General features: G+C 53.6%; 95 protein-coding genes, 13 pseudogenes and 1 riboswitch (2 of these 109 only partly in view). Of the genes and pseudogenes, 51 read left to right on the top strand and 57 right to left on the bottom strand.

Going from position 1 to position 115,343, the window contains the following annotated elements:
* Positions 1–1,222, top strand: the 3' portion of a protein-coding gene (locus SB725_RS08635; protein ID WP_410921581.1) for an ImmA/IrrE family metallo-endopeptidase. Its footprint begins 74 nt before the window's first position; the window shows 1,222 of its 1,296 coding nt (coding positions 75–1,296); the start codon falls outside the window, past its left edge; it ends in the stop codon at positions 1,220–1,222.
* A gap of 121 nt (positions 1,223–1,343) precedes the next feature.
* Here SB725_RS08635 and SB725_RS08640 read toward each other — a convergent pair whose 3' ends face one another.
* Complete coding sequence (locus SB725_RS08640) at positions 1,344–2,036, bottom strand: ImmA/IrrE family metallo-endopeptidase (protein WP_410921582.1); 693 nt, start codon at positions 2,034–2,036, stop codon at positions 1,344–1,346.
* A gap of 296 nt (positions 2,037–2,332) precedes the next feature.
* Complete coding sequence (locus SB725_RS08645; protein ID WP_410921583.1) at positions 2,333–3,400, bottom strand: DNA-binding protein; 1,068 nt, start codon at positions 3,398–3,400, stop codon at positions 2,333–2,335.
* Positions 3,401–3,596: 196 nt separating this feature from the next.
* On the opposite strand from SB725_RS08645, the gene SB725_RS08650 reads away from it, so the two are divergent.
* The 3 genes from SB725_RS08650 (at position 3,597) to SB725_RS08660 (ending at position 5,310) form a co-directional block, all read left to right on the top strand.
* Entirely contained in the window at positions 3,597–4,586 is a 990-nt protein-coding gene (locus SB725_RS08650; protein ID WP_410921584.1) for a tyrosine-type recombinase/integrase, read from the top strand.
* 155 nt (positions 4,587–4,741) lie between these two features.
* Positions 4,742–4,939, top strand: coding sequence for a hypothetical protein (locus tag SB725_RS08655; RefSeq protein ID WP_410921585.1), 198 nt, complete (start codon positions 4,742–4,744; stop codon positions 4,937–4,939).
* Between the two features lie 59 nt (positions 4,940–4,998).
* Positions 4,999–5,310, top strand: coding sequence for a hypothetical protein (locus SB725_RS08660; RefSeq protein ID WP_410921586.1), 312 nt, complete (start codon positions 4,999–5,001; stop codon positions 5,308–5,310).
* A gap of 114 nt (positions 5,311–5,424) precedes the next feature.
* On the opposite strand, the gene SB725_RS08665 is transcribed toward SB725_RS08660, so the two are convergent.
* On the bottom strand, positions 5,425–6,018 hold the full coding sequence (locus SB725_RS08665) for a hypothetical protein (protein WP_410921587.1): 594 nt from the start codon (positions 6,016–6,018) through the stop codon (positions 5,425–5,427).
* A 640-nt stretch (positions 6,019–6,658) separates the two neighbouring features.
* Here SB725_RS08665 and SB725_RS08670 point away from each other — a divergent pair.
* Complete coding sequence (locus SB725_RS08670; protein ID WP_410921588.1) at positions 6,659–7,261, top strand: hypothetical protein; 603 nt, start codon at positions 6,659–6,661, stop codon at positions 7,259–7,261.
* Between the two features lie 256 nt (positions 7,262–7,517).
* Here SB725_RS08670 and SB725_RS08675 read toward each other — a convergent pair whose 3' ends face one another.
* A complete protein-coding gene (locus SB725_RS08675) occupies positions 7,518–10,781 on the bottom strand; it encodes a DEAD/DEAH box helicase (protein ID WP_410921589.1) in 3,264 nt (1,087 codons plus the stop codon).
* 582 nt (positions 10,782–11,363) lie between these two features.
* On the opposite strand from SB725_RS08675, the gene SB725_RS08680 reads away from it, so the two are divergent.
* The 4 genes from SB725_RS08680 (at position 11,364) to SB725_RS08695 (ending at position 16,944) form a co-directional block, all read left to right on the top strand.
* On the top strand, positions 11,364–12,380 hold the full coding sequence (locus SB725_RS08680; RefSeq protein ID WP_410921590.1) for a hypothetical protein: 1,017 nt from the start codon (positions 11,364–11,366) through the stop codon (positions 12,378–12,380).
* Between the two features lie 573 nt (positions 12,381–12,953).
* Complete coding sequence (locus tag SB725_RS08685; RefSeq protein WP_410921591.1) at positions 12,954–13,718, top strand: hypothetical protein; 765 nt, start codon at positions 12,954–12,956, stop codon at positions 13,716–13,718.
* Positions 13,711–14,361, top strand: a complete 651-nt coding sequence (locus tag SB725_RS08690; RefSeq protein WP_410921592.1) for a hypothetical protein — start codon at positions 13,711–13,713, stop codon at positions 14,359–14,361. The genes SB725_RS08685 and SB725_RS08690 overlap by 8 nt, the downstream gene beginning before the upstream one ends.
* Positions 14,362–14,637: 276 nt before the next feature.
* Entirely contained in the window at positions 14,638–16,944 is a 2,307-nt protein-coding gene (locus tag SB725_RS08695; RefSeq protein ID WP_410921593.1) for a DUF262 domain-containing protein, read from the top strand.
* Between the two features lie 184 nt (positions 16,945–17,128).
* Here the strand turns inward: SB725_RS08695 and SB725_RS08700 are convergent, their stop codons facing one another.
* The 5 genes from SB725_RS08700 to SB725_RS08720 form a co-directional block, all read right to left on the bottom strand.
* Positions 17,129–17,713, bottom strand: coding sequence for a hypothetical protein (locus SB725_RS08700; protein WP_410921594.1), 585 nt, complete (start codon positions 17,711–17,713; stop codon positions 17,129–17,131).
* Positions 17,714–17,771: 58 nt separating this feature from the next.
* On the bottom strand, positions 17,772–20,360 hold the full coding sequence (locus tag SB725_RS08705) for a hypothetical protein (RefSeq protein ID WP_410921595.1): 2,589 nt from the start codon (positions 20,358–20,360) through the stop codon (positions 17,772–17,774).
* A gap of 491 nt (positions 20,361–20,851) precedes the next feature.
* Positions 20,852–23,623 (bottom strand): UvrD-helicase domain-containing protein, encoded by a 2,772-nt coding sequence (locus SB725_RS08710; RefSeq protein ID WP_410921596.1) that lies wholly within the window; start codon positions 23,621–23,623, stop codon positions 20,852–20,854.
* A gap of 302 nt (positions 23,624–23,925) precedes the next feature.
* Complete coding sequence (locus SB725_RS08715; protein WP_410921597.1) at positions 23,926–24,141, bottom strand: hypothetical protein; 216 nt, start codon at positions 24,139–24,141, stop codon at positions 23,926–23,928.
* Positions 24,142–24,400: 259 nt separating this feature from the next.
* A complete protein-coding gene (locus SB725_RS08720) occupies positions 24,401–26,296 on the bottom strand; it encodes a sigma-54-dependent Fis family transcriptional regulator (protein ID WP_410921598.1) in 1,896 nt (631 codons plus the stop codon).
* A gap of 243 nt (positions 26,297–26,539) precedes the next feature.
* Between SB725_RS08720 and SB725_RS08725 the strand changes: the two genes are divergently transcribed.
* Together SB725_RS08725 and SB725_RS08730 are read left to right on the top strand one after the other, a co-directional pair.
* Positions 26,540–28,363 carry an NAD(P)/FAD-dependent oxidoreductase gene (locus tag SB725_RS08725; protein WP_410921599.1) on the top strand — a complete coding sequence of 608 codons (1,824 nt, stop codon included), beginning with the start codon at positions 26,540–26,542 and terminating at the stop codon, positions 28,361–28,363.
* A complete protein-coding gene (locus tag SB725_RS08730; protein ID WP_410921715.1) occupies positions 28,356–28,598 on the top strand; it encodes an AbrB/MazE/SpoVT family DNA-binding domain-containing protein in 243 nt (80 codons plus the stop codon). Before SB725_RS08725 ends, SB725_RS08730 begins: the two co-directional genes overlap by 8 nt.
* A 250-nt stretch (positions 28,599–28,848) precedes the next feature.
* Here SB725_RS08730 and SB725_RS08735 read toward each other — a convergent pair whose 3' ends face one another.
* Both SB725_RS08735 and SB725_RS08740 read right to left on the bottom strand, forming a co-directional pair.
* Positions 28,849–30,168, bottom strand: coding sequence for an ABC1 kinase family protein (locus SB725_RS08735; RefSeq protein WP_410921600.1), 1,320 nt, complete (start codon positions 30,166–30,168; stop codon positions 28,849–28,851).
* Positions 30,165–30,629: a DUF3429 domain-containing protein gene (locus tag SB725_RS08740; protein ID WP_410921601.1), complete on the bottom strand. Its 465-nt coding sequence runs from the start codon at positions 30,627–30,629 to the stop codon at positions 30,165–30,167. Before SB725_RS08740 ends, SB725_RS08735 begins: the two co-directional genes overlap by 4 nt.
* A gap of 384 nt (positions 30,630–31,013) precedes the next feature.
* On the opposite strand from SB725_RS08740, the gene SB725_RS08745 reads away from it, so the two are divergent.
* The 6 genes and pseudogenes from SB725_RS08745 to SB725_RS08770 all read left to right on the top strand — a co-directional run.
* A complete protein-coding gene (locus tag SB725_RS08745) occupies positions 31,014–31,478 on the top strand; it encodes a thiol-disulfide oxidoreductase DCC family protein (RefSeq protein ID WP_410921602.1) in 465 nt (154 codons plus the stop codon).
* Between the two features lie 154 nt (positions 31,479–31,632).
* Entirely contained in the window at positions 31,633–32,193 is a 561-nt protein-coding gene (gene folE / locus SB725_RS08750; protein ID WP_410921603.1) for a GTP cyclohydrolase I FolE, read from the top strand.
* 35 nt (positions 32,194–32,228) lie between these two features.
* The gene (locus SB725_RS08755) at positions 32,229–32,939 is read left to right on the top strand and encodes an SDR family NAD(P)-dependent oxidoreductase (protein WP_410921604.1); all 711 of its coding nucleotides are present in this window, start codon (positions 32,229–32,231) and stop codon (positions 32,937–32,939) included.
* A 14-nt stretch (positions 32,940–32,953) separates the two neighbouring features.
* Positions 32,954–33,259: a DUF6482 family protein gene (locus tag SB725_RS08760; RefSeq protein WP_410921605.1), complete on the top strand. Its 306-nt coding sequence runs from the start codon at positions 32,954–32,956 to the stop codon at positions 33,257–33,259.
* A 25-nt stretch (positions 33,260–33,284) separates the two neighbouring features.
* Positions 33,285–34,824 (top strand): annotated as a pseudogene (locus tag SB725_RS08765) (cryptochrome/photolyase family protein).
* A pseudogene (locus SB725_RS08770) lies at positions 34,821–34,952 on the top strand (DUF2256 domain-containing protein); the annotation flags it as partial. The pseudogenes SB725_RS08765 and SB725_RS08770, both read left to right, overlap by 4 nt.
* Before the next feature lie 251 nt (positions 34,953–35,203).
* On the opposite strand, the gene SB725_RS08775 reads toward SB725_RS08770, so the two are convergent.
* On the bottom strand, positions 35,204–36,196 hold the full coding sequence (locus SB725_RS08775) for a TerC family protein (protein WP_410921606.1): 993 nt from the start codon (positions 36,194–36,196) through the stop codon (positions 35,204–35,206).
* A 612-nt stretch (positions 36,197–36,808) separates the two neighbouring features.
* Here SB725_RS08775 and SB725_RS08780 point away from each other — a divergent pair.
* The 4 genes from SB725_RS08780 (at position 36,809) to SB725_RS08795 (ending at position 39,254) form a co-directional block, all read left to right on the top strand.
* The gene (locus tag SB725_RS08780; protein ID WP_410921607.1) at positions 36,809–37,381 is read left to right on the top strand and encodes a TetR/AcrR family transcriptional regulator; all 573 of its coding nucleotides are present in this window, start codon (positions 36,809–36,811) and stop codon (positions 37,379–37,381) included.
* On the top strand, positions 37,378–38,334 hold the full coding sequence (locus SB725_RS08785) for a DMT family transporter (RefSeq protein ID WP_410921608.1): 957 nt from the start codon (positions 37,378–37,380) through the stop codon (positions 38,332–38,334). Before SB725_RS08780 ends, SB725_RS08785 begins: the two co-directional genes overlap by 4 nt.
* 183 nt (positions 38,335–38,517) lie before the next feature.
* Complete coding sequence (locus SB725_RS08790; protein WP_410921609.1) at positions 38,518–38,745, top strand: AbrB/MazE/SpoVT family DNA-binding domain-containing protein; 228 nt, start codon at positions 38,518–38,520, stop codon at positions 38,743–38,745.
* 275 nt (positions 38,746–39,020) lie between these two features.
* On the top strand, positions 39,021–39,254 hold the full coding sequence (locus SB725_RS08795) for a hypothetical protein (RefSeq protein ID WP_410921716.1): 234 nt from the start codon (positions 39,021–39,023) through the stop codon (positions 39,252–39,254).
* A gap of 2,320 nt (positions 39,255–41,574) precedes the next feature.
* On the opposite strand, the gene SB725_RS08800 is transcribed toward SB725_RS08795, so the two are convergent.
* The gene (locus SB725_RS08800; RefSeq protein ID WP_410921610.1) at positions 41,575–41,898 is read right to left on the bottom strand and encodes a DUF190 domain-containing protein; all 324 of its coding nucleotides are present in this window, start codon (positions 41,896–41,898) and stop codon (positions 41,575–41,577) included.
* A gap of 10 nt (positions 41,899–41,908) precedes the next feature.
* Positions 41,909–42,292: a fluoride efflux transporter CrcB gene (gene crcB, locus SB725_RS08805; RefSeq protein WP_410921611.1), complete on the bottom strand. Its 384-nt coding sequence runs from the start codon at positions 42,290–42,292 to the stop codon at positions 41,909–41,911.
* 142 nt (positions 42,293–42,434) lie between these two features.
* A riboswitch (Fluoride riboswitch) is annotated at positions 42,435–42,496 on the bottom strand.
* A 177-nt stretch (positions 42,497–42,673) separates the two neighbouring features.
* Between crcB and SB725_RS08810 the strand changes: the two genes are divergently transcribed.
* Together SB725_RS08810 and SB725_RS08815 are read left to right on the top strand one after the other, a co-directional pair.
* Positions 42,674–43,753 carry an ArsO family NAD(P)H-dependent flavin-containing monooxygenase gene (locus SB725_RS08810; RefSeq protein WP_410921612.1) on the top strand — a complete coding sequence of 360 codons (1,080 nt, stop codon included), beginning with the start codon at positions 42,674–42,676 and terminating at the stop codon, positions 43,751–43,753.
* A 27-nt stretch (positions 43,754–43,780) separates the two neighbouring features.
* A complete protein-coding gene (locus SB725_RS08815) occupies positions 43,781–43,975 on the top strand; it encodes a hypothetical protein (protein ID WP_410921613.1) in 195 nt (64 codons plus the stop codon).
* A 69-nt stretch (positions 43,976–44,044) separates the two neighbouring features.
* Here the strand turns inward: SB725_RS08815 and SB725_RS08820 are convergent, their stop codons facing one another.
* The 3 genes from SB725_RS08820 to SB725_RS08830 all read right to left on the bottom strand — a co-directional run bounded on the left by SB725_RS08820 (position 44,045) and on the right by SB725_RS08830 (position 48,024).
* Positions 44,045–45,604: a diguanylate cyclase domain-containing protein gene (locus SB725_RS08820; protein WP_410921717.1), complete on the bottom strand. Its 1,560-nt coding sequence runs from the start codon at positions 45,602–45,604 to the stop codon at positions 44,045–44,047.
* A gap of 381 nt (positions 45,605–45,985) precedes the next feature.
* Positions 45,986–47,356: a heavy metal sensor histidine kinase gene (locus SB725_RS08825; protein WP_410921718.1), complete on the bottom strand. Its 1,371-nt coding sequence runs from the start codon at positions 47,354–47,356 to the stop codon at positions 45,986–45,988.
* Positions 47,353–48,024: a heavy metal response regulator transcription factor gene (locus tag SB725_RS08830; protein WP_302098054.1), complete on the bottom strand. Its 672-nt coding sequence runs from the start codon at positions 48,022–48,024 to the stop codon at positions 47,353–47,355. Before SB725_RS08830 ends, SB725_RS08825 begins: the two co-directional genes overlap by 4 nt.
* A gap of 146 nt (positions 48,025–48,170) precedes the next feature.
* Here SB725_RS08830 and SB725_RS08835 point away from each other — a divergent pair, with 146 nt between their 5' ends.
* From SB725_RS08835 to SB725_RS08855, 5 genes and pseudogenes are all read left to right on the top strand, one after another.
* A complete protein-coding gene (locus SB725_RS08835) occupies positions 48,171–48,674 on the top strand; it encodes a GlcG/HbpS family heme-binding protein (RefSeq protein ID WP_410921614.1) in 504 nt (167 codons plus the stop codon).
* A 10-nt stretch (positions 48,675–48,684) separates the two neighbouring features.
* The gene (gene uraH / locus SB725_RS08840; protein WP_410921615.1) at positions 48,685–49,095 is read left to right on the top strand and encodes a hydroxyisourate hydrolase; all 411 of its coding nucleotides are present in this window, start codon (positions 48,685–48,687) and stop codon (positions 49,093–49,095) included.
* Between the two features lie 857 nt (positions 49,096–49,952).
* Positions 49,953–50,636 (top strand): annotated as a pseudogene (locus tag SB725_RS08845) (PAS domain-containing protein); the annotation flags it as partial.
* A gap of 105 nt (positions 50,637–50,741) precedes the next feature.
* A pseudogene (locus SB725_RS08850) lies at positions 50,742–51,179 on the top strand (methyl-accepting chemotaxis protein); the annotation flags it as partial.
* A 71-nt stretch (positions 51,180–51,250) separates the two neighbouring features.
* Positions 51,251–52,021, top strand: coding sequence for an EAL domain-containing protein (locus SB725_RS08855; RefSeq protein ID WP_410921616.1), 771 nt, complete (start codon positions 51,251–51,253; stop codon positions 52,019–52,021).
* A gap of 281 nt (positions 52,022–52,302) precedes the next feature.
* Here SB725_RS08855 and SB725_RS08860 read toward each other — a convergent pair whose 3' ends face one another.
* A complete protein-coding gene (locus SB725_RS08860; protein WP_410921617.1) occupies positions 52,303–52,887 on the bottom strand; it encodes a TetR/AcrR family transcriptional regulator in 585 nt (194 codons plus the stop codon).
* 208 nt (positions 52,888–53,095) lie between these two features.
* On the opposite strand from SB725_RS08860, the gene SB725_RS08865 reads away from it, so the two are divergent.
* The 3 genes from SB725_RS08865 to SB725_RS08875 all read left to right on the top strand — a co-directional run bounded on the left by SB725_RS08865 (position 53,096) and on the right by SB725_RS08875 (position 55,527).
* On the top strand, positions 53,096–53,773 hold the full coding sequence (locus SB725_RS08865; protein ID WP_410921618.1) for a type 1 glutamine amidotransferase domain-containing protein: 678 nt from the start codon (positions 53,096–53,098) through the stop codon (positions 53,771–53,773).
* Positions 53,774–53,911: 138 nt separating this feature from the next.
* Positions 53,912–55,036 (top strand): alkene reductase, encoded by a 1,125-nt coding sequence (locus tag SB725_RS08870; protein ID WP_410921619.1) that lies wholly within the window; start codon positions 53,912–53,914, stop codon positions 55,034–55,036.
* 38 nt (positions 55,037–55,074) lie between these two features.
* On the top strand, positions 55,075–55,527 hold the full coding sequence (locus tag SB725_RS08875) for a PAS domain-containing protein (RefSeq protein ID WP_017338856.1): 453 nt from the start codon (positions 55,075–55,077) through the stop codon (positions 55,525–55,527).
* A gap of 451 nt (positions 55,528–55,978) precedes the next feature.
* Here SB725_RS08875 and SB725_RS08880 read toward each other — a convergent pair whose 3' ends face one another.
* Positions 55,979–56,734 carry an SDR family NAD(P)-dependent oxidoreductase gene (locus SB725_RS08880; protein ID WP_410921620.1) on the bottom strand — a complete coding sequence of 252 codons (756 nt, stop codon included), beginning with the start codon at positions 56,732–56,734 and terminating at the stop codon, positions 55,979–55,981.
* Here SB725_RS08880 and tnpC point away from each other — a divergent pair.
* From tnpC to SB725_RS08895, 3 genes and pseudogenes are all read left to right on the top strand, one after another.
* Positions 56,681–57,277, top strand: a pseudogene (gene tnpC / locus SB725_RS08885) (IS66 family transposase); the annotation flags it as partial. The gene SB725_RS08880 and the pseudogene tnpC sit on opposite strands and share 54 nt — an antisense overlap.
* 238 nt (positions 57,278–57,515) lie before the next feature.
* Positions 57,516–57,791 (top strand): annotated as a pseudogene (locus tag SB725_RS08890) (PAS domain-containing protein); the annotation flags it as partial.
* 198 nt (positions 57,792–57,989) lie between these two features.
* Positions 57,990–59,081 (top strand): methyl-accepting chemotaxis protein, encoded by a 1,092-nt coding sequence (locus SB725_RS08895; protein ID WP_410921719.1) that lies wholly within the window; start codon positions 57,990–57,992, stop codon positions 59,079–59,081.
* A gap of 131 nt (positions 59,082–59,212) precedes the next feature.
* Here the strand turns inward: SB725_RS08895 and SB725_RS08900 are convergent.
* Both SB725_RS08900 and SB725_RS08905 read right to left on the bottom strand, forming a co-directional pair.
* Positions 59,213–59,359 (bottom strand): annotated as a pseudogene (locus SB725_RS08900) (histone-like nucleoid-structuring protein, MvaT/MvaU family); the annotation flags it as partial.
* A gap of 161 nt (positions 59,360–59,520) precedes the next feature.
* Positions 59,521–60,438: a LysR family transcriptional regulator gene (locus SB725_RS08905; RefSeq protein WP_410921621.1), complete on the bottom strand. Its 918-nt coding sequence runs from the start codon at positions 60,436–60,438 to the stop codon at positions 59,521–59,523.
* 238 nt (positions 60,439–60,676) lie between these two features.
* On the opposite strand from SB725_RS08905, the gene SB725_RS08910 reads away from it, so the two are divergent.
* The 4 genes from SB725_RS08910 to SB725_RS08925 all read left to right on the top strand — a co-directional run bounded on the left by SB725_RS08910 (position 60,677) and on the right by SB725_RS08925 (position 64,592).
* A complete protein-coding gene (locus SB725_RS08910; protein WP_410921622.1) occupies positions 60,677–61,516 on the top strand; it encodes a pirin family protein in 840 nt (279 codons plus the stop codon).
* 72 nt (positions 61,517–61,588) lie between these two features.
* Positions 61,589–62,668 (top strand): alkene reductase, encoded by a 1,080-nt coding sequence (locus SB725_RS08915; protein WP_410921623.1) that lies wholly within the window; start codon positions 61,589–61,591, stop codon positions 62,666–62,668.
* Between the two features lie 244 nt (positions 62,669–62,912).
* The gene (locus SB725_RS08920; protein ID WP_410921624.1) at positions 62,913–63,701 is read left to right on the top strand and encodes an SDR family oxidoreductase; all 789 of its coding nucleotides are present in this window, start codon (positions 62,913–62,915) and stop codon (positions 63,699–63,701) included.
* A 198-nt stretch (positions 63,702–63,899) separates the two neighbouring features.
* Positions 63,900–64,592 (top strand): GntR family transcriptional regulator, encoded by a 693-nt coding sequence (locus SB725_RS08925; protein ID WP_224789372.1) that lies wholly within the window; start codon positions 63,900–63,902, stop codon positions 64,590–64,592.
* A 63-nt stretch (positions 64,593–64,655) separates the two neighbouring features.
* Here the strand turns inward: SB725_RS08925 and SB725_RS08930 are convergent, their stop codons facing one another.
* The 8 genes from SB725_RS08930 to SB725_RS08965 all read right to left on the bottom strand — a co-directional run bounded on the left by SB725_RS08930 (position 64,656) and on the right by SB725_RS08965 (position 74,534).
* Positions 64,656–66,182 carry a UxaA family hydrolase gene (locus SB725_RS08930; protein WP_027620501.1) on the bottom strand — a complete coding sequence of 509 codons (1,527 nt, stop codon included), beginning with the start codon at positions 66,180–66,182 and terminating at the stop codon, positions 64,656–64,658.
* Positions 66,179–67,549 carry an MFS transporter gene (locus SB725_RS08935; RefSeq protein ID WP_090404151.1) on the bottom strand — a complete coding sequence of 457 codons (1,371 nt, stop codon included), beginning with the start codon at positions 67,547–67,549 and terminating at the stop codon, positions 66,179–66,181. Before SB725_RS08935 ends, SB725_RS08930 begins: the two co-directional genes overlap by 4 nt.
* A 110-nt stretch (positions 67,550–67,659) precedes the next feature.
* Positions 67,660–68,586, bottom strand: coding sequence for a 3-keto-5-aminohexanoate cleavage protein (locus SB725_RS08940; RefSeq protein ID WP_090404154.1), 927 nt, complete (start codon positions 68,584–68,586; stop codon positions 67,660–67,662).
* Between the two features lie 50 nt (positions 68,587–68,636).
* Entirely contained in the window at positions 68,637–69,599 is a 963-nt protein-coding gene (locus SB725_RS08945) for a 3-hydroxyacyl-CoA dehydrogenase (protein WP_410921625.1), read from the bottom strand.
* A gap of 322 nt (positions 69,600–69,921) precedes the next feature.
* Complete coding sequence (locus tag SB725_RS08950) at positions 69,922–71,142, bottom strand: alpha/beta fold hydrolase (protein WP_410921626.1); 1,221 nt, start codon at positions 71,140–71,142, stop codon at positions 69,922–69,924.
* 65 nt (positions 71,143–71,207) lie between these two features.
* Complete coding sequence (locus SB725_RS08955; RefSeq protein WP_410921627.1) at positions 71,208–72,596, bottom strand: MFS transporter; 1,389 nt, start codon at positions 72,594–72,596, stop codon at positions 71,208–71,210.
* A 390-nt stretch (positions 72,597–72,986) separates the two neighbouring features.
* Complete coding sequence (locus SB725_RS08960; RefSeq protein WP_410921628.1) at positions 72,987–73,913, bottom strand: LysR family transcriptional regulator; 927 nt, start codon at positions 73,911–73,913, stop codon at positions 72,987–72,989.
* Positions 73,914–73,997: 84 nt separating this feature from the next.
* Positions 73,998–74,534, bottom strand: a complete 537-nt coding sequence (locus SB725_RS08965; RefSeq protein WP_410921629.1) for a 2,4'-dihydroxyacetophenone dioxygenase family protein — start codon at positions 74,532–74,534, stop codon at positions 73,998–74,000.
* A gap of 352 nt (positions 74,535–74,886) precedes the next feature.
* Between SB725_RS08965 and SB725_RS08970 the strand changes: the two genes are divergently transcribed.
* Together SB725_RS08970 and SB725_RS08975 are read left to right on the top strand one after the other, a co-directional pair.
* Complete coding sequence (locus SB725_RS08970) at positions 74,887–75,891, top strand: LLM class oxidoreductase (RefSeq protein ID WP_150784088.1); 1,005 nt, start codon at positions 74,887–74,889, stop codon at positions 75,889–75,891.
* Positions 75,888–76,835 carry a nuclear transport factor 2 family protein gene (locus SB725_RS08975; RefSeq protein ID WP_410921630.1) on the top strand — a complete coding sequence of 316 codons (948 nt, stop codon included), beginning with the start codon at positions 75,888–75,890 and terminating at the stop codon, positions 76,833–76,835. The genes SB725_RS08970 and SB725_RS08975 overlap by 4 nt, the downstream gene beginning before the upstream one ends.
* 18 nt (positions 76,836–76,853) lie before the next feature.
* Here SB725_RS08975 and SB725_RS08980 read toward each other — a convergent pair whose 3' ends face one another.
* The 5 genes from SB725_RS08980 to SB725_RS09000 form a co-directional block, all read right to left on the bottom strand.
* Positions 76,854–77,870, bottom strand: coding sequence for a substrate-binding domain-containing protein (locus SB725_RS08980; RefSeq protein ID WP_105162266.1), 1,017 nt, complete (start codon positions 77,868–77,870; stop codon positions 76,854–76,856).
* Between the two features lie 160 nt (positions 77,871–78,030).
* Positions 78,031–78,993 (bottom strand): cyclase family protein, encoded by a 963-nt coding sequence (locus tag SB725_RS08985; RefSeq protein ID WP_410921631.1) that lies wholly within the window; start codon positions 78,991–78,993, stop codon positions 78,031–78,033.
* 47 nt (positions 78,994–79,040) lie between these two features.
* Positions 79,041–80,144, bottom strand: coding sequence for a glycerol dehydrogenase (locus tag SB725_RS08990; RefSeq protein ID WP_410921632.1), 1,104 nt, complete (start codon positions 80,142–80,144; stop codon positions 79,041–79,043).
* A 63-nt stretch (positions 80,145–80,207) separates the two neighbouring features.
* Complete coding sequence (locus SB725_RS08995; RefSeq protein WP_410921633.1) at positions 80,208–80,978, bottom strand: SDR family oxidoreductase; 771 nt, start codon at positions 80,976–80,978, stop codon at positions 80,208–80,210.
* Between the two features lie 675 nt (positions 80,979–81,653).
* Positions 81,654–82,592 (bottom strand): LysR family transcriptional regulator, encoded by a 939-nt coding sequence (locus tag SB725_RS09000; RefSeq protein WP_410921634.1) that lies wholly within the window; start codon positions 82,590–82,592, stop codon positions 81,654–81,656.
* Between the two features lie 121 nt (positions 82,593–82,713).
* On the opposite strand from SB725_RS09000, the gene SB725_RS09005 reads away from it, so the two are divergent.
* On the top strand, positions 82,714–83,640 hold the full coding sequence (locus tag SB725_RS09005) for an alpha/beta hydrolase (protein ID WP_166620276.1): 927 nt from the start codon (positions 82,714–82,716) through the stop codon (positions 83,638–83,640).
* Between the two features lie 307 nt (positions 83,641–83,947).
* On the opposite strand, the gene SB725_RS09010 is transcribed toward SB725_RS09005, so the two are convergent.
* Positions 83,948–84,862 carry a LysR substrate-binding domain-containing protein gene (locus tag SB725_RS09010; RefSeq protein ID WP_410921635.1) on the bottom strand — a complete coding sequence of 305 codons (915 nt, stop codon included), beginning with the start codon at positions 84,860–84,862 and terminating at the stop codon, positions 83,948–83,950.
* A 197-nt stretch (positions 84,863–85,059) separates the two neighbouring features.
* Here SB725_RS09010 and SB725_RS09015 point away from each other — a divergent pair, with 197 nt between their 5' ends.
* From SB725_RS09015 to SB725_RS09035, 5 genes and pseudogenes are all read left to right on the top strand, one after another.
* Complete coding sequence (locus SB725_RS09015; protein ID WP_410921636.1) at positions 85,060–85,809, top strand: SDR family NAD(P)-dependent oxidoreductase; 750 nt, start codon at positions 85,060–85,062, stop codon at positions 85,807–85,809.
* Positions 85,810–85,909: 100 nt separating this feature from the next.
* Positions 85,910–87,208 (top strand): MFS transporter, encoded by a 1,299-nt coding sequence (locus SB725_RS09020; protein ID WP_410921637.1) that lies wholly within the window; start codon positions 85,910–85,912, stop codon positions 87,206–87,208.
* Positions 87,209–87,225: 17 nt separating this feature from the next.
* Positions 87,226–88,074 (top strand): transketolase, encoded by an 849-nt coding sequence (locus SB725_RS09025; protein WP_410921638.1) that lies wholly within the window; start codon positions 87,226–87,228, stop codon positions 88,072–88,074.
* A complete protein-coding gene (locus SB725_RS09030) occupies positions 88,071–89,093 on the top strand; it encodes a transketolase family protein (protein WP_410921639.1) in 1,023 nt (340 codons plus the stop codon). The genes SB725_RS09025 and SB725_RS09030 overlap by 4 nt, the downstream gene beginning before the upstream one ends.
* A 185-nt stretch (positions 89,094–89,278) precedes the next feature.
* Positions 89,279–89,507, top strand: a pseudogene (locus SB725_RS09035) (hypothetical protein); the annotation flags it as partial.
* 33 nt (positions 89,508–89,540) lie between these two features.
* Here SB725_RS09035 and SB725_RS09040 read toward each other — a convergent pair.
* The 7 genes and pseudogenes from SB725_RS09040 to SB725_RS09070 form a co-directional block, all read right to left on the bottom strand.
* Positions 89,541–90,317, bottom strand: coding sequence for an SDR family NAD(P)-dependent oxidoreductase (locus SB725_RS09040; protein WP_410921720.1), 777 nt, complete (start codon positions 90,315–90,317; stop codon positions 89,541–89,543).
* 152 nt (positions 90,318–90,469) lie between these two features.
* Positions 90,470–90,594: pseudogene (locus tag SB725_RS09045) on the bottom strand (transcriptional regulator); the annotation flags it as partial.
* 67 nt (positions 90,595–90,661) lie between these two features.
* On the bottom strand, positions 90,662–92,047 hold the full coding sequence (locus SB725_RS09050; protein WP_410921640.1) for a GntP family permease: 1,386 nt from the start codon (positions 92,045–92,047) through the stop codon (positions 90,662–90,664).
* A 295-nt stretch (positions 92,048–92,342) separates the two neighbouring features.
* Positions 92,343–93,188 (bottom strand): amidohydrolase family protein, encoded by an 846-nt coding sequence (locus tag SB725_RS09055; protein WP_410921641.1) that lies wholly within the window; start codon positions 93,186–93,188, stop codon positions 92,343–92,345.
* 28 nt (positions 93,189–93,216) lie between these two features.
* A complete protein-coding gene (locus tag SB725_RS09060) occupies positions 93,217–94,506 on the bottom strand; it encodes an MFS transporter (protein WP_410921642.1) in 1,290 nt (429 codons plus the stop codon).
* A 133-nt stretch (positions 94,507–94,639) separates the two neighbouring features.
* Positions 94,640–95,371: a GntR family transcriptional regulator gene (locus tag SB725_RS09065; RefSeq protein ID WP_410921643.1), complete on the bottom strand. Its 732-nt coding sequence runs from the start codon at positions 95,369–95,371 to the stop codon at positions 94,640–94,642.
* A 269-nt stretch (positions 95,372–95,640) separates the two neighbouring features.
* Positions 95,641–96,006: a histone-like nucleoid-structuring protein, MvaT/MvaU family gene (locus SB725_RS09070; protein ID WP_410921644.1), complete on the bottom strand. Its 366-nt coding sequence runs from the start codon at positions 96,004–96,006 to the stop codon at positions 95,641–95,643.
* A 241-nt stretch (positions 96,007–96,247) separates the two neighbouring features.
* Here SB725_RS09070 and SB725_RS09075 point away from each other — a divergent pair, with 241 nt between their 5' ends.
* Positions 96,248–96,550 (top strand): hypothetical protein, encoded by a 303-nt coding sequence (locus tag SB725_RS09075; protein WP_410921645.1) that lies wholly within the window; start codon positions 96,248–96,250, stop codon positions 96,548–96,550.
* 24 nt (positions 96,551–96,574) lie between these two features.
* Here the strand turns inward: SB725_RS09075 and SB725_RS09080 are convergent, their stop codons facing one another.
* From SB725_RS09080 to SB725_RS09100, 5 genes and pseudogenes are all read right to left on the bottom strand, one after another.
* Entirely contained in the window at positions 96,575–97,555 is a 981-nt protein-coding gene (locus SB725_RS09080; RefSeq protein ID WP_410921646.1) for a tetratricopeptide repeat protein, read from the bottom strand.
* Positions 97,556–97,971: 416 nt separating this feature from the next.
* Positions 97,972–98,262, bottom strand: a pseudogene (locus SB725_RS09085) (energy transducer TonB); the annotation flags it as partial.
* Positions 98,263–98,817: 555 nt separating this feature from the next.
* Positions 98,818–99,264, bottom strand: a pseudogene (locus SB725_RS09090) (tetratricopeptide repeat protein); the annotation flags it as partial.
* Positions 99,265–99,569: 305 nt separating this feature from the next.
* Positions 99,570–99,725, bottom strand: a pseudogene (locus SB725_RS09095) (DUF4113 domain-containing protein); the annotation flags it as partial.
* 14 nt (positions 99,726–99,739) lie between these two features.
* Positions 99,740–100,045, bottom strand: a pseudogene (locus SB725_RS09100) (LexA family protein); the annotation flags it as partial.
* 348 nt (positions 100,046–100,393) lie between these two features.
* Between SB725_RS09100 and SB725_RS09105 the strand changes: the two are divergent.
* A complete protein-coding gene (locus SB725_RS09105; protein WP_410921647.1) occupies positions 100,394–100,555 on the top strand; it encodes a type II toxin-antitoxin system CcdA family antitoxin in 162 nt (53 codons plus the stop codon).
* A 348-nt stretch (positions 100,556–100,903) separates the two neighbouring features.
* On the opposite strand, the gene SB725_RS09110 is transcribed toward SB725_RS09105, so the two are convergent.
* The 3 genes from SB725_RS09110 to SB725_RS09120 all read right to left on the bottom strand — a co-directional run bounded on the left by SB725_RS09110 (position 100,904) and on the right by SB725_RS09120 (position 103,087).
* Positions 100,904–101,398, bottom strand: coding sequence for a hypothetical protein (locus SB725_RS09110; protein ID WP_410921648.1), 495 nt, complete (start codon positions 101,396–101,398; stop codon positions 100,904–100,906).
* A 781-nt stretch (positions 101,399–102,179) separates the two neighbouring features.
* The gene (locus SB725_RS09115) at positions 102,180–102,638 is read right to left on the bottom strand and encodes a hypothetical protein (protein ID WP_410921649.1); all 459 of its coding nucleotides are present in this window, start codon (positions 102,636–102,638) and stop codon (positions 102,180–102,182) included.
* Between the two features lie 41 nt (positions 102,639–102,679).
* Positions 102,680–103,087 carry a DUF6957 family protein gene (locus SB725_RS09120; protein ID WP_410921650.1) on the bottom strand — a complete coding sequence of 136 codons (408 nt, stop codon included), beginning with the start codon at positions 103,085–103,087 and terminating at the stop codon, positions 102,680–102,682.
* Between the two features lie 247 nt (positions 103,088–103,334).
* On the opposite strand from SB725_RS09120, the gene SB725_RS09125 reads away from it, so the two are divergent.
* Positions 103,335–103,808, top strand: a complete 474-nt coding sequence (locus SB725_RS09125; RefSeq protein WP_410921651.1) for an XRE family transcriptional regulator — start codon at positions 103,335–103,337, stop codon at positions 103,806–103,808.
* Between the two features lie 184 nt (positions 103,809–103,992).
* On the opposite strand, the gene SB725_RS09130 is transcribed toward SB725_RS09125, so the two are convergent.
* The 6 genes from SB725_RS09130 to SB725_RS09155 all read right to left on the bottom strand — a co-directional run bounded on the left by SB725_RS09130 (position 103,993) and on the right by SB725_RS09155 (position 112,473).
* Entirely contained in the window at positions 103,993–105,516 is a 1,524-nt protein-coding gene (locus SB725_RS09130; RefSeq protein WP_410921652.1) for a hypothetical protein, read from the bottom strand.
* The gene (locus SB725_RS09135) at positions 105,513–106,505 is read right to left on the bottom strand and encodes an AAA family ATPase (RefSeq protein WP_410921653.1); all 993 of its coding nucleotides are present in this window, start codon (positions 106,503–106,505) and stop codon (positions 105,513–105,515) included. The genes SB725_RS09130 and SB725_RS09135 overlap by 4 nt, the downstream gene beginning before the upstream one ends.
* 9 nt (positions 106,506–106,514) lie before the next feature.
* Positions 106,515–108,512 carry a hypothetical protein gene (locus SB725_RS09140; protein WP_410921654.1) on the bottom strand — a complete coding sequence of 666 codons (1,998 nt, stop codon included), beginning with the start codon at positions 108,510–108,512 and terminating at the stop codon, positions 106,515–106,517.
* Positions 108,509–109,189: a hypothetical protein gene (locus tag SB725_RS09145; RefSeq protein WP_410921655.1), complete on the bottom strand. Its 681-nt coding sequence runs from the start codon at positions 109,187–109,189 to the stop codon at positions 108,509–108,511. The genes SB725_RS09140 and SB725_RS09145 overlap by 4 nt, the downstream gene beginning before the upstream one ends.
* 389 nt (positions 109,190–109,578) lie before the next feature.
* Positions 109,579–110,088 carry a cupin domain-containing protein gene (locus SB725_RS09150; protein WP_410921656.1) on the bottom strand — a complete coding sequence of 170 codons (510 nt, stop codon included), beginning with the start codon at positions 110,086–110,088 and terminating at the stop codon, positions 109,579–109,581.
* 102 nt (positions 110,089–110,190) lie between these two features.
* Positions 110,191–112,473, bottom strand: a complete 2,283-nt coding sequence (locus tag SB725_RS09155; RefSeq protein WP_410921657.1) for a heavy metal translocating P-type ATPase — start codon at positions 112,471–112,473, stop codon at positions 110,191–110,193.
* Positions 112,474–112,753: 280 nt separating this feature from the next.
* Between SB725_RS09155 and arcD the strand changes: the two genes are divergently transcribed.
* Together arcD and SB725_RS09165 are read left to right on the top strand one after the other, a co-directional pair.
* Positions 112,754–114,244, top strand: coding sequence for an arginine-ornithine antiporter (gene arcD / locus SB725_RS09160; protein WP_032833480.1), 1,491 nt, complete (start codon positions 112,754–112,756; stop codon positions 114,242–114,244).
* A gap of 88 nt (positions 114,245–114,332) precedes the next feature.
* The gene (locus tag SB725_RS09165; protein ID WP_027923142.1) at positions 114,333–114,875 is read left to right on the top strand and encodes an Hsp20/alpha crystallin family protein; all 543 of its coding nucleotides are present in this window, start codon (positions 114,333–114,335) and stop codon (positions 114,873–114,875) included.
* Positions 114,876–114,968: 93 nt separating this feature from the next.
* Here SB725_RS09165 and SB725_RS09170 read toward each other — a convergent pair whose 3' ends face one another.
* A protein-coding gene (locus SB725_RS09170; protein ID WP_059182949.1) for a universal stress protein crosses the window boundary here: on the bottom strand, positions 114,969–115,343 show its 3' portion. Its footprint extends 552 nt past the window's final position; the window shows 375 of its 927 coding nt (coding positions 553–927); its start codon lies off the right edge, out of view — the gene reads right to left on this strand; its stop codon occupies positions 114,969–114,971.

Below are 115,343 nucleotides of genomic sequence, written 5' to 3' on the forward strand. Positions count from 1 at the left end.
TGAGATCAATGATGGTCGCTTCTATGCGTTCCGACCTGAGTGCTGCAAAATTTTCAGGAAGAAGGGTTACTACTCGCGTGACCGAGAAGACTTCATCATTTTTGACATTTCTGTCGAAGTGTTCCTGCCTGGTTTCGAAACCCCATCGTTGCTTGTGCTCATCGAATGTAAGAACTACAGCGGCAAAGTGCCCGTGGGGGACATCGAAGAATTTGGTTCAAAGATAAGCCAAGTGGCCGGCTTCAATGCCAAGGGTGTTTTTGCGTCCGCCAGTGCGTTTCAGTCCGGCACGTTCAACATTGCTCGGAACCGAGGCTTCGGTGTCTTGCGTTACTTCGATCAATCTGAGTTTCGATGGGAGCTTCCTCGCGCCCTATTAACCGGGGCGCGTAGCGCTAAGGCCCGTAAACGCGCAGAGATCGAATACGCCCTAACCCAAACGGATTTTCGGCCTACCGTTTATAGCGCCTATGCCGTAACTCCTGCCGGTTTTACGGATGGTTGGGAAGGCATCTGGAAAGGCCTCGACCTTGAGAGTGCTTTTGAAGAGAACGATCTGAGTCTGATTCGTCAACCCACGCTTATCGAAACACCCAGGGTCGCGTTCCTTTCGCGGGACAGAATAGATCGCTTGGCGCAGCAGGCTTTGAAATCCATTTCATACATCCGGGGGGAGGTCGATCTTACTAAGTTAGTGTCCAGGGAAGCTGATGTCAGTGGACTGTCTGTGAGCTTCATTGAGGACTCGGGCTCAGCCCTTGGCAGTATCACGTTCAACCCGCTTGAGATCAAAATCTTCGGGGCAGATAGCCAATCCCACTTGGCCCGATTCACACTCGCCCATGAGTTGGGGCATCACTTTCTAGGTCATAAACGCTACATGACACGAGAAGCCATCCGAGCGCAGGACATTGACCAGAGCCAGCTCATCACCATCCCTAAAGGGGAAGTCGAGCGGTTGGAGTGGCAAGCAAATACGTTTGCTTCATGTCTCTTGATGCCTAAAGAGGACTTTCAGGCTGCGTTTGGGTTGTTACTACAGCATCTTGGCATCCGAAATCGCGGTCACGGGCATCTGTACTTAGACAGTCAGAGGGACAACGTCATCCAGTTTCATGCTGTGTGCAATTCTCTGAGCGAATATTTTAACGTTTCGAAGACAGCGATCCGATTGCGCATGAGGGCTTTGGAACTGCTGGTCGAGGTTGGTCGGCAAGATTGATCTGCATCTCACGGGGAGTTTATGACGCATGGTCGGGCGGTTCCTGAGCGTACAGTTCTTTATCGCCCCGCCACTCTTTTTGCACTCCGATCGATACCTAGCGCCTACTTCAGGCCCCAAGCTACGGCCAGCGTACTAAACCAAGCTCCTTGAGTCGTAACGCCATTGCCGAATCGGATACTCCAAACTGCGTAGCAAGCGATACGACGTTGAGGTTATTGAAGCGTTGGCACCGCGCCAGTGCCAGCTCTCGTTCCAAGGAGTCTGACGAGGCATACAACAAACCTTCGATGTTATGCGCATCTAGGTGATATGCGACGGTATCGTTAAAGTGAAGCTGGTCTCCACATAGGAATAGACGCCTGAAACGGTCAGCGACCAGCTTCGCAGGCATCAAAAAACAAGCCGCAAAGAAATCAGCCTCCCTTTCTTCAGGGTTTCGAAGCCCGCCGACTGGACGGCCATCTAACGCCCGATCCCTATGCATAACCTCACCTTTATGTAGGGCGAGGTGGCCGATCTCATGAGCACCCGTGAACAGTTTTACCGTGGAAGAGAATTCTTGGGAGATGGCAATGCGGTTCGCTTGGCGATCAATCAGGCCCGCAATCTTGGGGCCGGAGCCGCCTCGGATGAATTTGGGATCACCTAGATTCGGAAGTTCCCGATATTCAAAGCCGTAAGCTAGCGCCGCCTTCCTCGGATCACGCGCCTGAAGCGGGGTGATATCTTGATCGCCCCACAGGTGATATCGGTCGCGCCAGAGCATGCGCAGCAGCTCGGATGCTTCTTGTTCGATACTTGGCATGTCCATGCAAATCACCGCATGTAGTGGTCATGGCTTGATAATAACCCAATATGTAGGGTTTTCAAGTCCGTCGAACATGCGCTGGTGGTGCTCGGCACACTGCTGCTAGTTTGCTTTACTCGAGTCAGCCGCTTCGATACTTGACTTAGCTCGGGTTTCCAATCGAGTGCGGGTATCGAGCTGTATGAAAGCTGGCGGTAATGTGCTGTTCGCCAGCATCAAAGTGAGTCGCTGATGAGCCCACTGAAGCGCGGAGCATTCTTCATTAGGGCCTATCGGTTTGAGCGTGGCTTTGCTCATGGTCACTTCCTTGACGATTTTGTGGGTGCTGTCTTTGGCTTCTCGGATGCAGGCGCAAATGTGGTGTTCGAATCGCTTCCATCTGTCTCAGCCTCGGTAGCCTGCAGTCGCCGGAGTTGCTCATTCTCCGATTGGGCAGCGACAAGCAGCAGTCTTGCCTCCAGCTCGCGCTCGCCGCTCTTGGCTGCTGCTTCATTCAGTGCCGTGGCGTCCTGTCGAAGCGTGGTGATCTGTTCCTGGAGCTGCTCAGCAACTCCGGCGGATTTCGCCTCAGCCAGTTTCAGACCTTGGATCTCGCCAGTCAGTGTCCGTATGTGCGCCTCATGGCCGTGTAGCAGTTTCACCTGCTGCCTGGACTCTCCAAGCAACCGCTCGTTGTCACGATTTAAACGAGTTAGGTCATCCTGTTTCAGCACCAAGGTTTCCTGCAGCTTGCGCTTCTCCACTTGAGCCTCGTGGAGTTGGGATTCATGCCGTCGTTGATCTTGATCACGCTGCTCTTTGACAGACTGCCGATAGTGCTCCAATGCCCCGCGCGCATGAACATGCTTTTCCTCTAGGGAGTGGATCTGTTTATCCCGGTCACTGACCAAGGCTTCTAGGTCAGTACAGCGTTGATTAAGTCCGGCATTGCGTGTCAGCTCTGCCTGGAGCGAGGACTGCGTGGTTTTTAGGTCAGCAGTTTGAGCCTCAATGGCTGCTTGCTGAGTGTCGAGCTGCCTACGCGCTGCGATCAGTTCGGTTTGCAGGCTGGCGATCTGCGCCTGGAGCTCTAAACGCTCCAAATCAAAGGCTGATCGGGACTGTTCAATCGACTCGTTGCCCTCCTCCATGAGTCGATCCACAAGGCTTTCAACCATTGCCGAAAGCTCTTCACCCATGCGTTCGCGGGACGATAGTGGGCGTGGATCGTAGGATTCGATCTCCTTCAAGTACCGGGCAATGGTTGTCTTCGACCCGGTATTCCCCAGTTCTACACGCACGGCATCGATGCTTGGGTACGCGCCTCTTGCGAGCAGAGACTGCCTCGCTTTTTGCACCACCGCCTTGTTTATGCCGCCACGAGCCATGTGAACTCCTACGATTTCGTGCTGTGTTACGTGTCATGTAATTACGTGACACGCTACCACCTATTTTGTGAATGTAAAATCCAATAATTAAAAAGCTATAATAGTGCTTTATGGCTTCTTGATTCATTATGGCGCCCGGAAATCCTCCTAGATGCGTATGCAGACGCAAACGTTCCGATTTTGAAGGCAAAGTACGATGGAAAAGGCAGATCGGTACCTTAGTGCCGGCACCCGAGAGAACACCCGAAAAAGCTACCGGGCGGCGATCGAGCACTTCGAGGTGACTTGGGGCGGGTATCTGCCCACGACCGGTGTCGGCATCGTTCGCTACTTGGCGGAGTACGCCGGCAAGCTCTCCATCAACACTCTGAAGCAGCGTCTGGCAGCTCTTGCGCAATGGCACATAACTCAGGGTTTTCCTGACCCAACCAAGACGCCTGACGTTCGCCAGATGATCAAAGGCATCAGGGTCGTTCACCCTGCAAAGGTTAAACAGGCCGCCCCGCTACTGCTGAAGCACCTGGAGCAAGCGGTCACATGGCTTGAAAGGGAAGCTGCAGTCGCCCTTGAATGCGGAGATTACAAATCGCTGGTACGTCACCGTCGCTCGGTGGCGATCATTTTGATCGGGTTCTGGCGTGGCTTTCGGGGCGACGAGTTAGCCAGGCTAACGGTGGAGGACACCCAAGCCACAAGTGGTGAAGGCATTACCTTCTTCCTGCCCTACACCAAGGGTGACCGTCAGCATGAAGGTACAACGTTCCAAACGCCGGCACTCGCCATGCTCTGCCCCGTGGAGGCCTACATCAACTGGATAACAGTTGCCGGGATCGCGAAAGGCCCGGTGTTCCAGCGGATTGATCGCTGGGGCAATCTGTCAGGCAAAGCCATGCAGCCGCATAGCCTGATCCCGGTGCTGCGCCGCATTTTCAAAGAGGCAGGATTGCCAGCGGAGCTGTATAGCAGCCACTCAATGCGGCGTGGCTTTGCAACCTGGGCCTCTGCGAACGGTTGGGACATCAAGGGCTTGATGGGTTATGTAGGCTGGAAGGACATGAAATCCGCATTGCGCTATGTGGATGCTAGCGTGTCGTTCGGGGGAATTGCTCTGCGGGCGGCCCAGCAAGCGCCCTACATTGAGAGTAAAAGGATTTCTGGTGATCAATCACGCACTAATGACGCCTAACCGCCAGTGCTCCCCTACTCTCCCAGTGCTCCCCTACTCTCTATGTCGTTGCTGGGGGGCGTTTGCAGGGCTGACGGTTTGAGCCCCAATGGCGCAAATCGATGCGCCCCAAGCTACACAACGTGAAGGCAAGTTAGAGAGGAAGGAGTAACGCCATGGCATGGTTTACTGATGATCGTTCGGAGCGGGAGAAAAACAGAGAAAAAGCCTTCATCAAAGCTGTGAACAACCTCAAGACCCTCGCCGTCACTGCGGATGGAGGCATGTCCATTGACCCAATTGAGATCCAGGACAAAGTCATAGCGGCGCGCTTATGGCTTCGGCATTTCGTCACACTGAAAAGGGACAAATAATTTCTGTGCAAGGTGAAGTACGCTGTTGTGTTTGAGATCCGCAGGCCGAGAGAGGCGCCATGTCAGATAAAAAAATGCTCACCGCTCGGGAGATCTACGTAGTGCTGCGCGATGCCCCCACGATTTCACGCTCAATACGCAGAATTACAAACGCCACTTGGGATGAGATCTATTGCGGGCTGATGACCGTTAACGTCGACGACTGGGTGATAACGCTCTACAACGACTGCGGAGAGTTAGACTACTGCGATAGCTGTTACAGCCCCGAAGGCCGAAGGTACGAATTCAGCTCAAGAGATGCATCCGATCCTATCGACCTTCTGACTCCTGCCGAGCATCGCCAGCTCGAGGAACTCCTCCGCCGTATCTGATTTCACCTCAACGTATCACTCGACACTACACGTAGCGAAAACGCTCGGCGGAAAACAGGACTTCACAAAAAGCCCAGCTGATTGCAAAGAGTTGAGTATGGCTAAGCTCGGATTTCAGCTGGATGGATGCCTGCCATAGGCTGTCTCCAGGGTATCCAGTTGATCGCGCCCCATGGCCTCCATCAAAGCATTAGCAAGCCAGACGGCGTCAAGCATGCCGAATGAAAAGCCCATGAGGTCGAACACAAGTTCTACTCCTCCTTCGTCAATCGTGTAGATGGCCACCGCTTCAGTCTGTTCGTGCTCGCCTGCCCAGGGCTCAACGACATAGACATCATCTTCTGCTTCGTGACAGTTGAATCTTCCATCCGCGCTGTAGCTCCATTCGCCCGACACCCTTTTTCGAAATGTCCTCTCCAGCTTGCTATCGCGTACGGTAGGCGTTGGTACAAATCCTGCCAAATTCCCAACGGTAACGAGCACGGCATCGTAGAGACAGCGCGCGATATCTTCAGCTATGGCGTCGGAGAACCTGATGGGCATGATGTCTAAATTCAGACCGACATAGTGATCCCCCTGCCTGGATACCTTGCACGAATACAGCTCGTCATATTCCCGCCCACGCCAGCAAACAAATTCGCGCTCCGCAAAAAACGTTGCTGGTCGTACTTCATTTTCGCCCACAAATTTCACCAATACGTTGTTCATAAAAATAACAACGGACGCTGCGCAGGAAAACTTTAGCGACAGGGTGAAATATTTTTGGACGCTAGAATTCTAGGCCTCTGAACCAAGCGGCCAAAAGTGGCTATGGCTCGTGCAGGCTGGAACGGCGTATCGCGAACTCGCTTCGATACGCTAGCCGAAAGCGCCAGCCGGTTTTGTCGCTCACTGGCACTGACTTGGTTCGTGCAGCCAGCTTCGGTGACGACACACACCTCCCGCTGTTGAAATAATCCTCGATCGACCTCAAGTTTTTTTATAACGATCCGTTTTTCATCCGTATGCCCTCAGCGAGAACGCAATTTTGAACCGATCGACAACTGACTTTGCCCGGGGCCTGCAGGGCGCAATTTCGTTTTCCAAGACGACCCGAGGCAATCGCCAGCGGAGAGCGTGGCAGCAACTCATCAATTACATCGGATCGTCAGACTCCCTTCCGGAGTTTGACAAAGCATCGGCCCGGGCGGAGGGATATGCCCAGGCCCTGGTAGACAGCGAACAGATCTACACCAAATCCACTGAGCGCGACCTACTGATAATTGCGACCGTTGATGCATGGCGCCGGCACCACATCCACTCAAATACCCCGACCAGCGTGTAGCATCACCCTCCCCTAAGGAAATCGATGTCCACTACATTTACGCGTTACGCCGATGACGAAATTTCAGATTCCACGATCCAAATGCCTCAGCGAATATTGGCCACCTCGACTCATCAGTACCCGATTGATGTGCTCGCCGGCCGGTTTGAGAAGTACCAGGCAGATCCTTCGTATGCCCATGATCATTATCCCTGGGCCGCACGGTTTGTGATGGGCATTCCCGTAGCATCCTGGGCGCGTCCCCTGGTATGGAATGTCGGGCAGAAGTCTCGCTTTATTGCTGCTGAGTGGACGGGCTCCGATTTGGGGAGCTATCTAACTAACGAATGCTTCAGTTCTGCAGGTGTGGGCAGGACTCTAGCGGAGAACAGTGAGATCCTGATCGATGGCCAGCAGCGCCTGCATAGCTTAGAAGAGTATTTTTTGGATCGTCTTGCTGTCACAGATCTTCAAGGTCAGCCGAAGGTTTGGTCTGAGATTGGTAACGGCGAGCGCAGGCGGTTTTTATCTACGATCTTTGCCCAATCCTACGTGTCTTCTGGCGATGAGGAAGCGTTACGGAAAACGTATAATCTTTGTGCAATGGGCGTAATGTCTCGCACGCACGATCAGCGTGCGGCTCGATAAGCTTCGCTGTTCGATTGTTGGGGCATGCCCCGTTGGGGATGGCTGTCGTAAACCACGCCCCATCTTCGATAGGTCATGGCCCTGCGGGCTTCCATCCTCATGCTATGCGCGCTCCGCTTGCCATCGCTGGCACCATTTCCCATCGGCGGCATGAATCAAGCGGCCTTCTACTCGACAAATCTTTCGTGTTGCGGAGGGTACCTGATCAAGCCTGAGTGGTAATATCCAGTTCGCAGGGATCTACCCTCCTCTTGCGTCAAGCATTACAAAGAATCTGTAGATCACAGTCGATCGTTTCCTTCAGATAAATCATGGCAGCGGCGATGACCATGTCCTGATCTTCGCTTCGGCTTGCTGCTGAAATACCAGGTTGGGCGATCAGCACTTCTGCCTCGATAGGTTTGAATCGACTCTGCCTAAGGAGCTCGTTGAGCCTGGGCGCATTGCCCTTGAAAAAGCGCGTTGGCCTGGCCATGGTTTTCAACCGCTCCTCACGCCCCAGGAGATGGCGACAGAGATCATTGAACTTCCATTTCCATTTGGCTGAACGTACCGCTTGAGAGCAGACCTCGACGGCATCCTTGATACGTTCGCCCGCTGAGGCAGCACCAGAGAATTTGCAGTGAATCAGCGTGAGTCGGATGACGTTTTCCTCTTCCTTGAGACAAACCAGATCGGCAGCCTCGCCGGCGGAATCATCATCAAAGACGACATCAAACCCGCCCTCCATGTAGACCTGGGCGACCTTCCATTGTATTGAGTCTCTGCGACCCGCCCCTTCTTTCCAAAAGCTTTCTTTCGTCAGGTCGACGCCAGTCCAATCCCAAGGTTCAAACTGGCTAGGGTTAAGTACTAGCTCCCGAGGGTTCCTGGGCTGGATCAGCAAATTGCCGTCCAGCTCACTCAGGTCTACAAAGCGGGCCAGTGGTGGGTAGTCGCAGAAGAATTCGTCGAGCCGGCGCGTGCGCCTGCCCAATGTGATCATCAGAGGATCGCCACCAACTTGCTCAGCTTTGAAACCCAATTGGGGGTCGAGACGAAGGGCGAACTGAACAACGCCGGCTTCATCCTCCGTCACCAGCGAAAAACGCAGCGAATTAGGATCGAGCGATACAAAAGTGAGTTCAAACATATAGAGGGGTTGCGGGCTATCGACGGAAGCAGGGCTCAGTACAATTCTCTCCTCCGACATGCCTAGGAGTTCCGCAGGCCACTCAAGAGTGAGCACGACCCTATCCGTCGGGAACTCGTCGATCTCAGCCGGAACCAGGACGTTAGCGATTATGTCTTCGATGTTTATCGTGTCATCAAGTAGCTTTGTCCCCACCCTCCTACACCAAGACAAGAGCGCTGGAATCGATCCCTGATCTCGCGACCACACTCGGCCTTTAACAGAGCATCCCACCGTCGCCCGTGCTCCCAGTTCCCACCCTGCTCCGCTCACATTGTTTTTGACCGAATTCTGACGTTCTGTGAGCCCTAGGGCCTCGTCTACGTTTCCACCGGTATACATCGCGAAACTAAGATTTCGCCGCCCGTGCTTTTTAACCCCTAAATTCTGGAATACCAGCCGGTTGATATAGCCGAGACTTCGAAACATCACCTGACCTTTGATCAGCACAGCCTCACCGGCGACAGCTGAGGCGAGTTCGGGAAACAAAGAATCATGATTGGTAGAGGACAGATACAGCAGTCCACGCTCGGTGTCGTGATGCAGAACGAAAAGAGCCCACTCGCTATCCCGGACGCCTTTTGTATTCGTCCATTGAACACGTGACTCGCTGCGTGTGACGAAATATAAGGTAGGACTGTCGGTGTTTTTCCAAACAGCTAGAGGAATGAGATGGCCTGGTAGGCCGGCGTGAAAGCGATCTGGTAAGAACTCCGTGGCTCGGTAAACTGCGGTGCTGAATTTAGGCTTTAACAGGTGGGGTGAAAGGACGATTGCATCTGATGGATCATGCTCGTCCACGCGGCGGGAGGCATGCAGGAATGCTACCAGCTCTGCGTGATCCTGCGCCGCAGCCGAGCTCATTTCTGACAGGATCAGATTCCAGTCCGCATCCTCACTGTACAGACGCTCAAGTGCGTCCGAGACGTTTTTATCTCCGATGTTGGCTACGACCGTCGCATCCCCGATGTTGTCACCGGCAACTCGCGTGAACCGCCCAACAAACTGCAACAGGATTGCCAGGCTTCGGTGCATGTCGTGCACGGCTGCAACCTTGAGTTGAGGCAGATCGAATCCCTCGCCGAGCATGCCTACACAAATAACAATTTTCGCCTCACCCTCTTTTAACGCGGTGAGCCGTACTTGGGCCTGATCAGAGTCCGAGTGAATCAGAACCGGATTCAGGTCTGCGGCAATGGCACGGTATATCCTCTCAACCAATGTCGCCCGTGCGATGGAAGAGCATCGCGCCATCAGCCGGTGGTCTTTGTTATGGTTTAGGTCATGCCGGAGCTGCGTTACCGCTGCCTCGGCAATAGCTTGATCTGCATGGTGCGGATTGACCTGCACTGGCTCGAATCGGATGTTTTTGAAATAACCATCCCGTTGCGCGGCGGCCAGCGGGTAATTGAAGATGACCTTGCCATCGACAAGCTGTGAATCGCGTCGAAACGGTGTCGCCGTGAACTGAAGTGTTGGAACGCCCTGAAGAGCGTTTTTGAGGTGTGTCCATGTCGTGGCAGGTACGTGATGCGCTTCGTCAAGAACGAGCGCGCAGCAGCGACTGGCGATCTCCTGAAGCAACGCGCTGGGAAGACTCGTGCCGATCGCGCCGATGGTACAAACCACAACGTTGCAATGCGAAAACATCAACAGATCAGCAACTGTCCTGGGTCTTTTCGTCATGATCCCAACAATTGGGTTTGGCACATCCTGCGGCAAGACACCTAAAGTCTTGAGCAACCCAAAGGTTACAAATTTATGTGCGGTTTGAGCTCGCAATGCGTCCCAAGGCACTACTACTAGAAAAGGCTCTCGACCGTATGCCGCCAGCGCTGCGAGCATTGTCTCCGTCTTGCCAGTACCGGTAGGCATAACAATCGTGGCCGGGGACTGCTCCAGGCTCCAGTGCGCGCCGATAGCGTGAAGTGCTCCTAGTTGTGGCGGACGTAAACCACTTTCAGATTCCCCACCATTCGTTCCACGTCGCTCGGCCCTAAAGCTAAAAACGCCTCGCCAGGTTGTCGCTATCTCTCGTGCATGGGATGAGGGCCCAACCTGCGCGCGATGGTTTTTGAACTCTTCAATTAATCGATGCCTCGCCCAAACAAATTTTCTATCAGCTTCGAAAAGCACTCCGTCAACACCATCCGGAAGTTGTACATCTCGGCGTGAGGTGAGGATGACTCGCTCCTCGTTATCGAAGCGCTTCAAGGGCTGCTTGATTCGAGCAGAGATATTAATCGAGGTTTCAGTAACAAGCGTCACTTGCTGCGCTGGGCGAATGAGATGCTGGACAACACCGATCGAGTGGCGCTCCTCAAAGATAATGGCAGGCAGCGTAAACATCTTCAGTCGTCCATGGCTAATGATTGATTGTCGTGCTGAGCGCCAATGAGGAACTCAGAGAAAGTTTCCATCGATGCAGTCAAAATGATACTACAAGGTATCGTGTGCTTATCTCAATCCTCGTGAGGCGGGGACACAGCAGGCCAAACCGATCATCGTGCTCTGCCTTCCTCATGCCTTCCAGCTTAGGCGCGAACGAGCATTGGTGTCAGATTAAGCAAGGCGTGAAGTCGCCAGACTTCGCAAGCGGCGGAAGAGCTGATTCGTGCGCTGGATCGTATCAATGTGAAGTTCGGTAAGAATGCCCTGCACTCTGGGCGAATGCCGATCGACGCGACGTGAGCCATGAACCCCGAGGTGATAAGCAAGCGACACAACAAGCGTCGCGCAGCTCATGCGCTTCATTCCAACTTAGCCTTTCCTGATGTCGTTGCTATGAGGGTATTTTGGGGGAGATGACAGCCTATTGCCTCGCCTGCCTGGTCACATAACGGGAATGCCAAACCTGCTAAAGTCACGGAGCAGTGCCCGTCACCCACTCATCTTGCTTAGAATGTCACTCGACGTTCCGCCGGAGTGCCTATGCAAAAATCCATTGAGGCTGTTTTCTACCAGTGCGAACACACGGGTGCTTTTCAAAGGGGACACGAGGCTGTTCTGGGTATTTTGAAATCACATTACGGCGAGGACTGCGGAGCCGCCCCTTATACACTTAGCCATTTCAGTTCAATCGTGGGCTATAGGTTCATACGAGAGGGAGTCTCGTGTTTCATACCACAGACCAAGATGCCTCCCACATCTAGTGGCCCGTTTCCGTTTGCGCCCCTTTTGGCAAGTAAAGATCTGATTGTTCCTCCGCTGCTGATGCCTCGGCATATGACACTGATATGCGATGCGATCAGAGCAAACGAAACCCGCCCCGACGGCTTAACCGTCGACTTCTGTTTGGCCAGCATTTATACCCCCGGCGATATGGGGCGGTACTTCGAGTCCCTCTTCAATCAGATCGACTCATTCAAACCCTACATGCAGCACATTGACGAATGCATCCGAGCGTATCTGTTCGGCTACGTTTCCATTGCGGTGTCCGGGCTTATCTTGGCTTCCGAAGGGATACTGCGAGAGATCGGAGCGAAGATAGACAGCAAATTTGAAGGGATCACCAGTAAGGATCAGTTCATAAATGTGTTGTCAAAAATCGAAGATTTGCTCGTTGCCAAGGCCTATCACGGTATAGAGGTTCCAGGCTTCATGCGACTCAAGGAGTACATGCTGGGCTTTGACGAACAGCTTTGCTTGGTTGATAACTTCAAAAATTACTTCACTACCCGGCTCTACGAGAAGACCTCCGAGGTCAAGGGCACCATCGACATGAATCGGCATAGCGTTCTGCACGGTTTATCCATGGACTTCAACAAGTCGATCAATTTCTACCGGCTGTTCATCATGCTGGTATTCCTCGCCTTCGTAAGCGTGCTCCTGGGGCACAACCGGGCGTCGGCATTCGTCTCGGAAACCGAGCGCTCGAAACTCAAAAGCGATTGCTACGACAAGCTCGCGGGGTTCGGCGCATCAATGAAGGCACATTTTCCTCTCTGATCTTTCTGCCGGGTGCTGCGTGCCAGGCAGAAACCGTCCCCGATGCGAATCATAGGCCCGTTAAGCATGTTGGAATTTGCTCTTCGCCAGCATCAAGGTGAGTCGCTGATGAACCCACTGCCGGTAGTGCTCCAGAGCCCGCGCGTACGGCCGTCGGCCTGCGCGCTGCGCTCGCTTTCTGAGGAGCCCTGTAACGTAACTTTTTGGCTGTAACATAAGCAGTGTTACAAAGCACAAAACTGCGTTACAGACTAATTTAAGGGAGTTCAGCACCCGAATTTACTGTCTTCCCACGACCTTTTTCTTCAGCGCATCCAGCCTTCGCTTTACACCTATTTTTGGGATCAAAACGTTGGCCGCTCATAAATCTGGATCGCTTCACGGCACTCCCCCAACGCCTCATGCGCGGGCCCTTGCACCTTCAACGCGTTCGGCCTCCATGCTGGGGCTGGCATCAGCAATGAGTGATCTCGAACTAGAAAGCAATGGCCCCTGTACGGTCTATAGTGCTCTAGCCAAACTCGAGGCAAAACGCCATGATTGAGCATTACCTATATTCAGCGAAACCACAGAATGTTGCATGCCTTTTGCCACAAAAAAAGCGGTCTTTACAAACGCTATCTCGGGCACCGGGAACAAGGTGAAAAAAGGGTATGCGAAGAAGATGAGATCACTGCGCTGATCATGGGGCCGCTGGATTACCTTTCCGCAGAGGCCAATGGAATATTCTGGAGGGCCATGGTTGAAAACGGTGCTCTGGATGCACCAGCGCTTTTCCCTTCGGGGCCTGTAAGTCGTGCTCAAATGTATTTCTGGCCACATCGACGCATCGAACCAGATCTCCTTGTCGAGTTACATTGGCCTACGGGGGAACGGCGTCTTTTGCTTGTGGAGTTCAAATGGAATGCCCCGCTAAGTGGCATTGATCAGTTGCACCGGCAATGGCGCGAATTCTTGACTCCCGATGAGCGTAAAAAGGCCTACCACCTTTTTATCGCCCCAGAGATAAGTGCCGGCTTGAATGCCATGGGCGAAGATGACATATGGGATGGCAGGCTAATTTTGCGATCTTGGATCACCATTCTCGACATTTTGCGGCACCTAGATGGATCTAACATCAACGGGCTGAACAAATGGAAATCCCAGGTGATTTATTTCCTCCAACAACTTGGAATCAAACGATTCCAAGGTTTCAAAAATCTTCCAGCCACTTCACTTTCTCTCGATTCTCCGGTGTTCTGGAGTCCCCTGAATGGTTTCTCCGAATTAGCACCGCCTACTTTCCTACCACTTAAATTTCAAAAAATATTTTTCATCTGGAGTCAGAACAATGAATAATCCGTATGACATTGGAAAGGCGATTACGGAGAATATTCGCTTCGTTTCCAAGCTCGGTGAGGAATGCATTCATCTGACCAAATTGATTAAAGAAGAATTGAGCCGCCTCCTTCTTGATTCAGAAGTCTCCAGGCGCTATCGAGCCGCTGGCGAATGGGCTGATACTTACGCAAATGATGAACAAAACTGGGTGAACACTGAGCTTGGCTCCTCTCTCCCGGTGACTATCAAACCCAAACGATCCATCGGCGGTTTCCTGATCGTTCAAATCAGCCTTACTGGTTCCGGAGTCGATGCAAAGGACAACCTCGAGCCATTGCTTCATATTGGGTGGTGGGGTAATCCGATTGACTTCGACGATATCCAAATGGGTTTTCCTATAGCCCTCGATAATGGATATGACCTCAATCTTGAAGATGACCGGCTTTTTCGCTGGTCACATTCGCAATTTGAAAACGAGTGGTGCTACAGCCTGCGCCTGACCGACCTTAATAACCCAAGGGATGTTCATGCCTACATCGTGAAACCTACGAAGGCATTACTGCTGGGAAATAATGCTTCGCAGGCACTGTCGGGAACCGCAGCAGTAAGGTACAAAAAGGTGGATGAAGAGCCCGGACAATATCGAATCCTCCCTCGTTGATATATGAAATCAATCAGATGCTCGCCAACCGACTGCGGTAATTTAGCGAACAGCATAACGCTGGCGAGGGCAAATGAAACCCCTCGCAGGTGGCTCCCTAACCTCAACACGCGGCTATTTTGCAACATTCTACATTCCTATTTTCAGCAGTATTTATAACCGCGCCGCTGTTCGAGCACCTAAGTATCACTTTTGCTCGCATCAGTACAACCAAGCCAGCGAAGCCCGCGTGCTTGGTCATTGTGAATAAACACTTTGAATGCAAGGAAGCCCATCATGATTTTTTTCGATCCAACCAATGCTCAAAAAAACATTCGTGTCTCTAGATTGGGCGAATGGCTCGACTGGGCTGCTGGCAATAGACCTGATGAGTGGCAAGTCTCCCTGCCTATGATTCAGCGCGGATTTGTTTGGAAGCCTTCGCAGATCATCCAACTTTGGGACACCCTTTTCCAGGGCTTACCCTTCGGCGCCCTACTGGTCAGCGAACTTCCAGAAGACGCCCAGAGCATCGACTTGGTAAGCCACAAACAGACAGCAACCAATCAAGTGTACGGGCGCCTTGGTTTAGTGGATGGACAGCAACGTACACTTGCCATGCTGGCCGGGTGGCCTCTGCCCAGCCATACGCCGATCTCGCATCGCATTTGGGTCGACTTTGCGGACGCTCCACGCAAGGGTGAACTACTGACCCTGCGGATTACGACACGCAATCAACCATTTGGGTATTCCCGCGATAAGCCGAATGTAAAGCTCCCCTTGTCCGACCGTAGAAAGGCCCTGACCGCTTGGGAGAATCAAGTCAGCCTTGCTGGCATTGAGAAAACTCAGCACCCAGACTTCCTGCAAACGCGCCCTTGGAGCAACAGAAAGTCCTTACCTTTAGATTTGCGTGAGCTTATCCAGTGGTGGCAGGCCTGTGACGGTCAATCTTCAGTTTGGCAGCAAAAGGTATTGTCTAACTTGCAATCACCTTCTCCGTTGCAGACGGCTGCTACACAGGTCACTTCTGCGTGGGAGTCTCTCGAGCCAGAGCATCAACAGCTTATTATCGAGCGTATTGGGATTCTGGCCACAGGCCTAGAGCGCATCGATGAAGCGCAGATCCCCTTGCTGCGCGTCGACGAGCGCCTTTTCGACACCAGTGCTTCCGACAGCACCGAGCCTCCACTGGCGCTGCTGTTCAACCGTATTGGCTCTAACTCCACCAAGCTGTCAGATAACGACTATGTCTACGCCATTCTCAAGCATTTGCGTCCAGAAGTGCACCAGATGGTCACTGCGTTGCATAATCATGATTCCGGTGACGGCCATGGCAGCGTGGCCAGTTTAATGTCCCCCACCGACTTGGCCCTGACGGCTCTACGGTTGGCTTGCGCAACTGATCTCGAAATAAAGACAGATCCGGAAAACCCAGATAAGGAAGAGTTTCACAAGCTGATCAAAGTGGATCGGTTCCTTGATCGATCCTTTCTTCCCGTGCTCAGTCACAATGTCGTGCGCCAGTACTTCGACCAGGTTCTTGGGCTCCTGGATTACCGTGGCGGAATTGATCCAGGATTGCCAAGGCATGCCTTACCCCACCTTTCTAGATCGCTCGTGCAAGTCTTACTGCGGCTCTCGCAAGTTGGATATCTGACCGGCCCAGACTCCGTTCAAAAAGAATCCAGGCGTTGCGATGCGCTTCGATTCGTCCTCCAATGGTGGCTTTGCATCAAAGACAACCGCAGGGCAAGCAAGAAAGCCTATTTAGTGGTGGCCGAAGCAAGCCTGAACGACTTGGGCGAAACCGTTGGGTATCGCATGATGGACGCCATTCTGAGAGACGGCCTCGCACTGGCTATGCCATCCCCTTCCCTTCTTAAAGCCCGACCAGGATTGACGGATTCGCGAGTGAGCCATGCGAGTGAAATCATCGGGGCGAATCGGTTTAATCCACTACCAGAAGATGAGGCGGACAAGCAGCTCTGCGACTTCTGGCAGCACTGGTGTACTCCATCGAGCCATCGTTATCCCTTATTACTATGGCTTCAACGCAGCTATGTAGCCAATATGGATGGAGATCCCGTAGCCGGGCGTGACGAAGACACCCCTTACGACTACGACCATATCGTCCCTCATCTGCATTGGGGCGATTGGACAGGTTATGCCAAGGGCACACGAATTCTCGAGTTCATGAAAAAGCCCTATGTGATCGGCAACTGCATAGGGAATATTCGTGCCTGGGGTAGCAGCGACAACCGGAGTGATGGTGCACTGGCGCCGGCCAAAAAACTTCATTTGGTGCCAGAAATTGACTCTGAAAACTTGCTGGCGAGGGAAGCCCGAGAGCTCAAATCGTTCGGTTTGTTGGAGTCCAGTGCAATAGAGTTTGATCAAGCTCAGCTATGGAAAAATTGCCTACCAGCTAAAGGGTCTGGCGATCGCTGCTGGAGCTTCGAACGCACCAAGAGCTTTGAAATTGCCGTCGAGCAACGAGCATTTTCTCTATACACGCGCTTTTATAAGGAGCCTGATTTCCAGTCTTGGGCATTACAAGCCGAGAGCTTTGATGTCTCAACGAAGCGAGAATCGATCCAGTAGCCGACACATTGGAGGCAGAGGAACCCGGGCATTGCACTAAAGTCAGTCGATCACCGACGCTGCAGCAGTCGGCTGGCTGCGCACTGATTCGCAAAGTGTCTGCTCAGTATGGGCTCATCACGGATCGACACCGACAACCAGAACGCTTCGATTGTCGCCGTGAAGAGATTAGTCATCTTAGCTTTCAAGCTATGTGGCTTATGATTTTGAAACTGATGTTTGAGGCACGAGCCATGTCAGGGTAGAGCCGAACGTCCGAGAATGCCTCTGTAAATAGATGCTGGAGATTTTTAGGAGGGACTATCAACCAAGTGCAAGCGACGGTGGTGAACGCCTCGATGGCATCAATCGGCGCGTAAAAATCTATGCCTGGTCGGGCGACGTTTAGCACACCATTAATTGGGCCCAAGTCATCGAAGCTTATGTCTGCTCCTAGGTTGTGACCCACCCGGTTGCGGAGTGAGTTGAGCTTCAAAATTCCTGGCTTAACGAATGCTGCACTGGAGGCCTGGGCAGGTAGTAACGCTACTTTGTTGAAAAAACCAAGCTTCGCACTTTGAACATCTTCTATGCCGTAATGCTCGGACAGGAAGCGTTCGAGGTAGTGCTCTACGACAAGATGACATTTGAGGAGGCGACCAATAATGTCATGTGGCCTATTCATGAGGTTTATGTATTTTTCATTTTCTGCGTGGAAACGCTCTTCAATCTCTGCCATATGCGGCTGAAGGTGCGCTACCACTTTTTCAATTCCCTCAATGTCTCTCATGATATTTTCCTAAGCCTTTCTTCATCAAAACCTACAGCATAGCCATTCCAAATACTCGTTAGCGGCCATGAAGGTACGGATCGTCTTCGACACTGTAATTTGCGAGTGTTAGCAACTCGAACTGAATGCCATCCGCCTTCAGGGCAGTCTCAGCCGTTCGCATTTCCTCATCGAGGCGACTGCCTTTTTCCATGACGGCCAAAATAGCCCGATCCGGCCTAAGGCGCTTCGCAAGGTGGACAAAGTCCTCTATGTGAGCGGCCCGCAGACTGCGCCAGGCCGACTTCACCTCGCAGAGGATGGATTCACCATCAACGACAACAAGTAGATCCGCTTCCACATCTGGATTTCTGGAGTCGGGCAAATAGCCAAAGCAAGTCGGCCCAAGGTACATGAACGACGAACCCGCTCGATCACAAAGGGCTGACAAGAGCCAGACGAGTGACAAAACACTACGAGAGCGAAGGCTTTCAATGAGGAATTCGTTCGGTCGAAAATGCCAAGGTATACCGACGGGCAGCTCCTTTTCAGTTCGACAAACATCGCACACAAGAGCAGGCGACAACGCCTGATAGTCAGTCCAATTTCGATGCTGGCAGGTGTCGCAGCTCCAAGGGTATCCTTGAAAGAGCATCCGACGCGTCCTCATTTCAGCGAGCCGATCATCAATTGCCTGCTGTTCCATACCATCCCAATCTACATCGTTCTGTTCGACGTCCAATTTAGGTAATGGGTGCTCCGCCCAATACCGCTCTCTGTGCACTTTCCAACACTTTTGTAAATAGTCGAGTGAGAGGTGCATTCGAGGGGCTTTGATTGACTGCGCGGCTTTCACGATCAGTGCGGCGAGGGTTTCACGTTCACTTTCCTGCTGAAGATCGAAAACCGGTCGTCCTTTCGCACGCTTTGCGAGCGCGTTCGCGGTGGCCTTAACGTCTGCATCCGCGAGGTTGGGGGCTCCACCTAAACTAGCAAGAACATCCTGCAAGAACGGATGCAAGAGCAAGCTCTTAGCGCCTGCCAGACCTCCTGTCATTCCAAGAATGCCCGTTAGATGGGGACTCTCGTTTGAGGGTTTCATCCATGCTGTTTTCTTTAGCGGCCAAGGTGGATCGTCAGGGCCGATACGCCTTGTCGCGGAATCGTGGCACATCGCGCTTCTGAAGGCCTGATCAATATTAGGAACGGTTATCGACTCGAGTTCCCGGTTAAAGCCAGCAAATACGGTCAAGTTGCCGTGCCTACTCGTGCGATGCATCGGCGAAGGATTGTTCTGTGCGAATCCCTTGGTTACAAACTTAGCGCTAAAGGCGTCCGCCATACGCCACCTCTTCGGCAGTATCCATACGTTGTCCTGGGCGAGTCTTGGTTTATCTCGCTCATACTCGAAACTTAAATCGAGCGCCCAGAGGCCAAGCGTGAACACCTGACCCGGTGGCGCATCCCTTAGGTGCTCCGGCTCCTTTGTCGGCGGGCGAGCAACCGGTGGCTTCCACCGAAACCCATGCCACTCCCCAAATCTAAATCCGTCTGAGTACTGGGCCTGTTCACGAGCTTGTTTTAGCGAATCATCGCTCGGAATGACATGTCCACCTGAAATGACCTCAGCTGGCCCATGAGCGCTCCATGCTTTTGCTGCTCGGAGCAATTCAAGTACCTTGTTAAGCTCATCAATAGTGTGTGACGCAGAGCGTACCCGAAGCTGCGATTGCCCACCTCCGACGCCATGCACGTGATTGCGCGTGTTAAGCAGCTGAACGAGCTGGTTAAGCATGTCATCATTTTTCAGCTGATCAAGCGTCATACGGAAACAGCATAAGTCGTTATCGAGCCAAGAAGGAATTAGCAGCCTCGCATTCCAGAACATAAGCCTGTCCTCGAATGAGTCACCGATCACTAAGTTGAATGCATCACTCCATTGATAGTCGTGAATCTCAAGGCGTGTTGCATACAACGACGACAACATACTTATGCTTGTGACGCGCCTACCCACAAAATCAACAAAGGCCATTTCTTCGGAAGCGACGCGGTCAAGGTCACGTGGTACGCCGAATTCACGCTTTTCATAATGATCGTCCGAGACGATTGTCAGCAGACCAGCTGTTGACCTAGCGTCGTTTGGATATACGCCCGTAGCCGCACTCGTGTAGTAGGTACCAAAGTTGTCAGTCAAAAATCGACTCGGCCTTTCCGAATTCCAACTGTCGATGATCTTGATTTTTGGCCCTGCTGCCAATGGACGGTGCCGAGCAAGTCGAAACACAGTGGAGAGTGAGGAGAGAGCGGCTGGATACTGCGGTCGAAATCCAGACAGATCTAGCCTCGGTTCGCCGCCCAAGCGGTGAGGGACGTAGTAACCTGGGACTAAGCGCTCATGAATTTCAAGAACTGCTTCTGCAGCCAAATCGACATAGGAGTAAACAATGTCTGGATCAAAAGCCTCTAACCATTGCCAGTAGCCCGCGACAATTTGACCATCCGCACACGTCACGATGAGACTGAATCGTCCACCCCATCGCGAATAGCAGTCAGCAAATATCCCATCCATCATGAGGTCTGCATGCTCGCTCGACTCGACGAGAAAGGCTATTCGTAGAGGTCGGGATCTCACTCGTCCCGCTAGTTCTGCGCCAAGCTCATTCGACATACACACCTCCTACGATGCACCACACAGTGGCCCACAGCGTAGTTCCACACCTCAGTCCCCGCGAATCACTCGAGGCCTAGCTTCCGCCAAATTTAATGCTTCCACGAACGGCGAGTTCCGAAGTCGGCTCTGAATGTGGCCCACTGAAAGGTTAAGCCATCCGCCTACAGCTATGACCCGATAAACCACGCTGTCGGAGCCAGTCACGGCAGCCTTCCGTGAAGTTATATGTTGAATACCTACGTGGTTGCCGAGTAGAAAAAAACAAAGCCCCGGAGGTTCGCGGCTCCGGGGCTTCTATTTTCGTCTCCATCCCTTAATGGTTTGACGAACGTGGCTAGGACATTACCAGCGCCTTTTAGATATTTCACTACGACTTTGGATAACATGCTCGATGAGCGAGGCGCCTTGCACGGCCGAGGATTGACCAGTCACCTAAGGTACGATAGTGAACGAATTGGTGACGGCCATCACTTCAAGTGCAGCCCACCTCAAAACTTGCGGTTCAGGAATGCACTCCGCTTAGATTGGGAAGACGTATTTGGTCTAGGTTTGAATTTGCATCGTGGAAAATTTGAACAAGACTTGAAGTCCCCATATTTTCCGGTGCGCTCCACGATGACTCCGACCTTACACACCGGGCATCGATCCTCCTGGACAGCCTCGCCCTTGATGCTGGTGATTGTCACTGCGCCATCCTTCACCAATTCGTCCAGGAATGGCGAGCACCGTCCGGATACGGTGAACATAGCGACTGATCGACGAGCCCGAGTCAGTGCCACATAAAACAGACGGCGCTCCTCGCCGTGCTTAAAGGTGTCCCCTTCGGGCATCACCAGTCCAAACACCGGATCGTCACCTTTGAGGTTAGGGAAACCCTTAGCCACCATTCCCGGAAGGATCACGAAGTCCGCTTGATCACCTTTCGATGTATGGATCGATTTGAACCGCACCTCCAACTGATCGCCGTACCGATGCCCCCATCCTTCAGGGACGTATTGCCTGTCGTTCTTGTAGCGACCAAGAACAAAAACAGTGATCTTTCCGTTACGATTTTGCGGCACAGAGCCATCGACGAGGCATGCATATAACGTCTCAAGGTATTGACCAATTGCGTCACGTATCTCGCCCTGGCTTGTCACCTGGTACGCCTGGAGAGCCGGGCCGATTGCGGGTGTCACTGAAACAACATTCTTCCTCAGTTGTGCAGGATTTTTGGACACAAAACGACTGGAGGCGTCGCAAAGCGCCTGCGGACAACGAAACGTCGTTTCCAAATGCAGAACCTGCCCATGACCATACCAATCACGAAAACCTGTCATGACAGAGACGTCAGCGCCGGCGAAGCGATTGATTGACTGCCAGTCGTCCCCTACCGCGAAAAGGAATCGATGCGGAGCGGCCACCAATGCTCGGCACAGACGAGCGCGGGCGCGCGAGGCATCTTGGTATTCATCGGCCATGACAAGCTGATAAGGAGATTTGTGCCCACGCTCGAGGTGTTCCGCAGCCAGGTTGATCATGTCTTCAAAATCGATGCCCCGCTCCACCTGCAATGCCCTATCCCAGGCCCTGATGACTGGAATCGCGAGTTCTAAAAACATCTGGTAGCGGTACTTGAAGGTATTCACCGGGAGGGCATCGAGGCGCTCATACAACGTTTTCTCGTTGAGGCTGTTGCTCTTGAAGTGAGTGATGAACGATCGGAGTACTTTTATGAGCTCCAAGTGCTCCATCGGTGCCAACCCTGATACCGGTAAGGGTCGATCAGGGTTGGGGTCTAGGGTAATCCCACGGGAAGTCAGCTCGAACTTGAGATGATTGAATATTTGGCCTGAGTTCAGCTGGTGAGACGTGGTCTCCATCAGCTGGGTGCCTTTAGATTTGTGAAGCGCCCGCTTCCAGTTGGCGTCTTCTAGGTAGCCTTGAAAATGTGCCGGTGCCTGGCCGTTGGCATCGAAGGCAAAGTGCTCGTGGTAAAGATTGATCTTCGGATAGTAAAAGTCAGGGAAATATTGCCTGCGCTCTGCAGTAGCGGTGTCGTGCTCGTAAGGCCTCTCATAGGCATACTCCACACCGTTGTAGAACAGCCAGTTGGCGATCAGGCGTTCTTCTTGGCTGGCCACACGATCGCCATTCAGGCTGACGAGGCGCGCATTCCCTTCGCTATCAAAGGCCTCAAACAAATCTTCAATCGACATTGAAGAATAATCGCGGCCGAAGACAAGGCGGAAGAGATCCCAATTGGTACGGAAGGCATCTGATCCATCCTTTAGTGCATCTATTAATTCCGCCAGCTTTTCGAGCCCCAGGAGCGTTTCGCAAGCCCAGTCCGGAACGTGTGGCTTCTTCCCGGTTGCGTCTCCAATAATTGTCAGGCCCAGAGAGTGGAAGGTCATCGCGTTGATTGTGATGTTTTCCTTTCCTAAGCGAACAAGCGACTCAGCAGCGCGCGCTTTCAGTTCAGTGGCTGCGTCCTTGTTAAACGCCAACATGATGATAGCGGCAGGAGCGACCAACTCCCGGTGAACCGCGTAGATGGCTTTGGCCACCATGGTTGACGTCTTACCGGATCCGGCCGAAGCGATAACCTGAGTTCGATTGTCGAAACAGAGAACTGCACGGGATTGCTCATCGGTGAGCGGTCTGCTCTCAACCCTCTGCAGCAAGGTCTTACAGGCTTCGAGTTCACGCACCAGATATTGCTCGTTGCGGACATCCCACCGCTCAGGCCACTCGGATGCCCAGTCGTCCAGCTGAGACTTCACGAGCGAGACCTTATCCCCCAGCATTGACTGAACCTCTGGCAGCGTAAACAGCGCCCTCAGGCTAGAGTCATTTACGCCCAGTGCAGGCTTTGCTTCTAAGAGATCCCGCTGCATGTCGTGGGTGAACCATCGTTGCTTGGCATCTACGGTTTCTATCGCACAAGCGACTTCCGCAAGCCACTGGGTTACTTTTGCGTAGTACCCTTCGAATTGTCGTTGATGCTTGAGTTGTTCCAGGAGGATAAACGCCTGGTTCAAGGTTGGCTGATCAGAGTTTGGTAAGCCATCTAGCCGGAGCTTATGCCCGACGAACACCGTCACACTCGTCCAGACCAGGCCACGTTTAATTCCGCCTCTGGCGAAATTTTCAGCCGTGAGAGGATAAACCCGCTCGCCGATACGAAGTATTAACCGGTCGCCCTCCAGGGTCAGCTGCCACGGCTTCGAGCGTGTGAGGAGTCGTCCTAACCAAGATGGCTTCCATTGCATTGTCATGCTGGTGATCACGGCCTAAAAGAAGCCAGCTTACCAGAGCCCAAATCCTCGCAATGACCAGCTATCAATTCGCCTTTTGGCTCAAGCAATAAAAGCTCCGGTTAAGAGGCCTTGATCTCCGCATAGGGTCGATGACAGTTTCGGTCTGGCCACTGAAGATTTAACACCTCTGCGACATGGTTGAGATGCTCCAACTCCCGCGTGGGATTGCCGCATGCCGGTTTTCAGCTGCGCCAGAAAACAAAGTTTTAGCCGGGCCGCGTTGGCCCGAAGGAGCGAACACAGAAATCCTGCGAGACCGATCACGCGAGCTTTATGGCACCACCTTGGATATCGTCCCGCGCCATTCGTAAGTCACTGGCGTCTTGGTTGAGCCGATGAATCAAGTTGAGCAATCGTTGGCGCAACACCTCATCTTGGAGCTGCTCAGCAGCACGCATCACATCAAGCGCCGCTGCCTCATTGTTGGTGGCAACGGCGTCGAGCAGTTTGCGCATGCTTCTTGATGGTCGATTCATCTCCAACTCCCTGGATTTCAGTGACGCGAATCATATGGCCGGAATGTTTCGTCAGTGTTTCAGTTGCATGAACTGGTTTTGAATCACCAGCTCGGGCTGATTTGACGCTAGCTGGAGGGGGGGGCCACGAGGTGTCAATTACGCTTGTCGCACCATTCCGTGATGTAGCTAAATCGCTACCATTAAGCCGGGCCTTGCCCGAATGAGCGATTACAACAATCAACATCAGGTGCTACCTTTGACTGATGTCATTCTGCATTCAACCGGGTCGTGAAATACCGTGGTGGCGCAGTTTGCGATAGAGCGTATTGCGGCTAATACCTAATCGGGCGGCAACATGGGCGATATGCCAGTGCTCCGCCTCAATCAATGTCAGCAGCGTCTGCCGTTCGGATACTCCAAGCGGATTTTCTGCCAGCGCAATTGTCGCTGGCACTACCGGCAGCAACTCCTCCAAATCATCCAGGGTCACACGCCCTTCCAACGCCAACGCTACCAGTGTGCGCAGGCACGTACGCAGCTGCCGGACGTTGCCGGGCCAAGGCTGCGTCAGCAGGCGCTCTCTGACGCCCGGCTCTAGCCGAATTCTGCCCCCAGCCCCTTCATCGCGCAGCAATAGGTCGAGCAAAAGCCCCTTGTCTGATCGTTCGCGCAGTGGTGGAAGGTGCACGGCGAACCCCGCAATGCGGTAGAACAGATCCTCGCGCAAGCGCCCTTCGGCCACGCAGGCGTGCAGATCCTGATGGCTGGCACTGATGAGGCGGACATCCAGCGGACGTGCCGTCGCGCCGCCTAAGGGCACCACCTGACGCTCCTCCAACACGCGTAACAAGCGAGTTTGTAAAGCCAGTGGCATATCGGCGATCTCATCAAGAAACAGTATGCCGCCATGGGCCTGTTCCAGCTTACCGATCATCCCGTCTTTACGGGCACCAGTGAAGCTGCCGCCGCGATAGCCGAACAGCTCGCTTTCGATCAGCGCTTCTGGGATGGCTGCGCAATTGATCGCCACAAACGGCTGGTTCGCTCGCGAGCTGGCACGGTGCAGCGCCGCAGCAAAAGCTTCTTTGCCGGTGCCGGTTTCGCCCTGTAAAAATACCGGAACATCACGCTCTAAAACACGTAATGCGCGAGCAAAGCCACGTTGCAGGCGCGGGTCTTCCAGACACACATGCACGTCGTTAATTTTGGGGATTGCAGGAGAGACTAAAGGCACCTTGCGTAAGGGTTCTCGCAACTGTCCGTAGAGCAGGCGTCCGTCTACTAGCCGCATTGGCCAACAGACACTCGGCTGAGAGCTGGCCTGACTCATCAACTGATCCATAGGTGTTGCGAGCAGCTTCGTCAGAGATTCCCCAACCACCTGGTTACGACTGAGGCCCAGCAGATCCAGCGCAGCATGATTGACTGAACAGATACAGGCACTCTCGTCGAAACTGAGCAGACCTTCACCCAATAGCCCAACGAAGCCTGACTCCGGGTGGAAGCGCAGCAAGTATCGCTGCGGATCATGCCCTAAGAAATAACAGCTCTCGATCAAATTGGCTGTCAGATTGGTCAACGCCATGGCTTTGAAGTGCTGCTGGAGACTTTCTTCCTCTCGCACAGAAGAGAGATTAAGAACGGCGAGCAATTCTCCGCTCGCATCAAATATTGGGCTGGCCGAACAGGTTAAGCCGGCATGCTTGCCACGGAAATGTTGATCACGACGGATGGTGACATGCTGTCGCTCGACCAGGCAGGTGCCGACACCGTTGGTACCCTCACAATCCTCGCTCCATACCGAACCGAGCCACAGTCCCGAACGCTGGAACTCGACTCGTTCGGATTCGTTGAACACACTATCGATCGCCACACCGCGAGCATCAGTGAGTAGCACCACGTGGCCATCACATCCGAGCTGTTGGTGCAAGTTGCTCATCTGCCAGTGCGCCACAGCGATGATGTGTTCCAGTGGCGCGCGGTGATCCTGTAAGCGTGGATGCTCAACCACGTTAGGTGCGCGGCGACTGGCAGGATCGAGCTGATACTGATCCAGGCACCGGCGCCAGGATCGTGTGATGGCACGGTCAGTAATAGGGCCGTGATTGGCGTGAGTGCCCTGCACGGCTTGCAGCACTTGTTGTGCATGGGCGTTGATCAAGGCCGGCTTCATTATTCTTGCTCTCCGTTACGGTTAGGACACGGGTCTGTTCGCAGCTTATATGAAAAGATCGCAACCAGCGCTTTTTGCACCGAGTGACACTCTGTCATCCACCATTTCCAGAATCGTGACAGATCTCCGAATCAAAGCCTGAGCAACACCGCAGCAGCCGCTCTGCAATTGGGCTTTCGTGAAGGTGGCCCGAGCCTTGCTCAGGGGCAAGTTGTACAAAAACAACAAGATCGGAGAAGCCCCATGAACATCGCTGTTGAAACACCTCTGCACACGCCAACTGCTCAACTCGCGGCTTGGGTCGAAAACCTCGGCGAGCGTCTCGCCCAACGTGATGTGGACGGCGTACTGGAACTGTTTGCCGAAGAGTGTCACTGGCGTGACTTACTACTTTTCAGCTGGAACTTAGTGACCTTGGAAGGCAAGCCTGCAATCCGAGACATGCTCGAAACACGCCTCGACCAGACTCATCCTGAGCGATGGAAACTGGAAGGTGAGGCGACGCTGAATGACGGTGTGCTCGAAGGTTGGATCAGCCTGGAAACCGAAGCGGCGCGAGGTAAAGGCTACGTACGGCTAAAGGACGGTGTGTGCTGGACGCTGTTGACAACCATGCGCGAGCTCAAAGGCTTTGAAGAACCCAGTGGCCGCCGTCGTCCAATGGGTGCAAGTCATGGTCACACCCACGCCGACAAACGCAACTGGCTAGAGCGTCGTCGAGATGAAGAAGCTTCGCTAGGCATCACCACCCAACCTTACTGCCTGATCGTGGGCGGCGGCCAGGGTGGGCTGGGGCTCGCTGCGCGGCTCAAGCGAATGGGCGTGCCAACTCTGATCGTCGACAAAGCCGAGCGTCCTGGAGATCAGTGGCGCGGTCGCTACAAGTCGCTGTGCCTACACGACCCTGTCTGGTACGACCATATGCCTTACCTGCCCTTCCCCGATCACTGGCCAGTCTTCACCCCAAAAGACCAGATTGGAGACTGGCTGGAAATGTACACCAAAGTCATGGAGCTCAATTATTGGCCGCGTACCGAATGCGTGAGTGCCAACTTTGACGAGCAAAGTGGTACCTGGAAGGTTGAAGTGCAGCGCGATGGCGAACGTGTGACTTTACAGCCTACCCAGTTGATCCTCGCCACCGGCATGTCTGGAGTACCCAATGTTCCCAGTTATCCGGGTGCCGAGGTTTTCAATGGCCAGCAGCATCATTCCAGCCGCCATCCCGGCGGAGACGCCTGGAGCGGCAAGCGCGCGGTGGTCATCGGTGCGAACAATTCGGCTCACGATATCTGCGCCGACTTGGTGGAGAACGGTGCTGAGGTGACCATGGTGCAACGCTCCAGCACCCACATCGTACGTTCCGACAGTTTAATGGATCTCGTCTTCGGCGGGCTCTACTCTGAAGACGCCCTGGAGACGGGTTTGACCACCGACAAGGCCGACATGCTGTTCGCCTCGATCCCCTACAAGGTAATGCCAAGCTTTCATCAACCGATCTTTGAAGCGATCAAGGAGCGTGACAAGGACTTTTACGAGCGCTTGGCCAAGGCCGGGTTCATGCTCGATTTCGGTGACGACGAGTCTGGCCTTTTCATGAAGTACGTACGCCGTGGTTCTGGTTACTACATCGACGTCGGCGCCTCCGAACTGATCGCCAACGGCACGATCAAGCTCAAGAGTGCCCCTGGCCTGGGTGTCGAACGCATCGAAGCAGATGCCGTCGTGCTCAACGATGGCAGCCGGCTAGCAGCAGATCTGATTGTCTACGCCACAGGCTATGGTTCAATGAACGGTTGGGCGGCGAAGCTGATTTCCCAGGAAGTCGCTGACAAGGTCGGCCGCTGCTGGGGTTTGGGTTCTGGAACAACGAATGACCCTGGCCCATACGAGGGCGAACTGCGGAACATGTGGAAGCCAACACAGCAAGAAAACCTCTGGTTCCACGGTGGCAACCTGCATCAGTCACGGCATTATTCGCTGTATCTGGCGCTGCAGTTAAAGGCGCGCTTCCAAGGCATCGACACGTCCGTCTACGGCCTTGCCGAGAGTCACCACACTGGCTGAGTCAAATGGCGCCCAGCCGTGGTTGGGCGCCTCTCCACAATACCCCGGACGCATTCGGGACGAAGCGCTGCAGGAGCTCGAGCTGGATGTCGGCGATGCTGTGTACCTGATAGAAGAATTTGTTGGCAACACGCGCTGCCTTGTTCTATCAAAAACACCTCAGATTGCGGATCGAATAGACGAGCTCACTGAAGCCTGGGACGGCGGACGGCTTGGTGACGCCCCGGCAAAATGAGGCAGCTGCAACGCGCTTCTCGAATCAATCGTGGCAGGCCAACTGCGGAGTGACTCGCTCAGGGCATATGAAGACTTTGGGTCGAGCCGGGCTTAAGCCCGAATGAGCGATAGCCGATGCAGCTATAGCTCCGCAGCCCAGCAAATCGCCAATTGAATCAGAGATCAGATACTTGCGGGCCAAGAATTATGTAAAGGCCTGGCTAAGCGGTAGCGGTATCCAAGGCGAGCATTTATTGTCCATAAAGCGCTCAAATCACGTAAGGCTCGAACAGCCTCCGGACATTCACCCGCGCCTTCAGCTTCGCGGCCAACAGGTACAAACCTGCCACCTTGCGATGCAGAAACAGTACATCCACAGGTGGCGTGTGCCAGAAGTCGCGGTCGGCACCTTGTTCCCAACCGGTATCACGTAGGCGTACGGCCAGGTCAGACGTCGCAAAGTCATAGGCACCTTGATGCCTCAGCGGCTCGCAGGCCTGTGTAATGAGATCAGTGAGCACCGCTCGGTGTTTGGGCAGCGTTTCAGGCTGAAAGTAGCCGACGTCCAGCGCGGCATTAGTGATGGCGGCACGGTCTTCATGCAGGCCTGCAATCAACAAGCGGCGATAAGCCTCGGTAGTGTTGCGGTCATAAAGTCGCGTGGCGCCGAAGTCCAACAATACCATCCGGCCGGAGTCTTGCTGATAACGGTAGTTGGCAAAGTTAGGGTCGGTCTGCACGCACTGGAACTCGAACACCTCGCGCAGAAACAGGCCGAACAGCAACATCATGATCCGGTCGCGCTCTGCCTGGGGCGCGTGCTCTAGTGACTCCACCGCTACCCCGTCAACGAAGGACATCACCAAAATATTCGGCGTGCTGAACTGGGCATACGCACGAGGAACCAGAAAGTCAGGACTGTCCGCCAACAGTTGATCAAAGCGCTGTAAGTGCTCGGTTTCTTTCATGTAGTCCGCTTCATCCTGTAGCTCACGCTTGGCCTCTTGAAGCAATGGGCTGACGTCCATGCCCTTAGGCAGCATCCCGGACATGCGCAGCAAGGTAGCAACGTTATCCACATCGCTGGAAATACTCTCGCGCACGCCAGGGTATTGCACCTTGATCGCCAGGCGTTGGCCGTCCTTATCTTTCGCAGCATGAACCTGGCCGATGGACGCTGCCGCCAATGGCGTGAAGGAAAACCGTTCGAAGCGCCCCTCCCAGCCCTTGCCCCAGCTTTCGTTGAGGACTGCCACCAACTGGCTCATGGGCATAGAATGAGCGTCGCAACGCAGACGAGAAAGGATTTCGCTGAACTCGCGCGGCAACAAATCACCTGCATCCATCGATAACAACTGCCCAACCTTCATGGCGGCGCCACGCAATTGCGACAGTTGCTCGACCACCCGATGCACATTACCCGAGGTCAACAGCAGTTCGCTGAGCGCGGGACGTTTGCCCTGAACCCACTGCCGAGCGCCTTCGGCTAGCATGCCGCCCGCGACGCCCGATGCCAAACTGCCAAAACGCATCAACCGCGATAAGCGGCTGCCGGGCACGGGCAACGAGCCGGGCACACGAGGCTTCATGAATGAAGCGCCTCAACGATCGCGGCAAGCAGCAAGCAGACGCTCGCCACGAGGGTAAGCCGTAATCGCATCGGCAGGTACCAGGCGGGCAAGCTCGTAACCCGCAACAGCCGCCTGTCCTGCCGGAGGTGGACAACTAAGCCGATGACCAACAATAAGCAACCCAATGGCATTGGCAGTAACGTGGCAATCCAAGCAATAAGCGCAGGAATGACACTCCAGATGAACCGGTCGCGGCCCTGCTCGGCGCTCATGTCTTGCACGGTCATGGCGAAGCCCCAGTGTAAGGCGCCGACGAAGCTCAGGATGACTGCGCCATAGTTAACAAGGGCAATCGCAAACAACGGCCGATAGTCGAGAGAGAACGGGATCAGCAGCGCCAAAAAAATAAACGGCAACAGACCGCCATAACCCAGCAGGCTGACGAGCTTTGGCAGAGAGGTTGAAGGCAGCGCGTTCATTTGTATTCCTTGCAGCGAGCATACGCAAAATCGAGGCTGTTTTTGATCACACGATCCCAACTTGCCTCCCAATCGAAATGACCGGACACCACGCTTTCAGCTGAATCGACGACCCAGTCAAGCGTCGGTAGAGCCGGCCGTTCTGGCGTCAGTAGGTCACCCAAAAAATGCCAAATCCAGCCATAGCGCTCCAATGTCGGACGCGCGTCGATCCGAGCCTTCGCCGGAATGCGTAGGTGCGTCCGTGCCGGAATGTGAGTGCAGATGCCATCCGCTCCAAAAAGCCAACGCTGATAGGGGCAATTCACGGTAAAGGAATGACCATGATTGTCAGGTCGTTTTTTTGGGCCTATCTTATACAAAACCTATACAAGACGACAATCAATGTACAATAAAGAGCATTGGCCACTGACGTTGTACTTTGACGGCAACTGTCCCTTGTGTGCCCGTGAAATCACGATCCTGCGCCGCCACGCCGCAGAGAGCCGACTGCTGTTTGTTGACATAGACAGTCCTGAGTTCGACGCCAAAGCACTTGGTTTCACGTTCGAGCAAATGCAGGCGACTCTTCATGCCTGTTTCGCCGATGGCCGCTGGGTTAACGGCTTGGACGCTACCCTATGTAGCTGGCGTGCCGCCGGCCTGGGATTTTGGGCCACGCCGCTGACTTGGCGTGTAATCAGACCGCTGCTTGCGCTCGGTTATCGCCTGTTTTGCCGTCTCCGTCCCCATTTGGCGTGGTTACCTCACCCGGATGGCCGCCGTCGATGTGTCGATAACCGTTGCTCGATGCCGGAAGCAAAACCCACACGCGACGAGCTGCTCACCGTCAAAACAAAGCAGCCCTAGAACGCTACGCGTTGGTATCGGGCTGACGAAGAACTTGATCCTCAGTTGATCTCGCGATGCTGGTGTTATCTGCGTCAGATCGTGCGCAGCAGAAACGCCCCTACAGCCAAGGATTGCCGTCACATGAAGCGCAGCATGGCTGCAAGGAATCTAAATGAACCCATCAATAGCCGAGCATTACCGTGAAATTCTCGTCGCCGTAGGCGAGAACCCTGAGCGTGAAGGACTGCTGGACACGCCCAAGCGCGCAGCCAAAGCGATGCAGTATCTGTGCAACGGCTACACGATGAATCTGGAGGAAGTCATCAACGGCGCACTGTTCGAATCGCTAAACGACGAAATGGTCATCGTGCGAGACATCGAACTGTATTCATTGTGCGAGCACCACATGCTGCCCTTCATCGGCAAAGCTCATGTCGCGTATATCCCCACAGGAAGGGTATTGGGCCTGTCCAAGGTCGCACGAGTGGTCGATATGTTTGCCCGCCGCTTACAGATTCAGGAAAACCTCACAAAACAAATTGCTGATGCCATCCATCACATCACCGATGCGGCCGGCGTGGCCGTGGTCATTGAGGCAAAGCACATGTGCATGATGATGCGGGGCGTGGAAAAGCAAAACTCGGTGATGACGACCTCAGTGATGCTGGGGGCCTTTCGCGAGTCATCTGCTACGCGTCTCGAGTTCCTGCAACTGATAGGGCGACTCGCTTAGCGTCAATAGATCACGTCTGTCTGCGGAGAGGCTAAATGAACAGTTCCTTTGAGATGAACTCCCTTGGCGAGGGCTACCGGGCCTTGGTCATAGGCGCCAGTGGAGCGCTCGGCGCGGCGTTTTGTGAGTTGCTCAACGAAGATCCAAGATGCTCGGTTGTTCGTGAACTGGGGCGCAATAGTGCTCCAGGATTGGATCTGGAAAAGCCCGACAGTATCGCCAGCGCAGCCGCTGAATTAGCCGAAGAAGCCCCATATCAGTTGATTTTGCATGCTGCCGGTCTGCTCCATCGCGACGATATTAAGCCTGAAAAAAGTTACTCCGCTATTGAAGCGGATGCGCTTCAGGCGATATTCCAAGTCAACACATTCGGCCCTGCACTGGTTTTGCGTCACTTCCTGCCCTTGCTTGACCCTCGTGGTGCGATGGCAGTGCTCTCCGCCAAGGTGGGCAGCATCGGTGATAACCGTTTGGGCGGCTGGTATACCTATCGCGCCTCCAAGGCAGCGTTGAACATGTTGATTAAAACGGCTGGGATCGAACTGGCACGAACCCGCCCTCAGACCCGCTTGCTGACTCTTCATCCAGGTACGGTCATCTCGGGCCTGTCCCAGCCCTTTAAAGGCGCTTCTGCCGCCAGGCCTGCAAGCCTCGCTGCCCGCGAATTGTTATCACTGATTGACCGCTTGGCGCCTGCCGACAGCGGCAATTTTTTTGCTTATAACGGAGAACGCCTACCGTGGTAGGCCGGGAGTGCACCTTGAATCTGCAAGCGTTGACCGAACGGGCCGCGAATGGAGAAGTACGAGAGCTGGAGCTGCTGTCTCTGGAAGGTGGTTTTTATCTGGCGCGAGTCGGGCTGGATCAAGGCCAGTTCACACTGCTGGACGACGAAGCAAAGCCTATGCACCTTCGCTCCATCAATCACCTGCGTGAGTTGTTGCAGTTTGTCCCGCCATTTCCCTGCGTGCTTGTGCAGCAGTGCGTCCATGACGAGATGTGCGGTTCACGTGAAGAGCCCATTGGGTCGTTACGCATTCCTTTCTCGCTGACTGCGCCTTGGTGAGTCATCTTCCGTTGGACTCTGTCAAATGAACAAGACTCACCGACTATGCCTGGTCTTGGGCGACCAGTTGTCTTTTGACCTGGCCTCATTGAAGGGGCTGGACAGCGAGCGCGATACGGTTTTTGCTTGTCGAAGTGATGGAGGAAGCCAGCCATGTGCCCCATCACCCGCAAAAAATCGCACTGATCTTCAGTGCGATGCGCCATTTTGCTGAGGCGTTGCAGCAGCGTGGCATCCGCGTGCAATACGTCACGCTCGATGATCCGCAAAATAGCGGATCGGTACCGGAAGAGTTTCGGCGCTGGCATTCACTGCTGCAACCGGATGAGCTGCACCTGACAGAATGCGGTGACTGGCGCCTGGAGCAGTCGCTGAAAGACTGTGGCTTGGCGATCCAGTGGCATACCGATACCCGTTTTCTCTGCACCCGACTCGAGTTTGCGTCCTGGGCCGAAGGCAAAAAGCAGCTGCGCATGGAGTTTTTCTACCGTGAGATGCGACGCAAGAGTGGCCTGTTGCTCAACGGCGACGGCAGCCCGGTCGGCGGCGCCTGGAACTTTGATGCCGAAAACCGTAAGGCGCTTCCCAAAGGCTTAAGAGCCCCCTCGCCCATGCACTTTTCGGCAGATGCAATAACCCAGGACGTGCTGTCGCTGGTCGCAAAAAACTTCTCCAGCCACTACGGCGCACTCGACACTTTTGATTACCCGGTAACCCATGCCGATGCCCAAGCGTTGTGGGATTACTTCCTCGACTGGGGTCTGGCAGCCTTCGGCGACTACCAGGATGCGATGGCCAGTGATGAACCTTTCCTGTTCCATGCGCGGATCAGCGCCGCGCTGAATATTGGCCTGCTGGATCTGCGTCAATTGTGCAGCGACGTCGAGGCTGCGTATTGGTCGGACAACATTCCATTAAACGCCGCCGAAGGCTTTATCCGTCAACTCATTGGCTGGCGTGAATATGTAAGGGGCGTCTACTGGCTGAAAATGCCCGACTACGCCGGAGGCAATCTGTTTGGCAACAGCAGACCGCTTCCAGAGTTCTATTGGACGGGCGACACCAAGATGAATTGCATGGGCCAAGCGATCGGCCAAAGTTTGAAATATGCTTATGCACACCACATCCAGCGGCTGATGGTGACCGGCAACTTTGCACTGCTGGCCGGCATCGCGCCGCCCCAGATTTGCGACTGGTACCTTGCGATCTACATGGACGCATTCGACTGGGTCGAGCTACCCAATACATTGGGCATGGTCATGCACGCCGATGATGGTTACCTGGGCTCCAAGCCTTACTGCGCCAGTGGTCAATATATAAAGCGCATGTCTGACTACTGCCGTAATTGTGCGTACAAAGTCAGTGAAAATACGACCGACGACGCCTGCCCTTTCAATTCGCTTTACTGGCATTTTCTAATACGTCATGGCGACCTTCTGCGTAGCAATCAGCGTATGGGCATGGCCTATAAAAACCTCGATCGTATGACTGAATCCAAGCAGCAAGCACTCTGGGATCGTGGCCAGAAACTGCTCGCCAAACTGGATGTCGGGGAGTCGTTTTGAAGAGGAGTGAACTACCGATCAAAACCTGTGCGGTCTGCGGATTACCTTTCGCATGGCGCAAGAAATGGGCGCGCTGCTGGGCTGAGGTGCGCTACTGCTCGGAGCGTTGCCAACGGCGCAGAAGCAGTGGATGCCATGTCATCCCCTCCCCAAATGCCAGACGTACTCTAAACCCTTCACGAAAACCAGCTCGCGCTTGCCGGCGCTATTTAGTCGATAGCAATGTGGATTGATCAGAGGGGATCCACTGGCGTTTCCAGTACTGCCCTTGGCGCTATAGCCACGCTCGACTTGAATGCCGAGTCCGTCACTGTCCCCATTTCTCAAAGTCGCCAATTTTCTAGGAGGCAGCCAACTGGCGGCCGCCACCTTTTCTGATTTACTCCTGCGAGCCAGCAGAGGCTTGGTCGCGGGTTTTCCACAGCGACAGCAGCACACCGCCCAGCAGCAGACCCAAGGTCACGATCAGTGAAATGGCCGCCGGAATCTTGCCGATGATGCCGACCAGGAAGATCTTGCCCCCGATAAACACCAGTACCAGCGCCAGCGCGTACTTGAGGTAGGCGAAGCGGTGAATCATCGCCGCCAGGGCGAAATACAACGCACGCAGTCCAAGGATGGCGAAGATGTTCGAGGTGTAGACGATGAAGGGGTCTTGGGTGATGGCGAAGATCGCCGGCACGCTGTCCACGGCGAACACCAGGTCGGCACACTCGATCAGCACCAAGGCTAAGAACAACGGCGTTGCCCAGACCACGGACTTGCCGCTGGCGTCTGCCTGACGGACAAAGAAGTGCCCTTCATGCAGTCGCTCGGTCACCCGCACGTGTTTGCGCAGGAACTTCACCAGCAGGTTTTCGCTAAGGTTTGGATGGGCATCAACCTTGCTGAACAGCATCTTCACTCCGGTTAACAGCAGGAAGATGCCGAACACATACAGAATCCAGCTGAACTCGGCGATCAGCGCCGCCCCCAGGCCAATCATTATCGCGCGCAGCACGATTACACCGAGAATGCCCCAGAACAGCACCTCGTGCTGATACCTACGCGGGATAGAGAGGAAGCTGAAGATCATCGCCATCAGGAACACGTTGTCCATCGACAACGATTTCTCGATTAGAAAACCGGTGTAGAAATCCATCCCGGCGTCACCGCCCTTGACCTGCCAGACCCAGAGGCCGAACAGCAAACCAGCAGTGATATAGCCAGCAGACAGCAGTAGACTTTCACTAACGCCGATCTCTCGATGCTCACGGTGTAGCACCCCGAGGTCGAAGGCCAACAGGCCCATCACGATGCTTATAAAGACTAGCCACAACCAAGTGGCGGTGCCGAGAAGCTCGGCCAAGAAGAATGGTTCTAGGGCAATCATGAGCCCCTCCTCTCAGTGTCGAAGTTATAAAAACTGCAACTCCGACATGGCAGCGATTAGCTGTCAGAGGGGCCCGGCATTGCGAAATTAAATCTAGAGAGACGCGTGGGATTTCTCAATCACGCAAGGTTTGCAAGGTATTTCAAGCTGGTAGGCCGCATCGAAAGTCGGAATACCGATATGCAGAAATGATATCTGCATCCAGAGAATCTTTAACAGAACCTGGGCTGGCTCCCTGGGTTTTTGTTGCCGAACTTAGCGATTAAATTAGCCTGAACGTCCTAAACGTAAGACCGGTACCGAAGAAAGACCGCGAAAGGCAAAGCTCCTCTAAGTTAATAACGCAATAGCGCAAAAAAACGGACGCCTTGTCGGACGCCCGTTTAGTTTAGGGGGGGCGTGCTGCGAGTTTAGATATGACGAAGGCTATCGCCGCATTGAGGCCAACGGCGCCCTCAGGGATATTCGCTGATTGGCCAAATCCTACGATTTACTGCCGCGTCGGCATGGTGCCGCCTGTGTCGTAGCTGCCATGATTCAGGTCGTATTTGGATGCACCCCAATCTTACCGGTCAGTATATTCAGCTCCGTCCCTCTGCCGGAGTGCCTTAAATGGACAATACCCGTGAGCGCTTGATTGACTCAGCGCTGAAGCTGTTTCTGTCACAAGGTATCAACATTACTGGTGTGATGGCCATCGCCGCGATGGCGGGTGTTACCAAGATGACGCTCTACAGCCATTTCCCCTCCAAGGATGCGCTGATAGTTGCTTGCCTTGAGGAGCGTGACCGACGCTGGCGTGAAGAGGTAGCGCGCACCTTGGCTATGCATCCTGACCCGGTCAGCGGCATGCTAGCGTTCTTTGATTTGTATCAACGCTTTCTTTTGAAAGATAGCGGACGCGGGTGCCTGTTCGTCAACAGTGCGGCTGAATTCCCCCAGTTTAGCCACCCTGTGCATTTGGCTGTGAGCAGGCATAAGCAAGGGATACGCGAAAATCTTACTGCATTGGCCATGAGCGCCGGTATAAGCGACCCGGACGTAGTTGCGGAGGGGCTGTTTATCTTGCTGGAGGGCAGTTTTGTCAGCGGCGCCATGGGCCAGGACGTGCGGGTGTTCGACACTGCCCGACACGTAGCTCATTGCTGGATCCGGAAGCAGGGCCAGCAGGAGCAGAGCGTATGACCCTAGGTTTGATAGCGGCCATTGCCGCCACTTTTTCATGGTCGCTGCTCTACATCTTTCCGGGGCTGGTCGGCGATTACAGCCTTTTTGATCTGGCTGTGGTGAGCTATGCCTTTGCCGGCTTAGGTAGCCTGCTCGTGCTGTTTGTTTACCGTAGCGAAGTGCGGCAATTGCGACTGAGCGACTGGGCCTGCGCCGCACTGCTGGGCTTCTTAGGATACATCGGCTACTTCTTCCTGATCACCACTGCGGTCTTGGCAGCTGGGCCGGTGATCCCTCCGGTGATGATGGGGTCAGTACCGATTGTGCTCGCGATTGCCGGCAACTTGCGAAGCTCCAGCGTGCCCTGGCGCGCTATTGCCGGGCCACTGCTGGTGGCGGCATTGGGCATAAGTTTGGTCAACATGAGCATGTTTGATTTTAGCAGCGCAACGGTGGTGCTCCCGACCAATTCGATACTGCTTGGGCTGCTCGCATCGTTAATGGCAATTGGATTTTGGACTGGTTTTGGATTGTTAAATGAAAGTGCTTTGGCTCAACGCCCAAGCATAACTCCCATGTTGTGGTCAGCCATGCTGATCTTCATGTGCAGCCTCGAAATGCTGGCCTTCATCCCAGTTGGGCTGTACTTAAAACTGTCCCACTTCGCTAGCCAGCCGAGCGGGTTAGCAGGTACTCAGGCGCTAATAGTTTGTGGGTTAATTCAGGGGTTAGGGGCCACCCTTGCAGGTGCCTGGGCATGGTCAATCGCAACTCGGCGCCTACCTCTGGCGCTCAGCGGGCAATTGATCGCCAGCGAAACCCTTTACGCGACTGCGATGGGCCTGGCCATCAACCAGCGCTGGCCCTCTCCTATGGAAGCTCTTGGGACAGGGTTGCTATTCGTAGGCGTGGTGTGGGCTATACGCGCCTTTTATCGCAGGCAAATACGTATCGAGAGCATGGCGGGATAACTGGTCTTCGCCAAAATTGCCGGCATGGGCATTTCAGGTGTCCACTTTGGATTGATCGACCTGTTAAGTACCTCGGAGCGTGCACAACTCGAGCGTTGCTCTCTGCGCTGTGAGTCTTTACGCAAAAGCACGGCACCATCGCCCACTCAGAATCATTGGAGCCCGCACGTGAGAAAGCCACCTATGAAAATCATGATCGAAGAATGGGATGGTGACGGTGCAATCCGGATTCCTGATGAGGCTCTGCAGGAACTGGAATTGGACGTCGGTGACGCCATGTATCTGATTGAAGAATTTGTCGGTAACACGCGATGCCTTGTCCTATCAAAAAAGCCTCAGATCGCGGATCGAATAGACGAACTCACTGAAGCCTGGGACAACGGACAGCTTGGCCATGCCAAGGGCACATGAGAAGTCGAGCATACCTGCCTGCCGACAAGGTGGTGTTTCCGTCCGAGCTGGCGCTGCTGATAATCAGAAAGGCCAGCCCATGGTGGCAGCCTTTGAAGAGCAGGCGCTTGACCAGCTCACCAAAGACGCCAGGCGAGCGCTTGCCCAAGGCGTTGAACCTCCGAGAGGAATCAGGGTACTGCGGCTGTAGGCGACGGCGCATGAGGTACATTGAAGTTTGATCATCTAACCAAAACAACATCAGCCAGGGTGACACCGTGAACACCAATCAGAAGCTGCGAACCTTTGACCTGATCCGCGAAGCAGTGGTGCCGGAGTTCCGAGATCGAGTGGCCGAGTACCTGTGTCTCTACGAAGAAGCTCTACATGATGACAATGCTCGCTCTGACGACCTGCGCACATCGGCAAATCAGCTCAGGGGCTACCTGCGCGGTCTCAATACCACCAGGGTGCTTGGCATGGCTGATTGGGAAGAGCTAGACCGCCGTATTGCGGAATCATGGTTATGAACGACGGAGCACCTCACGGTAAGCCCCCTCAGCAAAATTCAGAGAGCTGGGGTTGAGTCCGTCCCGATAAGCGGTGGCTTTCTCCCTATTGAGTTGTTGTTTGGCTGGCTATGCTCAGAACCAATCACCAGTAGTCTTTTTGTGGGGATGCGCTATGGGCTTTACGATCTGCTACGCCTTCCAGGGTCAACGTAGGGTGTTTGAGCTTCCTGCCAACCATCTCACTTCGCACGATGCCGTGTGTTACGCGCTGTTTGATTCGCCCGCTGATATACAAGAAAGACCATCGAGCTGGGAGGGTAGCTACTCAGCCATCGTTGAGTTTGCAGAGCGATTTGGCGTCACAAACGTAAGATGGCATCAGTCAATCACCCATCCTCATATCCAGGAGGTCACCGAAGCGCGCCACTGCGCAATAATGGAATGACGCAGCTGCGAAAACCAACCCCATGAATGAGCCGAGTCAGTAGCCAATCCCCCTGGAACAGAGTGACGGGAATGCCATAGTATGGCGCTGATAACGATGCCTCACATTTGCATAGTCAGTCAGTTGGCAGCTTTGATGGGTTGCCCATCGAAGAGAGCGGCAGCTACATTGAAGATATGGTTGTCAGTCAGCGAGGCAACCTCGCTATGTGCCAGCTATCCAACTGAACGGTGGTGACAAAATGAACACACGCCAACGCCGCCAACGAATCATATTTTGGCGGGGCTCGTTCCCCGTGATACTTGGCTTTATCGTTCTGGTCATGGCTTTAGTGCTCGCTGACCGAATAGCCCCTAGCCCCCAAGAGATTGACGACGTAAATTTGAGCCCGCAGGTGGAGCACTCACCAAAATTGAGAAGTCAGGAAGTCGCGCCAATTGCGATACCCTCTCAACGGCTCGAATAGTCCACAGGCGTCTCCCAGCGCGATATCCCTCATTCTAGATAAGATTAAGTATCCAAAAGCCCGTCGGCTGCGCCGATGCTTGTTGATGTCGATGCCGAATTGACCCAAGTGCTGACGAAAGACTGCCCTACCTCCAAATCGAAACAAATTCAGCAAAGGAAATGGTTCGCGAGGAACAGACTGGGTCAGTGACATCTTGGTAACTTGGTCAATTTGGCATCGGCGCCCGCAAGCAAGGCCCTACCTGAGGATGCGACAGCCGGGCCCTGCTGGCCCGAAGCAACGACTATAGGAAAAAATGGCTCAACACGGCACCTACTGCCGAACTGTGCTTCATGCGAGAAGAGGCATGGTGCACCGTTATAAATTGTCTCAGGTTAAGCCCGTCCCGTTCTTGAAATCGCCTCCTTTTACCGGTACTTGTAGGGCACCAATCTCATGTACGGAAAGCAACCATGCACCCAAGATTCAGAGTGATCGAGACCACCACACTAGGCGATGGCAGCAAGTGATACAGGGTGGTTGATCTTGTAGAGGGCGGCTCAGCCAGTAAGCATGGCGTCTTCAAGGTCAGGAAAGAGGTAGAGGCTGTCTGCTCGCTCCTGAATGCTGAGCATCCACATCAAAATGGGGTAGGTCGTACGTCCCTGAGCTTCTGATCCACTTGCCTCGAAACGTCAAACACTTGATACCTTCTTGAGGATGAAAATGCCCTATCGCGCAGTCATGGGCTCTCGATCTGTGAGTACGTTTTGAAGGCGCTCCAGGTTCAGTCGCTGGCACTCAGTCTCGGCTTCTTCTCGGGCCTGGTAGGTAGTCGCCAAGCGTAGCTTCTCTTCGTTGTCATAGATGTTGAAACCTATGGGTGCAGTCTCGCAATAGAAGCGCACTCCATTACGCATTGATCCCGTTTCTGTTGGTATTGCAGGGACAACAACAAATCTCGAAATCATCTTCACGCCCTCTCCAAGCTCCTCTCCACTATTAGCGGCTATGAGCCACCACAGCAAGTCTTCGCCATCAGTTTCCGATGACAAGCACAAGCGAACTTGGAATGGTTCTCGATAAGATCTAGAACGGGGAATTGGCACGCGAGGGTGAAAGTACATTCCATCTCTAATCCTTGGTCTCAGCAGGTACTTGAATGGTGTTTAATTTGCCGAGATACGACGAGCAGTTGCTCAAAATGTTGGGACGGTTTGATCGATGACAGCACCACACTAGCGTCGCTACTCAGTGCCTTCGAAGTCATTCAACTGACTCAGCCGGGCTGCAGGCCCGAAGCAGCGACTACAGGAAAAATGCATCCTCACGCCGCCTACTGCTCAGCCGGCCCTCCCCATAAAGGTGAATCGGGGATTGCGTTACCAGCTGGGACGTCTGCATAGCCCATATTCGTATCTCCGAAGGTCTAGGATGGGGCCGGGCTAGTTGGCCTTTTTGCCAACGGTGCCCATCTCGATTGGGGTCTTTACGTAAAATACAGAGATTTCCTCAACCTCCAATCGCCTGAATAACCTTTCGGATTCATCCTCGGTAATAGCCATTCGAATTTCCGTCGGTTGATCCGCCAGCTCAAAAAAGTGCGATGAGTGCAATTTCCCTGTGTGCCCAAATCCTTCGATTCCTGTGCAGAGGGTCGCGCCGCGCAACCCCATCTCTTTAGCCACGTCGACGATCCATTCGCCCAACATCTTTCCCTGATAACGACGGTTCTGCTGGGTAAAGAAAATCACTAGATAACCTTTCATGTTCATCTCCTCAGCGTGTGCCAATTATTTGATAGGACAGAAGCCCGGCAGCCGTCATCGCCAACGAGCCTACGACATGCAATGAAACCGAGCCGAGCGCCCACAGCAGTCTGCCTTCCTGAATCAGGGCAACTGTTTCGGCGGAAAATGTGGAAAAGGTGGTAAGGCCCCCACAGAAACCCGTGATGACCAGCAGACGCCACTCTGGACTCAGGGAGGGGGATGCGGCCAAGAACGCGATGGCTAGGCCAATGATGTAACCCCCGACCATATTGGCGACCACAGTGCCTGGGGGAATTGTCGGGAAAAGCGCGTTGAGCTTCATACCCAGAAGCCAGCGCAACCAGGCGCCAAGCGATGCGCCGATGGCGATAACTAATAGTGATTTCAGCATGGTTGCAGGCCTCCTTTGGGCCGATAAAGCCGAGGAGGTGCTGATAACCGCAAGCGGAAATAGGGAGCTGATAAGGGAATGAAAGTCACGATCCTGTCCTAAATTGGAAGACAGGGAGACAGACCTACGCACCCTGTCCAGGGTTCACGTAGGCATCATCAGCACAAAGGCGGTTAAAGGAGGAATCCCATCTCCTAATTTAATCCTATAGCACCGACGGACAGACATTCAAGCCGCTACGAGGTCGGGAATCTGATAAGCAGTCTTTCGAAGCATTCAATCTATGTCGATCAGCATCCTCAACATATGAGCTAGATCAGTTGGATTCAAACGTGGGTCGCTATACTGGCTACCGCCCAGCATCGACTTAAGGTTTCCACCATGACTCATTCGGCCAGTGACCAACTAGATTTAGTCATTATCGGTGGGGGTCAGTCAGCCTTGGCGGTAGCGTATTTCCTACGCCGAACTCAACTTTCGTTCGTCATCCTCGACGCAGAGGAAGAGCCCGGAGGGGCGTGGCGGCATGGCTGGAACTCGCTGCGTTTATTCTCCCCATCCACCTGGAGTTCGATCCCAGGCTGGATGATGCCTCCTGCGCAGGAGGGATATCCAACACGAAATCATGTGGTCGACTACCTCAACCAATATGAGCAGCGCTACCAGTTTCCTGTTGAGCGTCCAGTTCGCGTCGTTTCTGTGGAACGCTTAGAGTCTGGCTTACGAGTACGTTCTGACGACAGGTATTGGGATGCCAAGGTTGTAATCAGCGCTACCGGCACCTGGAGCAATCCGTATATCCCTCACTACCCTAATGCCGAGTTATTCGCCGGTCGGCAATTGCACTCCGCGAACTATGTCGAAGCACAAGCGTTTGCTGGCAAGAAGGTTTTGGTGGTGGGTGGCGGTAATTCAGGGGCGCAGATTTTGGCAGAAGTCTCCAAGGTCGCTGAGACCACTTGGGTGACTCCTACTGAGCCGGTGTTTTTGCCTGATGAAGTGGATGGGCGGGTGCTATTCGAACGTGCCACTCAGCGCTTGAAAGCTCAGCAGGAGGGGCGTGTCATTGATCAGCCCGTCGGCGGGTTGGGAGACATTGTCATGGTGCCGTCAGTTCTGGAAGCCCGTGAGCGTGAACTCCTCAAATCTGTGCGCCCCTTTGAACGCTTCACTCGCGACGGTGTAATGTGGGCCGATGGATCTGAATCTGCAGTGGATGTGGTGATCTGGTGTACCGGATTCAGGCCCGCACTTCAGCATCTGAATACGCTGGGGGTGATCGACACTGAAGGTCGTGTTGAGGTCGAAGGCACTCACTCGATCCAGGAACCAAGACTATGGCTGGTGGGCTATGGCGAGTGGACAGGTTCGGCTTCCGCCACACTGATCGGTGTAACACGCACAGCACGCAGCACAGTCAATGAGATTGCGACCTATCTTGGCGATCCGTCCGCGGCCTAGTGCGCCTACACCATAGGAGTAGAGGACATGAATGAATTGATCGTGCGCTGGCCTGAACGCAATCCCCGCCTGTTTTTAGCGGTAGCAGCGCTTGCCTGGTTCGGATTGTATGAAGCCCTGATACCTGTTTCAGAGGCTTTGGTCGCAGCGCTTCCTGTTGATCGTAATAGCCACCTGGGAGGCGCCTTACAGTTTTTTTCTACGACACGCCTAAAGTGCTGATGCTGTTGACCGGCATCGTGTTCTTGATGGGCATGATCAACTCCCACTTCACACCTGAACGTAACCATCTCAAGCTTCTGGGGACTCAGTCATCGCAATTCCTTTTCGCCCCAGTTGTTTAACGCCGTACATTGCCTGATCAGCCGCTTTCAGCAACGAACCCAGACTTTGGCCATGATTGGGGCACAGAGAGACTCCGATACTGCACGACAGTGATAGCTCTCCTGCGCTTGTCGCCACTGTTTGCGTAATGGCTCCCAGTACCCTCTCAGCGTACTGCTCAGCACTCTCTGGGTTGATAAGATCCGTGATCAGAATCACGAATTCATCTCCGCCGTAGCGTGCGACGGTGTCACAAGAACGAGTGACCTGAAGCATGCGATTCGCGGCAGCTATGAGAACCTGATCACCGACCTCATGGCCATGCTTATCGTTAATGTCCTTGAAATGATCCAGATCGATCAACAGTACGGCAAACGCAGTCCCGCTCGATGTCCAGTTTGAGAGGGCCTGATCAAAACGCTCGACGAAGAGGTAGCGATTCGGCAGTTGGGTTAGAACATCATGGGTGGCGAGATAAGCCGAGCGCTCATGTTCAACCTCGGCTCTTTCAATCGCTTTGAAATGCCGAATCAGCACCACAGGCATCAATACGAATGCCCCCGCGAGAACCGCAAGAATTATCAATGTTTCCGCAGTGAGAATATCCCCAAATCGTAACTGACGCTCAAACAACAAAATCATCGGTTGTGAAGCACTTGTGATCTCTACACGGTCAGCCAGAGCCGGCAAGAAGAGGCGATCAAGGATACCGGCTTGCTCCGTCTCCGTTGAAAAGACATTGCTTTCAAATCCTGCAGCGGATTTCAGGAGAGCACTGACGTGAACCAACGGATCTACGTTCGCATAAATAACAGCATCCTGTAGTGACCCCGTCTTGATCAAAAGCAAAGACACCATCGTGCTGCCAAAGAAGTTGGGACGGGTGTTCTCTCGCGCCTGTTCAGGCCGGCTGACTGACTGCATCAGAATGTAAGCGCTACCGCCCTCGTACATTGAGAAAACCGGTGATACGACAGGTTTCTGGCTACTGTGGGTTCGAGCCAGCGCATAGGAAAGATAGGCGACGGTTTCCAGCCTGACGCCATAGATCGAGCTGGATTCAGGGAGTAACGGGTACATGAACAATACAGGCCAAGTCTCGTTTAGATAAACCTGAGGTTGTGCCGGTTGATGAGTGAGGCTCGGAAAGTCCTTGAGTTCAAAGTCTGGCCGCCAGGTACGACGCAATAGATCTTCGAACGCAGCCTGTTCGCCGATGGGCACCGCCCTCGCCGCCTCAAGCATGTAAATATGAGGGTAAGCGGATAAAACGGCCGCTGCGTAACGGGCCGCTGCATCCGTATCGCTCTGATCCACAGCCTGAAGAAATGCAGAGAAACCGGCCAAGACAGCCTCATTGGTATCAAGGTGATTGCGCACGACGCCGGAAATGTTTTGCACGTATTCGGAGAAACGCTTTTCTGTACGTTGAGTCTCGGACTTCAGCAGTAGCAGGGCCGAAAAGCCAACCAGTCCGACAGCGAGGATAATGAACCCTGCCAAGGAGCTGCGCCGTTTAGTAAACATCACTTTAACGTTTCCAAGGCACAGAGGGAGAACCGTGCCTTGGCAAGCAATGTTGAAGCCAAGCGAGATAGGGGCTGAGCGACCGATAAGATGCCGATTTGAAGGTCGTAGAGTATTGAAAACAATTTCCAAGGGATCAGATCTGATGCGCATATTTGCGATTCAAAAATGATGCTGGGCACGGTTACATCTCCCTAAAAATGGCGTAGCAGGCTTTCGGATTCATGCTCAGCACTGCCTCTATCCCTTTCGCATGTGCCCGAAAAAAACTTTTCGGGCACCATTTGGATGCTTGCTACGTGGTCACCACTGCAACGAAATTCATTCTAGGGCAATTTGCCATCATGCGCTGTGTCAGGTGCAATTCTTTTTGGTTCGAGTTCAGGCGTTTTTAAGAGGGAATTCCAAGTGAAAGCTCGTACCTGCTTCAGTGCTGTCAACGGAAACGTGACCGCCATGCAGTTGCATGATTGAGCGAACAATGGCCAATCCCAACCCCCCGGAATCGTCGGGTTGATTGCGTGATGGGTCACACCGGTAAAAGCGCTCAAACAAGCGCGGTAGATGTTCTGCAGCAATCCGCTCGCCGTGGTTGTGCACCGTGATTTGGAACCTGTCACCTGAAATCTCGCTGCTGACGGTCACTGCAGACGCGGGAGTCGAGTAGCGCAGCGCGTTGGCCAGCAAGTTAGCCAATGCGCGACGGATTAAGCCTGGATCCCCCAGCAACTGACCCTGAGTCTGGTTTATCAGTTGCACATCTCGCTCCTGTGCCACTCCGTCGAAATACTCACAGAGTTGCTCAGTCAGATCGTGCAGGTTGATTTGCTCGACTGTTACGCAAGCGTTTGGCTGCTCGGTGCGAGCAAGAAACAGCATGCTGTCGATCATTCGGGCCAGCCTTTCATACTCTTCCTGATTGGAAACCAGCAGGTTCTGATAGTCCTCGATCGACCGACTGCGCCTCAGGGCTTGCTGGGTATGACCCATCAGGTTACCGAGCGGGGTTCGCATCTCATGGGCGAGGTCTTCCGAGAAGCGTGAAAGCTGGTCGAATCCGTCCTCAAGGCGTGCAAGCATCTGGTTGAGGGCATTACAGAGCGGTTTGAGCTCATTCAGCTCACTGAACTCATCCAGCCGCAGATGCAGATGCTGCACATCGATTGCGGCAGCGCGCTTGGCGAGCAGGCGCACAGGGTGCAGGCCTCGTTGACTAACCCACCAACCGAATGCAAAAGCCAATAGCGCTCCGACTGTCATGGCCAGCCAAAGCCTGAGTCGGTAAACCCCTAGCATCTGCTCGCGCTCACCCAACAACTTGCCAGCGATCAGGGTCAAGCCGCGATCACCCTGTATGACATCCTGCCAGGCAAGCCGCACAGGCTCGGAAGAGTGATCCTCAACAAGGCGCGCCTGGTGGGCAGCCGGCAACTTTGGAAAAGTCATACCCACCGGGTTGATTTCGATCAACACCTTGCCGGTGTCATCGACAATCCATAGCAGACTGTCGCGATTGCCCAACATGTTTTCGTAGAGCTTGGGCCGACCTCGCAGTTGCTCGATGCTGTCGCTATCGCTGATCAATGCTTGCATTCGCTCAAGGCGCCCCAGTAAGGCCTGATCATCGCGCCAGGCAATCTCTCGCTGTAACGATTGATAAAGATAAAAACCAATGGAGCCCAGTAACAGTGCGCTGACCAACGCGAACATGATCGCCAGGCGCAGACTCAGGGTGCGCGGAAAAAATTTCAGGATTGCACCTCGAGCATGTAACCGATACCACGCACTGTGTGTATCAACTTAAGTGAGTATGGATCGTCAACCTTGGCCCGCAGGCGACGAATAGCGACATCCACCACATTGGTGTCACTGTCAAAGTTCATTTGCCAGATCTGTGAGGCAATCAACGAACGCGATAGCACCTCCCCTTCACGACTGAGCAGCAGATGCAGTAGGGCGAATTCCTTGTTGGTCAGGGTGAGGCGCTCTCCGTTGCGCGTTACCTTGCGTCGCAACAAGTCCAGACTAAGGTCGCCAGCCACAAAATACTCCACCTCGCGAGGCGGGCCACGGCGCAGCAAAGTGCGTACCCGTGCCAACAACTCGGCATAGGAAAAGGGTTTCACCAGATAATCATCAGCTCCCAACTCAAGCCCTTTGACCCGATCATCAACCGAATCACGTGCAGTGAGAAACAGTACCGGGGTCTGCCACTTACGCCGGATGATCTGCAGCAATTGCCAGCCGTCCAACCCCGGCAGCATGACATCCAAAATGATCAGATCGAACTCACTCTCCTGCGCCAAATGCTGGCCGTCCAGCCCGTCAAGGGCGATCTCTACCGCATAGCCCGATTCAGTCAGGGCTTTACGCAGGTAATCCGCCATTTTCGTTTCATCTTCAACCACCAGGATACGCATTTTTTCCTCCAGGACTGGCGCACAGGCTAGCCCGCTTCGCTGATTTCTCACATTACATATTGGTAATCGGGAGGTAATCATTCTGACGGAGCGGGCTGGTCATGATGTCTGGCAATGGCTCAGTCAGACTCAACCAAGGAAACAACATGCGTACAAGTTTATCGACTTCATTGCTGATCACACTCGCAATGAGCTCTGCATTCGCCGTTGCAGCCCCTGATCAAGTTGCGCAGCGCAAGGACGTGTCACTTGCAATGGCCAACGATTTGCTAACTGCCGCGCTGACAGCCTGTCACGCCGATGGCCGCACAGCCGTTGCCGCAGTTGTCGACCGTGGCGGCAATCTGGTTGCCGTGCAACGCGATGACAATGTCGGCCCGCATAACACGTTAGCCGCGCAACGCAAAGCCTATACCGCCCTGTCGACCAAGACTTCGACGCGGTTGTTAGCTGAGCGCGCTCGCGCTAATCCAGATGCTGAAAACCTCAACACCCTCGATGAGTTGTTACTGCTCGGTGGAGGCGTGCCATTGAAATTCGATGGTCAGGTCATCGGCGCCATCGGGGTGGCTGGTGCGGGGGGCGCAATACACGATGAAGGTTGCGCAGAGGTCGCTATCAACAAAGTTTTACCTGCCGTTAAAAACTAAGGACATCACCATGACTGTATTGAAAAGTTTCTTCGCTGGCGCTTTATTGAGTGCCCTTTCAGCCGTTGCATCAGCGGCAACAAATCCATTGAGCGTGCATGTACTTAACTTGCAGGATGGCTTGCCCTCCCCTGGAGTCAATGTCACGTTGGAAAAACAGGATGGGAAAGACTGGGACATGCTCAACAGCGCGGCAACCAACGAGCAGGGTCGTATCACCGGGCTGTATCCGGAAGGTCGGGGTCTGGAGAAAGGTACCTACCGTGTCACCTTCAAGACTGGTGAGTGGTTCAAGTCGCATAAAACGTCCAGCTTCTTTCCGGAGGTACCCGTCATTTTTGAGGTGGACGGTACCGTTCCTCACTATCACATCCCTTTGCTTCTGAGCCCTTACGGCTTTTCCACATACCGAGGAAATTGATCGTTAAGCGATACCAAAGGATCCCGCTCGAAGGTGAAGACAGCCGCCCCTACTCATAAGGGCGGTACTGTCGATTAATTTTTCGGCATAGAACCTTAAGCAATGACCACGCTCACTCCTTAGGCTTGGTTCACGTTTCAGGGGGGGGGATGCCAGTGACAGCACCCTTCTGATCCTCGACCATGAACTGCAGGCCACTGATCGCCCCACCCGATTGATCATGCCTAGACAAGGCATGCGGTGGATTTGAAGGCACAAAGAATAGCGTCCATCCTCAGTGTGTTCCTGTGCAGACTTGATAAAAACCTATACAAGACCATGAAATTCGCACAAGACTGATCAGCAGGCGGTGACGCCTTACTTTATAGATGAATGCCCGTTCTGGGCGCTATACATCAATGACCTGCGCAGAGGCGGCAATGAGTCACAACCGCTATTTATTGGTATCCGTTGTGATCGGATTGAACCCGCGCCTTGACGCTCTCGCGGCGCAAACGTTAGGCATTTAGGCGACTAAAATCACTTGAGGTGCAATCCGCGCGCCCCTTTCAGTCGGATATCGAGTGCTCTGCCGAGAGTGCAAAAGCTACGTAAACCGATAGTCTATTGCCGGTGCGCAATCCCTTAGCCGATCAGCGCATTGCTCGCGATCAACGTGCATCCCTCGTGTTCAATTTGGAATTATCTTGTACAATCGACATGTCGCTGTATAGGTTTTTCGTTGGATTGATGAAAGTGCCAAGCAGTCCATAGCCACTGAGGTTCGTATGTTCAACTCGCAAATCAAAAAAGAACTGACCATCAGCAAGCAGCGTTTGGCTGACTGCGAAGCCACCCTCGCAGCATTAGGTGGCTCCATGGCTCTGATTGAGTTCCAACCTGATGGCACGATCCTCGGCGCCAATCACAATTTCCTGAGCGTAATGGGCTATCGCCTTGAGGAAATTCACTCCCACCATCACCGCTTATTCTGTACACCGACCTACGCCAACAGCGTCGCTTATCAAGGTTTTTGGTCACGCCTGAGTAATGGTGAGTCCATAAACGACCGCTTCCTGCGCTTGGACAAACAGGGGCGTGAGATCTGGCTGGAGGCTAGCTATAACCCTGTTCGCGACGCCTCTGGACGGGTGATTAAGGTCGTCAAGATTGCTACTGATGTCACTGCCCGGGTGCAGAAGGAACAAGAGCAGGAAAGTCAAATCAACGCGATTAACCGTTCCATGGCAACCATTGAGTTCAACCGGCAGGGAGAAGTCATCAGCGCCAACGAGAACTTCCTTGCAGTGATGGGTTACCGCCTCGATGAGATTGTTGGCAAGCACCATCGTTTGTTCTGTGAGCGTAGCGAAAGTGAATCCAACGAGTATCGCCAGTTCTGGGAGCGCCTGAATCACGGTGAGTTTTTCTCCGGTAACTTCAAGCGCCTCAACAACCAGAGACAAACCGTCTGGTTACGTGCGACTTATAATCCGGTGTTCGACGCCTACGGCAGCCTTTACAAAGTAGTTAAGTTTGCAAGCGATATTACTGCTCAGGTTCTCCAGCAGGAAACTGAGTCACGAGCAGCACGCATGGCCTATGATACTTCACTGAAAACCGACAATACAGCGCAGGAAGGCGCCCGAGTGGTGCAGGAGACCGTGGATGTCATGCAAAGCCTGGCTGGCGAATTGAATCACGCATCCGAAGGTATCAATGATGTCAGTCAGCAGTCGGAAGTAATCAGCAGCATCGTGCAGACCATCCGTGGCATCGCCGAACAAACGAATCTTCTTGCGCTAAACGCCGCCATCGAAGCGGCTCGTGCCGGAGAGCAGGGTCGAGGTTTTGCGGTGGTGGCTGACGAAGTGCGCAATCTGGCTTCGCGCACAAGCCAAGCCACCATCAAGATTGTCGAGGTGGTGCAGCACAATCGTGAATTGGCCCAGGGCGCAGTGGCCAGGATGGAGGCGAGTAAAGGCAAGGCAGAACAAGGAGTCAAATTAGCCGGTGAGGCTGGTCAAGTGATCCTGGATATTCAGGATAGTGCTCGCCAAGTCGTAAAGGCGATCAGCAATTTCTCGTCGACATTAGCTAGATGATTCAGCCTTGCGGCATGTGCAAAATCTTGGTTTGATCGACACATGAATAGTGATTGAAAAGCGGGGTTTGAATGAACGAAAAATCGCGACCAGTATCTCCTTGTAGCGCCTGCAGGGAGGGCAATGAATTGGATTTTGAGTTCAGTATGGCGTTCCAGCCAATCGTAGATCTGCGCGACAACAGTATTTTTGCCTACGAGGCTTTGGTACGTGGTTGCGATGGCAGCGGTGCCGCTGCCATTCTTGGAAAGGTGAACGAACAGAACCGTTATGCCTTTGACCAAGCATGTCGAGTCAAGGCTGTTGAGCTTGCTTCGCGCTTACAAATACCCTGCTTTGTCAGCATCAACTTCTTACCCAATGCGGTATATCAAGCAGCCACGTGCATTCGTGCGACGCTTGAAGCCGCACGCAGATTTGGATTTCCTACCGAAAGGCTGATTTTCGAGATCACCGAAAACGAAGAACTGGTGGACAAGGAACATCTAAAAAGCATCATTCGAGAATATCGCCTTAAAGGCTTCAAGACAGCGATAGATGATTTCGGTGCTGGGTACTCGGGGCTCAATTTGCTGGCAGAGTTTCAACCCGACATCATAAAACTGGACATGACCTTGGTACGTAGCATAGGCACTGACCCGGTGCGACAGGCAATCGTCCAAGGTATATTAGGTGTATGCAAAGCTCTCAAAATTGAAGTGATTGCAGAGGGCGTAGAGACCAATGCTGAATTACAGCAGTTACTAGCCCTCGGCATTTACTTCTATCAAGGCTATCTGTTCGCAAGGCCCGAATATGAAACACTGCCTAAAGTGAACTGGCCGATACCGAACATTGGCTAAGTATAAGGTTTACTCATTCTGGATCTATTACCTGAATAAATTGCGTGGGAAGACCAATTAACCAATAGGAATGGCTCTTTATCTATTCGGATCGGCTGACCGATAGCGATGCGAACACCATGCTGACATAGGCCTACCAAATTGCGGCAGGTCACTAGGGCAGACAAATCACGCTCCCCGACACATAGGATCGATGAACTAACTCTCGGTGAAACCACACTTGGGCGACTGATCATCGTAACAGCTGTTGGTGCGGTTTTATAACTGAACAAATACTGGGCTCAAGCGCCCAAAAGCCGTTTAGTCGTGGCCATCGACGTGCGCAAGGATTGACCAGTACGTTGTAACTTATTGAGCAAACTTGCACCCAACCAAAGTTGGTATAGCGTCTCAGCCAAGTAACGTGCGTCGTCGTTAGGTAGGCATTTTTCAACTTGCCCCTGCTCGATGCAGGTGGTGATTCTCGAAACAATTTTTTCTGCCCCATCACGCAAAGTGAGACGCATAGACTCGGAAAGATCAGCCACTTCGGCGCTCAACTTTACGACGAGGCACTCGTCGCCATGTCCGGTCAAAGTGCAGCGGTCTTGCCACCCTTGCCAGTAGTCCATCAGACACTCATAAGCTGTCAGCCCTGGCTGCGCCAGGCGCCGATCCATATCCGCCAGATAACCGACGAAATAGTCTTCGAGCAAGGCCTGACCATACTGTTCTTTGGACTTGAAGTAGTGATAGAACGAGCCTTTGGGCACGCCAGCCGTTTGCAGGATTTCATTGAGGCCGACACTGGTGAAGCCCTTCTCAGCCATCATGCGGTGGCCGGTGTCGAGCAAGTGTTGGCGTGTGTCGTCGTAGGTTGGTTTCATGAGCGCAAAATACCAGACAATAGACCAGTCGTATATTTTTCAAGTCGCGATTTTTCCATGGGAGTAGCGCGGGAAACATCCGTAAAAAAATTACTAGACGACTGGTCTAATTGAAACATATGCTTAGCGCCACCAAATCACATAAGGCTGATGATGATCGAAGAAGATCCGCTTCATTAGCGTCAGACCTCAATCCAAAAAGTGCCCTATGAAAATTCTGATGGTTTTGACCTCACACAACCTACTAGGTGACACCGGCAAAAAAACCGGTTTCTGGCTCGAAGAATTTGTTGCCCCCTACTATGTCTTCAAGGACGCCGGTGCTGAAGTCACGCTCGCGTCCCCTGCCGGCGGCCAACCCCCACTCGATCCAAAAAGTGATGAGCCCGACGCTCAGACTACTGAAACTAATCGTTTCCGGAATGATGCAGCTACCCAGCAAGTGCTTGCACATACAAAGCGCCTAGCCGACGTGAATGCTGAAGATTTCGATGCGGTCTTTTACCCAGGCGGCCATGGCCCCCTTTGGGATTTGACCGAAAACAAAGACTCAATCGCCTTGATTGAAGCTTTTGACCGTAGCAACAAACCACACGGTTTTGTCTGCCACGCTCCGGGAGTGTTGCGCCACGTCTTAGGAAACGACGGGAAACCTTTAATCCATCAGCGTGACGTGACTGGCTTCTCCAACTCCGAAGAAGCTGCCGTTGGCCTGACGAATGTGGTTCCGTTCCTGATTGAGGATGAATTTCAGCGCATTGGGGCCCGCTACACCAAATCTGCAGACTGGCAAATTCATGTAGTAATCGATGGACGGTTGATCACCGGTCAGAACCCAGCCAGCTCTGCAGCAGCGGCCTTAGCATTGCTGAATATGCTGGGATGAACCTTTCCCAGAGCCTCTGAACAGTTTTCCATTTGAGCACCGCACTCTGATTGCGCGGTGTTCCTTTTTTTCGTTAGTTAAAAGTCGACCGGTCTAATAGTTATTGAGATCGACGCATCATGCACGTAAGGCAGGCCTATGAAAAACAACAGCTTATTCAAAACCGCCACACTCGGGAATCACACCCTTAAAAACCGGATTGTATTGCCCCCACTCACTCGTCAACGCAGCACTCAACCCGGCAACATCGCCAATGAGTTGATGGCCGAGTATTATCAGCAACGTGCGGGTGCGGGCTTGATTGTCACTGAGGGCACTCAGATTGAGCCCCGGGGACAGGGTTATGCTTGGACTCCAGGCATCCATACAGCAGAGCAGATCGCCGGATGGCGTAAAGTGACTGAAGCAGTGCATGCCCGCGAAGGAGTTATTTTCGCGCAACTCTGGCACGTAGGCCGCGTCTCTCACACCTCGCTACAACCTGAGAATGCAGCTCCTGTTTCGGCTTCTGCCATTGCGACCGAACGGGTCAGTGTCTTCATAGAAACAGAACCAGGTGCCGGAGCCTTGGTGAAGCCATCAGCCCCAAGAGCTCTGACCACTCGTGAAGTAGAAGAACTTGTACAGCTTTATATCCAGGCGGCACGTAATGCCATGGAAGCTGGCTTTGACGGTATTGAGCTACATTGCGCCAATGGTTACTTGGTAAATCAGTTCATTTCAGCCCACAGCAATAATCGCGAAGACCAGTACGGCGGTTCACTTCACAACCGCCTTCGGTTTCTGCGTGAGGTGGTTGCTGGGGTAGCAGAGTGTATTGGCAAAGAAAAGGTTGGCGTCCGTTTCGCGCCATTGTTCAGCAGCACCGATGAGGAGCGCACTTACCTAGGGATGGTTGAAGACGATCCTCATACCACCTACATCGAAGCGATCAAAGTACTTGAGGTTGTTGGGATTGCTTACCTCTCCATCGCCGAAGCGGACTGGGATAATGCACCACGGATGCCGGAATCGTTCCGTCGCGCAGTCCGTAGTTCCTTCAGCGGGGCGATCATCTACGCCGGTCGTTACACTGCACAAAGCGCTACGCAGTTGCTGGATTCAGGATTGGCCGACCTTGTCGCTTTTGGCCGTACGTTCATGGCCAACCCGGATCTACCAGCAAGAATCGCGAACGATTGGCCGCTGAACCCTCTGAACTCAGCCACAGTGTATGGCGGCAATGCCGAGGGTTATACTGATTACTCCGTGTATGGCGGGTAACCACTAAAAATGAGATGTCACTCACTGGGGCTCTGAAAATGATTGACGCAGAACTGCTGAAACTGGTGGTTGAAGCATCCAACGACGGCATCGTGGTAGCAGAGCAGGAAGGCGACGAAAACATCCTGATCTATGCCAACCCCGCCTTTCAGCGCCTTACGGGGTACAGCGTTGACGACATCCTGTACCAGGACTGCCGCTTCCTGCAGGGTGATGACCGTAATCAAGCTGGTTTGACAGTAATCCGCGAGGCGATAAGGAACATGCTCCCCTGCCGCCAAGTCATTCGCAACTATCGCAAGGACGGCAGCGCCTTCTGGAACGAACTGTCGATCACCCCAGTGTTCAACGACACCGATCAACTCACCTACTTCATCGGTATCCAGAAGGACGTCAGCGTCGAAGTTGAGGCCAAGGAGCGTGTGCGTGAACTGGAAGCTGAAGTCGCACAACTGAAGACCCAACTGGCTCAATTTCAATCTAAAGCCTAGATGGATCCGCACTTGATGGGTTAACGATCCAGTATCCACTCGTAAAAACGTCCCTGTTTCTGAACCAGGGACTGGTGAGTTCTCAAGCAACATTCCAACCCAAACCCTTCGCAATGATCCGCTAGAACTCGTGCACTGCCGTAATCGTAATCAGATAGTGCACAAGTTCATGACCCATTCCAGCTATCCGGCGACATGCCAATGGCCTGGCATTTCGCCAAGTTTGGCGTATGCCTATGCCCTACGTCATCGACAGACAAGACGTGGTGCGTAAGGATGGCTGGGCTGCACGGATGTTCTGGTATAGAAGTTCCTGAAAGTAATCGCTCAACCTGAGTCACTATTTCAACTCTGGCGTAACTAGCATCGGGCTTAAGGCCAGCCAGCATCTGCGCGTTTGATTTCTTCGCTAAATAGCAGGCTCACTACAAGACAGCAGTCCAAGCTAGCGTCAGGGCGCCTTGTTTTCGATCAGACAATTACCGCCATCCACCACCAGCACTTCACCGGTGATATAGCTGGCTTCCGGAGACGCCAAAAACGCCACTGCAGCGGCAACCTCTTCTGGACGACCGGCGCGGCCGATCGGAGTGTAGGTACCGGCGCGGCTTTCTTCCTCGGTCAATGCCCCCGTATCAATCCAGCCTGGTGCAACGCTATTGACTGTGATGCCCCGTTTACCGACTTCCAGCGCCAGGCCCATATTCATCCCGACCATAGCTGCTTTTGCCGCACTATAAGCCGCCTCATCTGGATTGCTGCCGCGTGTACCTGACGTCGAACTGATGTGGACGATGCGTCCGTAACCGCGCGTCTTCATCCCAGGTAACACCGCACGAGTCAGCAAAAAAGCGCTGGTCAGATTGCGCGCCAGAGATAGATTCCAGGTCGCCAAATCCATGTCCGCCACTTGGACGAAGGGTTCCGGGCTGCCGACCATAGTCATACCGGCGTTATTGACCAAAATGTCGATATGACCGAACTGCTCATAAGCCCAATCGGTCAGCTCCTTGACCTGCAATTCGTCAGTCAGGTCGGTTGTCATCGCCCGAGCGTCTATACCCTCAGCCTGCAACTCGGCGACACGTTGCTGGATCCGCGCACTACTGGCAGTGATCAAGACTCGCACGCCTTCGCGGCTTGGTGGCTTGGTGGCTACAAGGCCAGTTTCGCATTGGGCGTCACCGAAATCGGTTGTATGGCCCATGCCCGGCGCAAGTTCTTCGACCTGCACGCCACGAACAAGAGCACGCTCGCCGAACAGGCACTGCGCTATATCCAGTTGCTATACGAAATCGAAAGTGAGATCCGCGACCTGGAGCCGGATTTACGACGACGAATACGGCAAGAAAAAGACGTCCCCGTGATGGAAATGCTGCACGCCTAGATGATCGCCCAGCGCGAACTTGTGCACGATGGCGTGGCCATCGCCAAAGCTCTGGATTACAGCCTGAAACGCCGGGCGGCGTTGTCACGTTATCTGGATGACGGCGCGGTGCCCATCGATAACAACCATATAGAGCAGCAAATCCGGCCGTGGGCTCTTGGACGCAAGAATTGGCTCTTCGCAGGATCGCTGCGCAGCGGCAAACGCGCGGCGGCGCTGATGAGCCTAATCCAGTCGGCCAAACTCAACGGGCATGACCCGTATGCTTACTTGAAAGACGTCCTGGCGCGGCTGCCAACACAGCGGGCAAGTGAGATCGCCGAGTTGCTGCCGCATAACTGGATGCCGTTGCGCAACCTGTGATCCCCCGTTCGGTTACGCTTCACTGATCTGATCGACCCTTTAAGTACCTCGGAGCGTGTACTGCCCTTCGGGACGTAAAACATGACAAATCGCTTGTGAAGCTCAAAAGCCTCTTGGTATATAACACCCCAAAAAAAATAACGCAAAGCATTGTTATTAAAGGTTTTTCTACAAAACTTACTAACCTTTTTCTAGTATCTGCCGATGGCATTTCAATAGGACACAAGGAGCAGTAGGAATGAGAAACAATCAACCAGTAACGCAGCGCGAAATTGCGCTAGCACCTCAACAGAAACTCATCTCAACAACAGATGCTCGAGGAGTGATTACTTATTGCAATGACGCCTTCGTCGAGATCAGCGGTTTCGACCGAAACGATCTGATTGGCGCCCCTCAAAACATCGTCCGCCATCCTGACGTCCCATCTGCAGTCTTTGCCCATATGTGGAGCGCTCTTAAGCAAGGCAACCCGTGGATGGGGATTGTCAAAAACCGTTCTAGGAATGGCGATCACTACTGGGTGAACGCTTACGTAACACCAATTTTTGAAGGCAGCCAAGTGGTTGGCTTTGAATCGGTCAGAGTCAAACCGACCGCTGAGCAGATCCGACGCGCAGAATCCCTCTACCGGCGCATCAGCCAGGGAAAACCTGCCATTCCCACTCGAGACAAGTGGCTACCTGCCCTGCTGGACTACCTGCCGTACCTTGTCATGGGCCTGGTGGGCACTTTGAGCGGCCTACTTCTCAACGCATCCGTAGCTATTGTCGCCACAATAGGAATATCCGTTCCGCTCGGACTGATAACCTCTCGTTGGCAAAAGCAAGGAACAATGCGCCTGTTGCAGATGGCTGAGCCCTCTACTTCTGATCAACTTATTGCACAGATGTACAGTGATCAGCACGGGGCTCAAGCGCGTTTGGAAACAGCCTTTGTGAGCCAGGCTGCGCGTCTAAAGACCTGTCTTACACGCCTGCAAGACACCGCAGAGCAACTCAGTGGGTTAGCCGGGAGATCCGACATACTGGCCTCCGGCAGCTCACGTGGACTTGATCGCCAGCGCGTCGAGACCGAGCAAGTGTCCGCTGCAGTCAATCAGATGGCGGCGACCACACAAGAAGTCGCGAGCCATGTCCAGCGCACTGCTGACGCCACCCAGGAGGCTAACCTGCTGACCGGACGCGGACGCGAGATTGCCCGAGATACCCGCGAAGCGATCCAGCGCCTCTCTGCAGTGGTGGGTGAAACTGGGGAGACCGTCGCGCAGTTGGCCAAGGACAGCAACGAAATCGGAACAGTGGTCGACGTAATCAAAGGTATTGCCGATCAAACCAACTTACTGGCACTGAATGCCGCGATCGAGGCCGCGCGCGCTGGCGATATGGGTCGAGGCTTCGCTGTGGTGGCCGACGAGGTACGTCAGTTGGCACAGCGCACGTCTGAGTCCACTAAGCAGATCCATGACCTGATCACCAAGCTTCAGACTTCCTCTAACAATGCCGTACAGACAATGGAAAGCGGTCATCGTCAAGCCGAAGAAGGTGTAACGTGGGTACTTGAAGCAGACAAGGCATTGGTAGGAATTAGTGAAGCTGTAGCCAACATCACTGATATGACAACGCAGATTGCGGCCGCCACTGAAGAGCAAACTGCCGTCGCCGAGGAAATCAGCCGTAACATCACCACCATTGCCCACTTGGCGGATCAGACATCGGAGCAAGCTCATCACTCAGCAGAACTAAGCAGGGAGTTGACCAAGACAGCTGCAACTCAATACTCGTTGGTCGCGCGCTTTAATCGATAGTCCCAACGCGCTGAACCACCGGCGTTGTCATTGCCTGGGCCGCCAAAGTAAACGCGCTGCTTTCTCGTTCGTGCCCTCTTCCTCGCCAACTAATTAAGGGCCCTCTCAGGCCCTTTGTACTCAAACCAAACTCACTTGGTCAGCCAGGACTCAACAGTCGCGGAGCCGTGTACTGCTTTCCACTCCTTCAACGTTTTGTGATTGCCGCCTTTGGTTTCGACGACTTCGCCGGTGTGAGGATTTTTACAAACCTTCAACTGACGAGGCTTGCGACTACCTGCTTATACATCCAGCCACGCTCTCGGGCTGTGATGGGAACCACTCGAGTGTTTGGTCAGGGAATGAATCCTCAAACAAGGAGGCAGCTGGTTCCCACCACAGCCCTACCCTCCTCTCTTTCAAGCCCGACCGAATTGTCGATATTTCGACGATGCTTGGATCAGGAACGAGCCGTTGCAGGGAATTCTTGCCCCTCCAGCTTCTCCATAACCAACCCAATGAATGCAGACACCGCTAACGGCAAATGTTGCCGGCTGGGGTAAAGCACATGCAGGCCGTATCCGGTTCTATGGTAATGCGGCAGCACAGACACAAGGCGCCCGGTCTGAAGATCAGACTTAGTCATGGCGGGCGGCAGCAAGGCAATTCCTAGCCCAGCCAACGTCGCCTTGCGCAAAGCTTGGGCGGTGTTTCCATTAAAACGGCTAGTGACCCGAACCTCTTCCGCCGCATCGTTTGGCCCATGAAGAACCCAGGTGGTGAAACCGCTAGGATGGCCAAAGCTCACACAGTCATGTTTGACCAGATCTCCAAGCTTAGTAGGAACGCCTCTTTTTTTAAGGTAATTCGGGCTGGCCACCAGACCTTCGTTACCAGCTCCAAGGAGTTGGCGACCGACGTATCCTGAGTCCTGCAACGCCCCACCTCGAAACGCAATATCGATTCGATCAGCGATCAAATCGGCGCGTGCATCACTCAGCACGAAGTCGACTTGTACCCGCGGATTCGCGTCAAGAAAATCGGCCACCCATTCCATAGGAAAGAAATCGAAGAAATCAGCCATTGCCGCAATGCGCACATTGCCACTCGGCTCTTGGTTTCCGGTCATCAGCTGCTCACCAGCGTCAATCAGACCTTCCACTGCTCCACAGCAGCGCTCGTGAAAAGCCTCGCCGGACTGGGTGAGTGTGAGCTTGCGCGTGGAGCGCTGCAGCAGCCTCGTACCGAGGTGAGCCTCAAGCTGTTGAACCCGCCGGCTTAAGGTGTTTGAGGGCATTCCAAGCTGCCGTGCTGCTTCAGCGAAACTACCGCTGCGCACCACTTTTACAAACAATGCGACGTCATTCAGATCGATCATCTTGCTGCCACCCACTCCAAAAATGGATCAGTTCAATCCAATTATGCCATCTAATAAAGCAATCAATAGACGCATATCCTTCAGTCATTGCTGCAGCTGACCTTCAGTTTCCGGAATCCCCTACGGGCTCACCGTCCAGACTTTTCGGCATCACTGAGTTCATCCACATCTAGTCCAGGCAGCTGGAACTCCGCTCGACGACATCGTCTGTCGGCAAGGGAGAACAAAGAGAAAACATATGACCGCCACCGTATTAGTTCGACCACGCGCCATTGTCCATCGTACTGAAGGAAGCACACACGGCCCCATAACGAGGCTTATGAGTCCAGGTGATCTAGGCGAGCTGTTGAAACCGTTTATTTTCCTGGACATTTTCAGCCTGAACGCCAGTGGTAGTAAGTCGAGTTTCGGCATGCATCCGCACTCAGGAATCGCAACGGTTACCTTCATGACAAAAGGGGATGTCTCTTATGAGGACACCACTGGGGCGACCGGTTTACTGCTCGCGGGTGGTGTTGAGTGGATGCAGGCCGGCAATGGGGTGTGGCACGACGCTACGCTAGCAAGCGAGTCCGCAATACAGGGATTCCAGCTCTGGGTGGCATTGCCGCCGCCGATTGAAAACGCTCCCGCGATGAGTACCTACCTTGATCCGTCGCAAGTTCCACAAGTGGGCCCAGCACGGGTGCTACTGGGACGTTACGGGGCAGCCCAAAGCCTGATCGAAGTACCGTGTGAAATGAACTATCTCGCCGTGAGTTTAAAAGACGGTGAGCACTGGCGTTACACCCCACCGTCTGGTCACAACATTGCCTGGCTCGCGGTTAGTTCAGGAAGTCTGGACGCAGGAGGGTTGGTCAATGTCGGCGAATTAGCTGTGTTCGAAGAGTCAGAGCACCACATCAACTTCATCGCGAAAGGCGATTGCTCTTTCGTGATGGGCTCGGCGGTAAAGCATCCGTACGACCTGGTAACAGGTAACTACTCGGTTCACACGAGCAAGGCAGCTCTGGCGCAGGGCGAAACGGAAATACAGCGGATTGGCACACGGCTGCGGGAGCAAGGACGGCTCAACTAGCGCCGCTCAACCCGGCGTGAAAATCATCTCGACGATAACTATCCAACACCCCAAATCATACTGAGGCACGTCATGACAGCGAGCAATCTCAACCTTCTTTTGTCACCCACCCGAATCGCCAACCTCCCCGTGAGAAATCACATGGTGATGGCGCCGCTGACGCGAAGCCGGGCTGGCCAAGGCGATGTTCCAACTTCCACAGTGGTCGAGTATTACCGTCAACGTGCAAGCGCCGGCCTCATCATTACTGAGGGTTCTCAGGTCTCGGCTCAAGGCAAAGGCTATATGAGAACACCGGGCATTTTCACCAACGAGCAAATCGCCGGCTGGAAACACGTGACCGACGCCGTGCATGCAGAGGGCGGACGGATATTTCTCCAGCTCTGGCACGTTGGGCGCCTGTCACACTCCCTAGTACAGATCGATAATCAGCTGCCGGTAGCGCCCTCAGCGATCAAGGCTGATGGCGAGATCTACACGCCTGAAGGATTGAAGCCTTACGAGTCACCACGGGCTCTGAGTCTGCATGAAATTCCTGGCGTGATCGCGGATTTTCGCCAAGGTGCTGAAAACGCGAAGCGTGCAGGTTTTGACGGTGTGGAAATACATGGTGCGAACGGTTACTTGATCGATCAGTTCCTGCGCGATGGCACCAACACCCGAACCGACTCATACGGCGGCTCTGCAGAAAATCGCGCTCGGTTTCTCAAGGAGGTTGTGGAGTCGGTCATCGAAGTATTCGGGGCTAGCCGCGTGGGCGTTCGCCTGTCGCCGATTTTTAATTACTTCTCCATGAGCGACAGCGATCCCCAAGCGACATTCAACTATGCAGCGAAAATGCTCAGTCGCTACGGGCTAGCCTACATTCACGTAGTAGAAGTCGGTGCGGGTTCATTCGACTTCAGAGAACTAAAGCGTCGTTTCGGAGGCACCTACATCGCCAATGGCGGCTATGACGCGGAACGTGCGGAAACGTCGCTCAGAGAAGGAAATGCTGATCTGGTGTCCTTTGGCACTGCGTTCTTGGCCAACCCGGATCTGGTAGAGCGATTCGAACAGGGTGTCGCACTGAATGACGCTGACCCGACCACCTTCTACCAGGGTGAGGAGCGCGGTTATACGGATTACCCGACCATGGCCCAAATCCTATAACGATGTAGTGCTGCGGTAAGCGTAGTCGCCGCCGGCTGCCTCTCGCAGAGTAATCGGGCCGCAGATAGGAATGCTGAACCGGAGTAGGAGTCTGCACCCACTCCGGTAATCACCTGTCAATCTGAGGCAATCCTGTCTTGACAATCAAACTGTGATCACATATCACTTAATGAGGTTTCCTTGTCTATGCGCGCCGTAGCCAAGGAAGAACTCATGAACAAAAATAAGACAGGACACATTGGCTATGAACGTGATGAAGCGGCTGACACCCTATACCGGATTGAGGGTTTTGATTTCCGGTGGGGCAGCAGGCATTGGAGAATCGATCGCGGCTGCATATCTCGAAATTGGGGCAAGAGTCCATGTATGTGATGTAAGTGAGCAGGCGATTGCACAATTTCGTGAGCGTTACCCTGAGGCTTTGGCCACATTGGCTGACGTCTCCGACTCTGCTCAAATTAAGCGAGTCTTCGAGATACAACAGGAGTGGGTGGATGGGCTCGATGTACTTATCAACAATGCAGGCATCGCAGGGCCGACCGGCGGAATCGACAAAATTAGCGATGCCGAATGGGAACAGACAATAGACATCAATCTCAATGCGCAGTATCGCTTCGCTCATCATGCTGTCCCCCTCCTAACGAAGTCAGAACACGCACACATCATTCATATTTCATCGGTCGCGGGGCGCTTAGGCTATGCCTGGCGGACTCCATACGCCGTGACCAAGTGGGCCATCGTTGGTCTTATGAAGTCATTGGCAGCCGAGTTGGGCGAAAAAGACATTCGAGTCAACGCACTGCTGCCTGGCATCGTCGAGGGCCCGCGCCAGGATCGCGTCATCAGTGATCGCGCCAAACAGTTAGGCATTTCAGAGCCGGAGATGCGCCAACAAACATTGAAGAAAATCTCATTGCGCCGGATGACTCCACCCGAAGACGTAGCAGCAATGGCGTTATTTCTATGCTCTCCTGCTGCTAACAATGTGACAGGACAAGCGATCAGCATCGACGGCAATGTCGAGTATCTTTGATTAGTCAGACCTACACGTCTCGCCACCGACCTTGGTAGCGAGACGCTTATTGGGCGTGTGCTAGAGAACTCGTTTCTCCCGAATCCCGTCACTTTCTATACCGGCACATCCGTGATCACAGTTGTCTCATTTTCCTATGCCGGCTGATCGAACCTGCCTATAATTCTCGCCATGAACCTATCCACACTCGTAACCCCCATGATCCGCCAGACTCTCAGTGCGGACGTTTATGCCCAGCTGCGTGATCTGCTGATAAGCGGACGCGTTATGCCTGGGGAAAAGCTCTCGCTCAGATCTATAGCGGACGCTCTTGGTGTTAGCGTCATGCCAGTGCGAGAAGCGGTTCACAGGTTGGTCGCTGAGCAAGCGCTTGAAATGGCGGCTAATCGATATATTCGCGTTCCTGTACTGACGGTCAGCCAATTCCGGGAAATCACCAGTATCCGGTTGAATCTGGAGGGGCAAGCTGCAGCTCGTGCTGCGGAGCTTGTTGATTCGCAGGCGCTGGCTGAGATTGAAAAGATACACGAGGCATTTTGCGCAGAGTTTGCAAAAGGCGCTCCCGATGAGTCACGGCTGATTACGCTGAACAAAGAATTGCATTTCGCAATTTATAATCAGGCGGACATGCCCATCCTGCTCCAGATAGTTGAGTCCCTGTGGCTGAGAATAGGGCCTATCATCAACTATGACCTACGATCTGGCACTGAGCGTGTGGTTCAGCGAGTGCAAGCCAGTCATCACGCAGCGATGGTTGATGCTTTAAAGAAGGGTGACTCCGTTGCCGCCTGTGAATCACTGCAAGATGACATCAAAAGTGCTGCCGAGTTTATCCTGAATACAGGGGCGCTGATCGTTGCCGATGCGCACAAGCCTGTCGAAGCTGATTAATTCCACCAACATGTTTTAAAAAGAGGCGCCTGGTATCAGGGCGCCTCTTTTTTCGCTCGCTTATTACATTTGAGCGCCGATCATCCAAGGCACTGTTTCTTCATTGCCGACGCCCAACGCCTCGCTTTTAGATTTTTCTCCAGAAGCCACTCGTATGAGCATGTCGAAAATCTCTTTACCCTTCGATTCAAGGGTGGCGTCGCCATCCATGACATCCCCGCAGTTGATGTCCATATCATCCTTCATGCGAGTGTACATTTTGGTATTCGTCGCAAGCTTGATCGAAGGAGCAGGTTTGGCGCCAAAGCACGAGCCGCGTCCGGTGGTGAACGCAACGAGATTTGCGCCGCTGGCGATTTGGCCAGTGGCTCCCATCGGGTCATAGCCAGGCGCATCCATGAACACCAAGCCTCGGACTGTAATGGGCTCAGCGTAACGATAAACGCCCATGAGTGCTGAGGAGCCACTTTTGGCAACTGCGCCTAGAGACTTTTCGAGAATGGTCGTCAGGCCGCCGGCCTTGTTACCAGGCGTGGGGTTGTTATCAATACTGCCTTTTTCGCGGTCTGCGTAGCTTTCCCACCATTTGATAAGGTCGACGATACCCTGGCCGACCTCACGGGTTGCAGCGCGACGAGTCAGCAGGTGTTCAGCGCCGTAGATCTCCGGCGTTTCGCTAAGGATGGCAGTTCCACCTTGCGCTACGAGCATATCGACAGCCACACCGAGGGCGGGGTTGGCCGTGATGCCCGAGTATCCGTCTGAACCGCCGCACTGGAGCGCCACGGTCAGGTGCCGCGCCGAGACCGGCTCGCGTCGGCACTCGTTGGCAACCGGCAGCATCGATTCCACGGCGGCAATGGCGGCATCCGCTGCGTTGCGAGTTCCGCCAACGTCTTGGATGACCACGGGAGCGATAAGCTTGCCGGTCTCGATGCCCTGGGCCATGAACAGCGCACCCATTTGATTGGCTTCACAGCCAAGGCCGATGACGACCACGCCAGCGAAGTTGGCGTGCTTGATGAAACCGCCTAGCGTGCGCCGCAGTTGGTTCACCCCCTCGCCATTGTGCTCTATGCAGCAACCGAAGCTGTGGGTGATCGGCACCACACCGTCCACGTTTGGGTAAGCATCCAGCACACCGTTTCGCGAGAAGTGTTCAACCACCATTTTGGTAACAGTGGAGGAGCAGTTCACAGTGCTCACTACACCAATGTAGTTTCGAGTTGCTACTCGCCCGTCAGCGCGGACGAAACCTTGGAATGTCACAGGAGAGGCTGCAGGCGACGCGACTTTGGCATCCTCGCCGAACGCGTAGTCTCGCTCGAACGTCGCCATCTCCAGATTGTGCGTATGCACGTAATCGCCTGGCTCAATGGGTTTAGTAGCAAAGCCAATGATCTGGCCATAACGCAGAACAGGATCACCTGGGTTTACGTGTGCAAGGGCGATTTTGTGCGCTGCGGGCACATCGGCGAGCACCACAATATTACCGAACTCCGCAACCACGGTTCCTTGAGGTATCGAAGCGCGTGCGATTGCAACATTATCGTCGGGATGTAGTTTAAGTGCCAGGGATGTACTCTTCATTTTGTCCTCGCATTATCAGTAATACACGGCGCAGCCTGGGGCAATACAATGTTGTCCCGCGTTTTTGTAGTAATCGTTTCTTGTGCCTGACGTAGTTTCAAACTCAGGAATGCCGCGAGCGTTAAAAGAGCCGCTACAATAATGAGTCCATTCTTCGTACTCCCAGTAGTTTGTTCAACGAACCCCAGAAGTGAAGGGCCGAAGAAACCACCAGTAATACCAAAGGTATTCACTAACGCCAGACCCGCCGCCATACCTGCCCCCGCCAGTCTTGAACTGGCAAAGAGGAATATCACAGGCTGAACAACGAAAAACATCGATGCCGTAAGAGTGAATCCTATTAGAGCTATCAGTGGAGTGGTAAAGGCCGCGAGGGTCAATCCAGCCGACATCAGGAGCAGCCCACCGAACATTATTTTGCGTGAAATTTTCGGAGTAGTTGCATACTTTGGAAGAAACGCTGCCCCGAGTGCTGCTGCGATCCATGGGATTGAGTTTAACAATCCTATTTGTAACGATGACAAGCCTCCATACGTGCCAATGATGCCCGGCAAGAAGAAAATTACCGAATACACACTAACTTGGTGGAGGAAGTACACCGCGATCGCAAGCCAAATCTGAGGGATTTTAAGAACGCCCTTAAAAGAATGACCTACATTGCCGGAGGCGATTTCTTCATCATGTTCTTTCTTCAGAACTTGCTCTACTTCAGTGACTTGTTCCTTTGATAGCCAACTTGCCGTAGATGGGCCGTCCGGAAGCTTGCGCCAAATCACGACGGAGAATAGAACAGCTGGAATTCCCTCCAAGAAGAACAGCCACTGCCAGCCGTGCCAACCCCAGATTCCATCCATCTCTAACAGCAGCCCGCCAACCGGCCCGCTGATGATGTTCGCGAGACAGACCCCGATTAGAAAATAGCCACTGGCTCGTGCCCTTTGCTCACGACCAAACCAATAGGTTAAATAGAGCATTACACCTGGGAACAATCCGGCTTCAGCTGCGCCCAGTAGCGCGCGGGCAATGTAAAACGTAGTCTCATCGGTAATGAAGGCCATACCGGCAGACAACAACCCCCAGGTGATCATGATCCTGGTGATCCAGAGTCGGGCACCTACCCGGTGCATGATCAGGTTACTGGGTACCTCCATGAGTGCATAGGTAAGGAAGAAGAGCCCAGCACCAAAACCGTAGGCGGCAGCGGAAATACCCAAGTCTACTGCCATGTGTGTTTTGGCAAGTGAAATGTTAGTTCTGTCTAGAAAGCTTATAACGTAAGCAAAGATTAACATCGGCATTAGTTTGCGAAACATTAAAGCGTTCAGCGACTGTCCCTTTTGTGTTTTTGTATGGGTCGTAGCTAACATGGTTCATTTTCTCCTCATGAGGATAAGGTGCTAAGGCGCGAGTGTTGTGCCGCGACCTTTAGTTATCAAAATATCCTCTAGATAGGCTTTACGGGGATGAATACCCGCGTTTAGAAATTGACGTTATCGCCACCTTTGAGCTTCAGGATTTCTCTCGCGTCAGCAGGTGTCGCCACTTCTAGTGAAAGCCCTTCGAGAATTTTGCGCATACGCAAGACTTGATCTGCGTTGCTTTTTGCCAATTGGCCCGGCCCGTCCCAAAGCGAGTCTTCAAGACCCACACGCACGTGTCCTCCAAGCGTGGCTGATTGAGCACCAATGCTCATCTGCTGCTTTCCTGCTGGAAGAACCGACCACTGATAGTCATCTCCGAAAAGACGATCAGCTGTGCGACGCATATGCAGGACGTCCTCAGGGTGACCGCCGATACCGCCCAAAATGCCGAAAACCGATTGGATCAAAAATGGGGGTTTGATGAGGCCGCGATCAATGAAATGTGCAGCGGTGTAGAGATGCCCAATGTCATAGCATTCGATTTCAAAACGGGTACCGTTCTCACTGCATGACTCGAGGATGTGGGCTATGTCGGTAAATGTATTTTTGAAAATGCGGTCATGGCTGCCGGCGAGGTATGGTTCCTCCCAAGCGTGTTTGAACTCCTTAAACCGATTGAGCATTGGGTAAAGCCCCATGTTCATCGTGCCCATGTTCAGTGAGGCCACTTCCGGTTTGAACTGATGTGCTGGACGAAGTCGATCTTCAAGCGACATTGTCGGTGCGCCACCTGTAGTCAGGTTGATCACCACATCGCTAGCCTCTTTGATAGCCGGCAGAAACTGCTTAAACAGTTCCGGATCCTGAGAGGGGCTGCCATCAATTGGATTACGAGCATGTAGGTGAACAATTGAGGCGCCAGCCTCAGCGGCACCAATCGCCGCTTCGGCAATTTGACCTGGTGTTACCGGCAGGTAACGGGACATGGAAGGTGTATGAATTGCGCCGGTGACCGCGCAAGTGATGATGACTTTACGAGCCATGGTGACCTCCTGGTAACTTATATTTTGGTGTTCAGGATGAAGTGATGCCGTCAGGAATTTGGTGCTTGACGCTTGTGCGCAGCGAGAGCCATAAGGCGGCGGTCACGCCAGGCGGATCGCAACGCAATTCCTTCGAGTTCAAGTTTTTGGCGGCGCTCGTCATGTACTCGGGCGACTGCTGATTCCGACCAATCAAAAGCATTTTCGGAATTGATCGTTTCGCGATTTTGCTGACCGTAGCGTTTGGCATAGTCAGATACGCCGGCAGGGGCGTTGAGATCGATGGTTTCGAAGGGGCCCATAAATGACCAGCGGAGGGCGAGTCCATCTTTGAGCACCCGATCAATATCCTCAGAGCTAGCAAAGCCTTCCTCATGCAATTTGAAGCATTCGTTGAGGACTGCTGCTTGGACTCGGTTCAACAAGAAGCCGTGGATCTCTCGGGATAGAACGACAGGGCTCTGCCCTGCTGCGGTGTAGATCTCATGCGCTCGAATCATCACTTCAGATTCTGTCCACGGCGCAGGGCAAAGCTCCACAAGAGGAACTAAGTAAGGTGGGTTGGTAGGGTGTGCAACTACGCAGCGCCCCCGCCCTGGTAGATCTTTAGTGAACTCGGAGGCCGGTAACCATGAAGTTGAACTGGCAAGAATCGCGGCCTTGGGCGCCAACGCATCCATTCGACTGAAGATATCGATTTTCGCCTCCACCGTTTCCCGAACGTTTTCCTGTACGAGCACCACGTCACGTAGCGCATCAGCCAAGTCGGGAACGCAAGTAATGCGTGCCAGTACGGTGAGGGGCGCGTCATTAAGAAGATCGAATTCTGCGAGCTCATTAAGCCTCGCTTCGATGTAGGCATGGCTGTTCTGCATTGTCTGCAGATCCATATCGTGTAAACGCACCGGATGTCCTGCCCGAGCAAAAACAATCGCCCAAGCTCTCCCAATCAGGCCCGCGCCAACGATTGCAATGGGGCCACGCTCTGTCGCAGATGGAGTTGTACTTCGCATGATGTTCTCCAAATTTTGTATTTATGTTTAGGAGTAATCGTTTGAGCGGTTGGTGAACCATGCTGACGCTCAGATGTTCGCTCTGAGACAGATGCTATCCGCTGTGATCACAGATCACAAGCAAATAATTCTGATCGTCTGACGATCGGCTATGGAAGGGATTCGAGGGTCGAGATAGCTCCCGTAACGGCCTGAGCCTCAGTGGGTCGGCGCGCTTTAGGTTTTTGTGCGGGAATAGAAAAGGTTTTTTTCGGGATTGAACCTTTGCGTTAAATAAACGCAGAAAAGCCCGCCTGACGAGCGGGCTCCTCAATCAGATCTTTCAGCCTGCGTGGCCGTGACCCGCTTCACGAAGGAAAGCGCGTACCGTGTCACAGAACTCCAATGGGTTTTCAGTCATTGGATAGTGGCCAGTACCTGCGAGCACGGCGATCTTACTGCCAGGAATTCGAGATGCCGTTTCCTCAACCTTCTCTTGGTACACCAACCAATCGGCGTCACCGCGCAGAAGTAAAACAGGCGCTTTGATCTTTCCAACTTGTTGCCGCTGATCAAAGTTCGCATAGCCTGTCAGGTCACCTTTCATCACCTGCGGCGTGGTGCGCGAGATCTGCCACACCACCTCCCTTGCACGATCAGGTGGAGTGCGATTGCCCGTCATCGAACGCGACCAGGCACCGATGATCTCTGGCCCATTCATGAGCAGCATATCGAGGAAGAACTCGGAAACCGTTGGGGTGAAATCTGCCCCCTCGGCTGAAATGATCGCACTGTACGCATCGGGTCGACGTGCACCCAATTCCAGCACCAGATTGCCGCCCATGGAGCATCCCATGATGGCGGGCTTCTCAAGTCCCAAGGCCTCCATAAGATGTTCGTTGAACTCCGCATGGCGAGTGAGGCTGTGGAATGGGCCTGATTCGGGCAGCTCTGATTTGCTGTGCCCAGGGGCGTCAACTGCAATGACGCGGAACTCATCTGAGAGACCGTCCAGTACGTGCCTGTACATTAGAGAATCTTGTGATGCCGCGTGGAAGCAAACGAGTGGACGCCCCTCCCCTGATTCTTCGTAGTAAACGCGAATTCCATCAACAGTAATGTACCGTCCTACCGTCTCTTTCCCCGACGGCTTAGGCCCGGGAGAGTACGAGACTGGTGGGTTATTATTGGCTTTCCCTACACGCTTCATTGCGTCGAACGCGCGGGCCATCACATCTACGTACTGCCATGCAGCGACCACGTTGCCCTCAAGCTCAAGTTTTCCCAATCCAGGGGACAACGCTTCAAACCAGTCGATCTTTCCGTCAAGAACGCGCTGCCACTCATCATCAGCACCAGACACGATGATGTCAGCGCCCAACGGGCTTCCTTCCGGGTAAACCGCAACGACTTTACCGGCGAGAACCGCAAGCGTTGAAAAACCTGTGCTGTGCTTGAATTGAATGCGCCCATCAAAATAGCGAGCAGCGGTAGTCCAATCAGCATCACCGTTTAACTCGTCGGCGAATTGGCTCAACCATTTGGCATCATTAATAAGGGTCATGACTTTCTCCTAGCTTTAGCTATCCCCAAGGGGATTTTCTTGTAAGTGCAGGTACGATCGGTTCGTTACAAACCCATGTTGCAAGAGGACTTCGATACCAGCGCCTTGTCGTACTTAAGGAACCAGCCGGTAGTTTCTCGGGTGAAGAAAATGGTGATGATGGCCGCCAGTACCATGAGACCGGAGATAAAGTAGAGCGCGTAGTTGTAGCCCGCAGCCTGCTCAAAGCCACCACCTGCGCCGATGAACATCCCGATCACGAATGGCCCAAAGCCACCGGCGTAAATACCGACGTTGACGATTGAGCCCGCCAGGCCAGTCGTGCCTTGCTTCGCAGAGTCAAACGCAATGGCATACAGCAACGTGTAGGGCGCGTTCATCGCGAACCCAGCAAACAACTGAATCGCGATAAGCCAAGTCAGGCTGACGGATGAGTATTTGAAGAGGTACATGCCCACCGCAAGCCACGCGAAAACAAGCACTAGGCAAAGTTTTCGGCCTGCACGGTCTGAGATCCATCCCCAAACGATCTGGCCAATACCGCCGGTGATGGTGAAGAGCACCGAGTAAGCAGCCGCCTCCGCGAAGTTGTAATGGGCAACAAAAGCCAGGTACTGAGGTAGCCAGAAGCTGATGCCGAAGTAGCCAACGATTGCGAACATCGAGATTAGAGCGATAGCAGAGATGTTCGGATTTTTCATCGCAGACTTGAACGCGCCTTTGGGCACCTCCACCACACCCTGTACCGCCTCCATTGATGGAGGGGTCTCACCGACTGCTTGAGCGTGTTCAACAAAGGACTCGTAACGCTTCTTCGTACTGAACCACCAGTAGACCGAAAAGATGATGATCATCGGTACAGGGAACAGCAGGAATGCAAAGCGCCAATTTTCCGGGCCGTAAGCGTGGAGTAGAGCACTGATCGCCAAGCCACCGATCAATGTGCCCCAAGGGTATCCGGTGTGATGAAGTCCTAGGGCGAAACCACGGCGCTCCTTCGACCACCACTCGGACAAGGAGGTGACTTCGATGGCTTCGCCAGCACCGCCAAATGCGTGAGACATCACTTGCAGCGCGACAAGCACTCCAAGCGAGCCGGTCAAGAAATTGAGGCCGGTCAGAAAGGTGAATAGCGTGTAAGCAATCACGATTGGCAGGTGGCGGTATTTTCGCATCCATCCCTGACCGCCTTTATCAGCCCAAATCATGCAAGGCACGGCTATCAAAGATGTAGCGATCGTGATGAAAGCGGCAAGCAGTCCAGTCAGCTCAGCGCTTGTCTTGAACTCGCTGGTGATGGAGGGCAATACCATAAAGAACATCTGGCGGGAGTTGGCATCCATGGCATACACGAGCCACAAAAGAGCCATCGCGCCCCACGAGGCTGCACCTGCTCCTTTCGGCACACGATTGACCGCAGGTAACGCTTCGATTTTGTCTTGAGCAAATCCCATGGGGATATCTCCGGGTGTTTATTTTTATTCTCCGGCTGAGGATCGGTGTTTTGCACACATACGCCTCAACATCCGAGATGATTCAGCACTTGTCGTACTGCTCACCATGGACAGAGGTTATGGCTCAAATTCAGGGCTGAATATAGCTGGCAAAGCACACCTGCTGTGACCGCCAGGAACAGGTCAGTGGCACAAAATGAGAGGAGCCCCAGCGAAACCTCGGCTACGTAATTTCGGGGGAATAGGTTTCAGATTTAGATTGATCTGTTGAGCAGAGAGCAGGCGACAGAGTTACCGGCGAGGTGGATCAGTGGTTCACTGGCCTAGGAGCCATAGTTGCGGGTTAGCGCGTGGGCAGAATGAAAATTGGCGGAGGTGCCGTAGTGGCTATCAAGTCGCTTTGGGTAGTCCTCTCACGACATTCCATGGATGTGCCATCCATTTTTCATGGAAAAACTCGATGAACACTCGGATGCGAGGACTCAGATGCTTTCTGTCTGAATAGAGCAGGTAAATAGGCTCCCGGATCTCCGCTTTGTACTCATCAAGCAGGAGCACCAGTGAGCCTTCCTGAATGTCTTTTCCAATGTGAAAATCTGCAAGGCGAACTATACCCGCGCCTGATTTGGCCATGTCTCTTAGCAACTCACCCTGGGTAAACGATCCCCGAGGCTTTACAGGGGTCGTCACACCTAGGCCATCTTGGATAAAGGCCCATTTGTTCCAGGGACTGGCAAAACTGAAATTGAAGCATCGATGGTTCATCAGGTCTTTCGGCTGCTGCGGTGTTCCATACTTTTCCAGGTAGTCAGGCGAAGCACACAGCAACCACTCACACTCGCCGATCTTCTTCGCGATTCTGGAAGAGCTCGGAATAATCCCGCTATGTATGGCTATGTCCAATCCTTGTTCGAACTGGTCAACGAATTGAGCGCCTAACTGAATCTCGACATCAAGACCGGGATAAGTGTCGAGGAATTCCGGCAACCAAGGCACGATCTGCTGCTTCGCAAAAGAGGTCATCGTGTGGATGCGAAGCGTGCCACTGACCCTTGAAGGAAGCCCTTCTGCCAGAGAGTCAGCTTCACTCATCGCCTCAACCACAGCTTTCGCACTGCGCAGATAAGCAGCCCCTTCCTCCGTCAGAGTGAGGACTCGAGAACCCCTCTGGAAAAGTCGAACCCGAAGCCGATCCTCTAGCCGCGCTATCAATTTACTGATGGCCGACGGAGTCATCTCATGCGCCCTGGCGGCAGCAGAAAAACTTCCGCACTCTGTTGACCAGATGAAGGCTAGCATTTGAGAGTATTGATCCATTTCGGTACGCTCCTTACGCGACTGAATCCACCTGTTTATCTACACAAAAAAACGCGCCGTAGCGCGTTTTTTTTTAAACCAAAATCAGCGAATGAACTGCTCGATATAATCGTCCGGCAAGCCCAAATTTTTGTAATGGCTGCGGGCAGCTTCCAGCTTGGTGAAAACGTCTTCATAGCCGACCGCGACACCCTGTGGGTCGACGTAAGTGTAGCCACCCTGAACGTGGAACCAAGTAATCATTTCTTCGACATCTTCAGGGACGAACAGAGTGTGAGTCTCCCCTGGCGGCTCGAATGCAAAGGAGCCTTCATCAGCAACCCAATCGTGTTCGAGGTAGTACCAACGCCCCCTCAACACGATCGCATGCACTGCACCTGAGTGGCGGTGACGTGACAAAACCCCGCTCTGCCGCACTCGGAGCAAGTTGATGTAGTACCCACCGCTCACGCTCAGCAACAGTGGTTTGAAAGATACTGACTTGGTGACAGGCACCCATAGATTATCGTCTTCGAGCCAAGTGGTCATAACGCCTGGATGCACCATGTCTGGAGACATGAAAGGCACCTGCGGCAAAGCATAAGGAATGGCAAGTTCATCAGGTTTAACGGGCGTATTCATTATAATTTCTCTCAACGTGTGACTGGCGAGCGAGCCAGGATTTCAATCGCTGAGTGAGAGTAGGTGATGCTCTCGCACAGGAGAATACTCAGAAATTCACACCATCTGTGACCACTCGTCACAGCGCGTAAGACTCATCCCGTTGAAGGCCGCGACTCATCTAAGACGCCTACTGCGGACGAGTTCAAACGATTGACCCAGCAGATTTTTCATTGAGTGGATAGCGGCCACCAGTGGATCGCGCCCCATCAGAGGGGACACATTTTCCCCAATACCTTCACTACCATGCAGACCTGTTCATCTGAAAGCCGCTTACACAGTAGTGATCGGCTTGAAATAATGAGGTTTAGCAATGACTTCTCTCAGCCCTTCCCTTGAGCTCAGTCCCGAGCTTGCAGCTCACCCGGCCTATTCGCGAGTGTTCCAACCCGAAGGCCTCACCTTCGGATACATCATGCCTCTGGAAGGCTACCCAAATTCGCCGTTCCCTACTTTGCAGGATCATCAGCGCCTTGCTCGAATCGCGGATGAGGCTGGTTTTGCAAGTTTATGGATGAGGGACGTGCCCTTCTACGATCCAAGCTTTGGTGACACCGGGCAGATGATCGACCCCTTCGTCTACCTTGGATATTTGGCAGCCGTAACTAAAAAAATTGCTTTGGGAACGACAGGAATCGTTCTTCCACTGCGCGAGCCGTTGATCGTTGCTAAACAATCTGTGTCGGTTGACCAGCTCACCGGTGGACGATTCTTGTTAGGGCTCTCCAGCGGAGATCGCCCGATTGAATATCCAGCATTCGGGATTGATTTCGAAGCGAGAGAAGAACGATACCGGGAAGGCTTCGAGCTGATTAAGACAGTCACTGAAAACAGCTTCCCAAGCGTCTCAACCAAACTTTTCGGCCAGCTGGAAGGCTTGCTAGACATGGTACCCAAGCCAGTTGGCCCTCGACTCCCAATGATTGTCGTGGGCCGGGCCCGTCAGACGCTTGAGTGGATAGCCAATAATGCCGATGCCTGGATTTGGCATCTGAGCGACTTCAATCGTTTGCCCGGCCTCATCCGCGAGTTCCGTTCTGCCAGTCAGACCGGCAATGCAAAACCATACGGCTACGCGACGTTTTTCGATCTGGCGAAGGATCCGAGCACACCGCTGGAACGCGGCTACAACGGAATAAGGATCGGGCGTAATGCTCTCGTGGATCTCTGGAAACGGCAACAGGATGAAGGTGTTTCACACGTCGCACTGAATATCAAACCTCTGCAGCGACCAGCCGCTGATGTCCTGGAGGAGATGGCTGAGTATGTCCTGCCACACTTTCCCATAGGCCAACCTGTCTCGCAGGTGACCCAGTGACCGGCTCAAGTGATCGCACCGACATTAAGGGCGTTATAGCCACCTTTCTGGAAGCCTGGGAGAGCGGTTATTGGGAATCTGCTGGGGATATGTTCACTGACAATTGCCAGCTGGTAACAAGCCACATGTCCGCTCATGAGGGTGGACGCAAGATTGTCAGAGCTTTCCAGCAAGACCGTGCCAAGGCTGATGGCTTTTCAGTGAAGGCAACCAATCACTATGTGGGTGGTGGAGAAACCGACGCCAATTTCAGTTTCTACGCCTATGGCCATATCAGCAAAGCCACAAAGTCGGCCACGCTCGGATTTGGAATGACTGTCACAGGCTCTATGAAAAAGACAGCAGGCACCTGGCGCCTCGACAGCGTGCTGATTGCCTTGAATTGGATAACCGGGGACTACTCGCTTGCAATTCACTGGCAGCTTCCACCAGGTGACGACGGATGGAGGATTGGCGACCCAGCCCCGACCATCGTTAGCGAGCTGAATTCGCCATGGCTTGCTTTCCCTAACTCAACGGCTTCGGTGACCAGTGCGGAATGTATTGCTGAAACCTACGCTCGTTACTCATGGGCGCTGGATCAGGCTGACATGCAGCTGCTTGCTCATTGCTTTACCAACGACGCCGCTGGCGATTTCCAACCGATGGGCCTTATTGAAGGGCGCCACGCGATCATCGGCTCCTTCAAAGAGTTTCGCAGGCCCTGGCCGTGGATGCAGCATTTCGCGGACGTGCTGGAGATCAAGTCCGACGAGGAAAAGGGTGTAGCGGAAATGATTGTCGGCAGAGTCATTCCTGGAAACTCACACACGCAAGATGGCACGCCTCTCTATGGCGCGCATTACCGGATGCGACTTCGTCGCAAGCATGAAGGATTCTGGCAACTGACCTGGAGCGAGTACCGCCCAGGCTGGTTCAATGGCAATGAAGCACCAAGAGTTTAGTCCCTTCCTGAAAACGCTCTAAGGCCGTGGCGCCGTACTATCTCGAACGACGAGTTCGATTTGTATGCGCTCGCGGCGTGCAAGTGGGCGCCCCTCGATCAGCGCAACGATGTTGTTGGCGCTGCTGATACCAATTTTCGAAGTCGGCACCCTGACGGTCGTCAGGGCTGGCACATAGGCAGCCGCGAACTCGATATCATCGAATCCGCTGACTGATAGTTCTTTGGGGACGTCGATCCCATTGGAACGCGCTTCCGCCAACGCTCCGATACAGGTGAGGTCAGTGCTGCAGACAATGGCTGTAGGCTTGGGGTTAAGCTCCATAGCAATCCGCAGCCCGGCGCGCCCTCCCTCAATCGTGAATGGCTGCTCAATAATCCGTTCACTTGAAAGCTCTATCCCTGACTCGAGTAGCTGAGCGGTGATTCCTTTCAGACGGTATTTTGCCCGTTCGTTGTTAGAAACAACTCCACTGATCATGGCGATACTTTGATGACCAAGGCTAAGCAAGTGCCTGGCTATCAATCGACCACCCTCCTCATTGCTGAACCCCACGCAGTGATGGTCGTGAGCGCCATCTAGTGACCACATGAGAATGAATGGGCATTGGGCGGCAGTTAGTGCTTCATAAATTTCAGGACTATGTTCAGTACCCACTAACAGTAGGCCTTCGACGCCCCGCTCAATCATGTTCCTTACGTTTACCAGTTCTTGCGCCTGGTCGTATTCATGGGAAGAAATGATTAGGTGATATCCAAGCTCCGTTAGCCTTAACTGGAGGGCCTGGACAGCTTCAGCGAACGCAGGGTTGTTAAAAGTAGGAAAAACGGCTCCGATGCTGTGCGTGCGCCTAGATGCCAAAGCACGCGCGGCCCCGTCTCGCACGTACCCTAGCTCTTGAACAGCTGCTTGTACTTTGGCCAGCGTTGCAGGTTTCACTAAGTGCGGGACAGCCAATGCTCTTGAAGCACTCCCCATCGAGACGCCCGCCAATTCAGCCACATCCTTGAGCTTCGGTTTCTCGATTTTTTTCATTGGAGATTCAGCATCCTCGATCGTAGCGCGGAGACAGGACGATCAGAAGAACGCCCTCGATTTGCGCAGAGGATGATAAGCCAACCGCCTGCCGTTCGGGAGCCGTTAATTGGAGGGAAAAACCTGAGAACAGCGTTTCTGCTGCCCCAGGCAAAGACACTTATTTAATGACGATCGGATTCACAGGAGCTCCGGTTCCGCCAACGACCTTTAGAGGGGCTGCGGTGTAGAGAAACGTCCACTGACCGTCCTCAGCGCAGTCCTCAGCGAGAGGATCAAGCTGAGCGATCTCAGTGAGAGTGATGCCCAAGTTCCTCATGAGTGCGTTGTGCAACGGCAACGCAACCCCTGACACGGGATCGACGGTGACTTCGTTAGCAATGGTGTCGGTGACAATGTTCGGAATTTCCATCTCCTGAAACCACTTCACCAGCTCAGGGCTGTAGGTCAGGCCTGGCTCGATAAAGTCTTTGTAGAACTCTTCCGGGTCGCGTTTATAAAACGAGCCGATCCATCCAGTGCGGATGATGAGAATGTCGCGCTTGTTGATAGAGACGCCTTGAGCCCGGGCAGCAGCCATTAAATCCTCATGGTTGAACGTTTCACCTGCATCCAGCACGTCTTTACCACGGTGGCGCGCTATGTCGATCAGAATGCCTCGGCCAACGATGCCTTTTTCACCCAATGGAGCAACGCTCGCCTTGGCCAAGGAACCGATAGTGGTATCGGCGCTGTAGCCATTCCAAATTTGATCGTCGTACCAGACATGCCCAAGGGCGTCGTACTGAGTCGAGCCCTGGAGATGGAAGAACATCACATCATCGGCGAACTCGTAGGAACCGGGAAAGTGCGGGCCCTTACCGCAATTGTAGTGACCTCGATCCATAATATTCATGCGTTTTGACTGGGAGCGACCAGGCCAGACCGGGTCACCTGCAGGATCAGCCATCCGCACCTGCAAAGTAAATGTCTTGCCTTGCTTGACCTCTTTGACACCTTGGAGCACTTCGACACCTGTGAGGTAGTTGAGTGAGCCAACCTCATCATCCGGGCCCCACTTACCCCAGTTCTTAGGGGAGTCTTTGAGCAAGTCATGAATGTGCGGAACGGTCTTGTCTGTCATTTTCTGAGCCTCTTTTATTCTTGGATTAGCTGTGCTGCATTTAGCGGTTAGTTAAAACGTTCAAATCGTTGTCCCAGCTCGTCAGCACGAGCCAGTCCTCGGATGAGTCGTTCAGCCGTAAGGGCTGGCGCCATATTTTTCGCGTACACCGCACCCAGTGTTGCCTGGACGACAATGTCCAGTTCCTCAGAGGTAAACGGAGACGTCTGGCCAAGGCCGTAGAGGGTGACGGGAAGATTCACATCATTCAGAAGCTGAGCGACCTCTAGGAGGTCTGAGTCTGGGCGTTCTTCGACGGACATCTGCACCAGCGTCCCGAATGCGACAAGCTCACCATGCAGCATGGAAGTAATCGCAGGAATTGCCGTAAGACCTCGCACAAGCGCATGGGCTAGCGACAAGCCGCCACTCTCGAACCCAACGCCACTGATAAGGACGGTTCCTTCAATAACCCGCTCGACATCATCATTAACCTCGTGCCGGCCTACTGCTTGGTAAGCGCTGTACCCGTAGGTCATAAGCGTCTTAAACACTGCCTCTGTTAGCAGCAATGCAGTGTTCAACGCTGGAGTACCAAATGAGTTATTGCCTCCGGCAGACTGACATTGTTGCGCCTCAAACTTTTTACTGATGGCGTCGCCGATGCCTGCGGCGAAAAACCTTGCAGGCGCACGGACAATCACTTCGGTGTCCACGACGACTGCGGAGGGGTTCATGTTCAGGTACTCGACACCAACGACCTTGTGCGCTTCGTCGTAAAGCACAATCAAACGGCTGGTTGGGGCGTCGCTGGAAGCAATGGTCGGGCATACGACGATGGGGACGTTAAGCTGAGCAGCCATCCCTTTAGCCGTGTCAATTGTCTTACCGCCGCCCAAAGCGATGATGGTGTCTGGCCTGTAATCTGCTGATCGCTCACAGAGAGACGCAATTGCCGCTTTAGTGCATTCACCAGGAAAAACGATACTGTTCGCCTCGAAGCCATGCTCTGACAATGCATTCCCTACCTCAGGCCACAGATGCCTCGAGACGAACTCGTCGCACAAGACCAAAGGGCGCGATTGCCCCATATCGGAAAGGATTCTGCCAAGCTGCTTTAGAGCGCCTGGCCCTTGCTCGTATCGGCCAGGAAAACCCATTGTTCGAACCATGCCATCACCCGCTGCTGAAAAACTGTGAGATAAATCGTTACGTTGAATACGAGCCCGGATGGATCAGCGCATCAACCAGCCACCCGCCACATCCACAACTTGGCCCGTGATGAAGTCGCTGTCGTTTGAAGTCAAAAAGCATGCTGCTTTAGCTACCTCAAGTGGCGTTCCAAGACGGCCCAACGGAGTCTCATCAACGACTGCCTGGTTCGCTTGCGCAGAAACGGTTTTAAGAAGCGGCGTTTCGATGCGTCCCGGAGCCAGTGCGTTTGCAGTAATGCCATAGGGCCCGAGCTCGCCTGCCAGGTGACGGGTAAAACCGATAATCGCGGCTTTAGTAGCGCTGTAATGCGCCGCGACAATAGGCAAATAGGCGCTGCCGGCGACGGAAGACATGTTCACTATTCTTCCAAAACGGCGCTCGACCATCGCTGGTGTGAGAGCTCTGACCAGGTTGAACGAGCCTGTCAGGTTGATGCCAACGACGCGATCCCATTCCTGAGGATCCATTTCCCAAATCGGCGCTGGTGCGCCCTCGTGTTTGGGTGAAATACCTGCATTGTTAATCAAGGTGTCGATCGGGCCGAGCTGCTCACTAAGCTCAAGACAGGCTCGACTGCATTGAGCGAAATCTGATACGTCAGCTTTAGCCCAGGCCACCAAATGTCCGGCAGCACTGAGTTGCCGGGAAAGCTCGGAAACTGACTGTTCGTCGAAATCTACCAAGGCAACCCGCGCGCCCTCCTCGCAGTACAGCCGGGAAATCGAGGCACCGATGCCCCCTCCTGCCCCGGTAATGAGAACTGTGCGTCCTGAATGTCGAAGATTTGTCATGCCAAATTACCCGCGCTGAAAAAACAGAAACAAGACGCGGTGATGCTCACACGCGTCCGATACCGCACTGGCTGACTGAAAATTTCGCACTCATGTAAGCGGGTGGTGTTAGGAGATTTACGTGGCGAAGCCAGTGCCCCCGTGCCTGAGCGGTCGGTGACTTTAGATAAGAGAGTGGCGAGGGCTGCCCGCGTGCTTGACCGAGCGCGGGCTAATGATGCAGTGACCATCATGATCTCCAGAATTGCCTAAGAAAACGGCAAATATGAATCGCTTCACATCCATAGCCTGCGGCCATAAGCCAACAACATCTATGATCTGTTCACGATTCTATTTTTGTATTTATTCTCGCAAGATATATTTATGAAGCGCTTCATTTTTATTCGGATATTTGACCGCTGTCAAGCGTCTGCACGGTCACTTCCCGCGCAAGGAGGGCCAATAGCTCCTACGAAACTGAGCAGTGGCGAATGCCTTCGCAGTCATGAGCATCTGCGCTAATCCTATTGAGGATGTGGAAAACACCGGCGCACTAAGCCTCTGAGCCATTGGCTCCTTTGGCAGATGCACGGAATACAGGCGCAGTGCCCAACGCCTGGAGGTCGATACTCAAGTGAGAGGAATATGCGACGCATATGCTAGGCATCGACTAGCCGCGCGGGCCTCGCTCACGGGTCAGGCAGAGTGAATGCCTTCCGCCAATTGTTGCTCCCATGGTGGGCATGGTGACCAAGCCTCCACGAGCTTATCGATGAAGAGTCGAATTTTTGGAGATAGGTGCCGCTTGCTAGGGTAGATCACCCGAATAGGCTCTGCGGCCTCTGCATACCCCGCGAGCAATTGAACGAGCTTGCCGCTCCTCAAATCGTCGTTCACCACGTAGGAAGGAAGAGTCGCGATACCCAGACCAGCGACAGCTGACTGGTGCAATGACTCAGCACTGTCCATCTGTAGCCTTCCGCCATGAGTAACGGGCACAGAGCTACCATTCACGCGAAAATTCCAAGGAAGCAACCTCCCACCGCTCACGAAATGCAGGCACTGGTGCTCGGATAAATCCTCAGGCGTTTTAGGCTCGGCATGCTCAGCCAAATACTTGGGTGACGCGCAGGTAATCATTTGTTGGTAGGCCACGGTGCGCGTTAGCAACCGAGAATCTTCCTTCGGTGGCCCGATGCGCATGGCCAAATCAAATCCCTCATCGATCAGATCGACCAGCCTGTCAGAAAAGGTGATATCCACGCTCAGGGAGGGCCAATCCTTAAGACAGCACTCAATGTGCTGAAGGACATGAAGTCTACCCAGCGCAACCGGCAGACTCATCCGCAGTCGCCCACTGGGTGTCGAACGGCGAAACGCAAGGGCATCCTCCACATCGTCCAGATCCTGAAGAACGCCCACGCAGCGCTCATAAAGAACCTGACCGTCATCGGTCATGCTCAAACTACGAGTGGTGCGATTCAGTAGACGTACCTGTAAACGAGCCTCGAGCCTGACTATCGACTTCCCCACCGCAGAGCGCGTAAGGCCAAGTTGCTTTGCCGCCGCAGTGAAGCTTCCAGCGTTTACCGAGCTTACAAACGCGGCGATATCATTCAGGTTATGGAGTTCCATACGGCCTCAGTGGTCTCAACGTTCGGGCAGCTTAGCACCTGTTATGGGGAACCCTATTCCCCAATACTAAGCATAGTATCTCAATTAGCTAATCCACTCCCAACGATCAATTGAGGTCATTATGAACACTAAAGTCCAAGCAGCCGTCCAAACCTGGGCCAACAGCCTTAGCGATCTGGTACCCGTTCTTAAGGGAATCGATACCACCACAAAGATGAGCGACATCCGCGACTCCTACGCAAAAATGCTCGCGCAAAATCCAGCGCCTGCTGGCGTCAAATTTGAAGCAGTCGACATGGGTGGCGTGCCAGGCACACTGGTAACTCCGGACGAGATCAAAACCGATGCAGTAGTGATGTACATTCACGGCGGGGCGTACATTGTTGGCCGTCCAGACGGATACCACGGCATCGGCGGTAACTACGCAAAAATGCTCGGTGCTCGCGTATACATGCCGGACTACCGCCTTGCCCCTGAGCACAAGTTCCCAGCCTCTATTGACGACACATTGCGCGCCTACGAGTGGTTGCTTGAGCAGAAAATCCCAGCTAACAAGATTGCATTCTCAGGCGAGTCGGCTGGCGGCGCGATGGTTGTCAGCGTCATGGTTGCGGCTAAATCGAAAGGGCTTCCATTGCCTGCGGTTGGCTCCTCCATCTCGCCATGGGCGAACCTTGAACACACCGGTGCTTCCATGAGCAACCGTGAAGGTCTGGATCCTCTGAACTCCAAGCCTGTCTTGGACATCCTCGCCAGAGCATTCCTAGGCGACACATTGGCCAATCATCCTCTGGCCTCACCTGTGTTCGCGGACGTCACCGGTCTTCCACCAATCTTGGTGCAGATCGGCGAGAACGAGCTGATGTTGAGTGATGCAATGCGCCTTGCAACTCACCTGGCTGATAACCGCGTTCGCGTAAACCTGGAAGTATGGCCTGCGATGTTCCACGCCTGGCACTTCTACGCCACCATGCTGCCAGAAGGTCAGCAGGCTATGGAGAGTTCCGTCCGCTTCATTGAGACGGGTCTGGCCGACGCCAACTGGTGAGTCGATATTCAGACTTCAGGAGTTTTCCTGCTCCCGCAGCTCTGAAGCTTATTGATCAAATAGCCAGACCAACGCAGGCCAAAAGTCACAGTGAGAAGGTTTGACCTAGCTTAATCAGTTTTAAATAGCAGAAAGGCCCCTAGCAGACTGTGTGAATACACACTGAAGGTCAGCCCAACAAACGCCCCGACTTGTTCGGGGCGTTTGTTTTTGTGCAGCCAAAAGCCGAAAAATGGCTTTTCAACCCATTAGCGCCATCAATTGGCGGGCTCCGAGTACGCTAATCGCTCGCTGCCTACGCCAAAATTCAGTAAGCAAACTCATGCCCCAATTCTTTCTGCATCCACTCCAAGAATCGTCGCACTCTGGGAAAATTGGAGTGCGCCCGAGGAAATACCAAGTGGTGCGCCATAATCGGCGCGCTCAATTCTGGTGCTACTTCTACCAATACTCCTCGAGCGAGATAGTCCTGCGCCAGCAACGTACTTTCAAGGGCGAAGCCAAGGCCATGACTGGCAGCTTCCAACGTCATGTACGAACGATCGAAGCTCAGCGTGTAGGGTTTTTCCGGTCGCGAAATACCGTGCTGCGCAAACAGCTGCGGCCACTTGATCAAGGTTGCCTCCGACAGGATCAGGTTGCTCTCGAGTAGATCAGCAATCGTCTGTACGGGACGTTTTTCCAGCAACTTCGGGGAAGCCAACACCGCGATTTTTTCATCTCTCACAGTCCGCACCTCGAAGCTTGGCCAATTGGGTATGCCATGGCGAATATCTACATCGATCTTGTCCCTACTAAAGTGCAACGATTCATAAGAGCACGACAAGTTGAGCTGTATATCGGGATGACTCTCGCGGAACTGTTCAAGGCGCGGCATCAGCCAGAGCAAGCCGAAACTGGGCGATGAGTGCAGCCGTAGACAATCAAGACTGACATCACTAGCGGCGCGCTCAGTAGCCACTGCGAGGGTGTGAAGGATACCCGATACCTCTTTGAGGTATTGCTCGCCAACCGGTGTCAGCGTCACCCCTCTCGCTGTGCGTACGAACAATTGCCGACCAATCATAGCTTCCAGTTTGGCCAATTGATGGCTGACCGCCGAGGGCGTCAAATTGAGCAATTCCGCTGCACGAGCAACGTTGCCGAAACGTGCCGTCTGTTCGAAGGACTGAATGGCCTTCAGCGGTGGCAGGATCACAGGTGTATCGCCTGGTGAACTCATAATTTTTATTTTTCCGCTAGGAATGGCTTTGGCCGGGCGTCGAGCTATTCAAACACCGGTTGAAATCATTAGCGAGTGCTGAATTTTTTTCAGCAGAGAGTGACGTTTACGGTATTGCTCGTGAGCCCCTGCCAGAAGAAGCTGAGTCATCGGTTCTTCCTGGATCGTCCAATAAAAACAATTTGAGGTACTCCTCCATGCTTCTCCAAGGCAAAGTCGCAATCATCACTGGTGCCGCATCTGCCCGTGGCATTGGCCGCGCTACAGCGACCACTTTCGCGCAACAAGGCGCTCACGTCGTGATCCTTGACCTGGATGAATCCGCTGCCCGTGATGCCGCTGCTTCCCTGGGCGAAGGTCATCTCGGTCTGGCAGCCAACGTTGCTGACGAATCGCAGGTTCAGCAGGCCGTTGCCAAAATCATCGAGCACTTCGGCCGTATCGACGTACTGGTCAACAATGCTGGTATCACTCAACCCCTCAAGACCCTGGACATCCGCCCTTCGGACTACGACAAGGTGCTGGACGTCAGTCTGCGCGGCACCCTGCTGATGTCGCAGGCCGTGATTCCGGTCATGCGCCAACAATCTTCCGGCAGCATTGTGTGCATGTCTTCCGTTTCTGCTCAGCGGGGCGGCGGCATCTTTGGTGGCCCTCATTACAGTGCGGCCAAAGCCGGTGTGCTGGGTCTGGGCAAAGCCATGGCACGTGAACTGGGGCCGGACAATATTCGCGTCAACTCCATCGCCCCTGGCTTGATTCACACCGACATCACCGGCGGCCTTATGCAGGACGAACGCCGCCACGCGATCATCGACGGCATTCCGTTGGGCCGACTCGGTGCAGCACAGGATGTCGCCAACGCCGCCCTGTTCCTGGCCAGCGACCTATCCTCTTACCTGACCGGCATCACTCTGGATGTGAACGGCGGCATGCTGATTCACTGAGTACACCTGGGCGGGCCTGCGCGGCCCGTGCGGTTCTGGATCGATGACGCAGCCGGGCCTCATGGCCTGGCGGTCAATAAAAACAAGAGATCAGACCATCATGACTACCCTGTCGCTCGAAGCGGTTTCGACCGTGCGTTCCAACGCCTACCGTAAAACGGCCTGGCGCCTGATGCCTTTCCTGATGCTGTGTTACCTGTGCGCTTACCTTGATCGCGTCAATGTCGGCTTCGCCAAGCTGCAGATGATGAACGACCTGGCGCTCAGCGAAACGGTCTACGGATTGGGTGCCGGCATGTTCTTCATCGGCTACTTCCTCTGCGAAGTTCCCAGCAACATTATCCTGCACAAGGTCGGTGCGCGTGTGTGGATCGCACGCATCATGATCACCTGGGGCATTGTCTCGGCGCTTTTCGCCTTCGTCGAAACCGCCTGGCAGTTCTATGCCCTGCGCTTTCTGCTCGGGATTGCGGAAGCCGGTCTCGCCCCAGGCCTGTTGCTGTACCTGACCTATTGGTTCCCGTCCTACCGCCGAGCGCGCATGACCGTGTTGTGGTTCATCGCCATTCCGCTGTCAGGCATGGTGGGTGGCCCCCTCTCCGGCTGGATAATGAACCACTTCGCCGGTATGCACGGCTGGGCCGGCTGGCAATGGATGTTCGCTCTGGAGGCTGTACCTACGGTCGTTGTCGGACTTTTGGTACTGAGCTACCTGAAAGACGGCGTGCATCAAGCCAGCTGGCTAAACGACGAAGAAAAAGCACTGATCACCCGGGAGCTGGCCGAAGACGACCAGCAGAAAGTCACCCATGCCTCTGTCGGTGAGTTCATTCGCGACCGTCGTCTGTGGCTGCTGGCTGCCATCTACTTCTGTGTCGTGATGGGGCAGTACGCAATCACCTTCTGGCTACCGACCTTGGTGCGTAATTCAGGAGTTTCTGATCCGCTTCACATCGGCTTTCTGACCAGCCTGCCTTACCTCTGTGCCATTGCCGCCATGCTGCTGGTTGGACGCAGCGGTGACAAACATCGCGAGCGCCGCTGGCACCTCATTGTGCCGATGATTGCCGGTGCTATCGGCCTGAGCTTGGCGGCGTTGATGGGCGGAAATTCAACCCTGTCCATCCTCAGTCTTTGCTTGGCAGCTTCTGGCATTTTGTCTGCGACGTCGTTGTTCTGGATGTTACCCACCACGTTGCTCGGAGGCGTTTCTGCCGCCGCAGGCATCGCGGCGGTCAACAGCTTCGCCAACCTCGCCGGGTTCTGCTCGCCTTATCTGATTGGCTGGATCACCACAATGACCGGCTCCAGTGCCATCGGCATGTACTTGATCACTGGCATGCTGTTCGCAGGGGCCACTCTGGTACTGCGCATTCCCGCCGCCCTGGTCAATCGTTGAGTTAACGGAGTTTCATCATGACTACTAATCCTTCATACGCTTCATCCACGACTCTGGTTGAGCGCGCACACAACATTCGCCGCCATGCGCTGCGAATGGGTCAAGTCCAAGGACAGGGCTATGTTGGCCAGGCCCTCGGCGCCGCCGACCTACTGGCAGTGTCTTACTTTCATGCCATGAACCATCGGCCTGAAGATCCTGAATGGGAAGAACGTGATCGCTTCTATCTCTCCATCGGTCACTATGCCATTGCCCTGTACGCCGCCTTGATCGAAGCCCAAATCATCCCGCTCGATGAGCTGGAAACTTACGGTGCGGATGACAGCCGCCTGCCGATGTCGGGCATGGCCGCCTACACGCCGGGCATGGAAATCACCGGTGGTTCGCTGGGCCAGGGCTTGGGCATCGCGGTCGGTGCCTGCCTGGGCCTCAAGCGCAAAGGCTCGCCCTCCTTCGTCTACAACTTGCTGTCGGACGGCGAACTGAATGAAGGCTCAACCTGGGAAGCCGTGATGTCGGCGTCGCACTGGAAGCTCGACAACCTGATCGCCATCGTCGACGTCAACAACCAGCAAGCCGACGGTTATTCCAGTGAAATCCTGTCCTTTGAGCCCATCGTTGATCGTTGGCAAGCCTTTGGGTGGTTCACCCAGCGCGTCGACGGTAATGACCTGGAGGCGCTAGTCACCGCGTTCGATGCCGCGCGCAATCATCCCGGCACTCAGCCACGGGTGATCATCTGCGACACCAAAATGGGCAAAGGCGTGCCCTTCCTCGAAACCCGGGAAAAGACGCACTTCATTCGCGTGGAAGAACACGAATGGGATCTGGCACTGAACAATCTTGAAGAAGGAAAAAACCAATGAGCAATGCAGCCAACTCTCCGACTTCGACTGCCGAGCCGATCAAAAAGCGTCTGACGACTTCGGCGATGATCGCCTCCATTGCCTCTGAAGGCCAGGCCACCAAATCCGCCCCTTTCGGCCATGCGCTCGCAGCCCTGGCAGAACAGCGTTCAGACATCGTCGGGTTGTCCGCCGACCTGTCCAAATACACCGACTTGCACATCTTCGCCAAGGCACATCCCGACCGTTTCTATCAAATGGGCATGGCCGAGCAATTGCTTATGAGTGCGGCTGCGGGTATGGCCCGCGAGGGCTTCGTGCCCTTCGCCACCACCTACGCCGTATTCGCCTCGCGCCGCGCCTATGACTTCATCTGCATGGCAATCGCCGAGGAAAACCTTAACGTCAAAATCGTATGCGGTTTGCCCGGCCTCACCACCGGCTACGGCCCGAGCCACCAAGCCACCGACGACTTGGCAATCTTCCGCGCCATGCCCAACCTGATGATCGTTGATCCGTGCGACGCGCTGGAAATCGAACAGGCAGTGCCTGCAATCGCTGCGCATCAAGGGCCGGTATACATGCGCTTGCTACGTGGCAATGTACCGCTAGTGCTGGACGAGTACGGCTACAAATTCGAGATCGGCAAAGCAAAAACCCTGCGCACCGGTAACGATGTTTTGATCATCTCCACGGGGTTGATGACCATGCGTTCATTGGAGGCCGCGAAACAGCTTCAGTTGGATGGGATTGATGTCGCCGTGCTGCATGTACCGACAATCAAGCCACTAGATGAACAAACCATTCTGGCTGAAGCCCGCAAATCCGGTCGCTTGGTGGTCACCGCCGAGAACAGCTCGATTATCGGTGGACTGGGTGAGGCCGTTGCCGGGCTGTTGCTGCGCAACGGGGTGACACCGACGTTCAGACAAATCGCGTTGCCCGACGCATTCCTGGACGCAGGCGCGTTGCCGACACTCCATGATCGGTATGGCATCTCGACTCCAGCGGTTTGTGCACAAATCAAAGCTTGGTTGTAGCTCCATGTGGGAAGACAAGGACTCAGAGTTTTTAACCACATTAACTCCCTGATCCCGTTTTTGTCATTTGTTAACACCCAACTCAGCAGCTTGGTCGCAGGGCACGCTGGCGACCATATGTATCAAATAAAGGGCCCTCGACAGACTGTGTGAAAACCTAGCAATCTCTGCAGCGCTCAAAGAAAATGCTCCGTATCGAAAGATACGGAGCATTTTTCGTTAGGGCCTACATCCAAGGAGATGTCTCGCAGCCAGACCAGTCTATTCCCGGTCTCGCTGGAAGAGTTGATCCCTGAGGATCACCTCGTTCGGGTCATCGACCTGTACGTCGCCATCGATGGCCTTCAGTGCGTTTTCACACAGTCTGTCTCGGCCTTTTTTTTTGTACTCCAACCAAAATCACCTGGTCAACCAGGACTCAACGGTCGCAGGAGGGATTAAAAAGTCTTAATTAGCTTTGTTCTCAACCAAGCAATTGCCTCCATCCACCACGAGCAACTCACCGGTGATGTAACTCGCTTCAGGTGAAGCCAAGAATACAACGGCTGCGGCCACTTCCTCTGGCCGACCCGCCCTCCCAAGAGGTGTAGAGCGTGCTGCTTTCACTTCGTCAGGAGTGCTCGACCCTGTAGCTATCCAACCAGGGGCAACTGAATTCACCGTGATACCAAATTGAGCAACCTCAAGGGCGAGACTCATGTTCATGCCGACCATTCCGGCTTTTGCTGCACTATAAGCAGCCTCTCCTGGATTACTGGCTCGTGTGCCTGTGGTTGAGCTGATGTTCACTATGCGGCCATATCCTCTAGCCCGCATCCCAGGCAACACCCCTTGAGTTAACAGGAACGCAGTTGTCAGATTTCTAGCGATGGAAAGATTCCAGGTTTCGAGGCTCGTATTCGTGAACTCGGCGAACGGTTCTGGACTCCCTTGCATCGCCATACCGGCATTATTTACAAGAATATCGATGTGGCCCCAAAGGGCCTCCGCCCAAGCGACGAACTCTCTAACCTGAGTTTCCTGGGTTAAGTCTACCGGTCGACCCTCTACTTCGAAGCCTGCGGCGCGTAACTCCGCAACCCGCTCGTTGATGCGTGCACTGCTTGCCGTGACGATCAGCTTGGCCCCTTGAGCCCCAAGACGATGGGCAATAGCCATACCGATTCCAACCTCACTGCCCGCTCCACTCACAAGCGCCACCTGATCTGCCCAGCTTGAATTCATCATCCTTGCCTCTGTTGAAGGTTTGCGAGGTGCACACGAATGGAGGTGTAGCAGATAGCCGAAAACGCGTGTTGAGGATTTGGTCGCTGACGTCCATAAACTGCAAATAAAAAGGGCCTTCAACGGGCCCTTTATTTGTACTCAAACTGAGATCACTTGGTCAGCCAAGACTCAACGGTCGCGGAGCCATGCTCTTTTTTCACTCTTTCAGCGTCTTCTGGTTGCTGCCTTTGGTTTCGACGACTTCGCCAGTGTTAGGGTTTTTATAGACCTTAAACGTAACTCTACTCCCACCCTCGGCTAACACGCTCGGGCAAGGTTACTGCCTGCGAACAGATCCTGACTCAAATCGCCGTGACAGCCGCATTCAACATCAACACCACAATCAAACCGACCACGGCTACGATGGATTGAACCACCGAAATGGTCTTGGTGGCTTCGCCCATAGTCATGCCGAAGGATTCCTTCACCATCCAGAAGCCCGCATGGTTCGCATAGTTGAAGAACAGCGAGCCGCAACCTATGGACAAGGCAAGCAGAGGCAGGTTGAGGCTGGGATCAGCACCTGCAAGCGGCGCCAGCAAGCCAGCAGCTCCAACAATACCTACAGTGGCAGAACCGGTAGATACCGAGAGCAACATCGCGATCAACCAACCCAAGATCAGCGGAGGGAACGCAGACTGCTGAGTCAGGTGCACAATGGCATCGCCCACCTTGGCGCTGGTCAGCAGCTCCTGAAAGGCACCACCACCGGCGATGATCATGATGATTGAGGCGATGGGCTTGAGGCTCTTGCCCAGGGATTCGCGCAATTGCCCCGCATCGCCGCCCCTCGCGAGTACCAGACTTGCCCCTGCGAACAGCACGCCTAGGAGCATGGCTATCAGCGGATTGCCCAAGAAACTAGCCATGTTCAGGATCGTATTGCCCTTGGGTAATACCATCTCTGCGACGGCATGAATCAGCATCAGGATCGCCGGTAGCAAGGCTGCCAGCACGCCAAGCCATACGCTGGTGCTTGGTTGATCGTCGGCTTTTTCAGCTAGGGTAAACTGATCTAGCAAAACCTGATCGGGCCGAGTGCTCATGCGCGGCGAAATGAATGCGCCATAAAGCGGGCCGCCTAAAATCATTGCAGGAATAGCCGCAATGAAGCCATAGAGCATTGTGGGCCCAACCGAGGTTTTGAGCGCGGCGATGGCCGTCAAGGGGCCAGGGTGCGGCGGTACCATCCCGTGCATGGCTGCAAGTGCCGCAATCACCGGAACACCCACATACACATACGCTGATCCTTTGAAGCGAGCCTGGCTTTCCAGCTTTCGCGCCACGCTGAATATCAGCGGCAGCATGATCACCAAACCCACCTCGAAAAACATGGGAATGCCAATTACAAAGGCAACCATCATCATGGCCCAAGGAATCATCCGATCCGATGTTCGCTTGAGGATGACCTCGGCGATCTGCTCTGTGACGCCTGCGTCAGCAAGAATTTTGCCTAGCATCGCTCCAAGCGCGATTACGACCCCCACTGCCCCCAGTGTCTTTCCGGCGCCGGTGATCAAGTGGGAGACAATGTTTTCTGGCTCCATACTGGTTGCAAAGCCAACGCCAACGGAAACTACTAGCAAGGCCAGGAGCGGGTGCATTTTGATACGCGACACGATGAGCGCCACCAGCACCAGGACGCTCACCAATGCGGTCAGTAAGAGGTCTATATCTAAAGGAGTCATGAAAGGATCTCGGTTGGGCTGGCGCCCAGACTGCACTCAGATTTGAAAGAAAAGTTTGAAACCGTAACGCCTGTCGGCGCACGCGATAAACCAAACATCGTTTGGGTGCTTTCGACTTCGGCATTGGATGACGTGTTCATGGAATCCACTCTCTTGTAATTGGAATAGCTGCTATGACGCAGAACTTCTCGATGCGGCACGAGAGGTTTGGCTGCAACGTCGCACTTCGAACGTTCTGTATGTATTCGTTTAAATGGGTGAGATGAATGGTCATCTGCAAATGCAGGCGTAAATTTCAGCTTTCGCCTTTTGCAAAACCGAATAACCTTCGAGGGGCTTGCACCAGCAACGAATAGCTAAGCTGCGTCGAACACTCCAGGGCTTGCAACTGATCGACTACGGTGCTGAAACCGATGCTTTGCTCATGCTGCGTATGCGGCCAGTCGCTACCCCACACCAACTGGCGAAGGCCGAAACTTTGTTCCAGCAGCGGTAATGCCATTCGAGCGAAATTGATGTTCTGTTGCGGCGTACCTCCCAAACGATAGATTCCCGATACCTTCATCCAGATCGAACCTTTCGATCCCAACTCCAGTAACTCGCAAAACCCGGGCTGATCAATGCCCGAATTGGCATCCGGCCGACCAAAGTGATCAATCACCAACTTCAAACCGAACGGCGTCAGTTGATGGATCAGTCCCGGCAGATCCTTTACCTCCCGATGCAACTCGACATGCCAGTCAAGATCAGCAATGTGGCTGAAAAACTCTCTCCAGGCACTGTTACGGAAATCAGGTAACGCCTTACCTATCAGGTTCAAGCGAACGCCGACCACGCCCAGATGATCCATGTCATTCAACATGGCCCGACTGACGCCTGGCTCCACCACAACCACGCCTCGCAACTGATCCGGCGCTTGCCTCAACGCCGCCAGCAAGTAGCTATTGTCGGTGCCGAGAAAGCTCGGTTGCACCAATACGCCATGACTCAGACCATGAGCGTGCAAGTGCGTCAGATACTGCTCAAGCGTGGCATCGTAATCAGGGGTATAGCGCCGTGCACCGACCAGATTTAGATCACGGCTAAACACATGAGCATGGGAGTCGATGCCGGTGATCGGCCTAGAACAAGTGTCAGTCATAGCGTTCATCTATAGAAGGTAAAGGGCATCAGGCCCGCGCACTCTCGTTGCCGTTGATCGTTGCTGGCACCGATGCACTTGAAGCTTCGAGGCTGCGTCCACGGGTTTCCGGCAGACAAAGTGCCGCGATCACCGCCACTCCATAGGCAATCCCCGCGTCGATACCAATCGCAGACCCAAGGGACATGGAGTCGCTCATGTGACCGACCAGGAACGGGAACACCGCTGAAAGCACTCGGCCAAAGTTGTAGCAGAAACCGACACCAGCACCGCGTACATCCGCTGGGTACAGCTCGTTGAACAGTGCTCCAAGGCTCGCGGGAATACCGGCCGCGAAAAAACCGAGCGGGAACCCCAGGAACAGCATCTGGGTATTGGTCAGCGGCAGGAATACATAGCACTGCACCGTGACGACGCAGCAAAGCGCGAACAGCACGATGTTTTTGCGACGACCGATACGGTCGATCAAAAAGCCGCTGACTACACACCCACACCAGAAGGCGAAGATGATCACCGCCAGGTAGCCGCCGGAGTTGAGTACGGACAGATTGCGCTCAGTCTTGAGGAACGTTGGCAGCCAGGTCATCACCGCGTGGTAACCACCGTGCGCACCCAGCCCCAACAGACCACCGAACAGCGTTACGCGGATCAAATCGGGGCGGAAGATGCCGGCCAAGGATTTGAAGAAACTTTGCGGGATTGCGTTTTCTTTTTGCAGACGCTGGAAGCTGTCGGGCTCCTCGACATTACGACGCACCCAGATAATCAGGAACGACGGAAGCAGCCCGACCAGGAACATCACGCGCCACGCCATGTCCTGAGGTACAAAGGAGTAAATCAGCGTGAATACTCCCACCGCCAGCCCCCAACCCACGGCCCAGGCGCTTTGCACAGTGCCCATGACCTTGCCGCGATATTGAGGGTTAATGGTCTCAGCCATCAGCACTGCGCCGGCAGCCCATTCGCCACCAATGCCGAAGCCCTGGAGTGCTTTGACGATCAAGAGCTGATTGAATCCCGTCACAAACGCGGAGAGAAAGGTAAAAAAGGAGAACCACAAAATCATCCACTGCAGCGTACGCACCCGGCCGTAGCGGTCGGACAACGTCCCCCCTACCCAGCCACCGATGGCTGAAGTGACCAGAGTCACTCCGCTGATCAGCCCCGCGTCGCCCTTGGTCAGGGCAAAGGCGGCGATCAAAGCCGGAATCGCCAGGCCAAACATTTGTACTTCCAGTGCATCGAGCGACCATCCGCCGAAGCAGGCCCAAAACGTTTTGCGCTCCCGAGGAGTGACTTGGCGATACCAGCTAAACATGATTCTTATCCTTATAGGCGGAACGTGAGGCAGCCGAGAGCGAACCGCACCGCTACAGGGCCAGCTTTGGCAAACAAACAGGAATCCGGCGGCGACCTACTCGCCGCAGAACGATCCGCTACGCAGGCATGCGTTAGCGAATATCCACGCTGTAGCGGAAGTGCTCCGCGTGCCCGCGAGAGCGGCGCCATTCCAGTGGTGTACCGGCGTAATCCCGGGCCAGACGCTCTATCACTACCACCGGACTGTTTACTGGCACCTGCAACAATCGAGCATGCAGGTCATTCACCGATTCAGCGGTCAGCGTTTCTTCGGCCGATGCGACAACCTGTCCGCACAGCTCTTCGTAGATCGGATAAAGCAGCGGCCCTTTGCGACTCAGATCGATCTCCAGAAGCGGCTGAAAGCGGTTGCGGGGCAACCAGATTTCTTCGGCGAGCACTGGCTTAACATTGAGCAGACGCACACGGACAATACGAATTACCGGTGCATCGACGGGCAACCCTAGCGCTTGCGCTACGGCCGAGGGTGCGGCAACTGGCTCGATCGAGAGGATGCGGCTCTCCGGTACCTGACGCTCACCCGAAGCAGTTTGGAATCGAAAGAAGCGGAACAAAGAGGATTGAAACTGCGGTCGGCGAATGAAAGTCCCTCGCCCCTGCTGACGCTCCAGGATGCCCTCACTGACCAACGCATCAATCGCTTTGCGCACCGTTCCGGTAGACAGTTGGTACTCCGCTGAAAGCGCAGCTTCGGTAGGAATCGCCTCACCAGGACGCCAACGATTTTTGGCGATCTGCTCAGCCAATTGGTCACGTAGGCGTTGATAAAGCGGCAAGCGGACATCACTGGACAGAGAATTCATCGACTTTATTCACCTTGTTATCTAGTCATCTATATGAATCTTGTGGCGAGTATTTCCTCAGAGAACTCGCCTGTCAAGGAGGGTCGCGGCGCCTTGCTGACGAATGGTGACTCCTTGCCCAGGGATCCCCATGCCAAGCCAATTCTTTGATTCTCAGTAACGGGCTTTCCAAAACCACTCAAAAAGCCGAAGCAGATTTCGCGTTTTAACTGTCTTTACACAGGCAATAAAAAAGGCCCTTTCAGGGCCCTTTTATACTCAATCCGAAATCACTTGCTCAGCCAGGATTCAACCTTGTCTGCACCGTATTTTGCTTTCCATTCTTTCAGGATTTTGTGGTTGCCACCTTTGGTTTCCACGACTTCACCAGATTCAGGATTCTTGTAAATCTTCACTTGGCGAGGCTTGCGGCTGCCCGCTTTAGATTCGGTGGCTGGAGCGCGGCGACTAGCTTGAGGATCAAGCAAATTGACCACGTCTTTCAAGCTGTAACCATATTTGGCGAGCAAAGCGCGCAGTTTCGTTTCGAATTCGATTTCCTGTTTAAGGCCCGCATCCCCTTTTAAAGTTTCAAGTGTTGCGAGCTGTTCGGCTAGATGTTTTTCAAGTTGACGGTATTCAGCGAGCTTGGACATGGAAAACCTCTTCTGGATTAATGCTCTAACGTTACACCAAAAAGAGATACTTGCATCAATCACCAGGCCACACGGCCGCAGATATTTAATTTGAATCACACAGGCAGCACAAGGTCGCCTATCAGGAGAGTTAGAAGACTGCATCCCGGACACAATTAACCTCGAACAAACTTATGCCGTTCACTACCATATGGAGTTACCTTGGATCACAGAGCAGCTGCTTTTTGACGACCGTGTGAGCATGGACGATTTTATCGATTTGTTGGGAGACACTCGCCGCGGGAGTACACGTGAAAACGATCTGCACATCGACCACATCCAGCCTTTTGTGCGCTTGATCACGCGTGAGAATTTTGAGATTAGCGAACGCAGGAACCGGATTATCCAGCTGATTGATACCATGGTCGGTGAAGGCTCGGAGCATGAAGACATGAATGCTGAAAAACTCAAACGGGAGTTCAAGCGCAACAAGGTGCCAGAGTTCACTTTTAAATACTTAAAGCGCGTGAAAGCCGCAGTGCTAGAAGAGGCGATTGGCCTATGAATTTACGCACTCAGGTCGGGCTAATCAGCTTTCCTCACCATAATCGTCGAACATTGGAATGGTGCCGATCCTTCCATCCATTTCTCTAAAATGTGCTCCGTCGTTACCGCCGAGATAGTCTGAGTTGGAAATTCTGGAGTTTTCAGCAACGTGCTGATCAGGTCTAAAGACCAGATCACGCTCCATTTCCTTTGGCACCCATCCCGTCCCATCACATTTTCGGCAACCAGCCCTGACACCGCCGTCTCCTGAACAGCGTGGACACAAAGCTAAAGACCCCACGGTATTGCGCACGGGATAGTCAAGTTCCACTGATGGCAACGGCAGCGCCGGGCACGTGCTTTTTGTAATTGGTTTTTTCGGCTGGCGAGGTTGATTTAGATTTGGTAGAGGGCGGTGGTACTCACGTTGGTGACTTTTAAGGATATGCCTGGCAATTTTAACCCCGCAAGTCGGGCAAGGAATGGTGTCCCCCTTAGGCATTTCAGGCGGAAGATCGCGCCTAGCTACTGCGGACTTGCGAATTTGAAGTTCTTTTTTGAGGTCGCCATTTAGGGTCTCCGGGTCAATGCCCTTGAGCAGTTCTGGCGATGCGGGACGTATCCCGCTGTCAAGTAGGTGCTGGAACTTGAGCTTGGCTTTGATGTGGCCCTGATCAGCAGCCTTGCTGTACCAAGCCGCTGCTACCTCTAGGTTCTTCGTGACACCTTTGCCGGCAGCGTAAAGGACGCCGAGGTTGTGTTCAGCGGCGCACTCACCCTGCTCAGCAGCCTTACGAAACCATTTAAGCGCCATTTCGAATGACTGTGGTACTCCGCTGCCGTGCACGTAGCTGACCCCCAGGTCACATTGGGCTTCGGCATGGCCCTGCTCGGCAGATTTCCTGTACCAGATAGCCGCGAGCACATCGTCCTGCGTAGCATTGTCGCCATTCGTGTAGCGCACGCCGAGGTTATATTGATCGATAGCGTCTACAGGGTCATCAGATGGACTAACTGAACTCATTAATAACCAATCCTTAGTGGTTAATGGTGATGACACAGTCGACATCTGGAATCTGATCAAGCAGGAATTCTTATCGAGCTGTCCTCATCCCCCTCGTAAAAACTGGAGGGATGGTACTCCCTGATCAGTTTGAGCCGGTTTGGCAGCGGGCAGTGAAAGGTGCCGCCTTGGTGCGACCCTATGTCCTTCCCGCGATGCTTGCAGCGGTATTCCAGCCCTTTCGCCCGCTTGAGGTTCACTTTCGTCTACCATATCACCCTCTCCCCCAGTCCTTCACAGTGCCAAGTCGCGAGAAGTGGCTTGATCTGCAAGATCATATTGCCACCATTCAGCATGGTCTGAAAAAGCGGGCTTCACCATTCAAACCAAGCTCAGCTGACACCTAGACGGTGCGATCTTCCAGCCAGCTTCCATGACTAAAGGTCTAGATTCTCAGGGGTGAAGGTCATTTTGAAGGAACGGTAAGCTGCGATCTCACTAGGCTTGAGACTTTGCATTTCTGCCAGCCGCCCAATATTTTTTAAAGCCGCTACAGCAGACGCATCGAACGGGCCATCACCACTGGACTTGGCCACGCTAACCGACGCCACCGTACCATCCGGCAACATGCTAATTTGCAGCACGACGATCATGCCTTGTCGTGCAGACGGTGGGCGCGCCCACCCTTCAGCTACTCGTACCCGGATCAGGTCATCGAAGCGGCTTGCATCAGCGCTTTGCTGCATAGGCGAAACGGATCCGTCGACAGCTTTCTGCGGATACTGTGCCGCAGCAACTGACTGCTTAGGCATGCCTGGCTTCTGGCCGGCTGCTGCAGAATCGAAAGACACGCCCATTTTGATCAGCTTGTTTTTGACAAAACCAGTCACGATATCGTCGTCCAGGCTCTCTGGCGACTCTCCAGCAAGCTTGGCTTCCAAGATTAATGTTTTTTGATTTTTTTCGGTTTGCTCAAGCGTCGCATTCCCGATCAAATACTGAACCATGATGTCAGAGTACTTGTCCGCCAACCTGTAATTGGCCTGGCTCGAATAGCGGTCAAACTGATCCTCTGTCATGGGGCTTCGTTTTAGATCCGCTATTAACATGACTTTCATCAAATCCGGCCCCTTGGCACCAGGGGAGGAATATAAATCCTGCTCTTGTTTGGGCGCGCCAATCGCATCGAGTTTTCTTAGTTCTCTGTCCACTACCAGCGCCGCTTCTGCAGCCTGTTTGGCTATCTCTGGCTGCGAGCTAGCTTTGGCCAGATCAACAGATCTGTGGAACCAAAACGCCGCCTGCTTATAGTCAACCCCGACCCCCTCGCCACGGGCATAGCTGGCTCCGAGATACAGACAGGCTCTGGCATCACCCTGTTCAGCCGCTTTTCGGAACCATACCAGCGCCTTGTTATAGTCCTGGGCGACACCCTGCCCAAGGGCATAGGCCGCTCCGGCGTTCGTCTGAGCTGGAGCAAAGCCATGTTCTGCGGCTTTAAAATTCCACTCATTCGCCTTCTGTTCATCCTTCACGACACCATTGCCTTCGCGATACAGGACGCCGAGAATGTTCTCGGCCTCTGGCTGCCCCTTTTCAGCGGCTTTGAGTGACCAGTTAAGTGCCTGACTGTAGTTTTGCGGCACGCCATCACCCAGGTAGTAGGCAGATCCAAGCTTGGCCTGGGCTTCGGCATCCCCCTTCTCAGCCAATTGACGCATCTTGATCATGTCTGGCGAAGCGCAGACATAGCTGGCCGACTGAAGCAGGCAAAGAGCAAGGAAGAACGAGCGTGCAAAGCGCTTGAAAAGAGGTGCTGTCTTAGATTGAGCCGTCGAGGTAGTTAGAAACACGGACAAGTCCTTCTGTTTTGTGAATCAAATTAAATGGGATGCCATTGAGGCTGATGTTCTCACTGCGCAGAGCGTGGGCCTGCCTGGCGGCATTATGTCAGCCCTGACGTGAACAGAAAGCTGGTCACCAATACTCCCTATGCTGATTGGTACCTTTCCATCCAGCATTCGTAAATGTGTACTCACTTGCAGTACACAGTCCAAAGCTGATCAACACGCGTCGTAAAACTCTGACTCATCATTTCCCTGCGCATCCCCCAATCCGGATCAGTCGGTACACTCGCTAGACGCATCGTCCCCCTGCCCCACCTGCCATTGATGGCATCCAAAACCCCCATCACTTTCTCAGTAGCTTGCAAAGGCGCTTGCACACCGGCTCGCAGTTCACTGCCGCAATCACGATGTGGCCGTGATCAGCGGTAATCGAGCGATCAACCACAGCCATATCGCCATCGAAGATCCCGGCACCTTCCATGCTGTGGCCTTCGATGCGCACTAGGTAAATATGCGGTGCTCGAATGTCGAACAGCTCGTCGATGGAGATGTGTTGTTCAAGGTGATCAGCCGCAGGGGATGGGAAGCCGGCTGGGACTTTGAACGAGTAGAACGGGAGCTGGACTCCCCCTCCTCCTAACGGGCCGATGATTGTGACGCTCATGGTGGGTGCCTTAACCAAAACTGTATATACATACAGTTAACGTCGAAGCTTGCTTGCGGTCAATCTCAAGCGAGGAAAATTACGACCGATGGATTCACCAGGAGCAATATCTTCAGGTTGACCAATTGCTCATGAGGGCTGAACCCTGACCGCCTTTCGCTGTGCCGTTGACCTTGCTGCAAGTCGCTTCTTCGCGTAAGCGGCTAGGTGGTTTTCAGGATGCCTTGTCTTGTTTGAAGGTGAAGTCAGCGCTACGACTTTGGATGAGCACACCAGTGCCGGGACTAGGAAAATGGGGTGTTTGCTTAAGGGTTACTCTTATGATCGCGACCGAACGGGAGACAACCCATGCACACTCAAGAGAAAGTCCTCTTGGAGCAGGCGCTGGCCGATGCCCTAAAGAAGCAACAGGGCGAGCAATGGCTGGCAGAGAACAGCGAAGCCGTAAATGCCTACAACGAAGAAGTGGAAGCCCACGGCGTGTTCAGCGATCACGTACGGAGCTTCTGATGCCTGAGCGAGTTTTAAAACTCCCCAGAAACGACCGTTGCCGAGACTTAGTAGTCGTTTGTCATCAAGGTAAGAAACCTTCCCAGGGCCAGAGCAGCGAGTCTGTAAGCTAAGGCGCCCTAACCCAAGCCAGGGGAAGGTTGATCTAAAACGAACGTAAGCAAACCCAATTACCCACCCATTTACACCCATTTACACCCAATTAATCTCTCCGGGGGAGGCTCGTTACGTGTTGAATAGCTGAAACACTTGTGGATCCGCTCCACAAGTTTTGACTCAGGACACTTAGCCTACCCCCCTCTTCATCGTCATCAAGAGCCATCTAAAATCCTCTGCATATTTTCTAACCTATGACTTTCTACGAGCTGAGGCCAGGCCGTTGTAAAGCAATGCAAGGATGCGTGCGTCCAATAGGGCGTGATGTGGCAGGTCAGGGAGCTCCACATCTTGCAGGGCGTCGGTGTTTGCCTCGCTGAATAGCGTGGTGAGGTTAGTCGGCCGGTTAATGACATGTGCTGGCCAGCGGTGATCCACATATGCCAAGTCGCAGAAAAAATCCCAATCCCAATCCGGGGCGTCCGTGCATATTTCGAGCATCTCATCGAAGCGCGCGAGGAAATCGTTCAGCGATACCTGGGCCTTCGCAAAGGTCTGACCATGTAAGACTAAATTTAGCTGTGGGAGTACGTGCGCGATGACGAATTCACTGCAGTCAGTAATGCCATAGGTATCCAATAGCTCGACGTAAAACTCTTGACCTGACTCAGCCACCAACGCTAAAGAGATGAGCTTGGTGTCGTTGTTGAGTTGCGAGAACTCACAGTCCAGAAAGAGCTTCAACATTGATGCTCATTCATCAGAATCGACTTTTTGTCTCACATCGAATCCATTGAATTCGCCGAGGTGAATATTTCGGCACGGCGTTAACTCTATGTACCCGTGTGCGATTAGGTAATCAGGAAAATCAGACAGCAGAGAGTATTCGTCCGTAGCCTCAGAGGTCTGAGTTTTGTATACCTTAATCGCCTCAAGAAGGTCGAAATCTCGGAGGGATTTGAACGGGCCGCAGCGACGGTATGACGCAAAGATGCCGTACGATAAGCTGAGTGGCTCTCCGTTCCGAATAAATAGTCCCATATCCCACCTCCTCAGGCTTCGCGGATCATTCCGATAGACGCCCCTAGCCACCGGCAAGCTTTCTTGAGCGTCGTCCGCAAAACCCGCCCGATTAGTAATAGTATTTAGTTCGTCGTTGAAAGTTATTAAAACTAGCTCTACCGTCGTCTCGCTTGAACGACGCAACGACGTATCGGGAATCCAGAGTGGTCAGCACCCAAAACCTTCCTTCTTTCTGCACATAACGGATATCACTGGTGCGCAAAAAACGTCCGTCAGCGTACCGCCCGTAAGGGCCCTGATCTACGTGGCCATAAACAACACCCACGGCTGATTCTGCAGCCACGAAAACATCACTGAGGTAAGCGGTGATAGGCCTCTCGTAAGCGTGCTTGCGTGCACGAATAATTCTGCGCAGATGAAAATCCGATAAGCGCTTGGAATGTAGCTCGACTTCGGTACTGTCACTCACTGACCTTCTCCAATGCCATTTATAAGCTCACGAGGATTAAGCGGGCTCAGAAACTGGATTTGCTGTTGTTTTGCAATAGATTTTCCGGACGTTGGTTAACGATTTAGGGTCGAAAGAGCGTACGTGAGTGTCAGCGTAAATCTTGCCGTCTTCGACCTCGAGTAAACAGACCACCGCGCCAATTCCGTCATAGCCAATGGAGACCGCATTAAGTGTTTCCAGTCGCCAACTCTTACAACCGGTCATCCAGGGAGGAATGAAGCCTTGAATTTCAGTAATGACATAGTCTTCATTCTGCGACTCAAGAACCTCAAGCAGCCGTGTCTCGTCATTCAACATCTCAATCATGTTTACGAATCGACCGTCGTAGCGCCCTTTAACGCATACGTGGTACCAGTGGATATTCAAAGCTCGCGAAATGCCATGCCAGTGAGCGAGGCCCTCCCCGAACATACCTGGCACTCCCTCAATGTCTTCGATTTTGGTTCTGAACATTTTTGTCTCAGGTGGAAATCATTGCCTGGGCAACGCGTCGTCTAAAAGAAAGAAAAAATTGTTTTGAGGCTCGCTGGTTTTTCGTGGCCGCCTCCACACAGGACATACACACTGTTTCTCGTTTCGAAGAAGAATCCTTCCTCAAACGAAATCGCAAAAGTGCTGCGCATCCAGTCCCCGACATCAAAACGACGCTGGCTGTCGAAGCGCACATTGTGAGCAAACAAAACCAGAGGTAGCTGTCCAGCCGCGTGAATTTTTTGTAGTTCGTCTTCGGTGACTTCAGCTCGAAAAATCGTCCAGTCCTCTACTAAGCAATACGGCTTGCGCGGATAGAGAGCCTGCACCAGCCCCATCAGAATTTCATCTGAATCCACGACACCTTGGCGAGGTACACCAGGATCGCCATCGAGTAGCTCCCCAGCACCTTCGTTTTTATGCGTGCTCAATCTCAAATCTCCGTCAATACATTTGCTGGCTTCGTCGAGTGATGACCACCCGAAGGTGCTCTGTAACTGTGGGTACCCATCACGGGTATCGCGGGTTCAACGCTGCTTGAGAGAGATCTGGTGGTGCACCAATACCCTCTATCCAATGCGAACAACCCGCTCAGACCCCGACAAAACGGATAATACACTATATTGACGTTTATTCGTAATCCTCAGTTATGGCTATATCCTGACTTTTGAGAAAGTCATGGAACTGAGAACCGCATTTGCTGGCGTACTTCGGGCGCTCCGCCTCGTCCGGCGCGCCAAGTACGCTGACGTCTCGGATGCGACCCACCGACGTAAAGTCAGTGCTCTCGAGAACGCACAGACCAGCATCACCGTCGAGCAATTTGACGAGCTGGCGCAATCCCTTGGCCTCGATCCGATAGCGATGCTTACCCTTTGCATTGCCCTACGCCAGGGTGAGCAGCCACTCACCGTAATTGGCCGTGCACTTACCGACGTGGCGACCTTCGAAGCTGAGGGTGGCATGAAGGTGCTAGGCGAACAGTTCGATGCTGGCGGCAACCTCATAAAAAGAGGGCGCGGCAAGCCGCTAAACGCAGATAATGAGCGAGCGGTACTGGCACTCAAAGCAGAAGGTGCGACGCAGCAGCAGGCAGCGGCGCAGCTGGGGCTGGCCTTGACGTCGGTGAGGGAGTATTGGAGGAAGAACTGATGATCAGGAGTTCACTTCCAGGTAAATGATCTCACGCTTCAAAATCTGTTGTGTTGCCCCTAGTGGTAACTTGATCAAACACTAGGCTTGAAGCTTGCTAAAATTCCCTCCAGCCAGGCTTCGGATGCACGGAAGCCTGGGGATTCCAAGCAGACAGTGGGGAGGCATTGGGAGTGACTCACCGCTACAGATCGAGACGGCGGTTATTGTTTGCTCCCAAGTTATGCAGCGCACAAAGAATATTCTTGTTGTTACTCAGCACCCAATAGGGATAGCGCCCTAGCCACACATTCAGCGGATACCTACGACGGATAGCACAGTCGGGGATGCTTCTTGCGAGTACAATCTCTGGATCCTCCATGAACAAGATCGCATCCCAGTAGATATAGTCTCGGTAACGGCGCGCGGTTTCGTAAATCATCGGAGCGACAAAGCCAAGCAGACTGCCGTCATGCCTGTAACTCAGTACAAGCGTGCGACAATTTATTTCCCTAAAGTGGCGAAGTATGCTCCACATCTTGTAAAAGTTGCCAATTAACTTATACATCCCTAGCTCGCACTCGCACTGTAGGGTTTCCCCACGCCAAGCACAGCATGTTGCGTACGAATCCAAATGGCTTGTTTTTATATGCAGCAAATCCCAAGGCGAGACGTCCCAGCGCCGAGAAATGACAATCAAGTAGGCCATCACACAAGGGCATACAGTATTAAGATTGAAGGCATACCAGTTCTCCGAGGCCGTACGAACAAGACGCGCCAAACACTTTCTATGATAGCGTATATAGCGACGAAATATATACCTACGAATAGACTTGATGGTTGATACTGAAGCCTCGATATCAGCTCGTGGCTGAGCTCCCCGTAGGCTTTCATACCACGTGATACATTCGCCGCTAGGAGAACTGAGAATGTGATAAAAAGGCTTTTCCCAAGCGAGCTTTGAAAGAGGAATTTTCAACATTGAAACTGGAGCATCAACATTAGTTGAAAACTGTCCAGGCGATGCACGATCTGCCAGGAATTTGAAGACGACTTCTTTGTCTTGTAGCTTTGACGGCTCCGCCACCACTACCTCATACATGTCCTGCCCTATAAGTCGCGAACCACGCTCGCTCCAATCCTTAAGTTCATTACACCAAACGACTACCTCGACATGGAAATCTTCAAGCGGCACTTCTGCCGATAAGACATCAAGGATTACCCCCAAGTGCTCACATTTCTCTGCGGCAGCTGCGATCCCTTTCTTTCCGCGCCATTTCTTCGATAACACATCCGAGCATTGCTGGCAGTATTCAAGGGCTTCATTATGCCAAGGACAATGCGTGATGTGTTCAAAGTAAAATATTACCGAATGGTATCCCAACTTAATGCATTTAGGGCAGTGTCGAATTCTGGGTCGAGGCCTCATTGCTAGGGTTTCACACTCTGAATCTTCGGGCAAAGGAAACCAGCCATCTAAAAACGAATATTTAAGCTCGTTACGCATGAGACCACATGCGTCTTCCAGTCCTGAATGAGGTACCTGAACACCGTCCCACCAACGACCGAACTCCTCGGGCTCGCAGCCATCGACCTCCAAAAGTTCCCGAATCTCATGAAAAGCGCGAATATGGTTCCATTTCATCACATGGAGAAATATCAGCCAGGAAGAGGTGTATTTGAACGGAGGCCTAAGAAAGATTAGATGAACTGGTTTCAGCGGTTTCATAACACGCCGCTCTGTTTGAGAATCTCTACATAGCTGCTCAGCCGTGACTCTGTCGTGGCAGACTCTATAATTTTTTGGGTCACAGTAAACTGCGGGGCGTCTCGCTTCATGGAGCGAATCAGAATAAGCCTGAAAACCTCAAACACAAATGCAGTGGGAAGCAGAGGAAGATTATATTTTTTCACATCCTCAGACATCACCTGATAAATGTCTAAGGCCGTGCTGGCAAGCCGAAAGCCAGCGGCATAAGCTTGCGGTAGAAAAAACTGAGTGTAGGTGCAACTGCTTCCGGCGGGATAAGTAAAATCTTCATCGTACCCTTTCATAGTTTCAGTCATCCAAGCATGGTCTTTGCAATACGGCAGATCCAATACTTCACTAAGAAACCGGGCAGTCAACTCCGCACGCTTCTGCTTTTGAAGCAACTCAATGGCAAAGCTAATTTGTGTTTGGCTAAATCCAATTAGCGTAGTGTCAATATGAGCTACAGCTAGTTGATTTTGGATATACTGTAGTTGCTCAAAGTCTTCTATCGTAAGCGTTTGAAGCTCATCTAAGAATAGAACCCAGTGCCTCCCCCCCCTATTTCGCAGGGTGCTTTCTATGTCATTCAGTACATCTACTCGCAATATCCCGATATCTATTCTCTTAGGCAGTCGAAAACCCAATGACCTGGCCAAACTCTTGACAATATTCTCCCGACGTTTCAGATTACCGTTTGTATCCGCGGAGACGCACGTCAGAAATCTGTCCTTGAATGCAGGATGACTACTCAGTGCGCTGATCACGAAGTTACATGCCGTAGTTTTCCCCATCCGGGGGAAAGCCTTAAATACTAGGCACGTCTTATGAAGCATTACACTGTCCATGACTATCCCGAGCACCTGCGGCATGCTAGGAGTGAGTGCGACATAGTTCTTTGTCACTAACGGGTGGTTCCACAGGAGCGTCTCTTGCTGCTCGACGTCGTAAGGGTCATAAGTGTTCATAAGGCCCTCTTAGAGCTTTTTGACCAATTCGATGAGGTCTAAGCTGCTAGGTGGAACAAGAAACTCGCGCTCGGGTATAGGAGCCTCTGGAGTCAGAGGGGGGGCTGGCTGCTGCTGCGCTACAGGTTGAGCATTATTCTCAACTTCGGAAGCACTACGAGATTGCTCAGTTCTCAGCCTGTCGAGCTCCGATGCCGACCTTCGATCTTGCTTGTTACTCGCAGCAGCTGCTTCCAGTTTTGCTTCCAGATGTCGCTTGTAGGTCGCACAAATGTTAACACCACTTGTACGAAATATGACCTTCCGACACAGCAGTGAGTTGATCTTGTCACGGGTTCTAAGGCTATGAGGGAACTCTGCCCAGTCCCCCTGTACTGTGAGAGGCCCTATAGGTGCGCCATTTTCCAGAAACCCTTGAACGACTCGAATGTCGGACTCGTTGACTTCAATAATTATATTTCCCCCAACGAGATCGGGACTATCCATCAACTTGGACGAGGTATATCTTGCTCTCTTAAAATTAATATAAGGTCGATGGCCATCTTTGGCTCCACCTTTGACTGTCCGCGGTAGCTTCACGCTAACAACCCCCAATGATTGACGCATATCAAGTGGTGGTCGCCTCGGAATATAATGTTCCTCACTTACCAACTGTGTGACCGCTTCAAGTGAGGACATACACCGCAGGCCCTCGGTCGGCTCCGCATTCAGGTTAGCGAAGAACGCGTAGACCAATTGATCGAGTTCATCACTGGTGACCCGGAACTGAATAGCAGCTAGTTCGGGATCAGCGGCTCTGCCTTTATCAGGGCCTGCACCTGTAGTGTTTGGAAAGCGTTGAATTAAATCCGCAGCCACTCGCTTAAATTTATGTTCGATGTTCGGTCGTCTTTCCGGGCGGCCAGGCACACCATACTCATTTATGCATCCAATTTGCTTTCGGAGCTCCCCACTTACCTTATTAGCCAGGTGGGCTAGCGCATTATCGAGTCGAATTATCGACGGCTCCACCTGTGTCATCTCAGGAATCACCTCTGCGGGAAACCCCGCACCCGGTTTTATATCCAAATCCTTGATTGTAAACTCGGGTATCGGGAGCTTAGCGCTAAGCATTTGGCGTATTAGTGCCACGACATCTTCAGCAGTCACGTCGTCACCATGAACTACATAAAACCAAAGGACTGCCGAGGTCAGTGACTCGACTGCTGCAAGGAGGTGCAGTTTTTTCAAGATGTGATAGGTTTCAAACCCATGTTCATGTTGAAGTATCAAGATGAATAATGCATCGAATGCATACGAATCAATCTCAATAATCTCCATCAGCCCCCTTGACTTGGTCAATGAGGAATGCCCCGTACCGACAGGTATATGCGCTATCGCACCCCGATCACCAGTAATATGAACAGCCCTCTCAAAATTTTGATCTCGTACTTTGCTCACATAGGCCGTCAGGGTTCTAATGCCGCGATACTTTGTGTTAAATGGCCACTTCGCTGTCGGGTGCCCGTTGTCGTTTAGAATTTTTATAAAGGCAATGTGAAGATCTGTAGGCCGTATTTCGAACTGCACTTCTTTATTTTTTCCTTTGGGCTTCCTCTTCAAGATAAGATCTTTAAGTTTTGACTCAAGTTTTGGGTAAAGAGAGAAAGTCGCCCCTAGAACGCCCGAGAGCCCAGCGCCCGAAGGCCAGAGGGACGCATCTACTTCCTTCGTACGCCTGTAGGATTTTATTGCAATATGAGGCAAGAGTGCGCGGTAACCATAAACAGATCGATCAGGTGCTAACAACAGGCAGCGCTTTATCATTTTCTTTAAGTAGCTGCCATCTATGTTGGTGGCATGCTTGATGGATTCGATCGTACTTCCATCCATGTACATCTCAAGCGCCTGTTTCCTGTGCCGGTAGATGTAGGCAGAATTCGGCTCCAAAGATTGCACAGAGACTTCTTCCCAAGGCATCGTGGCCTGGATAAGATCGATGATTTGCGAGCGAGAGCGTCTGCTCATGGTGCGCGCCACATGGTGTTGTAACCAAAGCCGTTTTTGCCAACCTCAACCATCACAGATCCAGCAATGATCAATCTGCAGATAACACCTAGCGCGATGGCTTGATCTGAGATATCCACGTCATCAAGGAGAGACCGAATCGTCCCCTCCTTCTTCAACTGAACTTGGGTACCCACCAGCTCAGTTTCATGGTCAAGTACGTAACTCCTCACCTGCGATGCCATAGCAATCACTTTCAGCCAGAAGCCCAACTGATAGGCGACTAATGCGAGGTGGGCGAACGTAATCGAAACGAGCTGAGCGTGGCGAACGACCTGATCAGTGAGGCGATAACGAATGGGTATTGATTTGAGATCTGGGTCGAGCTTCTCCTCGGCGTCTATCTGATGGAGCGCGAACGAGCCATCCCGGCGCTCAACCCATATCCCTCTCAGCTTCGTAAAGTCATCGGTGTCATCCGCATTCAAGCTGATGTCGACATCCTCATCGAATCTGTAGGCCAGCACGCTCGAGCTCGTCTCAAGCTCAGCAGCCCAATGAATGATTTCCAGGTCGCCCAGGATGATGAGATCAACATTCATTTTCGGGCTATAGGCCATCCAGAGACTGCGGTTGTGGCCGCTCGTCTTCCTACTAGCCATTAGCTGCTTTCGGCGGTGACCTTTCATTGTTGCCATCGGACTGGATCTCGCTGGGTGCAGGGGTTCGAAATCGCTTCCCAAAATTTTACTACGACAGACGGCGCCCTCTAGGACTTATTGGAAACTTCAATCAGCATACAAAGATCGGTAAGATATAAAGGTTAGGTGGTCTCAATGATTTTATGTGCCACCCGCCTTGTAATCTGCATTATTATGTGAATTTTATTGGTTAGTGATTCCCTATGGATACAATTACTTCTTAGTGATGCTATAGGTACGGAATCACTTCCCAATATTAGAAGGAACTTTGACCATATCGACTGAGCAATCGCGGAGTGGATTTTGTTAAGCTCTTGATTAGGCTTGCAACTGGGCGCTATGGGGATAGGGTCATCGTTTCTTCTGAGTACTTTCACCTCAAGCCCTTATCCGCGTGTAAGCCTTTCTATCAGCATCGAATACTCAGGAAACCGCTCACTGAGCTTTTCTCGAGCACCCAATTCCATATCCGCGTAATCAAACCCGGGCGACACCGCTTCACTGATCAAACCGAATCCTGCCGATCCCTCTACAAGCCGCGAAGCTTTCCAGACGCCGCCAGGTACATTCAGCTGCAAACATTCTCCTGCGATGACATCGCTACCCATCAAGACAGTCTTCAATGTACCGTCCGGAAAAATCAGCGAGTACTCGATGGCGTCACCCAAATGGTAGTAATGAACGATATCGGACTGGTTGAGATGAAAATGGCCAACGGGAGAATCTTTCGTTAGCAGATAGAAAATCGACGTCATTCGGTAACGCTGGCCACCGGTTGTTGTGACCATGCTTTGATCGTCTGACTGATACGTTCTGCGGTAGTAGCCGCCTTCCAAATGGCGCTCCAGATCGAGCGCTGCGATCAGGTCTTCTATCCTGGGTGTCTTTAAAGCCATTATGGAACCCCTATTTAGCGTTATCGACGTATATATCTGCATGTTTGCAGTATTTAGCGACATAACTCGACTAAATACCCATTTAGTCGAGTTGGCAACCTTCTAGCGCCCGTCCAGATAACGGAACAGTTCCTCTTCCTGATCAAAGTGCAGTCGCACAAGGGTATCCAGACGGATCAGCTGATGCTGAATCTCATCAGCAGGCGTTGTCGCAGGGTCGGCGCTGAAGTCGCCGCTCATGCGCACCAGTAAATGGATGAGGCGAAAAATCTCTCGATGCACGTGACTCATGGCCGACATCGGGTCCTCCCCCGGCCTGCTTTGCGTCAGCAGCGGGTACAGTGTGTTTTCATCTTCGTGTTCATGCTGCGCCAGTGATGTTTGCAGCTTGTCGACCAGTTCCTGCAAGTCTGTCTGTGCTTGCGCAAGTGGGCGCTGGGCAAAGTCGCTGGCCAGTTGGTGCAGATCGCTCAGCACGGTGGAGAGTTGCTGGTGTTCGTCTTGCAGGTGATCGATGTGCTCTGCGGTAAGGTCTCGTTTCCTCAACGCCCATAACGGCCCCAATGCCCGCAAGGCGTTAATGATGATCGCGACGTCGATGCCCTCCTGCACCACGGCGCCAATCAGCGGCGGCAAGTAGCCAAAGGCGGCTGCCGCCATGGCCAGCAATGACATTCCCATCCCGACCAGCACACCTTGGCGTGCGATGTAGCGGGTTCGTCGGGCAATGTCCAACGCCTCGACCAGGCGATCCAGACGATCCACCAACAGCACAACGCCAGCGGCTTGCGCAGAAGCCGTGGCACCGCCCGCCCCCATGGCTACGCCGACGTTGGCCGCCGCCAGCGCCGGGGCATCGTTGATGCCGTCGCCGACCATCAGTGTGCTAGCGCGCAGGCAACCTTGCTGTACGGCACGCACTTTATCCTCGGGGGTCAACCCGGCACGCAGCTCGTCAATCCCGGCAGACAGCGCAATCATCTCCGCGGTTTCCAGGCGATCCCCGGTGAGCATGACGATCTTTTCGATGCCCCTGTTACGCAGTCGACGCAGCGTCTGCGGTGTTTCGCGTCGAACTTTGTCCGAGAAAACCAGCAGGCCTGCGAGTTTGCCATCCACGTCGATGAAGCTTCCACTGCACGCCAGGTAATCCATGTGGCGCAGCATGGCGGCGACCCAGTCGGTTTCAGGGGGCGCTTTGTGAACAAAAGACAATGTGCCGAAACGCACCTGCACGCCATCGACGCGCCCACAAAGACCAGAGCCTGGGCTTTCTTCTACTGTCTGCGGGACGCTGAGCAGCAACTGGCGCTGATGGGCCGCTTCAACAATTGCCTGGGAAACAGGATGCGTCGAGGCCTGTGCCAGCGAAGCGGCCAGGGCAAGCAGGCGCTGCGGATCGCCCAGTCCGTTGACCTCTATCGACTGCAGGCGCGCATGGCCGCTGGTCAGCGTGCCGGTCTTGTCGAGAAACACTTGTTTGACCCCGGCCAGCGCTTCCACGGTCGCGCCGTCCTTGATCAAGATCCCGCGCCGCGCTGCCCTCGAAATACCCGACATGAAGGCAATCGGTACGGCCAGAATCAAAGGGCAAGGTGTGGCCACCACCAGCACGGCCAGCGCGCGCAAAGGATCGCCACTCAATTGCCAGGCCAATCCGGCGATCAGCAATGTCAGTGGGATGAAGAACAAGGCATAGCGGTCGGCCAGGCGCACGAAAGGTGCGCGCGAACGACGTGCCTCCTCGGCCAGCCGCACGATGCCCGCGTAGGTACTCTGCGCGGCCGTTCGCGTGGCGATTAGCAGGATGGGCGCACCGACGTTGGAAACGCCGCTGGGCAGTTGCTCTCCTTCTCGACGGGTGACAGGCAGCGACTCACCGCTGAGCGCCGATTCGTCCAGAATGGCCGCAGGACTTAGCAGCCGACCGTCGACCGGGATCACCTCTCCCATCCGCACCAACAATGTTTGATGCAGCTGGACCTGCTCAACCGGAATCTCGCGCAAGCCGCCCTCCTCCTGCAGCCAGGCAAAACGTGGCGCCCGGTCGATGAGCGCACGAAGCTCACGGTCAGCGCGTTGCTTGGTGAAAAACTCCAGGGTCCGTCCAGTCGCCAGCATCAAGGCAATCACCGCCGCCACCAGTGTCTGGTCAAAGACCAGGGCGGCAGTGATCGACAGCAGCGCGATCAGGTCGACACCGGCCTCGCGCCGGGCCAGGCGCCTGACGATTTCAACGAGCAGTACCGCAGACATCACCAGACTTCCCGCGGCCCAACACCTCGATGCCCAATCAGGTGCTTGCGCAACATACGCAATGCCGCCGGCCAGCAGCGTCAGTGCGGTGAGCAGCAACAGAACGGGGTCCAGCCACTTACTGAGCATTGAAGTGAGTTCCTTAAAAGCGATGTGCATGCCTCGCTGTAAAAACATCTGTCGTTCATCGAGGTAGAGCTTAGGACTCGAATGCCTTTCGTGTCCCCGGGGCGCCGCAATTTCGGCGTTCGATACAACACAAGTCATGGTTGTGCCCGGGCAAATCGGGTGTTTGCCGTCTTTCTGATCTAAATCAATCAGGCGTTGGACGGACACGTAGACATTAGAGTCAGCATTCGCACGCATCGCATTCGATGTGTGCAGAAACTCTCGTTTCGTGGAGGCTCCCATGGCTACGCACCTGCAAGGCACCCAACCGGTCATCCCGCCGACTGCCCACCCACTTGCAGGCAGTTTGCGAAAGGTGGAGCCCAAACGCTTGTCCTTGAGTTTGCTGATTGCGCTGGTGGTCGGTTCGATGATCGGCAGCGGCATTTTCAGCCTGCCGCAAAACATGGCGGCCAGTGCCGGCGCCGGAGCCATTCTGATTGGCTGGTTGATCACCGGTGTCGGCATGTTGTCGCTGGCGCTGGTTTATCAAACCTTGTCCAACCGTCAACCGGCTCTGGATAACGGTGTGTTTGCCTATGCGCGTGCCTTGGGTGGCGAATTCCTCGGGTTCAACTCAGCCTGGGGTTACTGGATCAGCGCCTGGATCGGCAACGTCAGCTACCTGGTGATTTTGTTCGCGGCGCTGAGTTATTTCTTCCCGCTGTTCGGTGAAGGCAATAACAAAGCGGCGATTGCCGGCGCGTCCGTGGTGCTGTGGTCGTTGCACTGGATGATCCTCAGAGGGATGCGCACTGCGGCCCGGGCCAACGCGTTGACCACGGTAGCCAAGATCGTACCGTTACTGCTGTTTATCGGCCTGGTGATCGCGGCCTTCCAGCGTGAAACCTTCACTGTCGATTTCTGGGGCTCGCCCGCGCTGGGCAGCACCCTCGATCAGGTCAAAAGCACTATGTTGGTCACCGTTTGGGTGTTCATCGGGATCGAAGGCGCCAACGTGTTCTCCGCCCGCGCCGCAGAACGCGCCAACGTCGGTCGCGCCACCGTCATCGGTTTTGTCATCACCCTGTTGCTGTTGATTGCGGTGTCGCTGCTGTCACTGGGCATTTTGAAACAACCGGAGTTAGCCGCCCTGAAAAACCCTTCGATGGCCGGCGTACTTCAGGCTGCCGCCGGGCCATGGGGCGCGGTGCTGATCAGCATCGGCTTGATCATTTCGGTGGGGGGCGCCCTGCTCGCCTGGACGCTGCTCGCAGCGGAGTCGGTGTTCACACCAGCCAAGGAAAAGGTGATGCCAGGTACGCTCGCCGTGGAAAACACCCAAGGTGTACCGGCCAATGCACTGTGGATCACCAACGGCTGCATTCAACTGTTCCTGTTACTGACGCTGTACTCGAGCGCCACTTACCTTGCGCTGATTTCCCTGGCCACCTCGATGATTCTGCTGCCCTACCTGTTCAGCGGTGTGTATGCGCTGAAACTGACCTTGCAGGGCCAGACCTACGCCGGCCACCGCGCCTTGCAACTGCGTGACATGGCCATCGCCGCGGTCGCGACGCTGTATTGCCTGTGGCTGCTGTATGCCGCCGGGCCTAAATACATGTTGCTCAGCGCTTTGCTCTACGCCCCCGGTTCGTTGATTTACCTGGCCACCATCAGGTCTCGCCAGGGACAACCGCTCAGCGGCCCTGAGACCGGGCTGTTGATCATTATCTGGACGGCCGCAGCCTTCGCCGGCTGGATGCTGTGGTCCGGGACACTGGCCTTGTAAGGTCAGTATCACGTGTTTGTTCTGTCGTGGTGGACCGCCAAACGGGTGTTCGCGATCCATCTCTATTACCCAAGAGGAGGAAATCAAAATGAGCAACAGTGAAAAAAAAGTACCGGTTCATAGCGACGACAAAGCCAGTCAGCATCCAGTGACAACAGACGTCTGGCGCCCCCTGGAAAAGCTTCGGCAACAGGTTGATCACCTGTTCGAAGACTTCAATCGCGGCTCGGGGCTGTCGCCATTCGGTCGCGGGCTGTTTGATGTCGAGCCGCTCTGGCGACGGGAACTGATCGGCCATAGCCTGCCTGCCGTGGACATCTGCGAGAAAGACAAAAGCTACGAAATCACAGCTGAGCTGCCCGGCATGGATCAGAAAAACATTGAGATCAAACTGTCCAACGGCAGCCTGATCATCAAGGGCGAAAAGAAAGAGGACAAGGAAGAGAAAGGAAAGGGTTATCACCTCAGCGAGCGTCACTACGGCTCCTTCGAGCGGGTGTTCAACTTGCCCAAAGGTGTCGATGCCGAGAAGATCGACGCGAGTTTCAGCAAGGGAGTGCTGAGCATCTCGCTGCCGAAAAAGCCCGAGGCCATGAAAGCGGATAAAGTCGTGCCAATCAAAGGCGAGTGAGTCCCAGGCTGCCCTGCCCCTGTCGGGAAACCGGTGGGGGCTTATTTATGTTCATTGCAAAAGACTGAAACAAGGCGCGCGTTAATGCTGCGATCACAAGTTTTCTTCGACGCAGGAATTGGATTGTCTGACCGCCAGAATGCTGCCCTGCAACGAATACAGCGCGCGCTCCATAGTGCTGCCGATGAATCGATCAGTGCCCACCCGATGCACGGTGCCCATCACCACGACGTCAACCTGGTAATCATCGACAACTGCACTGATCACCGGCATCGGCAGCCCCATGAAAAAATGCCGGCGCTCTGGAGCAATGCCATAGCGCTCAGCCAGGGTGTTGAAGGCCTGATGAAGGGACTCTCGCAACCCATCCATGAAGGCCACATTCCAGCCGCCGGTGATCAGCGGCGTATCGCCATTGAATGCAGGCGATAAATCATAGGCGTAAAGCAGGTGCAGCGATGCGTCGCA

The sequence above is a fragment of the Pseudomonas sp. SIMBA_041 genome (genome assembly GCF_046535095.1).
Classification (GTDB): domain Bacteria; phylum Pseudomonadota; class Gammaproteobacteria; order Pseudomonadales; family Pseudomonadaceae; genus Aquipseudomonas; species Aquipseudomonas mucoides.

Coding starts and splice junctions, on each gene's coding strand:
- SB725_RS08640 (WP_410921582.1), bottom strand. CDS start 2,036: ATGGACATGCCAAGTATCGAACAAGAAGCATCCGAGCTGCTGCGCATG.
- SB725_RS08645 (WP_410921583.1), bottom strand. CDS start 3,400: ATGGCTCGTGGCGGCATAAACAAGGCGGTGGTGCAAAAAGCGAGGCAG.
- SB725_RS08650 (WP_410921584.1), top strand. CDS start 3,597: ATGGAAAAGGCAGATCGGTACCTTAGTGCCGGCACCCGAGAGAACACC.
- SB725_RS08655 (WP_410921585.1), top strand. CDS start 4,742: ATGGCATGGTTTACTGATGATCGTTCGGAGCGGGAGAAAAACAGAGAA.
- SB725_RS08660 (WP_410921586.1), top strand. CDS start 4,999: ATGTCAGATAAAAAAATGCTCACCGCTCGGGAGATCTACGTAGTGCTG.
- SB725_RS08665 (WP_410921587.1), bottom strand. CDS start 6,018: ATGAACAACGTATTGGTGAAATTTGTGGGCGAAAATGAAGTACGACCA.
- SB725_RS08670 (WP_410921588.1), top strand. CDS start 6,659: ATGTCCACTACATTTACGCGTTACGCCGATGACGAAATTTCAGATTCC.
- SB725_RS08675 (WP_410921589.1), bottom strand. CDS start 10,781: ATGTTTACGCTGCCTGCCATTATCTTTGAGGAGCGCCACTCGATCGGT.
- SB725_RS08680 (WP_410921590.1), top strand. CDS start 11,364: ATGCAAAAATCCATTGAGGCTGTTTTCTACCAGTGCGAACACACGGGT.
- SB725_RS08685 (WP_410921591.1), top strand. CDS start 12,954: ATGTTGCATGCCTTTTGCCACAAAAAAAGCGGTCTTTACAAACGCTAT.
- SB725_RS08690 (WP_410921592.1), top strand. CDS start 13,711: ATGAATAATCCGTATGACATTGGAAAGGCGATTACGGAGAATATTCGC.
- SB725_RS08695 (WP_410921593.1), top strand. CDS start 14,638: ATGATTTTTTTCGATCCAACCAATGCTCAAAAAAACATTCGTGTCTCT.
- SB725_RS08700 (WP_410921594.1), bottom strand. CDS start 17,713: ATGAGAGACATTGAGGGAATTGAAAAAGTGGTAGCGCACCTTCAGCCG.
- SB725_RS08705 (WP_410921595.1), bottom strand. CDS start 20,360: ATGTCGAATGAGCTTGGCGCAGAACTAGCGGGACGAGTGAGATCCCGA.
- SB725_RS08710 (WP_410921596.1), bottom strand. CDS start 23,623: ATGACAATGCAATGGAAGCCATCTTGGTTAGGACGACTCCTCACACGC.
- SB725_RS08715 (WP_410921597.1), bottom strand. CDS start 24,141: ATGAATCGACCATCAAGAAGCATGCGCAAACTGCTCGACGCCGTTGCC.
- SB725_RS08720 (WP_410921598.1), bottom strand. CDS start 26,296: ATGAAGCCGGCCTTGATCAACGCCCATGCACAACAAGTGCTGCAAGCC.
- SB725_RS08725 (WP_410921599.1), top strand. CDS start 26,540: ATGAACATCGCTGTTGAAACACCTCTGCACACGCCAACTGCTCAACTC.
- SB725_RS08735 (WP_410921600.1), bottom strand. CDS start 30,168: ATGAAGCCTCGTGTGCCCGGCTCGTTGCCCGTGCCCGGCAGCCGCTTA.
- SB725_RS08740 (WP_410921601.1), bottom strand. CDS start 30,629: ATGAACGCGCTGCCTTCAACCTCTCTGCCAAAGCTCGTCAGCCTGCTG.
- SB725_RS08745 (WP_410921602.1), top strand. CDS start 31,014: ATGTACAATAAAGAGCATTGGCCACTGACGTTGTACTTTGACGGCAAC.
- folE (WP_410921603.1), top strand. CDS start 31,633: ATGAACCCATCAATAGCCGAGCATTACCGTGAAATTCTCGTCGCCGTA.
- SB725_RS08755 (WP_410921604.1), top strand. CDS start 32,229: ATGAACAGTTCCTTTGAGATGAACTCCCTTGGCGAGGGCTACCGGGCC.
- SB725_RS08775 (WP_410921606.1), bottom strand. CDS start 36,196: ATGATTGCCCTAGAACCATTCTTCTTGGCCGAGCTTCTCGGCACCGCC.
- SB725_RS08780 (WP_410921607.1), top strand. CDS start 36,809: ATGGACAATACCCGTGAGCGCTTGATTGACTCAGCGCTGAAGCTGTTT.
- SB725_RS08785 (WP_410921608.1), top strand. CDS start 37,378: ATGACCCTAGGTTTGATAGCGGCCATTGCCGCCACTTTTTCATGGTCG.
- SB725_RS08790 (WP_410921609.1), top strand. CDS start 38,518: ATGAAAATCATGATCGAAGAATGGGATGGTGACGGTGCAATCCGGATT.
- SB725_RS08800 (WP_410921610.1), bottom strand. CDS start 41,898: ATGAAAGGTTATCTAGTGATTTTCTTTACCCAGCAGAACCGTCGTTAT.
- crcB (WP_410921611.1), bottom strand. CDS start 42,292: ATGCTGAAATCACTATTAGTTATCGCCATCGGCGCATCGCTTGGCGCC.
- SB725_RS08810 (WP_410921612.1), top strand. CDS start 42,674: ATGACTCATTCGGCCAGTGACCAACTAGATTTAGTCATTATCGGTGGG.
- SB725_RS08815 (WP_410921613.1), top strand. CDS start 43,781: ATGAATGAATTGATCGTGCGCTGGCCTGAACGCAATCCCCGCCTGTTT.
- SB725_RS08820 (WP_410921717.1), bottom strand. CDS start 45,604: ATGTTTACTAAACGGCGCAGCTCCTTGGCAGGGTTCATTATCCTCGCT.
- SB725_RS08830 (WP_302098054.1), bottom strand. CDS start 48,024: ATGCGTATCCTGGTGGTTGAAGATGAAACGAAAATGGCGGATTACCTG.
- SB725_RS08835 (WP_410921614.1), top strand. CDS start 48,171: ATGCGTACAAGTTTATCGACTTCATTGCTGATCACACTCGCAATGAGC.
- uraH (WP_410921615.1), top strand. CDS start 48,685: ATGACTGTATTGAAAAGTTTCTTCGCTGGCGCTTTATTGAGTGCCCTT.
- SB725_RS08855 (WP_410921616.1), top strand. CDS start 51,251: ATGAACGAAAAATCGCGACCAGTATCTCCTTGTAGCGCCTGCAGGGAG.
- SB725_RS08860 (WP_410921617.1), bottom strand. CDS start 52,887: ATGAAACCAACCTACGACGACACACGCCAACACTTGCTCGACACCGGC.
- SB725_RS08865 (WP_410921618.1), top strand. CDS start 53,096: ATGAAAATTCTGATGGTTTTGACCTCACACAACCTACTAGGTGACACC.
- SB725_RS08870 (WP_410921619.1), top strand. CDS start 53,912: ATGAAAAACAACAGCTTATTCAAAACCGCCACACTCGGGAATCACACC.
- SB725_RS08875 (WP_017338856.1), top strand. CDS start 55,075: ATGATTGACGCAGAACTGCTGAAACTGGTGGTTGAAGCATCCAACGAC.
- SB725_RS08880 (WP_410921620.1), bottom strand. CDS start 56,734: ATGGGCCATACAACCGATTTCGGTGACGCCCAATGCGAAACTGGCCTT.
- SB725_RS08895 (WP_410921719.1), top strand. CDS start 57,990: ATGGGCCTGGTGGGCACTTTGAGCGGCCTACTTCTCAACGCATCCGTA.
- SB725_RS08905 (WP_410921621.1), bottom strand. CDS start 60,438: ATGATCGATCTGAATGACGTCGCATTGTTTGTAAAAGTGGTGCGCAGC.
- SB725_RS08910 (WP_410921622.1), top strand. CDS start 60,677: ATGACCGCCACCGTATTAGTTCGACCACGCGCCATTGTCCATCGTACT.
- SB725_RS08915 (WP_410921623.1), top strand. CDS start 61,589: ATGACAGCGAGCAATCTCAACCTTCTTTTGTCACCCACCCGAATCGCC.
- SB725_RS08920 (WP_410921624.1), top strand. CDS start 62,913: ATGAACGTGATGAAGCGGCTGACACCCTATACCGGATTGAGGGTTTTG.
- SB725_RS08925 (WP_224789372.1), top strand. CDS start 63,900: ATGATCCGCCAGACTCTCAGTGCGGACGTTTATGCCCAGCTGCGTGAT.
- SB725_RS08930 (WP_027620501.1), bottom strand. CDS start 66,182: ATGAAGAGTACATCCCTGGCACTTAAACTACATCCCGACGATAATGTT.
- SB725_RS08935 (WP_090404151.1), bottom strand. CDS start 67,549: ATGTTAGCTACGACCCATACAAAAACACAAAAGGGACAGTCGCTGAAC.
- SB725_RS08940 (WP_090404154.1), bottom strand. CDS start 68,586: ATGGCTCGTAAAGTCATCATCACTTGCGCGGTCACCGGCGCAATTCAT.
- SB725_RS08945 (WP_410921625.1), bottom strand. CDS start 69,599: ATGCGAAGTACAACTCCATCTGCGACAGAGCGTGGCCCCATTGCAATC.
- SB725_RS08950 (WP_410921626.1), bottom strand. CDS start 71,142: ATGACCCTTATTAATGATGCCAAATGGTTGAGCCAATTCGCCGACGAG.
- SB725_RS08955 (WP_410921627.1), bottom strand. CDS start 72,596: ATGGGATTTGCTCAAGACAAAATCGAAGCGTTACCTGCGGTCAATCGT.
- SB725_RS08960 (WP_410921628.1), bottom strand. CDS start 73,913: ATGGATCAATACTCTCAAATGCTAGCCTTCATCTGGTCAACAGAGTGC.
- SB725_RS08965 (WP_410921629.1), bottom strand. CDS start 74,534: ATGAATACGCCCGTTAAACCTGATGAACTTGCCATTCCTTATGCTTTG.
- SB725_RS08970 (WP_150784088.1), top strand. CDS start 74,887: ATGACTTCTCTCAGCCCTTCCCTTGAGCTCAGTCCCGAGCTTGCAGCT.
- SB725_RS08980 (WP_105162266.1), bottom strand. CDS start 77,870: ATGAAAAAAATCGAGAAACCGAAGCTCAAGGATGTGGCTGAATTGGCG.
- SB725_RS08985 (WP_410921631.1), bottom strand. CDS start 78,993: ATGACAGACAAGACCGTTCCGCACATTCATGACTTGCTCAAAGACTCC.
- SB725_RS08990 (WP_410921632.1), bottom strand. CDS start 80,144: ATGGTTCGAACAATGGGTTTTCCTGGCCGATACGAGCAAGGGCCAGGC.
- SB725_RS08995 (WP_410921633.1), bottom strand. CDS start 80,978: ATGACAAATCTTCGACATTCAGGACGCACAGTTCTCATTACCGGGGCA.
- SB725_RS09000 (WP_410921634.1), bottom strand. CDS start 82,592: ATGGAACTCCATAACCTGAATGATATCGCCGCGTTTGTAAGCTCGGTA.
- SB725_RS09005 (WP_166620276.1), top strand. CDS start 82,714: ATGAACACTAAAGTCCAAGCAGCCGTCCAAACCTGGGCCAACAGCCTT.
- SB725_RS09010 (WP_410921635.1), bottom strand. CDS start 84,862: ATGAGTTCACCAGGCGATACACCTGTGATCCTGCCACCGCTGAAGGCC.
- SB725_RS09015 (WP_410921636.1), top strand. CDS start 85,060: ATGCTTCTCCAAGGCAAAGTCGCAATCATCACTGGTGCCGCATCTGCC.
- SB725_RS09020 (WP_410921637.1), top strand. CDS start 85,910: ATGACTACCCTGTCGCTCGAAGCGGTTTCGACCGTGCGTTCCAACGCC.
- SB725_RS09025 (WP_410921638.1), top strand. CDS start 87,226: ATGACTACTAATCCTTCATACGCTTCATCCACGACTCTGGTTGAGCGC.
- SB725_RS09030 (WP_410921639.1), top strand. CDS start 88,071: ATGAGCAATGCAGCCAACTCTCCGACTTCGACTGCCGAGCCGATCAAA.
- SB725_RS09040 (WP_410921720.1), bottom strand. CDS start 90,317: ATGAATTCAAGCTGGGCAGATCAGGTGGCGCTTGTGAGTGGAGCGGGC.
- SB725_RS09050 (WP_410921640.1), bottom strand. CDS start 92,047: ATGACTCCTTTAGATATAGACCTCTTACTGACCGCATTGGTGAGCGTC.
- SB725_RS09055 (WP_410921641.1), bottom strand. CDS start 93,188: ATGACTGACACTTGTTCTAGGCCGATCACCGGCATCGACTCCCATGCT.
- SB725_RS09060 (WP_410921642.1), bottom strand. CDS start 94,506: ATGTTTAGCTGGTATCGCCAAGTCACTCCTCGGGAGCGCAAAACGTTT.
- SB725_RS09065 (WP_410921643.1), bottom strand. CDS start 95,371: ATGAATTCTCTGTCCAGTGATGTCCGCTTGCCGCTTTATCAACGCCTA.
- SB725_RS09070 (WP_410921644.1), bottom strand. CDS start 96,006: ATGTCCAAGCTCGCTGAATACCGTCAACTTGAAAAACATCTAGCCGAA.
- SB725_RS09075 (WP_410921645.1), top strand. CDS start 96,248: ATGGACGATTTTATCGATTTGTTGGGAGACACTCGCCGCGGGAGTACA.
- SB725_RS09080 (WP_410921646.1), bottom strand. CDS start 97,555: ATGAGTTCAGTTAGTCCATCTGATGACCCTGTAGACGCTATCGATCAA.
- SB725_RS09105 (WP_410921647.1), top strand. CDS start 100,394: ATGCACACTCAAGAGAAAGTCCTCTTGGAGCAGGCGCTGGCCGATGCC.
- SB725_RS09110 (WP_410921648.1), bottom strand. CDS start 101,398: ATGTTGAAGCTCTTTCTGGACTGTGAGTTCTCGCAACTCAACAACGAC.
- SB725_RS09115 (WP_410921649.1), bottom strand. CDS start 102,638: ATGTTCAGAACCAAAATCGAAGACATTGAGGGAGTGCCAGGTATGTTC.
- SB725_RS09125 (WP_410921651.1), top strand. CDS start 103,335: ATGGAACTGAGAACCGCATTTGCTGGCGTACTTCGGGCGCTCCGCCTC.
- SB725_RS09130 (WP_410921652.1), bottom strand. CDS start 105,516: ATGAAACCGCTGAAACCAGTTCATCTAATCTTTCTTAGGCCTCCGTTC.
- SB725_RS09135 (WP_410921653.1), bottom strand. CDS start 106,505: ATGAACACTTATGACCCTTACGACGTCGAGCAGCAAGAGACGCTCCTG.
- SB725_RS09140 (WP_410921654.1), bottom strand. CDS start 108,512: ATGAGCAGACGCTCTCGCTCGCAAATCATCGATCTTATCCAGGCCACG.
- SB725_RS09145 (WP_410921655.1), bottom strand. CDS start 109,189: ATGGCAACAATGAAAGGTCACCGCCGAAAGCAGCTAATGGCTAGTAGG.
- SB725_RS09150 (WP_410921656.1), bottom strand. CDS start 110,088: ATGGCTTTAAAGACACCCAGGATAGAAGACCTGATCGCAGCGCTCGAT.
- SB725_RS09155 (WP_410921657.1), bottom strand. CDS start 112,473: ATGCTCAGTAAGTGGCTGGACCCCGTTCTGTTGCTGCTCACCGCACTG.
- arcD (WP_032833480.1), top strand. CDS start 112,754: ATGGCTACGCACCTGCAAGGCACCCAACCGGTCATCCCGCCGACTGCC.
- SB725_RS09165 (WP_027923142.1), top strand. CDS start 114,333: ATGAGCAACAGTGAAAAAAAAGTACCGGTTCATAGCGACGACAAAGCC.